Source organism: Streptomyces sp. NPDC004788 (genome assembly GCF_053601115.1).
This window is the reverse complement of the sequence record NZ_JBSGBF010000016.1, coordinates 1-103163: the sequence shown is the minus strand read 5'-3', so window position 1 is coordinate 103163 and position 103163 is coordinate 1. Positions and strand designations below refer to the sequence as shown.

At 72.8% G+C, this 103163-nt stretch carries 75 protein-coding genes and 1 riboswitch; of the genes, 52 read left to right on the top strand and 23 right to left on the bottom strand.

From position 1 onward, the window contains the following. Positions 1–49 precede the first annotated feature (49 nt). Positions 50–298 (bottom strand): antitoxin, encoded by a 249-nt coding sequence (locus ACWEJX_RS10550; protein WP_451607123.1) that lies wholly within the window; start codon positions 296–298, stop codon positions 50–52. A 48-nt stretch (positions 299–346) separates the two neighbouring features. After that, entirely contained in the window at positions 347–622 is a 276-nt protein-coding gene (locus tag ACWEJX_RS10545) for a hypothetical protein (protein ID WP_451607122.1), read from the bottom strand. A gap of 113 nt (positions 623–735) precedes the next feature. Between ACWEJX_RS10545 and miaA the strand changes: the two genes are divergently transcribed. From miaA to hflX, 6 genes are all read left to right on the top strand, one after another. Next, on the top strand, positions 736–1674 hold the full coding sequence (gene miaA / locus ACWEJX_RS10540; RefSeq protein WP_451607121.1) for a tRNA (adenosine(37)-N6)-dimethylallyltransferase MiaA: 939 nt from the start codon (positions 736–738) through the stop codon (positions 1672–1674). A gap of 111 nt (positions 1675–1785) precedes the next feature. Then, a complete protein-coding gene (locus tag ACWEJX_RS10535) occupies positions 1786–2250 on the top strand; it encodes a hypothetical protein (RefSeq protein WP_403799283.1) in 465 nt (154 codons plus the stop codon). Between the two features lie 88 nt (positions 2251–2338). Next, on the top strand, positions 2339–3235 hold the full coding sequence (dapF, locus tag ACWEJX_RS10530) for a diaminopimelate epimerase (protein WP_451607120.1): 897 nt from the start codon (positions 2339–2341) through the stop codon (positions 3233–3235). Between the two features lie 208 nt (positions 3236–3443). Next, complete coding sequence (locus ACWEJX_RS10525; RefSeq protein WP_451607119.1) at positions 3444–5597, top strand: RelA/SpoT family protein; 2154 nt, start codon at positions 3444–3446, stop codon at positions 5595–5597. Between the two features lie 65 nt (positions 5598–5662). Next, on the top strand, positions 5663–7144 hold the full coding sequence (locus tag ACWEJX_RS10520; RefSeq protein ID WP_451607118.1) for a M1 family metallopeptidase: 1482 nt from the start codon (positions 5663–5665) through the stop codon (positions 7142–7144). A 133-nt stretch (positions 7145–7277) separates the two neighbouring features. After that, positions 7278–8771: a GTPase HflX gene (gene hflX, locus ACWEJX_RS10515; protein WP_403798753.1), complete on the top strand. Its 1494-nt coding sequence runs from the start codon at positions 7278–7280 to the stop codon at positions 8769–8771. Between the two features lie 80 nt (positions 8772–8851). Here hflX and ACWEJX_RS10510 read toward each other — a convergent pair whose 3' ends face one another. Further along, a complete protein-coding gene (locus ACWEJX_RS10510) occupies positions 8852–10039 on the bottom strand; it encodes a trypsin-like serine peptidase (RefSeq protein ID WP_451607117.1) in 1188 nt (395 codons plus the stop codon). A 200-nt stretch (positions 10040–10239) separates the two neighbouring features. Further along, positions 10240–11418 (bottom strand): trypsin-like serine peptidase, encoded by a 1179-nt coding sequence (locus ACWEJX_RS10505; protein WP_451607116.1) that lies wholly within the window; start codon positions 11416–11418, stop codon positions 10240–10242. 321 nt (positions 11419–11739) lie between these two features. Between ACWEJX_RS10505 and ACWEJX_RS10500 the strand changes: the two genes are divergently transcribed. From ACWEJX_RS10500 to ACWEJX_RS10480, 5 genes are all read left to right on the top strand, one after another. Continuing rightward, positions 11740–13146 carry a diaminobutyrate--2-oxoglutarate transaminase family protein gene (locus ACWEJX_RS10500; RefSeq protein ID WP_451607115.1) on the top strand — a complete coding sequence of 469 codons (1407 nt, stop codon included), beginning with the start codon at positions 11740–11742 and terminating at the stop codon, positions 13144–13146. Positions 13147–13210: 64 nt separating this feature from the next. Then, positions 13211–15022, top strand: a complete 1812-nt coding sequence (locus tag ACWEJX_RS10495) for an IucA/IucC family protein (RefSeq protein WP_451607114.1) — start codon at positions 13211–13213, stop codon at positions 15020–15022. A 66-nt stretch (positions 15023–15088) separates the two neighbouring features. Then, positions 15089–15973, top strand: coding sequence for a GNAT family N-acetyltransferase (locus ACWEJX_RS10490; protein ID WP_451607113.1), 885 nt, complete (start codon positions 15089–15091; stop codon positions 15971–15973). Between the two features lie 103 nt (positions 15974–16076). Then, complete coding sequence (locus tag ACWEJX_RS10485) at positions 16077–17903, top strand: IucA/IucC family protein (RefSeq protein WP_451607112.1); 1827 nt, start codon at positions 16077–16079, stop codon at positions 17901–17903. A gap of 74 nt (positions 17904–17977) precedes the next feature. Beyond that, positions 17978–19951, top strand: a complete 1974-nt coding sequence (locus ACWEJX_RS10480; RefSeq protein WP_451607111.1) for an ATP-dependent DNA helicase — start codon at positions 17978–17980, stop codon at positions 19949–19951. A gap of 109 nt (positions 19952–20060) precedes the next feature. Here ACWEJX_RS10480 and lexA read toward each other — a convergent pair whose 3' ends face one another. Next, complete coding sequence (gene lexA, locus ACWEJX_RS10475) at positions 20061–20852, bottom strand: transcriptional repressor LexA (protein ID WP_389207910.1); 792 nt, start codon at positions 20850–20852, stop codon at positions 20061–20063. 501 nt (positions 20853–21353) lie between these two features. Between lexA and nrdR the strand changes: the two genes are divergently transcribed. Continuing rightward, a complete protein-coding gene (nrdR, locus tag ACWEJX_RS10470) occupies positions 21354–21860 on the top strand; it encodes a transcriptional regulator NrdR (RefSeq protein ID WP_451607127.1) in 507 nt (168 codons plus the stop codon). 187 nt (positions 21861–22047) lie between these two features. Next, complete coding sequence (locus ACWEJX_RS10465; RefSeq protein ID WP_451607110.1) at positions 22048–24945, top strand: vitamin B12-dependent ribonucleotide reductase; 2898 nt, start codon at positions 22048–22050, stop codon at positions 24943–24945. 100 nt (positions 24946–25045) lie between these two features. Here ACWEJX_RS10465 and ACWEJX_RS10460 read toward each other — a convergent pair whose 3' ends face one another. Next, on the bottom strand, positions 25046–25570 hold the full coding sequence (locus ACWEJX_RS10460; protein WP_451607109.1) for a TerD family protein: 525 nt from the start codon (positions 25568–25570) through the stop codon (positions 25046–25048). A gap of 60 nt (positions 25571–25630) precedes the next feature. Here ACWEJX_RS10460 and ACWEJX_RS10455 point away from each other — a divergent pair, with 60 nt between their 5' ends. From ACWEJX_RS10455 to ACWEJX_RS10435, 5 genes are all read left to right on the top strand, one after another. Then, complete coding sequence (locus ACWEJX_RS10455; protein ID WP_451607108.1) at positions 25631–26473, top strand: arylamine N-acetyltransferase family protein; 843 nt, start codon at positions 25631–25633, stop codon at positions 26471–26473. Between the two features lie 32 nt (positions 26474–26505). Further along, the gene (locus tag ACWEJX_RS10450) at positions 26506–27111 is read left to right on the top strand and encodes a YdbC family protein (RefSeq protein ID WP_451607107.1); all 606 of its coding nucleotides are present in this window, start codon (positions 26506–26508) and stop codon (positions 27109–27111) included. A gap of 286 nt (positions 27112–27397) precedes the next feature. Further along, positions 27398–28057 (top strand): histidine phosphatase family protein, encoded by a 660-nt coding sequence (locus ACWEJX_RS10445; protein WP_451607106.1) that lies wholly within the window; start codon positions 27398–27400, stop codon positions 28055–28057. A 12-nt stretch (positions 28058–28069) separates the two neighbouring features. Continuing rightward, a complete protein-coding gene (locus tag ACWEJX_RS10440) occupies positions 28070–28981 on the top strand; it encodes an ADP-ribosylglycohydrolase family protein (protein WP_451607105.1) in 912 nt (303 codons plus the stop codon). A 649-nt stretch (positions 28982–29630) separates the two neighbouring features. Further along, positions 29631–31100, top strand: a complete 1470-nt coding sequence (locus ACWEJX_RS10435) for a DUF4153 domain-containing protein (protein WP_451607104.1) — start codon at positions 29631–29633, stop codon at positions 31098–31100. A gap of 187 nt (positions 31101–31287) precedes the next feature. Here the strand turns inward: ACWEJX_RS10435 and ACWEJX_RS10430 are convergent, their stop codons facing one another. Then, a complete protein-coding gene (locus ACWEJX_RS10430) occupies positions 31288–32823 on the bottom strand; it encodes an MFS transporter (protein WP_451607103.1) in 1536 nt (511 codons plus the stop codon). Between the two features lie 148 nt (positions 32824–32971). Between ACWEJX_RS10430 and ACWEJX_RS10425 the strand changes: the two genes are divergently transcribed. The 3 genes from ACWEJX_RS10425 (at position 32972) to ACWEJX_RS10415 (ending at position 35346) form a co-directional block, all read left to right on the top strand. After that, on the top strand, positions 32972–33601 hold the full coding sequence (locus tag ACWEJX_RS10425; protein WP_451607102.1) for a TetR/AcrR family transcriptional regulator: 630 nt from the start codon (positions 32972–32974) through the stop codon (positions 33599–33601). Between the two features lie 244 nt (positions 33602–33845). Next, a complete protein-coding gene (locus ACWEJX_RS10420) occupies positions 33846–34556 on the top strand; it encodes a ribonuclease HII (RefSeq protein WP_451607101.1) in 711 nt (236 codons plus the stop codon). Between the two features lie 178 nt (positions 34557–34734). After that, complete coding sequence (locus ACWEJX_RS10415; protein ID WP_451607100.1) at positions 34735–35346, top strand: hypothetical protein; 612 nt, start codon at positions 34735–34737, stop codon at positions 35344–35346. Between the two features lie 175 nt (positions 35347–35521). On the opposite strand, the gene ACWEJX_RS10410 is transcribed toward ACWEJX_RS10415, so the two are convergent. Both ACWEJX_RS10410 and ACWEJX_RS10405 read right to left on the bottom strand, forming a co-directional pair. Continuing rightward, positions 35522–36148, bottom strand: coding sequence for a hypothetical protein (locus tag ACWEJX_RS10410; protein WP_403798805.1), 627 nt, complete (start codon positions 36146–36148; stop codon positions 35522–35524). 216 nt (positions 36149–36364) lie between these two features. After that, complete coding sequence (locus ACWEJX_RS10405) at positions 36365–38548, bottom strand: RecQ family ATP-dependent DNA helicase (protein ID WP_451607099.1); 2184 nt, start codon at positions 38546–38548, stop codon at positions 36365–36367. Positions 38549–38682: 134 nt separating this feature from the next. Between ACWEJX_RS10405 and ACWEJX_RS10400 the strand changes: the two genes are divergently transcribed. From ACWEJX_RS10400 to ACWEJX_RS10370, 7 genes are all read left to right on the top strand, one after another. After that, positions 38683–40131: a DUF4192 domain-containing protein gene (locus ACWEJX_RS10400; protein WP_451607098.1), complete on the top strand. Its 1449-nt coding sequence runs from the start codon at positions 38683–38685 to the stop codon at positions 40129–40131. 301 nt (positions 40132–40432) lie between these two features. Beyond that, positions 40433–42376: a glycogen debranching N-terminal domain-containing protein gene (locus ACWEJX_RS10395; RefSeq protein ID WP_451607126.1), complete on the top strand. Its 1944-nt coding sequence runs from the start codon at positions 40433–40435 to the stop codon at positions 42374–42376. Positions 42377–42516: 140 nt separating this feature from the next. Next, entirely contained in the window at positions 42517–43287 is a 771-nt protein-coding gene (locus ACWEJX_RS10390; protein WP_451607097.1) for an NUDIX hydrolase, read from the top strand. Between the two features lie 178 nt (positions 43288–43465). Continuing rightward, positions 43466–45427, top strand: a complete 1962-nt coding sequence (locus tag ACWEJX_RS10385) for an ABC transporter ATP-binding protein (RefSeq protein ID WP_451607096.1) — start codon at positions 43466–43468, stop codon at positions 45425–45427. Positions 45428–45587: 160 nt separating this feature from the next. Further along, positions 45588–46472: a FadR/GntR family transcriptional regulator gene (locus ACWEJX_RS10380; RefSeq protein ID WP_451607095.1), complete on the top strand. Its 885-nt coding sequence runs from the start codon at positions 45588–45590 to the stop codon at positions 46470–46472. 431 nt (positions 46473–46903) lie between these two features. Further along, the gene (locus ACWEJX_RS10375; protein WP_451607094.1) at positions 46904–48451 is read left to right on the top strand and encodes an RNA polymerase sigma factor; all 1548 of its coding nucleotides are present in this window, start codon (positions 46904–46906) and stop codon (positions 48449–48451) included. A gap of 158 nt (positions 48452–48609) precedes the next feature. Then, on the top strand, positions 48610–49428 hold the full coding sequence (locus ACWEJX_RS10370) for a serine protease (RefSeq protein WP_451607093.1): 819 nt from the start codon (positions 48610–48612) through the stop codon (positions 49426–49428). Between the two features lie 159 nt (positions 49429–49587). On the opposite strand, the gene ACWEJX_RS10365 is transcribed toward ACWEJX_RS10370, so the two are convergent. Then, entirely contained in the window at positions 49588–49818 is a 231-nt protein-coding gene (locus ACWEJX_RS10365) for a DUF7455 domain-containing protein (RefSeq protein ID WP_403798827.1), read from the bottom strand. 433 nt (positions 49819–50251) lie between these two features. On the opposite strand from ACWEJX_RS10365, the gene ACWEJX_RS10360 reads away from it, so the two are divergent. The 3 genes from ACWEJX_RS10360 (at position 50252) to ACWEJX_RS10350 (ending at position 54636) form a co-directional block, all read left to right on the top strand. Further along, positions 50252–52369, top strand: coding sequence for a DNA gyrase/topoisomerase IV subunit B (locus ACWEJX_RS10360; RefSeq protein ID WP_451607092.1), 2118 nt, complete (start codon positions 50252–50254; stop codon positions 52367–52369). Between the two features lie 180 nt (positions 52370–52549). Continuing rightward, positions 52550–53032 carry a DUF485 domain-containing protein gene (locus ACWEJX_RS10355; RefSeq protein ID WP_451607091.1) on the top strand — a complete coding sequence of 161 codons (483 nt, stop codon included), beginning with the start codon at positions 52550–52552 and terminating at the stop codon, positions 53030–53032. Further along, positions 53029–54636: a solute symporter family protein gene (locus ACWEJX_RS10350; RefSeq protein WP_451607090.1), complete on the top strand. Its 1608-nt coding sequence runs from the start codon at positions 53029–53031 to the stop codon at positions 54634–54636. Before ACWEJX_RS10355 ends, ACWEJX_RS10350 begins: the two co-directional genes overlap by 4 nt. A gap of 116 nt (positions 54637–54752) precedes the next feature. Here ACWEJX_RS10350 and ACWEJX_RS10345 read toward each other — a convergent pair whose 3' ends face one another. Both ACWEJX_RS10345 and ACWEJX_RS10340 read right to left on the bottom strand, forming a co-directional pair. After that, positions 54753–55454, bottom strand: a complete 702-nt coding sequence (locus ACWEJX_RS10345) for a DUF7342 family protein (protein WP_451607125.1) — start codon at positions 55452–55454, stop codon at positions 54753–54755. Between the two features lie 23 nt (positions 55455–55477). Then, a complete protein-coding gene (locus tag ACWEJX_RS10340) occupies positions 55478–57265 on the bottom strand; it encodes an ATP-binding protein (protein ID WP_451607089.1) in 1788 nt (595 codons plus the stop codon). A gap of 219 nt (positions 57266–57484) precedes the next feature. On the opposite strand from ACWEJX_RS10340, the gene ACWEJX_RS10335 reads away from it, so the two are divergent. After that, positions 57485–58552, top strand: coding sequence for a CobW family GTP-binding protein (locus ACWEJX_RS10335; protein WP_451607088.1), 1068 nt, complete (start codon positions 57485–57487; stop codon positions 58550–58552). Here ACWEJX_RS10335 and ACWEJX_RS10330 read toward each other — a convergent pair. Next, entirely contained in the window at positions 58549–60048 is a 1500-nt protein-coding gene (locus ACWEJX_RS10330; RefSeq protein WP_451607087.1) for an FAD-dependent monooxygenase, read from the bottom strand. The two genes, ACWEJX_RS10335 and ACWEJX_RS10330, sit on opposite strands and share 4 nt — an antisense overlap. An 88-nt stretch (positions 60049–60136) precedes the next feature. Between ACWEJX_RS10330 and ACWEJX_RS10325 the strand changes: the two genes are divergently transcribed. Further along, positions 60137–60799 (top strand): TetR/AcrR family transcriptional regulator C-terminal domain-containing protein, encoded by a 663-nt coding sequence (locus tag ACWEJX_RS10325; protein WP_451607086.1) that lies wholly within the window; start codon positions 60137–60139, stop codon positions 60797–60799. A 128-nt stretch (positions 60800–60927) separates the two neighbouring features. On the opposite strand, the gene ACWEJX_RS10320 is transcribed toward ACWEJX_RS10325, so the two are convergent. Beyond that, the gene (locus tag ACWEJX_RS10320) at positions 60928–63384 is read right to left on the bottom strand and encodes a DNA gyrase/topoisomerase IV subunit A (protein ID WP_451607085.1); all 2457 of its coding nucleotides are present in this window, start codon (positions 63382–63384) and stop codon (positions 60928–60930) included. 196 nt (positions 63385–63580) lie between these two features. Here ACWEJX_RS10320 and ACWEJX_RS10315 point away from each other — a divergent pair, with 196 nt between their 5' ends. The 4 genes from ACWEJX_RS10315 (at position 63581) to ACWEJX_RS10300 (ending at position 68336) form a co-directional block, all read left to right on the top strand. Next, positions 63581–64933 carry a M16 family metallopeptidase gene (locus ACWEJX_RS10315; protein WP_451607084.1) on the top strand — a complete coding sequence of 451 codons (1353 nt, stop codon included), beginning with the start codon at positions 63581–63583 and terminating at the stop codon, positions 64931–64933. Positions 64934–64959: 26 nt separating this feature from the next. Continuing rightward, the gene (locus ACWEJX_RS10310) at positions 64960–66327 is read left to right on the top strand and encodes a M16 family metallopeptidase (protein WP_451607124.1); all 1368 of its coding nucleotides are present in this window, start codon (positions 64960–64962) and stop codon (positions 66325–66327) included. A 196-nt stretch (positions 66328–66523) separates the two neighbouring features. Next, a riboswitch (cyclic di-AMP (ydaO/yuaA leader) is annotated at positions 66524–66688 on the top strand. A gap of 13 nt (positions 66689–66701) precedes the next feature. Next, a complete protein-coding gene (locus ACWEJX_RS10305) occupies positions 66702–67472 on the top strand; it encodes a M23 family metallopeptidase (protein WP_451607083.1) in 771 nt (256 codons plus the stop codon). Between the two features lie 180 nt (positions 67473–67652). Beyond that, complete coding sequence (locus ACWEJX_RS10300) at positions 67653–68336, top strand: GntR family transcriptional regulator (protein WP_451607082.1); 684 nt, start codon at positions 67653–67655, stop codon at positions 68334–68336. A gap of 218 nt (positions 68337–68554) precedes the next feature. Here the strand turns inward: ACWEJX_RS10300 and ACWEJX_RS10295 are convergent, their stop codons facing one another. Beyond that, positions 68555–68836: an HPr family phosphocarrier protein gene (locus ACWEJX_RS10295; RefSeq protein ID WP_356073485.1), complete on the bottom strand. Its 282-nt coding sequence runs from the start codon at positions 68834–68836 to the stop codon at positions 68555–68557. A gap of 91 nt (positions 68837–68927) precedes the next feature. On the opposite strand from ACWEJX_RS10295, the gene ACWEJX_RS10290 reads away from it, so the two are divergent. From ACWEJX_RS10290 to ACWEJX_RS10275, 4 genes are all read left to right on the top strand, one after another. Further along, positions 68928–71870, top strand: coding sequence for a bifunctional acetate--CoA ligase family protein/GNAT family N-acetyltransferase (locus ACWEJX_RS10290; protein WP_451607081.1), 2943 nt, complete (start codon positions 68928–68930; stop codon positions 71868–71870). Positions 71871–71914: 44 nt separating this feature from the next. Further along, entirely contained in the window at positions 71915–72517 is a 603-nt protein-coding gene (locus ACWEJX_RS10285; RefSeq protein ID WP_451607080.1) for a DUF5998 family protein, read from the top strand. Continuing rightward, positions 72517–73725 carry an alkaline phosphatase family protein gene (locus ACWEJX_RS10280; RefSeq protein WP_451607079.1) on the top strand — a complete coding sequence of 403 codons (1209 nt, stop codon included), beginning with the start codon at positions 72517–72519 and terminating at the stop codon, positions 73723–73725. The genes ACWEJX_RS10285 and ACWEJX_RS10280 overlap by 1 nt, the downstream gene beginning before the upstream one ends. Before the next feature lie 73 nt (positions 73726–73798). After that, on the top strand, positions 73799–74449 hold the full coding sequence (locus ACWEJX_RS10275) for a thymidine kinase (RefSeq protein WP_451607078.1): 651 nt from the start codon (positions 73799–73801) through the stop codon (positions 74447–74449). 88 nt (positions 74450–74537) lie between these two features. On the opposite strand, the gene ACWEJX_RS10270 is transcribed toward ACWEJX_RS10275, so the two are convergent. From ACWEJX_RS10270 to ACWEJX_RS10260, 3 genes are all read right to left on the bottom strand, one after another. Further along, positions 74538–77477 carry a toll/interleukin-1 receptor domain-containing protein gene (locus ACWEJX_RS10270; protein ID WP_451607077.1) on the bottom strand — a complete coding sequence of 980 codons (2940 nt, stop codon included), beginning with the start codon at positions 77475–77477 and terminating at the stop codon, positions 74538–74540. Positions 77478–77589: 112 nt separating this feature from the next. Next, positions 77590–78282: a hypothetical protein gene (locus ACWEJX_RS10265; RefSeq protein ID WP_451607076.1), complete on the bottom strand. Its 693-nt coding sequence runs from the start codon at positions 78280–78282 to the stop codon at positions 77590–77592. Between the two features lie 126 nt (positions 78283–78408). Further along, positions 78409–80538 carry a hypothetical protein gene (locus ACWEJX_RS10260; RefSeq protein WP_451607075.1) on the bottom strand — a complete coding sequence of 710 codons (2130 nt, stop codon included), beginning with the start codon at positions 80536–80538 and terminating at the stop codon, positions 78409–78411. A 242-nt stretch (positions 80539–80780) separates the two neighbouring features. Between ACWEJX_RS10260 and ACWEJX_RS10255 the strand changes: the two genes are divergently transcribed. Genes ACWEJX_RS10255 through ACWEJX_RS10240 form a run of 4 tightly spaced genes read left to right on the top strand, consistent with a single transcriptional unit; the run spans position 80781 to position 87884 of the window. Further along, a complete protein-coding gene (locus tag ACWEJX_RS10255) occupies positions 80781–83618 on the top strand; it encodes a TIR domain-containing protein (protein WP_451607074.1) in 2838 nt (945 codons plus the stop codon). 20 nt (positions 83619–83638) lie between these two features. Beyond that, positions 83639–84325 (top strand): hypothetical protein, encoded by a 687-nt coding sequence (locus ACWEJX_RS10250; protein ID WP_451607073.1) that lies wholly within the window; start codon positions 83639–83641, stop codon positions 84323–84325. Next, on the top strand, positions 84325–87159 hold the full coding sequence (locus ACWEJX_RS10245; RefSeq protein WP_451607072.1) for a toll/interleukin-1 receptor domain-containing protein: 2835 nt from the start codon (positions 84325–84327) through the stop codon (positions 87157–87159). Before ACWEJX_RS10250 ends, ACWEJX_RS10245 begins: the two co-directional genes overlap by 1 nt. Before the next feature lie 38 nt (positions 87160–87197). After that, positions 87198–87884 (top strand): hypothetical protein, encoded by a 687-nt coding sequence (locus ACWEJX_RS10240; protein WP_451607071.1) that lies wholly within the window; start codon positions 87198–87200, stop codon positions 87882–87884. Positions 87885–87913: 29 nt separating this feature from the next. On the opposite strand, the gene ACWEJX_RS10235 is transcribed toward ACWEJX_RS10240, so the two are convergent. Further along, positions 87914–88912: a GlxA family transcriptional regulator gene (locus ACWEJX_RS10235; RefSeq protein WP_451607070.1), complete on the bottom strand. Its 999-nt coding sequence runs from the start codon at positions 88910–88912 to the stop codon at positions 87914–87916. Positions 88913–89112: 200 nt separating this feature from the next. Between ACWEJX_RS10235 and ACWEJX_RS10230 the strand changes: the two genes are divergently transcribed. The 3 genes from ACWEJX_RS10230 to ACWEJX_RS10220 are packed head-to-tail and all read left to right on the top strand — an operon-like array spanning position 89113 to position 94216. Then, positions 89113–91914 (top strand): YfhO family protein, encoded by a 2802-nt coding sequence (locus ACWEJX_RS10230; RefSeq protein WP_451607069.1) that lies wholly within the window; start codon positions 89113–89115, stop codon positions 91912–91914. Positions 91915–91954: 40 nt separating this feature from the next. After that, positions 91955–92929, top strand: coding sequence for a glycosyltransferase family 2 protein (locus ACWEJX_RS10225; RefSeq protein WP_451607068.1), 975 nt, complete (start codon positions 91955–91957; stop codon positions 92927–92929). Between the two features lie 3 nt (positions 92930–92932). Beyond that, positions 92933–94216: a polysialyltransferase family glycosyltransferase gene (locus ACWEJX_RS10220; protein ID WP_451607067.1), complete on the top strand. Its 1284-nt coding sequence runs from the start codon at positions 92933–92935 to the stop codon at positions 94214–94216. Positions 94217–94240: 24 nt separating this feature from the next. On the opposite strand, the gene ACWEJX_RS10215 is transcribed toward ACWEJX_RS10220, so the two are convergent. Next, positions 94241–95041 (bottom strand): VOC family protein, encoded by an 801-nt coding sequence (locus ACWEJX_RS10215; RefSeq protein ID WP_451607066.1) that lies wholly within the window; start codon positions 95039–95041, stop codon positions 94241–94243. A gap of 187 nt (positions 95042–95228) precedes the next feature. On the opposite strand from ACWEJX_RS10215, the gene ACWEJX_RS10210 reads away from it, so the two are divergent. Then, positions 95229–96062, top strand: a complete 834-nt coding sequence (locus ACWEJX_RS10210; protein WP_451607065.1) for a sulfurtransferase — start codon at positions 95229–95231, stop codon at positions 96060–96062. Between the two features lie 97 nt (positions 96063–96159). Here ACWEJX_RS10210 and sepH read toward each other — a convergent pair whose 3' ends face one another. Then, the gene (gene sepH, locus ACWEJX_RS10205; protein WP_451607064.1) at positions 96160–97215 is read right to left on the bottom strand and encodes a septation protein SepH; all 1056 of its coding nucleotides are present in this window, start codon (positions 97213–97215) and stop codon (positions 96160–96162) included. Between the two features lie 378 nt (positions 97216–97593). Here sepH and ACWEJX_RS10200 point away from each other — a divergent pair, with 378 nt between their 5' ends. Beyond that, the gene (locus tag ACWEJX_RS10200; RefSeq protein WP_451607063.1) at positions 97594–98370 is read left to right on the top strand and encodes a hypothetical protein; all 777 of its coding nucleotides are present in this window, start codon (positions 97594–97596) and stop codon (positions 98368–98370) included. A gap of 3 nt (positions 98371–98373) precedes the next feature. Here the strand turns inward: ACWEJX_RS10200 and ACWEJX_RS10195 are convergent, their stop codons facing one another. Both ACWEJX_RS10195 and ACWEJX_RS10190 read right to left on the bottom strand, forming a co-directional pair. Then, positions 98374–99687: a D-arabinono-1,4-lactone oxidase gene (locus tag ACWEJX_RS10195; RefSeq protein ID WP_451607062.1), complete on the bottom strand. Its 1314-nt coding sequence runs from the start codon at positions 99685–99687 to the stop codon at positions 98374–98376. Further along, a complete protein-coding gene (locus ACWEJX_RS10190) occupies positions 99662–100939 on the bottom strand; it encodes an MFS transporter (RefSeq protein ID WP_451607061.1) in 1278 nt (425 codons plus the stop codon). Before ACWEJX_RS10190 ends, ACWEJX_RS10195 begins: the two co-directional genes overlap by 26 nt. A gap of 131 nt (positions 100940–101070) precedes the next feature. Between ACWEJX_RS10190 and ACWEJX_RS10185 the strand changes: the two genes are divergently transcribed. Both ACWEJX_RS10185 and ACWEJX_RS10180 read left to right on the top strand, forming a co-directional pair. After that, positions 101071–102198 carry a ferrochelatase gene (locus tag ACWEJX_RS10185; protein ID WP_451607060.1) on the top strand — a complete coding sequence of 376 codons (1128 nt, stop codon included), beginning with the start codon at positions 101071–101073 and terminating at the stop codon, positions 102196–102198. Between the two features lie 48 nt (positions 102199–102246). Further along, a complete protein-coding gene (locus tag ACWEJX_RS10180; protein WP_451607059.1) occupies positions 102247–103047 on the top strand; it encodes an inositol monophosphatase family protein in 801 nt (266 codons plus the stop codon). Positions 103048–103163 lie beyond the last annotated feature (116 nt).

The window sequence follows — 103163 nt, the reverse complement described above, 5'->3', positions numbered from 1 at the left end:
GGCCGCGGAGCAGCGCGCTCCGCGGCCGTCCGCCGTGGCGGAGGAACGATCAGGCGGCCGGCGGCGGCGTCGGGCCGCTCGGGCCCTCGTTCTTGTGGGCGAGCCGCTCGATGGCCTCCTTGGCCTTCCCGGTGCCGGACTCGATCTTGGTGCTGTACTTGCCCTTGGTCTTCTCGTCGACCACCCGGGCGGCCTTCTCCAGGCCGTGCTCCACCTTGCCGCCGTGCTCCTTGGCGAGGTCGGAGACCTTGGCCTTGGCGGGGCCGAGCTTGGCCTTCAGCGAATCCATGAGACCCATTCGGTCACCAATCCCTCCGCCGGACCCTGCCGGGTCCGTGTTCCGTGCCTACGGTCGGGCGCCCTCGCCGGCCGGCTCGTTGTCGGCGGCCTCCTCGGCCGACTGCTGCTTGGGGATCTCGACGGGTTCGGCCACCGCGTCGGCCACCGCGTCGGCGACCTCACGGACCTCGACTCCCTCACGGACCTCGACGCCCTCACGGGCCCCGGTGACCTCGGGGGCCTCCTCAGCCGCGCCGACGGCGTTCTCCGGCGCCTCGACCGTCACCGCCTCGGTCGCCACCTCGTCCTTGCTCTTCCGGCGAAACAGCGCAAAAACTCCCATAACTGCTCCCTAGCGTACTCAGGGTCGTCATTCCGCAACAGGCAACGAAGCCGGATGAGGGCCGTCACGTAGCTCATTCGGGGACGCGCCGGGAGGTTTGGGAGACTGGGCACGTGAGAAGTGCAGCTCCCGCACCGCGGGTCATCGCCGTCGTCGGTCCCACCGCGGCCGGAAAGTCCGATCTGGGCGTCTTCCTCGCCCAGCAGCTCGGCGGCGAGGTCGTCAACGCCGACTCCATGCAGCTCTACCGGGGGATGGACATCGGCACCGCCAAACTGACGATGGAGGAACGCGGCGGCGTCCCGCACCACCTCCTCGACATCTGGGAGGTGACCGAGGCCGCCAGCGTCGCCGAGTACCAGCGGCTCGCCCGCGCCGAGATCGACCGGCTGCTCGCCGAGGGCCGCACCCCGATCCTGGTGGGCGGCTCCGGCCTGTACGTGCGCGGGGCCATCGACGTCCTCGACTTCCCCGGCACCGACCCGGAGGTCCGGGCCCGGCTGGAGGCCGAGCTGGAGGAGCGCGGCTCCGGCGTGCTGCACGCCCGCCTGGCGGCCGCCGACCCCGAGGCCGCCCGCGCGATCCTGCCCAGCAACGGCCGGCGCATCGTGCGCGCCCTGGAGGTCATCGAGATCACCGGCAAGCCGTTCACCGCCAACCTCCCGGGCCACGACTCCGTCTACGACACCGTGCAGATCGGCGTCGACGTCGCCCGCCCCGAGCTCGACGAGCGCATCGCCACCCGGGTCGACCGCATGTGGGAGGCCGGGCTCGTCGACGAGGTCCGCGCCCTGGAGGCGCGCGGCCTGCGCGAGGGGCGCACGGCCGCCCGCGCGCTCGGCTACCAGCAGGTGCTCGCGGCGCTCGCGGGGGAGTGCACCGACGACGAGGCCCGCGCCGAGACCGTGCGCGCCACCAAGCGCTTCGCCCGCCGCCAGGACTCGTGGTTCCGCCGCGACCCCCGGGTGCACTGGCTCAGCGGCGCCGCCGCGGACCGCGGGGAACTCCCGCGACAGGCGCTGACGTTGGTCGAACGAGCGGTTACAGCCTGATCACGTGATGGCATCGGGACGTCATGCCCGTCATTCGGAGGGGCAGGGGCGTGCCATCATCGAGCATCGTCGAACGACCAAGTGGAATCCGAGTGGGGAGGGCGCGTGGCGATGGAGGCCGGCCCTCGAGACACGGAAGAGCAGGCCGCCGTCCGGGGTGAAGTCCCCGGTACGGCGCCCGGTCTGACGCCGGACGGCCCCGACCAGGCCGAGGGCAGCGCCGTCGAGGTGGACCCGGCCGAGGTCGAGGTGGAACTGCGCCCGCAGCGCCGCCTGCGGATCTGGCAGCTCGCCCCGATCGTCGCGCTCGCCGCCGTCGGCTCGCTGATGTTCGCCTTCCCGCTCGCCTTCGGCTCGGGCGACGGCGGCGCCGTCGTCGCCATGCTCGGCCTGCTGATCAGCTCCTGCGCGGCAGGCTGGGGCATGATGGCCGCCCGCCGCGTCGGCCACACCTGGCCGGGCCTCCCCGCCCGCGGCTCCACGGAGCGCCCCGACTGGCGCGCGCTCGCCCTGTACGTGTCGCTGAGCGCCCTCCTGGTCGCGCTGGCGGTCTGGCGCGTGGCACGACTGCGCTGAGCGCCGTACGGCTCCCGCCATGTGGGACCCCGTACCGTTCCGTGGACCGTCGCGACCTCTGTCACACCCGGCACGTAGAGTTGACTCCGTGACCAGCGCGCAGACCTCGCCCCACTCCTTCCCGGCGCCCCTCGGCTTCCTGAAGGGGCACGGCACCGAGAACGACTTCGTGATCGTCCCCGACGCCGACAACGACGTGGACCTGCCTCCGGCCCTCGTCGCCCGGCTCTGCGACCGGCGGGCCGGCATCGGGGGCGACGGCGTGCTGCACGTGGTGCGCAGCGCCGCTCACCCGGACGCGCGGCACCTGGCCGACGAGGCCGAGTGGTTCATGGACTACCGGAACGCGGACGGCTCGGTCGCCGAGATGTGCGGCAACGGGGTGCGGGTCTTCGCCCGCTATCTGGAGCACGCCGGGCACGTCACCGCCGGCGAGGTGGCCGTCGCCACCCGCGGCGGGGTCAAGCGGGTCCACCTCGACAAGGACGGCTCCGTGACCGTCCGCATGGGTCGCGCCGTGCTCCCGGAGGACGGCGTCACCGTCACCGTCGACGGCCGCAGCTGGCCCGCCCGCAACGTCAACATGGGCAACCCGCACGCGGTCGCCTTCGTCGAGGACCTCGCCCACGCGGGCAACCTGTACGACGAGCCGCCGTACGAGCCGGCCGCGGTCTACCCGGACGGCGTCAACATCGAGTTCGTCGCGGACCGCGGCCCCCGGCACGTCGCCATGCGCGTGCACGAGCGCGGCGCCGCCGAGACCCGCTCCTGCGGCACGGGCGCCTGCGCCGTCGCCGTGGCCACCGCCCGCCGGGACGGCGCCGACCCGGCCGTGTCCGGCGTCCCCGTCACGTACACCGTGGACGTGCTCGGCGGCACGCTCGTGATCACCGAGCACCCCGACGGCGAGATCGAGATGACCGGCCCCGCGGTCATCGTCGGCGAGGGCACCGTCGACCCGTCCTGGCTCACCGACCACGCCTGAGCACCGAACGCCTCCGGGGGTCCCTGAGGCTGTCCGGAGGCACCGGAATCGAAACTGTCAACGACGGATTCGTCCCTCGAATGGGTGATCCCGTTCACGCTCGGCGAGAGCGGGACTGCGCCACGTGGTGGGGTCGGTAGCATCAAGCACCGGCCCACCGGGCACGCCTGCCCGGCTCTCCGCCGGTCGACGCCGCCGGAGGTGCCCCATGAGCGCAGAGGCCACCAACCCCGTGAGCGAGGCCGGGTCCGCCACCGGATCCGACGCTCCCGGCCGCAGACGAGGCCGCCCCAGGATCGATCTGCGCAGGCTCGGCCGCGCCGCCCTGCTCGGCGCGACCGCCGGGCCCGCCATGCGCGACCGGCTGCCGGACGCCATCGGGCACGTCGCCGAGGCCCACCGCGCCCACCACCCCGACGCCGACCTGGCCGTGCTCCGCCGGGCCTACGTGCTCGCCGAGTCGTCCCACCGCGGCCAGATGCGCAAGAGCGGCGAGCCGTACATCACCCACCCGCTCGCGGTCACCCTGATCCTCGCCGAACTCGGCGCCGAGACCACCACGTTGACCGCCTCCCTGCTCCACGACACCGTCGAGGACACCGAGGTGACGCTCGACCAGGTGCGCCGCGAGTTCGGCGACGAGGTCGCCTATCTCGTCGACGGCGTCACCAAACTGGAGAAGGTCGACTACGGCGCCGCCGCCGAGCCCGAGACCTTCCGCAAGATGCTCGTCGCCACCGGCAACGACGTCCGCGTCATGTCGATCAAACTCGCCGACCGGCTGCACAACATGCGCACCCTCGGCGTGATGCGCCCCGAGAAACAGGTCCGCATCGCCAAGGTCACCCGGGACGTCCTCATCCCGCTCGCCGAACGTCTCGGCGTCCAGGCCCTCAAGACCGAGCTGGAGGACCTCGTCTTCGCGATCCTCCACCCCGAGGAGTACGAGGCCACCAGGGCGCTCATCGCGCGCAACCCCGGCGCCTGCGACGCCCTCGCCGGCATCGCCGAACAGGTCTCCGCCGTGCTGCGCGAGGCCGGCATCACCGCCGAAGTCCTCGTCCGGCCCCGGCACTTCGTCTCCGTCCACCGGGTCCGGCTCAAGCGCGGCGAACTGCGCGGCCCCGACTTCGGCCGGCTGCTCGTCCTGGTCGGCGAGGACGCCGACTGCTACGCGGTCCTCGGCGAACTGCACACCTGCTTCACCCCGGTGGTCTCCGAGTTCAAGGACTTCATCGCCGCGCCCAAGTTCAACCTCTACCAGTCGCTGCACACCGCCGTCGCCGCCCCCGACGGCGCCGTCGCCGAGGTCCTCATCCGCACCCACCGGATGCACAAGGTCGCCGAGGCCGGCGTGGTCGCCCTCGGCAACCCGTACGCGGCCCCGGACGGCACCGAGAGCCCGGCCGCCGGCACGGCCGCGGCGGACGACGGCGAGCGGGTCGACCCCACCCGGCCCGGCTGGCTCTCCCGGCTGCTCGACTGGCAGGAGTCCACCCCCGACCCCGACACCTTCTGGACCTCCCTGCGTGCCGACCTCGCCCAGGACCAGGAGATCACCGTCTTCCGCGTCGACGCCCCCGGCGCGATCAGCCTGCCCGCCGGCGCCACCTGTGTCGACGCCGCCTACGCCGAGCACGGCGAGGCCGCCCACAGCTGTCTCGGGGCGCGGGTCAACGGCCGGCTCGCGCCGCTCAGCACCGTGCTCCACGACGGCGACACCGTGCAGCTGCTGCTCGCCCAGGACTCCTCCTCCGGGCCCTCCCCGCAGTGGCTCGACCACGCCCGCACCCCGGCCGCCCGGATCGCCATCACCGGCTGGCTCCAGGCCCACCCCGAGGCCGCCAAGCCCCCCGCCGCCGCACCCCGGCCGCCCGTCAGCGTCACCGCCGACCGCCGCTCCGGCGCCAAGCTCCACACCGAACTCCCCGAAGCGCCCTTCGTGCGGCCCGCGGGCTGCTGCACCCCCGTGCCCAACGACGCCATCACCGGCTTCGTCGTCCGCGGCGGCACCGTCACCGCCCACCGCACCGGCTGCGCCACCGCCGCCACCATGCGGCGGCTCGGCCGCGAACCCGTCACGGTCCACTGGGGCGACACAGCCGAATGCCGCGTCACCCTCCGCGCCGAGTCCTTCGGCCGCCCCGGCCTCCTCGCCGACCTCACCGAGGCCATCGCCGCCGAGGGCGCCGCCGTCGTCTCCGCCACCGTCGAACCCCCGAGCGAGCAGCGGGTCCGGCACACCTACACCCTCCAACTCCCGGACGCCGCCGGGCTGCCCGCGCTGATGAAGGCGATGCGGGACGTGCCGGGCGTGTACGACGTGAGCCGGGCGCGGCAGGCGCCACCCCCGCGAAGCTGACCCCTTCGGGTGGCCGGTGTGCGCGCCGCCCCGGCCCGGCGGCCCCGCCCTGGTAGCCGTAACCCATGCCGCACCCCTCCCGCCCCTCACGGCCCTCCCGGTCGCCCCGCGCGCGCGTGCTGCGCTCCGCCGTCCTCGTCGCCCTCTCCGCCGGGCTCGTCGCCGCCGCCCTGCCCGCACCGCCGCCCCTGGGCATCGGCGACCCGCTCTTCCCGCACCTGGGCAACCCCGGCTACGACGTCCTGTCGTACGACATCGACCTCACCTACCCGGGCCGCAACACCGAGCCGCTCGCCGGCGTGACCCACGTCCAGGCCCTGGCCACCGCCGACCTGGAGCGGATCAACCTCGACTTCACCCACGGCAAGGTCTCCAAGGTCACCGTCGACGGCGAGCCGGCCGCGTACACCACCAGCGACGAGGACCTGGTGATCACCCCGGCCGAGCCCGTCGAGCGGGGCGACACGCTCGACATCACGGTCACCCACACCAGCGACCCGGCCGGGCCGGCCGACTCCGGCGGCTGGGTGCGCACCGGCGACGGCCTCGCCATGGCCAACCAGGCCGACGCCGGCCACCGGGTGTTCCCGTCCAACGACCACCCGGCCGACAAGGCGTACTTCACCTTCCGGATCACCGCCCCCGACCGCCTCACCGTCGTCGCCAACGGCCTGCCCGCCGGCCGCGAGCAGCACGACGGCGGCACCACCACGTGGACGTACAGGACCGTCCACCCGATGGCCACCGAACTCGCCCAGGTCTCCATCGGCGACTCGGCCGTCGTGCGCCGGGAGGGCCCGCACGGCCTGCCCGTGAGGGACGTCGTGCGCACCGCCGACCGGGAGGCGATGGAGCCCTGGCTGCGCCGCACGCCCGGCCACCTGGAGTGGATGGAGAGCCGCGTCGGCCCGTACCCCTTCGAGACCTACGGGATCCTCGTCGCCGACGCCGACACCGGCTTCGAGCTGGAGACCCAGACGCTCTCGCTCTTCGAGCGTGGCCTCTTCACCGAGACCGGCTATCCCACCTGGTACGTCGACTCGATCCTCGTCCACGAGCTGTCCCACCAGTGGTTCGGCGACAGCGTCTCGCCGCGCGCCTGGTCCGACCTGTGGCTGAACGAGGGGCACGCCACCTGGTACGAGGCGACGTACGCGGAGGAGCACGGCGGGCCGACCCTGGAGAAGCGCATGAAGGCCGCGTACGGGGCCTCCGACCAGTGGCGCCAGGACGGCGGGCCGCCCGCCGCGCCGAAGCCGCCGGAGCCCGGCGAGAAGATCAGCCTGTTCCGGCCGGTGGTCTACGACGGCGCCGCGCTCGCGCTCTACGCCCTGCGCCACGAGATCGGCGACGACGCCTTCGGGCGGCTTGAGCGCCGCTGGGTGGCCGAGCACCGGGACGGCACGGCGACCACCGCCGACTTCGTCGCCCTGGCGAGCGAGGTCTCCGGGCACGACCAGAGGGCGTTCCTGCACGACTGGCTGTACGCGGCGAAGACCCCGCCCATGCCCGGCCACCCCGACTGGACGAGCCGGGCCCTGCGGTGAAACCCGCGTGACGGGGCGTGCCCGGCCGTGTCACCATCATCAGGTCGGCGGCGCGGCCGGACCCCGGGAATTCTTTTCCGGTGTCACGCGTTGTGATCGGCGTAAAGGATTTCTCTTCGACGTTAAGGATCAAATGACCTCCTCTTCATCCCCTTCCCAGGACGCGCAGAGCTTCGCGGACACCCGCCGCACCGAGAGCCTTCGGGCCGATGCCCTGATGGAAGAGGACGTCGCCTGGAGCCACGAGATCGACGGAGAGCGGGACGGCGACCAGTTCGACCGCTCCGAGCGCGCGGCCCTGCGCCGTGTCGTGGGCCTCTCCACCGAGCTCGAGGACGTCACCGAGGTCGAGTACCGCCAGCTGCGCCTGGAGCGCGTCGTGCTGGTCGGTGTGTGGACCTCGGGGACGGTGCAGGACGCGGAGAACTCGCTCGCCGAGCTCGCGGCCCTCGCCGAGACGGCGGGCGCTCTGGTGCTCGACGGCGTGATCCAGCGCCGCGACAAGCCGGACCCGGCCACCTTCATCGGTTCGGGCAAGGCGCAGGAGCTGCGGGACATCGTGCTCGAGACCGGCGCCGACACCGTCGTCTGCGACGGTGAGCTCAGCCCCGGCCAGCTCATCGCCCTCGAGGACGTCGTCAAGGTCAAGGTGGTCGACCGGACCGCCCTGATCCTCGACATCTTCGCCCAGCACGCCAAGTCCCGAGAGGGTAAGGCCCAGGTCGCCCTCGCGCAGATGCAGTACATGCTGCCGCGCCTGCGCGGCTGGGGTCAGTCGCTCTCCCGGCAGATGGGTGGCGGCGGCGGTGGCGGCATGGCCACCCGTGGTCCCGGTGAGACCAAGATCGAGACGGACCGGCGCCGGATCCGCGAGAAGATGGCGAAGATGCGCCGTGAGATCGCGGAGATGAAGACCGGCCGCGACATCAAGCGGCAGGAGCGGCGCCGCCACAAGGTGCCGTCGGTCGCCATCGCCGGATACACCAACGCCGGCAAGTCGTCCCTGCTCAACCGCCTCACGGGCGCGGGCGTGCTGGTGGAGAACGCCCTGTTCGCCACCCTCGACCCGACCGTCCGGCGGGCCGAGACGCCCTCCGGCCGGCTCTACACGCTGGCGGACACGGTCGGCTTCGTCCGGCACCTGCCCCACCACCTGGTCGAGGCGTTCCGCTCCACCATGGAGGAGGTCGCCGACGCCGACCTGATCCTGCACGTGGTGGACGGCTCGCACCCGGCTCCGGAGGAGCAGCTGGCGGCGGTGCGCGAGGTGTTCCGCGAGGTCGGCGCGCTGGACGTGCCGGAGATCGTCATCATCAACAAGGCGGACGCGGCCGACCCGCTGGTGCTCCAGCGGCTGCTGCGGATCGAGAAGCACTCGCTCGCCGTCTCCGCCCGCTCGGGCGAGGGCATCGAGCAGCTGCTCGGCCTGATCGACGCCGAGCTGCCGCGGCCGAAGGTCGAGATCGAGGTCCTCGTGCCGTACACGCAGGGCGGTCTCGTCTCGCGGGCGCACGCCGAGGGCGAGGTGATCTCCGAGGAGCACACCCCGGAGGGCACCCTGCTCAAGGCGCGGGTGCACGAGGAACTGGCGGCGCTCCTCGCGCCGTACGTCCCCGCCGCGCACTGACACGCACACAGGCAGTGAAAAGGGCGCCGGCCGCCTCCCGCGAGGGAGACGGCCGGCGCCTTCGTTCTGTTCCCGGGCGATCAGTGGGCGAACTTCTTGCTGATCATGTCGTGGGCCGCCTTCGCGCCCTGCCCCAGCTGCGGTCCGGCCAGCCAGCCGCGGCTCCCGGCCGGGCCGATCGAGGTGTTGGACACCAGCGCCGTCTTGCCGTTCGGCATCACGTGGAACCAGCCGCCGCCGGACGAGCCACCGGTCATGGTGCAGCCGATCCGGTACATGGTCGGCGTCACCGGAGCCGTGGTGAGGCGGGTCGGACGGTCAAGGCACTTGTGCATGATCATGCCGTTGTACGGGGGCGCCGCCGGGTAGCCCCAGGCGCCGACCGTGCCGGCCTGCGCGGGCGAAGGGGCGGAGAAGTCGACGGGCAGCGCCGCACCCACCGTCTCCTCGAGCGACTTGTGGCCCTGCGCCGGCTGGACGTGCAGGATGGCGTAGTCGTACGGCCACGCCTGGTTGGTGCCGCCGCTCTGGATCCACTGGCCGGAGGTCACGGCCCAGTCGGCCCAGTACTGGCCGTACGGGTAGACCTGGTACGGCTGCGCGTTCTGCAGCTGCGCCGGGGACTTGCCGAGGTCGTTGAAGGCCGGGACGAACATGATGTTGCGGTACCAGCCGCCGCGCTTGCCGGCGTGCACGCAGTGGCCGGCCGTCCACACCAGGTTGGACTTGCCGGGCCGGCGCGGGTCCTTCACGATCGTGCCGGAGCAGACCATGGAGCCCTCGGGCGAGTCGAAGAAGATCTTGCCGACCGGGGCCGCGTAGCGGTGGTACGGGGTCTTCTCACGCTGCGCGGTCACCGGGCGCGGCGTGGGGTCGGTGCCGCCGCTCGTCGCCTGCGCGGTGATCGTCGGGTCGGGGCTCTTGGCGGACTGCATCCGCGTCGGGTTCCACAGGCCGTCGATGACCGGGTTGACGAAGTCGTCGGCCTCGCGGAGCCAGGTCTCCTTGTCCCAGTTCTTCCACTCGCCCTTCTTCCACTTGTCGACGTCGACGCCGTGCTTCTTCAGCTTGTCGGCGACGCCCTTGGCGAGGTCGGACGGGGAGTCGGAGCCGGATCCGGAGTCGCCGGCGGCGGCGGAGCTGCCGGCCGCGGGCTTGTCGGCGGGCTTGTCGGACGCCGGGGTCTCGGTGGGGCCGCAGGCGGTGGCGGTCAGCGCGAGCGCCGCCGCCAGGGCCGTGAGGGCCGGCAGGAGTCGTATGGAGCGCATGAGTGTGGTGTCCCCCTGGGATTTCTTCGCGCTGGGATTCGTTCGCGCGTCCGGCCGGCCCGGACACGGCCGCCACGGAGGGCCGCCGTCGGGTGCATTGCCATGGACGCGTCACTAGCGGTTGCACAGTATGCCGGTAACGACCGGGCGCGGCTCCGCAGGGGTGCCCCGCCCGGCACGTCGCCGGCAGGCCATCGGCCCTACTGGTTCGCGTACTTCTTGCTCATGCCGTCGTAGAGCGCCTTCGCCTCGGCGCCCAGCCGCGGGCCGGCCAGCCAGCCCGCCGTCACCGGGCCGATCGAGGTGTTCGACACCAGCGCCGGCTTGCCGTCCTGGCCCGTGGCCACCCAGCCGCCGCCGGACGAACCGCCGGTCATGGTGCAGCCGATCCGGTACATCGTCGGCTGCTCCGTCTTCACCGACAGCCGGCCCGGCTTGTCCGTGCACTGGTACATCAGCTGCCCGTCGAAGGGCTTGGCCGCCGGGAAGCCCGTCGCCGTCATGTTCGCGATCTTCGGCACGGCCGGGGCGTTGAACTCGACCGGAAGCGCCGAACCGACCGTCTCCTCCAGGGACTTGCCCGTGCCGCCCTTCTCCGGAGTCACGTGCAGCACCGCGAAGTCGTACGGCGCGCCCTGGCCGCCGGTCTGGCCGCCCTGGTCGATCCACTGCTGCGAGGTCTGCGCCCAGTCGCTCCACCACACGCCGAGCGGAGCGATCTCGTCACGGGTCGCCTGCTCCAGGGCGGAGGTCGACTTGGCGTTGTTGTTGTACGAGGGGACGAAGGCGATGTTCCGGTACCAGCCGCCCTTCTTGCCGGCGTGCACGCAGTGGCCGGCCGTCCAGACCAGGTTCGACTTGCCCGGGTGCGCCGGGTCCTGGACGACCGTCGCCGAGCAGACCATCGAGCCCTCGGGGCTGTCGAAGAAGACCTTGCCGGAGGCGGGCGCGTTCTCGTGGTACGGCGCCTGCACGGCCTTCGCCTTCACCGGAGCCGGCGTCGGGTCCGTCACGCCCTTGTCACCGGAGATGTCCTCCGGGTCCACCGGCTTGTCCGGACGCTGGGCGTCCCGCATCCGGTCCTTGTCCCAGAGGCCCTCGATGATCGGGTTGACGTAATCCTTGGCCTCACGCAGCCACTTGTCCCTGTCCCAGTTCTTCCACTCGCCGCCCCGCCACTTGTCCATGTCGATCCCGTGCTCCTTCAGACGCTTCTTCAGGTCGTCCGGAATGTGGATCTTGCCGTCCGGGGACGGGGTCGCGGAGACGCTGGGCTGCTCACCCCCCGCGTTGTCGTCGGTCGGGCCGCAGGCAGTCGCCGTCAGCGTCAGCGCCGCGACGGCGGAAGCCGCTGCCAGCAGCGGACGAATCGATCGCATCTCGTGATCCCCCTGGGACTACGTCAACTTGTGCATCAGTGAACGGCGGAGGCACGCGGGGCCCACGCCATGTGAAGCCCCCACTATGCCGGTGCCGGACGAGACGGTACGACCCAGGTCCGCGGTTCCCGTCCCCCGGCGGCCGTTGCCATGCCGTGATCCCGCACCCGGCAAGGATCTTGGCCCGCGCCCGTGATCCCCGGCAGGCCCCGTCGTTGGTACGTACGGGGGACGCAACGGAAGCCGTCAGGACGCCCGTCGGGGCGCGCCTGCAACGTACCGATGTGCAACGCAACCGTTACAGCGGGAGGACACCGAGCCGTGGCCGTGACCGAACCAGCTCCGGCCGTACCGCCGGGCGCGCGGAGGCGTGAGGAGCACCGCGTGGCCGGCGAAGGGGGCGCGCACGAGGGCATCCTGCGGCGCCAGGCGCAGCGCGAGTCCGCCGCGCGCACCTACGCGCGCTCGCTGCCGATCGTCCCCGTCCGGGCCCGGGGACTCACCATCGAGGGCGCGGACGGGCGCCGTTACCTGGACTGCCTGTCCGGCGCCGGCACCCTGGCGCTCGGACACAACCACCCCGTCGTCCTCGAAGCCATCCGCAAGGTCCTCGACTCCGGCGCACCGCTCCACGTCCTGGACCTCGCCACCCCGGTCAAGGACGCCTTCATCACCGAGCTGTTCGCCACCCTGCCCGGCAAGCTCGCCGACGACGCCCGCATCCAGTTCTGCGGCCCGGCCGGCACCGACGCCGTCGAGGCCGCCCTCAAACTCGTCCGCACCGCGACCGGCCGCCGCGGCGTGCTCGCCTTCAGCGGCGCCTACCACGGCATGACCGCGGGCGCCCTCGACGCCTCCGGCGGCGCCGGCGACGTCCGCGTCGCCCGGCTGCCCTATCCCCGGGACTACCGCTGCCCGTTCGGCGTCGGCGGCGAGCGCGGCGCCGAACTCGCCGCCCGCTGGACCGAGGACGTCCTCGACGACCCCAAGAGCGGGGTCCCCACCCCCGCCGGGATGATCCTCGAACCCGTCCAGGGCGAAGGCGGCGTCATCCCCGCCCCGGACAGCTGGCTGCGCCGCATGCGCGCGCTCACCGAGGCCCGCGGCATCCCGCTGATCGCCGACGAGGTGCAGACCGGCGTCGGCCGCACCGGCGCCTTCTGGGCCGTCGAGCACAGCGGCGTCGTCCCCGACGTGATGGTCCTGTCCAAGGCCATCGGCGGCTCCCTGCCGCTCGCCGTCGTCGTCTACCGCAGCGAACTCGACGCCTGGGAGCCCGGCGCCCACGCCGGCACCTTCCGCGGCAACCAGCTCGCCATGGCCGCGGGCGCCGCCACCCTCGCGTACGTACGGGAGAACGGGCTCGCCGAGCGGGCCGGCGTCCTCGGCGCCCGCATGCTCGGCCGGCTCCAGGACCTCGCCGCCGCCCACCCCTGCGTCGGCGACGTGCGCGGCCGCGGCCTGATGATCGGCGTCGAACTCGTCGACCCGGAGGGCGCCGGCCAGGGCGACCCGGCCCCGCCGCCCGACCCCGAGCTGGCGACCGCCGTCCAGCGCCAGTGCCTCGACCGCGGCCTCATCGTCGAACTCGGCGGCAGGCACAACGCGGTGGTCCGCCTGCTGCCCCCGCTCACCCTCACCGACGAGCAGGCGGCCGCCGTCCTCGACCGCTTCGCCGACGCCCTGGCCGCCGCCGAACGGACCCACCGCACCCGGCCGCCCCGCTGAACCCCCGACCCGGCCCCCCACCCGGACCCCGACCGGCCCCTTCCCCCCTCCCAAGGAAGCCCCCGTGAACCCCACCCCCGCCCCCACCGCCGAGACCTTCGGAACCGCCGTCGAGCCCACCGTCCCCCGGCAGTACGAGCCCCGCGCCCTCGACCCGCTGGACGACCCGGACCCGGCGCGCGCCGCCGACGCCGCCGCCGTCGAGAACCTGCTGCGCTGCTGGGTACGGGAGAAGAACCTCCCGGCCCCGGACGGCACCACCCTGCGCGTCCCGCTCGACGCCGGCGGCACCGCCCTCCTCGTGCCCGTCCGCCACTGGTCCCGCACCGGCTGGCACCGCTTCGGCGCCCCCGCCCTCGAAGGGCTCCCGGCCACCGCCCCGCCGGTCGACGCCGTCACCCTCGCCGCCCTGCTCAGCCGCGAGACCGGCGGCTCGGGCGGCGCCGAGGGCACCGAACTCGTCGGCCGGGTCGCCGACTCCGCCCGCCGCACCGCCGACTTCATCGCCGCCCGCCGGCGCGACCCGCGGCCCCGCCCCGACGCCGACCTCTTCCTCACCGCCGAACAGTCCCTGCTGCTCGGCCACCCCCTGCACCCCACCCCCAAGAGCCGCGAGGGCATCTCCGAGTCCGAAGCCCGGCTCTACTCACCCGAGTTGCACGGCTCCTTCCCGCTGCACTGGATGGCCGTCGACGCCACCGTCCTCGCCACCGACTCGGCCTGGACCGAACAGGGCCGCCCCGTCGCCGCGGCCCAGCTCACCGCCGGACTCGCCGAGGGCCTCGCGCTCCCCGCCGGCACCGCCGCCCTGCCCCTGCACCCCTGGCAGGCCCGCGAGCTGCGGCACCGCCCCGCCGTCGCCGCCCTCCTCGACGCCGGGCTCCTCCACGACCTCGGCCCGTACGGCGGCCACTGGCACCCGACCTCCTCCGTGCGCACCGTGCACCGCCCCGGTGCCCGGGCCATGCTCAAGCTCTCCCTGGGCCTGCGGATCACCAACTCCCGCCGCGAGAACCTGCGCAAGGAACTCCACCGCGGTGTCGAGGTGCACCGGCTGCTCCGCACCGGCCTCGTCGACCAGTGGCAGGCCGCCCACCCGGGCTTCGACATCGTCCGCGACCCCGCCTGGCTCGCCGTCGACACCCCCGACGGCGCGCCCGTGCCCGGCCTCGACGTCATGATCCGGCACAACCCCTTCACCGCCGGCGACGACGCCGTCTGCCTCGCCGCGCTCACCGCCCCGCGCCCCTGGCCCGGCTCGACCCGGATGCGCTCCCGGCTCGCCGAGATCGTGCTGCGGCTCGCCGCCCGCACCGGCCGCCCCGCCACGGCCGTCGCCGCCGAGTGGTTCCTGCGCTACCTCGACCTGGTCGTCCGCCCGGTCCTGTGGCTCGACGGCCAGGCCGGCATCGCCCTGGAGGCCCACCAGCAGAACACCCTGGTGCTGCTCGACCCCGACGGCTGGCCCGCCGGCGGCCGCTACCGCGACAACCAGGGCTACTACTTCCGCGAGTCCCGCCGCGAGGAGCTGGCGAACCGCCTGCCCGGCATCGGCTCCGTCAGCGACACCTTCGTCTCCGACCAGGTCACCGACGAGCGCTTCGCCTACTACCTCGGCATCAACAACGTGTTCGGCCTGATCGGCGCCTTCGGCTCCCAGCAGCTCGCCGACGAGCGCGTCCTGCTCGCCGCCCTGCGCAGCTTCCTCACCGGCGCGACCGAGCTCGGCTCCCCGCTGCCGCACCGGCTCCTGGAGGCCACGACCCTGCGCTGCAAGGCCAATCTGCTCACCCGGCTGCACGGCCTCGACGAGCTCGTCGGCCCGGTCGACACCCAGTCCGTGTACGTCACCATCACCAACCCCCTGCGCGGCTGAACCCACGCCCACCGCGCACTCCCCGTCCCCTGTCCCCGTCCACCCACCGAGAGGAGCGCACCCCCCGTGCCTCCCACCGAAGCCCACCCGGCGCGCCCCGGCGCCGGCACCTACGCCGATACGGGTGCCCGCGCCGGTGCCGGCACCCATGCCGATACGGGTGCCCGCCCCGGCGCCGCCGCGCACACCGGTACGGGTGCCGATGCTGACACGCACACCGATACGGGTGCCCGCCCCGGCGCCGCCGCGCACACCGGTACGGGTGCCCGCCCCGGCGCCGACCTGGCCGCCGACGACACCCTGGACCTCCACCTGCCCGCCGACTTCCTCGCCCTCCTCGCCGCCGGTGAGCGGCCCCCGAGCGGCCCCGCCGACAGCGGCGACCTCCTCGACGAGCTCGCCGAATGGGCGCCCGCCGACACCCCGGCCGGCCGTTTCCGGCTCGAACCCGTCCGGCTCGACCGCGACCTGCCGCTCGTCGCCCGCTGGATGAACGACCCCGCCGTCGCCGCCTTCTGGGAACTCGAAGGCCCCGACAGCGTCACCGCCGACCACATCCGGGCCCAGCTCGACGGCGACGGCCGCAGCGTGCCCTGCCTCGGCGTCCTCGACGGCACCCCCATGAGCTACTTCGAGATCTACCGCGCCGACCTCGACCCGCTCGCCCGGCACTACCCGGCCCGCCCGCACGACACCGGCATCCACCTCCTCGTCGGAGGCGTCGCTGACCGCGGCCGCGGCCTCGGCACGACCCTGCTGCGCGCCGTCGCCGACCTGATCCTCGACCACCGGCCCCGCTGCACCCGGGTCCTCGCCGAACCCGACCTGCGCAACACCCCGTCCGTGGCCGCCTTCCTCGGCGCCGGCTTCCGCCTCTCCGCGGAGGTCGACCTGCCCGACAAGCGAGCCGCGCTCATGGTCCGCGACCGTGCCCTGCGCCACCTGCTGTGACTCCGCGCCCCTGACTCCGCGCCACCGGCTCCACCCCGACTCTGCACACCCACACCTCACCTCCCACCGCCCACCCACAGCGGTCCCACCCCGAGGAGTCCCCGTGTCGACGTCCCCTGCACCGCTCGACTCCGCAGCGCCCGCCCCGACGGCCCTCTACGGTCCGCCCGAGCTCCATCCGGACGCCTGGACCCGGGCCGGCGCCCGGCTGCTCGCCAAGGCCGTCGCCGAGTTCGCGTACGAGGAGATCGTCCGGCCCCGGCCGGCCGACGCCACGGCCACGCCCCCGGAGAGCGGTCCCGGCGCCTACACGCTCACCCTCGACGACGGCGGCATCCTCGCCTTCACCGCACGCCGCGGCGCCTACGACAGCTGGCGGGTCGACCCCGGCTCGCTCACCCTCGACGGCCGGCCCGCCACCGACCCGCTCGACTTCCTGGTCCGCGCCCACCGGCTGCTCGGCCTCGACGGCGCCACCCTCGGCCACCTCATCCGCGAACTCACCACCACCCTCGCCGCCGACGCCCGCCTGGACGAGACCGCCCTGCCCGCCGCCCGCCTCGCCGAACTCGGCTACGCCGAGCTCGAAGGCCACCAGACCGGCCACCCCTGGCTCGTCCTCAACAAGGGCCGGATCGGGTTCTCCGCCACTGACGCAGCCCGCTGGGCACCCGAGGCCCGCCGCCCCGCCCGGCTGCCGTGGATCGCCGTCAGCAGCCGCATCGCCGCCTACCGGGGCGTGACCGGGCTCGCCACCCCCGACCAGCTCTACGCCCGCGAACTCGACCCCGAGGTCCGCGAGCGCTTCCACACCGTGCTCCGCGACCGCGGCCTCGACCCCGACGCCTACCTCCTGCTGCCCGTCCACCCCTGGCAGTGGGACGAGGTCCTCCTCCCGCTCTACGCCCCCGCCGTCGCCGCCGGGACGATCGTCCCGCTCCCCGCGGACAGCGACCTGCGGCTGCCGCAGCAGTCCGTCCGCACCTTCCTCAACACCAGCCGCCCCGACCGGCACACCGTCAAGCTCCCCCTCTCCGTCCTCAACACCCTGGTGTGGCGCGGTCTTCCCACCCAGCGCACCCTCGCCGCGCCCGCCGTCACCGCCTGGGTGCACGGGCTGCGCGACGCCGATCCCTTCCTGCGCGACGAGTGCGGCGTGATCCTGCTCGGCGAGGTCGCCTCCGTCACCGTCGAGCACCCGCTGTACGACCGGCTGCCGGAAGTCCCGTACCAGTACAAGGAGCTCCTCGGCGCGATCTGGCGCGAGCCGCTGCGGCTGCCCCCGGGCGAACGCGCCCGCACCCTCGCCTCTCTGCTGCACACCGATCCCGCCGGCCGGGCCTTCGTCGCCGAGCTCGTCGAGCGCTCCGGGCTCACCCCGAGGGCCTGGCTGCAGCGCCTCTTCGCCGCCCTGCTGCCGCCGCTGCTGCACTTCCTCTACCAGTACGGCACGGTGTTCTCCCCGCACGGCGAGAACGCCATCGTCGTCTACGACGACCAGGACGTGCCCGTCCGCCTGGCGATCAAGGACTTCGTGGACGACGTGAACACCAGCGCCGTACCGCTGCCCGAGCACGCCACCATGCCGGACGAGGTGCGGGCCGTGCTCCTCACGGAGGAGCCCGACTTCCTCACCCAGTTCATCCATTCGGGTCTGTTCGTGGGCGTCTTCCGCTACCTCGCCCCACTGTGTGAGGAGCAACTGGACGTCCCCGAGGAGGAGTTCTGGACCCTGGTGCGCGCCGAGATCCTCCGCCACCAGGCACGCTTCCCGGAGCTGAAGGAACGCTTCGAGCTGTTCGACCTGCTCGTACCGCGCATCGAGCGCCTCTGTCTCAACCGCAACCGGCTCCACCTGGACGGATACCGCGACCGCCCCCAGCGGCCCCACGCGGCCGTCCACGGGACGGTACCGAACCCGCTCGCCTGACCCGCCCCGGTGATCGTTCGCGGACGGCCGGGACGGCTCCGGCTGTCAGTGCCGACCCGTAGGCTGGGAGGGCTATGACGAAGCCATCCCTCCCCGATCTCCTCCACGCTGCCGTCTCCGCCGTCGGCGGTGTGGAGCGCCCCGGCCAGGTCACCATGGCCGAGGCAGTGGCCGAGGCCATCGACGACGGTTCGCACCTGCTCGTCCAGGCCGGCACCGGCACCGGAAAGTCCCTCGGCTATCTCGTGCCCGCCCTGGCGCACGGGGAGAGAGTGGTGGTGGCGACGGCGACGCTGGCGCTCCAGCGCCAGCTCGTCGAGCGCGACCTGCCGCGGACGGTCGAATCGCTCCACCCGCAGCTGCGCCGCCGTCCCGAGTTCGCCATGCTCAAGGGCCGGTCGAACTATCTGTGCCTGCACCGGCTCCACGAGGGCGTGCCGCAGGACGAGGAGGACGGCCTCTTCGACCCCTTCGAGGCGGCGGCCCCCACCAGCAAGCTCGGCCAGGACCTGCTGCGGCTGCGGGACTGGTCCGACGAGACGGAGACCGGCGACCGCGACGACCTCACGCCGGGCGTCTCCGACCGGGCCTGGGCCCAGGTGTCGGTCTCCTCGCGCGAGTGCCTGGGCGCGAGCAAGTGCGCGTACGGGGCGGAGTGCTTCGCCGAGGCGGCCCGGGAGCGCGCCAAGCTCGCCGAGGTCGTCGTCACCAACCACGCCCTGCTCGCCATCGACGCGATCGAGGGCGCGCCGGTGCTCCCGCAGCACGAGGTGCTGATCGTCGACGAGGCCCATGAGCTGGTCTCCCGGGTCACCGGCGTCGCCACCGGCGAGCTCACCCCGGGCCAGGTCAACCGGGCGGTGCGGCGCGCGGCGAAGCTGGTCGACGAGAAGGTGGCCGACCAGCTGCAGACCGCGGCCGAGGGCTTCGAGAAGCTGATGGAGCTGGCCCTGCCGGGCCGTCTGGAGGAGATCCCCGAGGACCTCGGCTACGCGCTGATGGCCCTGCGCGACGCCTCCCGCGCGGTGATCACCGCGCTCGGCTCCACGCGGGACCGCTCGGTGCAGGACGAGGACGCCGTGCGCAAGCAGGCCCTGGCCTCCGTGGAGACGGTGCACGGGGTCGCGGAGCGGATCACCCAGGGCTCGGAGTGGGACGTCGTCTGGTACGAGCGGCACGACCGCTTCGGGGCCTCGCTGCGGGTCGCGCCGATGAGCGTCTCGGGGCTGCTGCGGGAGAAGCTGTTCGCGGACCGCTCGGTGGTGCTGACCTCCGCCACCCTGAAGCTGGGCGGCGACTTCAACGGCGTGGGCGCCTCGCTCGGCCTGGCGCCGGAGGGCACCCAGGGCGACGACCTGCCCGTGTGGAAGGGCATCGACGTCGGCTCGCCCTTCGACTATCCGAAGCAGGGCATCCTCTACGTCGCGAAGCACCTGAACCGGCCCGCCCGGGACGGCGAGCGCGGCGACATGCTGGACGAGCTGACCGAGCTGATGCAGGCGGCCGGCGGCCGCACGCTCGGTCTCTTCTCCTCGATGCGGGCCGCCCAGCAGGCGGCCGAGGAGCTGCGGAGCCGGATCCCCGAGCTGCCGATCCTGCTCCAGGGCGAGGACACCCTCGGCGAGCTGATCAAGAACTTCGCCGCCGACCCGAAGACCTGCCTCTTCGGCACGCTCTCCCTCTGGCAGGGCGTGGACGTGCCGGGGCCGAGCTGCCAGCTCGTCGTGATGGACAAGATCCCGTTCCCGCGTCCGGACGACCCGCTGATGAGCGCCCGGCAGAAGGCCGTCGAGGAGGCCGGCGGCAACGGCTTCATGGCGGTGGCGGCGACGCACGCGGCGCTGCTGATGGCACAGGGCGCCGGCCGTCTCGTCCGGGCCACGGGCGACCGGGGTGTGGTCGCGGTGCTCGACCCGCGGCTGGCCACGGCCCGGTACGGCAGCTATCTGAAGGCTTCGCTGCCGGACTTCTGGTACACGACGGACCGCAACCAGGTACGGAAGTCCCTGGCCGCCATCGACGCGGCGGCCAGGGCGGCGGAGGCGTAAGCGGTCCGGCGCAGGCGTGGGCGGTCGGTCCGGGGTCCTGGAGACACAGCAGGGCCCCGGGACCGGCGCAGGGGGTCCCGGGGCCCGGTTCAGGGCCGGCGAGGCGGCGTCACACGCGTCGCAGCACGGCGACGACCTTGCCGAGGATGGTGGCCTCGTCGCCGGGGATCGGCTGGTACGCCGCGTTGTGCGGAAGCAGCCAGACGTGGCCGTCCTCGCGCTTGAAGCGCTTCACCGTGGCCTCGCCGTCGAGCATCGCGGCGACGATGTCACCGTTCTCGGCGACGGGCTGGCGGCGGACCGTGACCCAGTCGCCGTCGCAGATGGCGGCCTCGATCATGGAGTCGCCGACCACCTTGAGGACGAACAGCTCGCCGTCACCGACCAGCTGCCGGGGGAGCGGGAAGACGTCCTCGACCGACTCCTCGGCCAGGATGGGCCCACCGGCCGCGATCCGGCCCACCAGGGGGACGTAGGAGGCGGCGGGCTTGCCGGTGGTGTCGGTCGGCTGGGTGCTGGGCTGGTCGGAGCCGCGCACCTCGTACGCCCTGGGCCGGTGCGGGTCGCGACGGAGGAAGCCCTTGCGCTCGAGGGCCATCAGCTGGTGTGCCACGGAGGAGGTGCTGGAGAGGCCGACGGCCTGGCCGATCTCGCGCATCGACGGCGGGTACCCACGGCGCTGCACGGAGTCGCGGATGACCTCGATCACCCGGCGCTGGCGGTCGGTGAGGCCGGAACTGTCGGCCCTGATGCCAGGAGGTCGTCCGGGGAGGGAGCGCGCGGGCCGGCCGGGCTCCCCCTCCCCGTTCATGACGGTGTCGTTCATCGCGTGCACCGGCTCGAATCGGCCCTGGGAGCGGTCCTGGGCGGTGATGGTGGCACTGTCTGCGGTGGTGGTCACGTCGGCGGCCCCTCTCGAATGGTCTCCCTGGCTGGCACAACGGTAGTAGCTTTCGAAAGGTTGCGCCAAACACACGTTCGAGTGAAAATTCGCAGTTCGCCTTACGTGTGCGCGTGCGTAGGTGTATGGGTCCGCCCCGGCCGCCGTGGAGCCCCGGCCGACCTCTGTCGCAAAACGGTCATTACGGTAGTCTTCGGCGTCGGCTCCGAGCGGGCCCGGCCGCCCCTCCAGTGTCGCACCGGCGACCCCGGCGTCGGCGCCGCCGCGCCCTTCCCGTACCTTTGTGGCCGGCTTCCCGGCCGGCCGGAAGCGCGACACGCGCAGGGCCCCGAAATGCCGCCACCCCCAAGATCTAGTGGTTGGATGGCATCAGCCACCCATAAGTAGTGGTCCTTGGTCTGCCGGGGGTCCTCGTATCGCCTATGCTGGTGGTCGCTTCGAGGGGCCTTGACGGCCCCGCCGGGGCTATTCAGTCGTGCCATGAGGGAGGGTCGGAACACCATGCACTGCCCCTTCTGCAGGCACCCCGACAGCCGTGTCGTCGACAGTCGCACCACCGACGACGGGACGTCGATCCGACGCCGCCGCCAGTGCCCCGACTGCTCCCGTCGTTTCACGACGGTCGAGACGTGCTCGCTCATGGTGGTGAAGCGGTCCGGAGTCACCGAGCCCTTCAGCCGTACCAAGGTCATCTCCGGCGTGCGCAAGGCGTGCCAGGGACGGCCCGTCACCGAGGACGCCCTCGCCAAGCTCGGCCAGCGGGTCGAGGAGGCGGTGCGCGCCACCGGGAGCGCCGAGCTGACCACCCACGACGTGGGTCTGGCCATCCTCGGCCCGCTGCAGGAGCTCGACCTCGTCGCGTACCTGCGTTTCGCATCCGTTTACAAGGCTTTCGACAGCCTCGAAGACTTCGAGGCCGCCATCGCGGAGCTCCGCGAGCGGCCTCCCGCCGGCGGCGGGACCGGAGCGACCCCCGAGGTCCCCGTCCCCGCCACCGCCGCCGACTGACCGGCGGTCCGGACCGGTCACGGTCCGGCGACCGGCCGTCGTACGGCCGGCACAAGACCTGCCCCGAGCGGCCCCGCGGTCTCGCGAGGCGTTCGTGGCAACAGCAGTAACTGACAGCAGTACAGAAACCAGAGCCCTGGAATTTTCCAGGAGCTCCACGGTGTTTTGCCCGTATATGGGAGGCGGCATGACAGAGACGGCGAGCGGTCCGGCACGTGGTTCCCGCGCCAAGGGAGCCAAGGCGGCGAGCAAGGGCCTGCGTATCGAGCGCATCCACACCACCCCCGGCGTGCATCCGTACGACGAGGTGGCCTGGGAGCGCCGTGACGTCGTCATGACCAACTGGCGCGACGGCTCGATCAACTTCGAGCAGCGCGGCGTCGAGTTCCCCGACTTCTGGTCGGTGAACGCGGTCAACATCGTCACCAGCAAGTACTTCCGCGGGGCCGTCGGCACCCCGCAGCGCGAGACCGGTCTCAAGCAGCTGATCGACCGCATCGTGAAGACGTACACGAAGGCCGGCGAGGACTACGGCTACTTCGCGTCGCCCGCGGACGCCGAGATCTTCGAGCACGAGCTGACGTACGCCCTCCTGCACCAGATCTTCAGCTTCAACTCGCCGGTCTGGTTCAACGTCGGCACCCCGCAGCCCCAGCAGGTCTCCGCCTGCTTCATCCTGTCCGTCGACGACTCCATGGAGTCGATCCTCGACTGGTACAAGGAAGAGGGCATGATCTTCAAGGGCGGCTCCGGCGCCGGCCTGAACCTCTCCCGTATCCGCTCCTCCAAGGAGCTCCTCTCCTCCGGCGGCAACGCCTCCGGCCCGGTCTCCTTCATGCGCGGCGCCGACGCCTCCGCCGGCACGATCAAGTCGGGCGGCGCCACCCGCCGCGCGGCCAAGATGGTCGTGCTCGACGTGGACCACCCGGACGTCGAGGACTTCATCGCCACCAAGGTGAAGGAGGAGGAGAAGATCCGCGCCCTGCGCGACGCGGGCTTCGACATGGACCTGGGCGGCGACGACATCACGTCCGTCCAGTACCAGAACGCCAACAACTCGGTCCGCGTGAACGACGAGTTCATGACCGCCGTCGAGAACGGCATCGAGTTCGGCCTGCGCGCCCGCATGACCGGCGAGGTCATCGAGAAGGTCGACGCCAAGGCGCTCTTCCGCAAGCTGGCCGAGGCCGCGTGGGCCTGCGCCGACCCGGGCATCCAGTACGACGGTGTGATCAACCACTGGCACACCTGCCCCGAGTCCGGCCGCATCACCGCGTCCAACCCGTGCAGCGAGTACATGCACCTGGACAACACGTCCTGCAACCTCGCCTCGCTGAACCTGATGAAGTTCCTCTCGGACGACGGCAAGGGCAACCAGTCCTTCGACGTCGAGCGCTTCGCCAAGGTCGTCGAGCTCGTCATCACCGCGATGGACATCTCCATCTGCTTCGCCGACTTCCCGACCCAGAAGATCGGCGAGAACACCCGCGCCTTCCGCCAGCTGGGCATCGGCTACGCCAACCTCGGCGCCCTGCTGATGGCCACCGGCCACGCGTACGACTCCGACGGCGGCCGCGCGCTCGCCGCGTCCATCACCTCGCTGATGACCGGCACCGCGTACAAGCGCTCCGCCGAGCTGGCCGGCGTCGTCGGCCCGTACGACGGCTACGCCCGCAACGCCGAGCCGCACCAGCGCGTCATGAAGCAGCACGCCGACGCCAACGCCGCCGCCGTCCGCATGGACGACCTCGACACCCCGGTGTGGGCAGCGGCCACCGAGGCCTGGCAGGACGTCCTGCGCCTCGGCGAGAAGAACGGCTTCCGCAACTCCCAGGCGTCCGTCCTCGCCCCGACCGGCACCATCGGTCTGGCGATGTCCTGCGACACCACCGGTGTCGAGCCGGACCTGGCCCTGGTCAAGTTCAAGAAGCTCGTCGGCGGCGGCTCGATGCAGATCGTCAACGGCACCGTCCCGCAGGCCCTGCGCCGCCTGGGCTACCAGGAGGAGCAGATCGAGGCGATCGTCGCGCACATCTCCGAGCACGGGAACGTCATCGACGCCCCCGGCCTGAAGACCGAGCACTACGAGGTCTTCGACTGCGCGATGGGCGAGCGCTCCATCTCCCCGATGGGCCACGTCCGCATGATGGCCGCGATCCAGCCGTGGATCTCCGGCGCCATCTCCAAGACGGTCAACATGCCGGAGACGGCGACCGTCGAGGAGGTCGAGGAGATCTACTTCGAGGCCTGGAAGCTCGGCGTCAAGGCGCTCGCGATCTACCGCGACAACTGCAAGGTCGGCCAGCCGCTCTCCGCCAAGAAGAAGGAGGAGGAGAAGGCCGAGGTCACCGCGAAGTCCGAGGCGACGATCCGCGAGGCCGTCGAGAAGGTCATCGAGTACCGCCCGGTCCGCAAGCGCCTCCCGAAGGGCCGCCCGGGGATCACCACCTCCTTCACGGTCGGCGGTGCCGAGGGCTACATGACCGCCAACTCCTACCCGGACGACGGTCTCGGCGAGGTCTTCCTCAAGATGTCCAAGCAGGGCTCGACCCTCGCCGGCATGATGGACGCCTTCTCCATCGCGGTCTCCGTCGGTCTGCAGTACGGCGTGCCGCTGGAGACGTACGTCTCGAAGTTCACCAACATGCGCTTCGAGCCGGCCGGCATGACGGACGACCCGGACGTGCGGATGGCACAGTCGATCGTCGACTACATCTTCCGCCGCCTGGCGCTCGACTTCCTGCCCTTCGAGACCCGCTCCGCGCTCGGCATCCACTCCGCCGAGGAGCGCCAGCGCCACCTGGAGACCGGTTCGTACGAGCCGTCGGACGACGAGGTCGACGTCGAGGGCCTGGCCCAGTCCGCCCCGCGCGCCCAGGAGCTGAAGGCCGTCGCCGCGCCCAAGGTCGAGGCCGAGGAGGCGAAGCCCGTCGCGAAGCAGGCGCACACCAACGCCGAGCTCGTCGAGATGCAGCTCGGTGTCAGCGCCGACGCCCCGCTGTGCTTCTCCTGCGGCACGAAGATGCAGCGCGCCGGCTCCTGCTACATCTGCGAGGGCTGCGGCTCGACCAGCGGTTGCAGCTGAGCCACTGAAGGCTGAATGCCGACTGAAGGCTGATGTTGCGGCGGCCCCCGCCCGGGGCGCCGCCCCCCTCCTCGCTGCCTTCGGTCCGGTGTGCGTCCTGTTACGCGGCGCCCATCGTGGCGCCGAAGGAGCGCGGGTCGGTGTCGAAACCGCGGGGGAGGGGCCGCCAGCTCCAGTCGCCGGCGTCGTCGCGGACGAACTCCACGACGGTCGCGGCCGTCGCCTGCGCCACCGAGGCGAAGTCGTCGACCAGCAGGTCGGTGTAGCCCTCGCGCACCCGGACGCCGGTCCCGCCGACCTGGCCGAAGACGATCCGCCCGCCGCCTTGCTGTATCGCCACGCCCACCACCACGCGCGCGTACCGGGGCGCCAGCCGGGTGAGCTCCAGGGTCATCGCCTCGTCGAAGCCGAGGCCCTGGCCCGTACGGCTGTCGCGCTGGAGGGTGATGGTGCCGTCGGGCGAGCGGTTGTCGAAGTGCACGAGATAGTCCGGTGCACCGTACGGGCCGTTCGCCGGATAGACGCCCGCGACGAGGTCCAGGTCGTGCGCGGGGCTGCCTGCCGGGCTGGGGTCCCACTTGAGCGACACCTCGACCTTGCCGACCCCCTTGTTGAGTCCGCTCATCGCGAACCCCCTCTCTGTGGACGGTTCCTGACGGGGTGTTCATGGTGTCATGTGATCAAGATGTCATCTGAAGAGGGGGACCGTCGCATGTGGGGCGCGGAAGAGCTGGATCTGGACGCATATCTGGCGCGGATCGGACACTCGGGGGAGGTCGCGCCCGATCTCGCGACCCTGCGCGCCGTGCACCGCGCACACGTGGCGGCCATCCCGTTCGAGAACCTGGACGTGGCACTCGGTCGCCGGATCTCCCTGGAGCCCAAGAGCCTCCAGGCCAAGCTCGTCGGCCGGCGGCGCGGCGGCTACTGCTACGAGCAGAACAGCCTGCTCGCCGCCGCCCTGGAGCGGATCGGCTTCCAGGTCACGGGGCGCGGCGCCCGGGTCCGCCGAGGGGACGAGATCAGGCCGATCACCCACGCCGTGCTGGTCGTCACGGTGGAGGGCCGGCCGTGGCTGGCCGACGTGGGGTTCGGCTACCAGGGACTCCTCGAACCGGTGCCGCTGGCCGACGGAGTGCGGGTCGAGCAGGACGACTGGACCTTCGGCATCGGCGTGGACGCGGACGGCGTCCACGCACTGCGCTCGCTTCGCCCGGAGGGGTGGACCCAGCTGTACTCGTTCGCCCCGCAGCCCCTGTACCCCGTGGACTTCGAGCTGATGAACCACTACAGCTCCAGCCACCCCCGCTCACGGTTCGTCGGCCAGGTCGTGGCCCAGCAGCCCGGCCCCGCCGTGGGCAGCTCGCTGCTCCGCGACACCCTGACCGTGGTGCGGGCGGACGGTTCCAGCGAGGAACGGAAGGTGGGGCGCGAGGAGTTGGTCGCGACCCTCACCGACGTCTTCGGAATCGAACTGGACGACGAGGAGGCCGCCGGACTGCTCCGGGTGCACCCGGCGGAGGTCTGACGGCGCGTCGCTCCGCCCCGTACCATGGCGCGGTGCTGGTCAAGTGGATTCGCTGCACCGTGGTGGACCGTCGAGGGTTCGAGCGGGGGCAGCGGAAGTGGGCGGGGCTGCTCGGGGAGCCGGGGTTCCGGGGGCAGGGCGGTGGGTGGAGCCGGCGGCGGCCGGACGTCGCCCACGTCTTCGCGTTCTGGGAGAGCAGGGCGTTCTACGACTCCTTCATGGCGCGCTCGCACGACCGGCTGGCCGCCGCACAGGTCGGCACGTACCGCAATCCGCAGGTCAAGCTGTTCGACCACCGCTTCGACGTGAAGACCGGCTTCGAGCCCCGGTTCGCCGACGCCGACGTGGCCCGGGTCGCCCACTGCCGGGTGCACGAGGAGCGGGCGGAGCACTTCGCCCTGATGCAGGAGAAGGTCTGGAACCCGGCGATGGCCGGGTCTCCGGGCATGCTGCGCGGGCTCTTCGGTGAGGCGCCGGGCCACGAGTTCATGGTCCTGTCGATGTGGAACTCGGCCGCCGAGCACGGGAAGTACCGCGTCGAGCGGATCGAACGGCTGGCCCTGCGGGCGCAGACGATGGCCGACGTGGCGGCGATGACGGGCGACGTGGTGCAGCTCGAACCGACGTGGACGGTGTGAGGGGGTACGGGTTCGGGGCGGGCCGGGACGTGGTGGCGACCGTGTACGGGCCCGGGGTGGGCCGGGAGCAGGTGTCGACCGCGTACGGCTTCGGGGCGGGCCGGGACGTGGTGGCGACCGTGTACGGGTCCGGGGCGGGCCGGGAGGGGGTGGCGACCGCGTACGGCTCCGGGGCGGGCCGGGAGCAGGTGCCGACCCCGCACCGGTCCACGGCGGGCCGGGCCGGGGTGCCGACCCGCCGCCGCTCGACGCGACGGCCGACGGGCGGCCGTCTAGGGTCGTGGGCATGGCACGACCGCGGCGCATCGTCCTCGCACGGCACGGAGAGTCCGTGGGCAATGTCGACGACACCGTGTACGAGCGGGAGCCCGACCACGCGCTCCGGCTGACCGACACCGGGTGGCGGCAGGCGGAGGCGACGGGGGAGCGGCTGCGGGAGCTCTTCGGCGAGGAGCGGGTCAGTGTCTACGTCTCGCCGTACCGGCGCACCCACGAGACGCTGCGGGCCTTCCGGCTCGACCCGCGACAGGTCCGGGTCAGGGAGGAGCCCCGGCTGCGCGAGCAGGACTGGGGAAACTGGCAGGAGCGGGAGGACGTGCGGCTCCAGAAGGCGTACCGGGACGCCTACGGGCACTTCTTCTACCGCTTCGCCCAGGGCGAGTCGGGCGCCGACGTCTACGACCGGGTCGGCGCCTTCCTGGAGAGCCTCTACCGCAGCTTCGAGGCGCCCGACCACCCGCCGAACGTCCTGCTCGTCACCCACGGGCTGACCATGCGCCTGTTCTGCATGCGGTGGTTCCACTGGACGGTCGCCGAGTTCGAGTCGCTCTCCAACCCGGACAACGCCGAGACGCGGATGCTGCTGCTCGGCGAGGACGGCAAGTACCGCCTCGACCGGCCCTTCGCGCGCTGGCGCACCCCGGAACCGTACGGCCCCACCGGATAGAGTGGGAGGGCGATGACCGCTGACCTCTCTCTCGACCGGCGCTTCGACCGCGCCCTGGCCAGCCTGCGCGGGCTGTCCGTGGGAGACGCCCTGGGCTCCCAGTATTTCGTACCCGGCAACTACCCCCTGCTGAAGCGGCACGAGCCGCCGGCCGGTCCCTGGCAGTGGACCGACGACACGGAGATGGCCTGTTCCGTCCTGGCCGTACTGGTCGCCCACGGCCGCATCGACCAGGACGCGCTCGCCCAGTCCTTCGCCCACCACCACGACTTCGACCGCGGCTACGGCCCCGCCGTCAACCGCATGCTCCGGCTGATCCGCGAGGGAGACGACTGGCGGCAGCTCGCCGCCGCGCTCTTCAACGGGCAGGGCTCGTGGGGCAACGGCGCCGCCATGCGGATCGCCCCGCTCGGCGCCTGGTACGCCGACGACCCGGAACAGGCCACCCACCAGGCCGAGATCTCCGCGTACACCACCCACCAGCACCGCGAGGCCGTGGTCGGCGCGATGGCCGTCGCCGCCGCGGCGGCGCTCGCGGCGGACCCCGCGGGTCCGCCCACGCCGGAGGCGCTGCTCGACGGCGTCATCGCGCTCGTCCCGCGCAGCGCGGTCGGTGCCGGGCTCCGCCGGGCCCGCGACATGCTCGACTACGGCGACGCGGCGACGGTCGCGGCCGTCCTCGGCAGCGGCCGGCGCACCAGCGCCCACGACACCGTGCCGTTCGCGCTCTGGTCGGCGGCGCGGGCGCTCGGCGACTTCGAGCGGATGTTCTGGACCACCGCGGAGGTCGGCGGCGACGTCGACACCACCTGCGCCATCGCCGGCGGCGTCGTCGCCGCGAGCCCGACCGGCACGCCGCCGGCCGCCTGGCTCGACCAGACCGAAGAACTGCCCGGCTGGGTGCCCACGGGAGCCCGCTCGTAGTCGGCGTGGTCGGCGTGGTGTGTCACGGTCCTGCCACAGCCGCGGACGGGACGGTTCAGCGCGGCGAAGCGCAATTAGAGTCGGCCATTCCGCAACGCTGATCATGGCATCAGCGTGTCGACGAGACACCCGGGACCGCCCCGAAGCCGTGAGGCCCTGGGGGCCGGACGCACCCGGGTCGGGAGGGGGTCCCGTGACCGACACACCATCCGCCGAACAGCCCCAGGACAGCACGCAGCCAGTGAACGACGGGGCGGCGGGGCAGCCGGGCTCGGCGGGACCAGCGGCGCCGGGCACGCCGACCACGCCGGCCGGCCCGGCTGCACCGGGCGCGCCGACTGCGTCGGCGGGTTTGGGTGCACCGGCGGGGCAGGCCGCACCGGGTGCGCCAGCGGCATCAGCCGCGACAGCCGCAGCGGCTGCGCCGGCCGGGTCGGCTGCGCCGGCCGCGTTCGGCGCGCCAGCCAAGCCAGCCACGCCAGCCACGCCAGCCACGCCAGCCTTGCCAGTCACGCCCGCCGCACCAGGCGCTCCCGCGCCCGCGTACGCCGCGCCGGGGTTCGCGCCACCGCCGCCGCCCTGGGCGGCGGCGCGGGGGTACCCGCCGCATCCGGCGTGGGCGGCGCCGAGAAAGCCCGCGCCGAGCAAGTTGCGCCCGCCGGAGCCGGCGCGGCCGACCGCGGCGACGCTCGGGGCGATCGCGGTCACGGCCCTGCTCGCCTCGCTGCTGCTGGGTTCGGGAGCGGGGGCGAACCTGCTGCTCATAGCCGTGCCCGCGACCGTCGCCGGGGCGCTCGCCGCCCGCGCCGCGGGCCGCCGGCTGCGGCCGTGGACCGTGGTCTGGGCCGTCGGCGGCGCGGCCCTGCTGGCCGTGCCGGTCGTGAGCGACGCGGGCTGGCCGACCTTCCTGGCGGTCGTCGCGGGCCTGGGGCTCACCGGCTACGCCCTGCACGGCGGCCGCGGCTGGCCGAGCATGCTGTTCGCGCCGCTCGGCCTGTTCGACTCCATGGTCACGGGTGTGGTCTGGGCCGGACGCGGGGTGCGCGAGCGCGCGGACGCCTCGCAGGGCCGCTGGTGGCCCGTGCTGCGTACGATCCTCATCGCGGTCGGCCTGCTCGTCGTGTTCGGCGCGCTGTTCGCCGGCGCGGACGCCGCCTTCTCCGACCTGCTCGGCTCGCTCATACCGGACGTCTCGCTCGCCCAGGCGCCCTGGCGGGCGCTCTGCTTCCTGCTCGGCCTCTTCGGCGCCGCCGCCGTCGCCCGTACCGCCGCGGCCCCGCTGCGCTGGGACCGGCTGACCTTCGGCGCGGGCAAGGCCCGCGGCCGGATGGAGTGGGCGCTGCCGCTCGTCGTGCTCAACCTGCTCTTCGCCGCCTTCAACACCATTCAGCTCACCGTGCTCTTCGGCGGCTACGACAAGGTGCTGCGCGAGACCGGCCTCAGCTACGCCGAGTACGCCCGCCAGGGCTTCTGGCAGCTCCTCATGGCCACCCTCCTCACCCTCGTCGTGATCGGCCTCGCCCTGCGCTGGGCGCCCCGCGGCGGCGCCCGCGACCGGCGGCTCGTCCGCGCCGTGCTGGGCACCCTGTGCGTGCTGACCCTGGTCGTCGTCGCCTCGGCGCTGCGCAGGATGGACCTGTACGTGGACGCGTACGGGCTCACCCGGCTGCGGATCTCCGTCGTCACGATGGAGATCTGGCTGGGCGTCGCCATCGTGCTGATCATGGCCGCCGGGATCTGGGGCGCACGACTACTGCCCCGCGCCCTCGCCGCCAGCGCCGCCGGATTCGTCCTCGTCTTCGGCCTGATCCAGCCGGACGCCCTCATCGCCCAGCAGAACGTCGACCGCTACGTACGGCTCCACAAGATCGACGTCGACTACCTCTCCGGGCTCTCGGCCGACGCGGTGCCCGCCCTCGACCGGCTCCCCGGTGACCTGCGCTCCTGCGCCCTGTGGCACATCGAGGAACGGCTCAGGGAGGACGACGACACCTGGTACAGCACCAGCCTGGCCGAGACCCGGGCCCGGGACATCCTGGCCGCACGCGGCTCGGGCCGCAGTGGCGTGCCGTGCGACGAACCCTCGCGGGAGGGCGAGTACGACCCGTACGCACCCTGACCTGCACCCGTACCCGTACGTGCTCCGACCCGTACCTGCACCCGTACGCGACCTGACCCGTACCCGTACGCGGCCTGACTCGTACCCGTACCCGCACTCGTACGCGGCCTGACCCGTACCCGTCACCGGCCCCACGTGTCGGTGGGCGTGCGCCCCTCCCGTACGGGAGGAGCGCACGCCCACCGGGTCAGACGGCCGGTCCCGCCGCCTCCGCCGCACCGCTGAGGGCCGTCAGGTCGCTCCTGCGCACCCGGATCACGACCGCGGCCGTGGCGAGGGCGACGAGCGCCATCACGACGGCGGCGGTGAACGCGCTGGTGATGCCGGCCGTCAGCACGTCGTGCGACCACGGCGCGGGCAGCTGCTTCTCCTTGGCGAACGCGGCCTTCTGCCCGGGGGTCGCCCGGGCGAGGAAGTCCGGCATCTGTCGCGTCCCCTCGTCCCGGCTGGCGGTGCCGTAGACCGTGACCAGGATCGACAGGCCGAGCGAACCGCCCACCTGCTGGGTGGCGTTGAGCAGTCCGGAGGCCGCGCCGGCCTCGTGCGGGGCGATGCCGGAGACGGCGGTCAGCGTGACGGTGACGAAGTTGAGGCCCATGCCGAAGCCGAAGGTGACCATCGGCCCGAGGACCCCGCCGAGGTAGGAGCTGTCCGGGGTGATCAAGGTCAGCCAGAACAGACCGGTGCCGGTGAGCGCCGCGCCCGTCAGCATGCACGGCTTGGGGCCGAACACCGGCAGGAGCCGCTGGGCTAGCCCGGACGTGACGCCGATGGCGGCGGTGACCGGCAGGAAGGCGAGGCCGGCCCGGATCGGGCCGAAGCCGAGCACGTTCTGCACGAACAGGACGATGAAGAAGAACATGCCGAGCATGGCGGCCGCCAGGCTGAGCATGAACACGTAGGTGCCCGAACGGTTGCGGTCGGCGAACATCCGCAGCGGTGTGATGGGTTCGCGCGCCCGTGACTCCACGACGACGAAGGCGGCGAGCAGCAGCGCGGCCGCGACGAACGCCCCGAGGGCGAGCCCGTCCGTCCAGCTCTCCTCGGAGGCGCGGATGAAGCCGTAGACGAGCGCGGACATGCCGAGGGTGGAGGTCAGCGCGCCGGCCAGGTCGAAGCGGCCCGGCTGCCGCTCGGACTCGTCGATGAAGCGCGGTGTCAGAATGGCGATGGCCAGACCGATCGGGACGTTCACGAACAGCACCGAGCGCCAGTCGAGCCACTCGGTGAGCATCCCGCCGGCCAGCATGCCGATCGCGCCGCCGCCGGCCGAGACGGCCGCGAAGACGCCGAACGCCCGGTTCCGCTGCGGCCCTTCGGGGAACGTCGTGGTGATCAGCGCGAGCGCGGTCGGCGAGGCGATGGCGCCGCCTGCGCCCTGGAGCGCGCGGGCGGCGAGGAGCTGCCACGGCTCCTGCGCGAAACCGCCGAGCAGCGAGGCGAGGGTGAAGACGAGGATGCCGGTCAGGAACACCCGCCGTCGGCCCAGGATGTCGCCGGCCCGGCCGCCGAGCAGCAGCAGACCGCCGAAGGTGAGGGTGTAGGCACTGAGCACCCATGACAGGCCGGTGGTGGAGAAGGAGAGGGCGTCCTGGATGTGCGGCAGCGCGATGTTCACGATCGTCGCGTCCAGGATGACCATCAACTGGCAGGCGGCGATGACGGCGAGGGCGATTCCGGACGGCCGGTTCGGGCGGCGGGCGGCGTGTGGAGTCGTTGGCACGATGTGTCCCCCACGGAAGAATGCAGTGAACGCATCCGTTCACTGTTTTCCACGGTAGTGAGAGCCCGCTAAGGAACGCAAGCGTTCACTGGGGGGTGTCGTGAAGAGAACCGATTCGTCTCGACGGAGACTCAAGAGAGAGGCATCCATGGCTACTTCGCCCTCCGGGACGGCCGCCGCCCCGTCCGGCGGCGGTCCGGCGCCCCGCCGACGCGGCCCGGTACTGGAACGTGCCATTCTCGACGCGACCCTGGACCAGCTCGGTGCGGTCGGCTGGAATGCGCTGACGATGGAGGGTGTCGCGGCAGGTGCCCAGACCGGCAAGGCCGCCGTGTACCGCCGGTGGTCCTCGAAGGAGGAACTCGTCGCCGACGCGCTCAGGACCGGACTCCCCCCGTTCGGCGAGGCGCCGGACCACGGCAGCGTCCGCGAGGACCTCCTCCGGCTGTGCCGCCGGGTGCGGGCCGCGATGTACTCGAAGCCCGGCATCGCGCTGCGCGCCGTGCTTCACGAATGCGACAACGAAGCCGCCGCCGAGCGCTTCCACGAGCTGATCGTCGACCGGGTCGTCGCGCCCTCGCAGCGGCTGCTGCGTGAGGTGGTGCAGCGCGGGATCGCGCGCGGCGAGGTGCGCGCCGACGCGGCCGACGAGATGGTCTACGACGTGGTCCCGGCGATGATGATGTACCGCTCGAAGGTGTGCGGCAGCGAATGGACGGAGAGCGAGCTCGCCGGGCTGATCGACCTGGTCATGATGCCGCTGCTGCGGGCCGCCTAGCCCATGCCCCGCCCGTCGCCCCTCTTTGTCCCGCCCGTTGTCCCGCCCGTCGCCCCCTCCTTGTCCCGCCCGTAGCCCCGCCCGTAGCCCCGCCTCCTTGTCCCGCCCGTCGTTCCGCTCGTCGTGCGGGTGGCCGCGGGCGCGCGACGGAGCCGGGGTCGGAGGCTGGTTTCGGCCGGGCGTGGGCGGCCAAGGGGAAACCGGGTACCCAGGGCGGTATCCATCGGCGTAATCTTTAGGCGCCATGCCGTACGAACCACCCACCCACAGCGTCGAACGATCGATCCGGGCCACCACCGGCGCCAAGATCGTCGCCGGGGTCGACGAGGTCGGGCGAGGGGCCTGGGCCGGTCCCGTCACGGTGTGCGCCGCCGTCACCGGCCTGCGCCGCCCGCCCGCCGGGCTCACCGACTCCAAGCTGCTCACCCCCAAGCGCCGCACCGCGCTCGCCGTGGAACTCGAGGGGTGGGTCACGGCGTACGCGCTGGGTGACGCCTCGCCCGCGGAGATCGACGACCTCGGCATGACCGCCGCCCTCCGGCTGGCCGCCGTCCGCGCCCTGGAGGGCCTGCCGGTCCGCCCCGACGCCGTGATCCTGGACGGCAAGCACGACTACCTGGGCAGCCCCTGGCAGGTCCGTACGGTGATCAAGGGTGACCAGTCCTGCGTCGCCGTCGCCGCCGCCTCCGTGCTCGCCAAGGTCCGGCGCGACCTGATGATGGCCGAGCTGGAGGCCGAGGCGGAGGAGTACTCCGCCTACGCCTTCGCGGCCAACGCGGGCTACCCTTCGCCGGTCCACAAGGCGGCGCTGGAAGAGCTGGGGCCCACCCCGTACCACCGGCTCTCCTGGTCGTACCTCGACGCCATGCCCCGATGGTGCCACCTCAAGAAGGTGCGCCTCTCCGCCGAGGCGGCCGCACTGGAGAGCGGGGGCCAACTCGGCTTCGACTTCTGACGTGCGGCCGACCACGGCCGAACCCTGAACTTCCGGCCTCTGGGCCCGGATCCTGCGGCGGACGACCCATGGGGCAACCCGTGAGGGAGGCTTCCGCAGGCACCGTCCAACGGCCGGGGCGTGCCTGTGCGCCCACCCGCCGGAGCCTCGCGCGACGGCGTTTGATAGACATCAACCCATGCCTCTCATCCCCGAGGAGCCTCAGATTCACGAGAGTGCCCAGGGTCCCCGCGCGACCGCGGCCGCCGGCCGCCCCGTGCCGACCCCTCGACCCGTACCCGGCCCGCGTTCCGCGGCCTCGCCGCGACCCGGGCGTCCCGGCCCCGGTCCGGCCCGGCCCGCGCCGCCGCCGGCACCGCGCCCGTCCACCCACGCGGAGAATCGTTCCGATCGTGCGTCCGGACCGCAGATCCAGCTGATCCCGGCTCCCGCCGACGGTGCCGTCGACGCCGCCGAGGAGGCGGTGGACCTGCTGCTCGACAGCGGCCGCGCCCCCGGCGACGTGCTGGTGCTCACCACCGGCGAGCAGCACCCGTGGGCGGCGCACGAGCTGTCCTTCGGCGAGGCCGCCTACTGGGCGCAGCAGGACGCCCGCGAGGACGTGTTCTTCGCGGACGCGGCCGCCGTGGCCCGGGCCGCTGCCCGGCCCGTGGTGGTCGTCGCCGTCAACGGCGGCTCCGACGAGGACATCGCGCTTCGGCTGCCCGAGGCGATGAAGCGGGCGTCCGCCCTGCTGATCGTCTGCGGCGACCCGCAGCGCGTCAGCGCCGCCCTCGGCGCCGGCGTCTGACCTCCACCGTCCGCACCCCGGCCGCCCTCGGGCGGCCGGGCGGACATCCGGGGCCGCGCGCCTGGCGGTAGAGCAGGACACCACGGCGGTAGAGCAGGACACGACGGCGGTACGCCACCGGGCGTGGCGCACGGCGCCGGCGCGGCCGGGCCGGGCCGGCACCGGGGCCGCTCGCTCAGCGGGCGGCGGCGCGGCGCAGTGGCTCGGGAGCGCCGCTCGCGATGCGCGGCACCAGCTGGTCGAGGGCGGAGTCCTCGCCCAGGGGCGCCGGCTGCGAGTCGGAGCCGGGACGACGTCCGCCACGGCCGTCGCCGAGCACCTGCCAGCCGCCACGGGTCAGCGTGATGTACGCACCGCAGCGCAGCCCGTGGAGCGTGCAGGCGTCCCGCAGCCCCCACATCCAGGCCCCGTCCTCCTCCGTCCAGCGCTCGTCGCCGTCCCGGCAGTAGAGCAGCACCGCCGTGCGCACCGGAGCGCGCCGCCGCAGATCGTGCGGGATGACCCGGCGCAGGTGCGCGAGGAGCGCGTTGCGGAACTCCCAGCCGTCCGCGGGCGCGGTGCGGCGGGTGAACGAGGCGCTGGCGGCGAGCCGTTCCTCGTGGTCGAGCACGGCGACGACCGCCGTCGACGGCGTGGGCATGTGACGGGAATGCAGGCCGCTGACGACCTCACGCGGACTGCGCAGCAGCGGGATCCCCGCGGCCGCCCACTCGGCCGGTTCGAGTATCCGGGCGAGGCGGCTGGCCGACCCGGACGACGGGGCGGCCGGTACGGTCGAGGACGGAGCGAATCCGAGGGTCACGATCCTCCCTTCGGATACGCGCCCGCTCCGCGGGCAGGGTGGGACGAGGGTGCACAACGGCACGGTCCAGGAGGACCGCGTACGAGCCGTGCGGGGTGGAATCCCAATTCTTCCTGGCGCGTGCGCGGGCGGCAACGAGCAATTGAGGCCGCTGACTGGAATGAACCAGTATGACTCTCATATCCCTGCCCAGTTACCCATTATTCACGCCCCGTTTCACGCCTGGACGGCGAGCACCAGCGGAAACACCCCCTCCGCTCCCGCCCGCCGCAGCAGTCTCGCGGCCACCGCCAACGTCCAGCCGCTGTCGGCGAGATCGTCGACGAGCAGCACCGGGCCACCCGCGGCGGCCAGACGCCCCGTCAGATCGTCCGGAACGACCAGGGCCCGCTGCAGCCCGACCACCCGCTGCGCGCTGTTCGTACGGGAGATCCGCAGCTCCTCCGCCTCCGGCGCGTACTCCACCGAGCCGAGCAGCGGCATCCGCCCGATCTCGGCGATGCGCCGGCCGAGCGAGCCCACGAGCCGCGGCTTGCGGTGCGAGGCGACCGTCACCACACCGGCCGGCCGGGGCAGGGCGTCCGCTCCGCCCGAGGCCCAACCTCCGGGCCCCTTCGCCCAGTCGGCGAGCACCCGCACCACCGCCTGCACGACGTCGTCCGGCACCTCGGCGTCCGGCGCGGTGTCGGAAAGCAGCGGCCGCAGCCGGTTGCCCCAGCCGATGTCCGAGAGCCGGCCGAGCGCCCGGCCCGGGTACGACTGCTCGCCCGCCGGGATACGGCCCTTCAGATCCACGCCCACGGCGGCCAGTCCGGTCGGCCACATCTTGCGCGGCTCCACCTCCACGCCCGCCCGGCCCAGCTCGCCCCGGGCCGAGTCCAGCGCCGCGTCGGAGACCTTGGCGTCGAACCTGACGCCCGCACAGTTGTCACAGCGCCCGCACGGCGCGGCCGCCTCGTCGTCCAGCTGACGGCGCAGGAACTCCATCCGGCAGCCGCCCGTCGTCGCGTACTCCCGCATGGCCTGCTGCTCGGCGTCCCGCTGCCGGGCCACCCACGCGTACCGCTCCGTGTCGTACACCCACGGCCGGCCCGTGCTCTCCCAGCCGCCCTTCACCCGCTTGACGGCCCCGTCCACGTCGAGCACCTTCAGCATCGTCTCCAGCCGCGTCCGGCGCAGCTCGACCAGCGGCTCCAGAGCGGGCAGCGACAGCGGCCGGCCGGCCGCCGCGAGCACGTCGAGGGTGCGGCGCACCTGCTCCTCCGGCGGGAACGCCACCGAGGCGAAGTACTTCCAGATCGCCTCGTCCTCCTTGCCCGGAAGCAGCAGCACCTCCGCGTGCTCCACCCCGCGCCCGGCGCGGCCCACCTGCTGGTAGTAGGCGATGGGGGAGGAGGGCGAACCGAGGTGCACGACGAAACCCAGGTCCGGCTTGTCGAAGCCCATGCCGAGCGCCGAGGTCGCCACCAGCGCCTTCACCCGGTTCGCGAGCAGGTCCTCCTCGGCCTGCTGCCGGTCGGCGTTCTCCGTCCGGCCCGTGTACGAGGCGACCGTGTGCCCGCACTGGCGCAGATGGGCCGTCACCTCCTCGGCCGCGGCGACCGTCAGCGTGTAGATGATCCCGGACCCGGGCAGCTCGTCGAGATGGTCCGCCAGCCAGGCCAGCCGGTGCGCCGCGTCCGGCAGCCGCACCACCCCGAGGCTCAGGCTCTCCCGGTCCAGCGGCCCGCGCAGCACCAGCGCGTCCGTGTCCGCCCCCGTCCCCAGCTGCTCGGCGACGTCCGCGGTCACCCGGGCGTTCGCCGTCGCCGTCGTGGCGAGCACCGGCACCCCGCCCGGCAGCTCCGCGAGCATCGTCCGCAGCCGCCGGTAGTCGGGCCGGAAGTCATGCCCCCAGTCCGAGATGCAGTGCGCCTCGTCGACCACCAGAAGACCCGTGGCGGCCGCGAGCCGGGGCAGCACCTGATCGCGGAAGTCGGGGTTGTTGAGGCGCTCCGGCGAGACCAGGAGCACGTCGACCTCGCCCGCCGCCACCTCCTGCTGGACGGTGTCCCACTCCTCCGTGTTCGACGAGTTGATCGTGCGCGCGCGGATGCCCGCCCGCGCGGCCGCCTCCACCTGGTTGCGCATCAGCGCGAGCAGGGGCGAGACGATCACGGTCGGACCCGCGCCGCGTTCGCGCAGCAGCGAGGTCGCCACGAAGTACACCGCCGACTTGCCCCAGCCGGTCCGCTGCACGACCAGGGCCCGGCGTCTGTCCGCCACCAGCGCCTCGATGGCGCGCCACTGGTCCTCGCGGAGTCTCGCCGTGCCCGTCGGATCCGAGACGAGACGGGCGAGCACGGCGTCGGCGGCGGCGCGAAGGGCGGCACGGTCCTCGGTGCGGTCTGCGTGGTTCATGCCCCCATGCAACCCGATCGGTCGGACAATGCGCGAACGAGCCGCCGCGCCTGTGGATAACCTCGGCGACCCCGGCCCGAGGAGTTATCCACAGGGGTTTCGCGATCGAGGGTGCTCGCGGGACCGTCGTGACCATGAACACGAACCACCACGAATCCCACGGCCCGTCCGCGACCCAGCAGATCACCCTGCGCGGGCCCGCCGAGCTGGCCGACGCGCTGCCGTTCATGCTCGGCTTCCACCCGAGCGACTCCGTCGTCCTCGTCGCGCTGCACGGCGAGCGCGGCCGCTTCGGCGGCCGGGTCCGCGTCGGCATCCCGGGCTCACCGCACGAATGGCCCGCCATCGCCGACCACCTGGCCGAGTGCCTCGTCGAAGGCTGCGCCCGGCGCGGCGACCGGCCCGACGCCATCGTCGTCTTCCTCTGCCAGGAGCCCAGGCCCGGCGAGACCGGCCGCCAGGTGACGGAGCGGCTGCGCCCCTTCGCCCAGCGCCTGCGCACCGCCTGCGGCGCGCTCGACATCCCCGTCCTCGAAGCCCTCTGCATCTCCGACGGCCTCTACTTCTCGTACGTCTGCCCCAATGCCGGCTGCTGCTCGCCCGACGGCACCCCGCTCGCCCTCTCCGGTACGTCGGTGATGGCCGCGTCCGCCGCCTACGCGGGCATCCAGGTGCGCGGCACGCTCAAGGAGATGGAGGCCCGGCTGAAGCCCCGCGGCACCGAGTACGACGCGGCGCAGCGCGCGGCGCTGAACGACGCCGCCACCGTCATCGTGCCCAGGATCCTCGACGGATCCGTCGGCACCCTCGCCCGCCAGGAGACCCGCGACACCACCATCGGCCTCATCCGCAGGCTTGTCGAGCGGTACTCCGCACCGCCCGCGAAGCCGACCGGCCCGGCGGGCGCCGCCGCCTCCCGCCGGAGCGCCCTCCCACCCGCCGCGACCGCCGCCGACGAGAGGGACGACGCGCTGCTCAGCGCCGACGAGGCCGCCACCCTCATCCTCGGACTGCAGGACCGCGAGACCCGCGACCAGGCCGCCGAATGGATGGAAGGCCCCGAGGCCGCCCCGGCCCTGCGGCTCTGGCGGGCCCTGGCCCGGCGCTGCGTCGCCCCGTACCAGGAGTACGCGGCGGCCCCGCTGACCCTGGCCGGCTGGGTCGCCTGGTCTCTCGGCGACGAACCATCCGCCCGGGTCGCCCTCGGCCTCGCCCTGGAGACCGACCCCCACTACCTCTTCGCCCGGCTGCTCCACCAGGCGTGCAACGAGGGCCTGGACCCCGAGTCGCTCCGCGAGTGTCTGCGCAAGGAGCGGGCCGCCCGCCTCGCCGCCGGTCAGCGCCCGGAGGACGAGGAGGGCCACGGCGAGCCGGCTGACCCCGAACCCGTGTCCGACCCCGTGCCCGGCACGACCCGGTCCCGGCGGCGGGCCCGTACGGTCGCGCGGCGGGCCGCACGGCAGGCCGGGCTGCGGACGACGGCAGCCGGCCCGCGGGCCCCGCGCGCCCAGACGCCCCCCGCGCGGCCCGGGAGCGCGGCCGTGCGCCGCACCGGCCGGCGCGACGCGAGGACCGGAGAGTGAGGGCCGTGACCCGTCGGCCCGCGGCGGCGTTCACCTCTGTGGCGGTACCGCGGGAGCGGTGGCGCCGCCCGACGGCCGGACCCGCGGACCGCCGGGACCGCCCGCTCGGCCCCGAGCCCGGTCGCCGCCGGGCCCGGCCGAGCAGCCCGGACCGCACAGAGAGCGCCGTACACGCGTCATGGCCCCCAGCCCCGCCCAGGCCCCCGGATCCTCCGCCGGACCTCCGTCCCGCACCGGAGCCCCGCCCCAGGGACCGGGCCACGGGGCGAGCCGCCCCGTGGAACTCCCCGCCGCGCACGACATGCTCGTCGGCGTCGCCCTGCCCGCCCTCGCCGTCAGCCCCCGGCACGGCCAGCTCACCGGAACCGGCCTCGACGGGGTGTTCCTCGCCGGGCGCCGGCTCCTCGCCCGCTGCGTCCTGCGGATCGCCGGACGCGAACCCGTCCCGCTCCACGGCCGGACGACCACGGCCGACCGCGCCGACTTCCTGGCCGTCCTGCGCACGCCCGGCGACACCGGGCCCGACCCCGGTCTCGTCGTCGAACGGACCCGCGAGGCCGACGGCACCGAGCGGATCACCGTGCGCAGCTCGTCCGCCCGCCCGCTGCGGCTCCCGGTGGAGCTCGCTCTGGGCACGGATCTCGCGGATCTGGGCGCGGTGGCGGCCGGCCGGCCGGGGCCCGAGCTCGCCGCGAGCGTTCACGGCACCGGGCTCCGCTGGACGGCCGGCGACGGCACCGCCGTCGCCGTCTCGGCCGACCCGCCGCCCAGCGAATCCCTCGCCGCCGCCGGATTGCTCCGCTGGGAGGCCGCACTGGCCCCCGGAGGCGACTTCGTCCTCACCCTCCGCATCCGGGCGGAGCGGGCCGGCCGCGCCCTCGGGCCCGGCTCCGGCTCCGGCGGCGGCCGGCCGGGCGGGCACGTCCTCGCCGACGCCGTCGCCGAGGGGGACGACGCGCGGCTCGGGCCGCTGCTGCGGACCTCCGTCGCCGACCTGCGCGCGCTGCTCCAGCGCGACCCCGCGCACCCGGCCGACGTCCACCTCGCCGCCGGAGTGCCCTGGCGCTGCGGGCCCGTCACCGCCGAGGCCCTCTGGGCCGCCCGAATGGTCCTGCCCCTCGGCACCCGGCTCGCCGTCACCACCCTGCGCGCCCTCGCCCGTACCCAACTGCGCGGCCCGGGCCCCGAATCGGGACGCATCCCCGGGCCGCTCCGGGACGCGGGCCCCCACCTGCCGCCCCGCTGCACCGGCGTCGAAGCCACCCTCGCCTTCCCCGTCGTGCTCGCCGAGGCCCGCCGCTGGGGACTGCCCGAGCCCGACCTCGCGGAGCTGCTCCCGGTCGCCGAGCGCTGCCTCGACTGGCTGCGCGGGGCCCTGGACGGCAGCGGCTTCGTGCCGGACCCGTGGCCCGCCGGGCCGGCCCGGGCCGAGACGCAGGCCCACGCGTACCGCGCGGCCCTGCTCGGCGCAGATCTGCTCGACGCCGGCGGGCGGCCCGGCAGCGACGCGTGGCGGGAGTGGGCGCGGGCACTGCGCGCGCGCTTCCGCGACCGGTTCTGGCTCGACGACCCGTCCGGGGGCCGGCCCGCGCTCGCCCGCACGGCCGACGGCCGTGCGCTGCCTCACCTCGGCGGCTGGGCCGCGCACCTGCTCGACACCGGGCTCACCGCCGCGGGCGGTCCGGCGCCCGGGCTCCTCGACAAGGCGCAGACCGAGCGGCTCGCCCGGCTGCTCACGGCCCCGGGTCTCGACTCGGGCTGGGGGCTGCGCGGCCTCGGTGAGAAGGAACCCGGCTACAACCCGTTCGGCCACCGGTCGGGGACGGTCCGGCCGCACGAGACCGCCGTCGCGGTCGCCGGCCTCGCCGCCGCGGGACACGAGCGCGAGGCGGCCGCGCTGCTGCGCGGGATCCTCGACGCGGCGGACGCCTTCGACCACCGGCTGCCCGAGATGTTCGCCGGCGAGCGGCGGACGCCCGGAGCTGTGCCGGCGGCGCATCCGGCGGCCTGCCGGCCCGCGGCCGTCGCCGCCGCGGCCGGGGTGCAGCTCCTCACCACCCTCGTCGGCGTCCGCCCCGACGTACCCGGCCGCACGGTCGCCCTGCACCCGCTCCGCTCGGCCCCGCTCGGCGAGGTCCGGCTCTCCGGACTCCGGGTCGCGGGGGAGCCGTTCGCCGCCCGGGTCGGTCGGCTCGGCCTCGGCATGGTCGAGGAGGCCGCGCCCGGCCTCCAGCTCGGCGTCTGACCCCGCGCGGGCATTTCCACGGCCGCGAGCGGGACACAACGGAAGAACCGGGGGTGGGGAGGGGGCGGGGGAGGGAAGAAGTGGCGGCCGATCCTCCGCACAGGAGTGTTTATCGTCAGGGAGACGACTATGATCGCCGCATGCCTCCCTACGACCCGTCGGCCTTTCCGCCCTTCGCTGTCACCGTCGATCTGGTCGTACTCACCGTGCGGCGCCACTCCCTGTGCGCCCTCGTCGTGAAACGGGGTGAGCCCCCGTTCCAGGGAAGCTGGGCGCTGCCGGGCGGATTCGTCCGGGCCGACGAGGACCTCGACGCCGCCGCCGCGCGCGAGCTGGTCGAGGAGACCGGCCTGTGCGTCCACGACCCCGGCACGCCCGCGCCCGTACCCGGACACGGAGCACACCTGGAGCAGCTGGCGACGTACGGCGCGCCCGACCGTGATCCGCGGATGCGGGTGGTGAGCGTGGCCCACCTCGCCCTCGCTCCCGACCTGCCCGCGCCGCGCGCGGGCGGAGACGCCAACAGCGCGCGCTGGGCGCCGGTCGAGGAGCTGATCGGCCCGGACGGCGCGGCGGAGCACGAGGGCGAGCAGCCGTCGCCGCTCGCGTTCGACCACACGCGGATCCTCTCCGACGGCGTCGAGCGCGCCCGTTCCAAGATCGAGTACTCCTCGCTGGCCACCGCCTTCTGTCCGCCCGAGTTCACGGTCGGCGAGCTGCGCCGGGTCTACGAGGCGGTGTGGGGCGTCGCGCTCGACCCGCGCAACTTCCACCGCAAGGTGACCGGCACGCCCGGCTTCCTCGTGCCGGCGGGCGGCACCACGACCCGTCAGGGCGGCCGCCCCGCCCAGCTGTTCCGCGCCGGTGGGGCCACGCTCCTGAACCCGCCGATGCTGCGCCCGGAGGTGTAGGGGCGTCCCGCCCGGTTCGGACGGGCTCGCCGTGGCCCGACCGGCGGGGCACGCTCCCGAGCCGGTTCCCCGGCGGCTCCGAGCCGCCAACCATGCACCAAAAGTCCGAAATAGGGCGTTATCTTGCTGGGATAGCCGCCCTGCCGCGGAGCGGTCTCACCTACCCGCGAGAGAAGCGATGCTCCAGGCCATCGGACTCACCAGCACCCCGCGCCGGGACCTTCCGCCCGCCGTGGACGATCTCACCTTCGAGGCCCGGCCGGGCGCCGTCACCGCCCTGCTCGGGCCGGCCGGCGCCGGCAAGACCACCGCCCTGCGACTGATGCTCCAGCTCGAACCGGGCCGTGGCGTCACCTACTTCCGGGGCCGCCCGCTGCACCGCGTCGCCCAGCCCGCACGGGAGGTCGGCGTACTGCTCGGCGACGTGCCCGGCCACCCCTCCCGCACCGTGCGCAGCCAGCTGCGCATGCTCTGCGCCGCCGTCGGCGTCCCCGGCGTCCGGGCCGACGACATGCTCCGGACCGTCGGCCTCATCGGCGTGCACGACCAGCGGATCGGCACCCTCCCGCTCGGCATGGACCGCCGACTGGGCCTCGCCTCCGCCCTGTTGGGCGACCCGCACGCGCTGCTCCTCGACGAGCCGGGTGCCGGCCTCTCCGTACGCGAGAGCGCCTGGCTGTACGAACTCCTGCGCACCCACGCCGAAGAGGGCGGCACCGTCCTCTACACCACGGCCGACCCGAAGGACGTCGCCCGCAACGCCGACCGGGTCGTCACCCTCGAACGGGGCAGGCTGGTCGCCGACCAGGACGCCGCCGAGTTCGCCCGCACCCGGCTGCGCCCCCGGGTCGCCGTGCGCACCCCGCACGCGGCCCGGCTCGCCGCCGTCCTCGCCCAGGAGTCCCGCGCCGCCCGCCGCCCGGTGGAGGTGGTGGCGGAGGGCGGCAACCGGATCTCGGTGTACGGCAGCGACTGCGCCACGGTCGGAGAGGCCGCGTTCCGCAACGGCGTGCTCCTGCACCGGCTCGCCGACGAGACCGGCGTGACGGGCGTGACGGGCATGACCGACGAGACCGGCAAGACCGGCGTGACGGTCGTGACCGGCGAGACCGGCGAGACCGGCGTGACCGGCGGGCCGCGCCAGACCGGCGAAACGGGCCCAGCCGTCCCCGACGCCGTCACCCCCTTCCCGCCCCTGGGCCCCTCGGCCTTCGCCGCCGGAACCCCCACGCCTTCAGCCCCCGAGACCCCCACACCCCCTCCCTCCGAGACCCTGGCGCCCCGGCCCTCCGAGGCCCCGGCGCCCCCTGCTTCCGTGGCCCCGGTCGTCCCCGCCCCCCGCCTCCGCACCTCCCGTCGTGCGCCCCACCGCTCTCCGCTCCGGCCGGTGCGCTACGAGGTCCGCCGCCTCCTCGGTGTGCCGTCCACTCCGCTCGTGGCCGTGGGCGTGCTGCTGATCTCCGTGGTGCTCGCCGTGCTGCTCGCGCGCAGCGGACGTACTCCGCTGCCCGCGGTCCTGGCCGGCTGGCCCGGGCTCTCCCCGCTGCCGCCGGCGGCGCTCGGGGCGGGGCTGCTCGGCGCGTTCTCGTTCGGCGAGGAGTACCGCTACCCGGCGCTCACCACCGGACGCGGCGCCGTCCCGCGCCGACTGGGCCTGCTCCTGGCGAAGCTCGCGGTCGCGGCGGTCGTCGGGGCGGTGCTCGCGGTGCTCGTCGTGGTGGCCGATCTGGAGGCACTGCGCCTCGTCTACGGCGGCGAGTTGATCCCCGTACCGCACAACTGGCCGACGCTGTGCGCAAATTGGTTCGGTCTGGTGATCGGCTGCGCCTGGGCCGGGGTGCTCGGGGCCGGTGTCTTCCGGGCGGCGGCCGCCGGAGTCGCCGCAGTCCTCGCCGTGCCCGTCGTCTTCGCGCCACCGCTGGGGCAGTTGCTCTCCGGGGTGCCCGGCCGTTCCCTGGCCGGACTCCCGGCCCGGCTGCGCGAGTTCGCACGGGTGGAGTGGTCGACGGCCGCGGACCGCTGGGTGATGGGGGCGGTGCGGGTGGTCGGGCAGCCCGTGGGAGTGGCGCTGGCCCTGACGTTGACGGTCCTGCTCTGTGCCTATGTGCTCAGCGGGCTGCGCAGCAGAGCACGTTGGTGATCACATTCGGATCGAAAGGTTCCGCTTCGGCGGCAACTGCCTTGGAAAATGCCGTTTATGCCCCATTGATCGTCAATTGTGTAGCAGGTGCCGATCACCCTTTCGTGTGCTTTTCACCAAAGACCTCAAGGGGCACGGGAGCCACGCCGACAAAGGATGCGTGAGTACCCTTGCGCACACGATGATGACCGCCGCCCGCCCCGTCGAGTCCGGCCTCGGCGCCCCGGGCGATCTCGACCGCTACCCCTACGCGGAGGCCCCCGCGGCCGAGCGTGTGGGCCCGCCCTCCTGGGAGGGGGCGGACGACCTCGGCCGGGTCGGCCGCCGGGCCGCCGGCAGCCGCGGCCGCGGACTGCACGGGCAGCTCGTCCAGCAGCTCGGTCAGATGATCGTCTCCGGCGACCTCGGCGCCGACCGTCCCCTCGTACCCGAGGAGATCGGTCAGCGCTTCGAGGTCTCCCGCACCGTCGTCCGCGAAAGCCTGCGCGTCCTGGAGGCGAAGGGTCTGGTCAGCGCCCGCCCCAACGTCGGCACCCGGGTCCGGCCGGTCAGCGACTGGAACCTGCTCGACCCCGACATCATCGAGTGGCGCGCCTTCGGCCCGCAGCGCGACGACCAGCGGCGCGAGCTGAACGAGCTGCGCTGGATCATCGAGCCGCTCGCCGCCCGGCTCGCCGCGGGACACGGCCGCGAGGACGTCCAGCAGCGCCTCGCCGACATGGTCGAGATCATGGGGCACGCGTACGCCCAGGGTGACGCGATCACCTTCTCCCGCGCCGACACCGAGTTCCACGCGCTGCTCATCCAGCTCGCCGGCAACCGCATGCTGGAGCACCTCTCCGGCATCGTCGGCGCCGCCCTCCAGGTCTCCGGAGCCCCCGCCACCGGCTGCGACCGGCCCAGCGAGGGCTGCCTCTCGCACCACGCCCGGATCGTCGACGCCCTCGCCGCCGGCGACGCCCTCGGCGCCGAGACGGCCATGCGCCAGCTGCTGACCGTCCACCCCGAGGTGGAGCGCGTCGTGCCGGCTCCCCGCGAGCACTGATCCACGCCGTGGCCGACCGCGCCGTGCCGCCCGCACCGCGTGCCGCCGGACTCGAGCGGAGCCCGGGGGCGGACCCCCATCCCCGGGTGTGCCAGGGTCCGGCGGCACCGAGGTGCGCCCGCCGGCCGTGCCGGGCGGGCGCGATGGTGTGGGGCAGGGCGGGGCGATCATGCCGCTTCCGGATGTTTCCTGACGGATTCGCCACAATTGAGGTGTGACTCGGGCCACGCGGATTGGGCGTAACGCTCCTCGAAGCCGCGCGATGACCTAAGAGGTGACAGCCGAGGAAGGAATACAGCAGCCGCTCACGGCGCTGTGCAGTTCCCCGGCCCAGCCCGCGCCGTCGGCTCATTCCCCGTCGACGGTCGTCGGCTCCAGTCCGATCCAGGGCGGGGCCGGAAGCCGTTTTCCATCGTTCCGAGAGGTTGTTCGTGTCGGCCAGCACATCCCGTACGCTCCCGCCGGAGATCGCCGAGTCCGCATCTGTGATGGCGCTCATCGAGCGGGGAAAGGCTGATGGGCAGATCGCCGGCGATGACGTGCGTCGGGCCTTCGAGGCTGACCAGATTCCGCCAACCCAGTGGAAGAATGTTCTGCGCAGCCTCAATCAGATCCTCGAGGAAGAGGGTGTGACGCTGATGGTCAGTGCAGCGGAGTCGCCGAAGCGCACCCGCAAGAGCGTCGCAGCGAAGAGCCCGGCCAAGCGCACCGCCACCAAGACCGTCACCGCCAGGCCGACGACCGTGACGAAGAGCGTCGCGGCCGCCACCACGGCCTCGGCGGCCGAGAGCGCGGACCCGGCCGACGAGGCCGGCTCTCCGGCCAAGAAGGCCGCGGCGAAGAAGACCGTCGCCAAGAAGGCGGTGGCCAAGAAGACCGTCGCCAAGAAGACGGCCGCCAAGAAGACCACGGCCAAGAAGGACGACGAAGAGCTCCTCGAGGCCGAGGACCTGCTGGACGACGTCGCGCCCGGCAAGGACGAAGAAGAGACCGAGGGCGAGAGCAAGGGCTTCGTCCTGTCCGACGAGGACGAGGACGACGCGCCGGCGCAGCAGGTCGCCGTCGCCGGTGCCACCGCCGACCCGGTCAAGGACTACCTCAAGCAGATCGGCAAGGTCCCGCTGCTCAACGCCGAGCAGGAGGTCGAGCTCGCCAAGCGCATCGAGGCCGGTCTGTTCGCCGAGGACAAGCTGGCGAACTCCGACAAGATCGCCCCGAAGCTCAAGCGCGAGCTGGAGATCATCGCCGAGGACGGCCGCCGGGCCAAGAACCACCTCCTGGAGGCCAACCTCCGTCTGGTGGTCTCGCTGGCCAAGCGCTACACCGGCCGCGGCATGCTCTTCCTGGACCTGATCCAGGAGGGCAACCTCGGTCTGATCCGCGCGGTCGAGAAGTTCGACTACACCAAGGGCTACAAGTTCTCCACGTACGCCACCTGGTGGATCCGTCAGGCGATCACCCGCGCCATGGCCGACCAGGCCCGCACCATCCGTATCCCGGTGCACATGGTCGAGGTCATCAACAAGCTCGCCCGTGTGCAGCGCCAGATGCTCCAGGACCTGGGCCGCGAGCCCACCCCGGAGGAGCTGGCCAAGGAGCTCGACATGACCCCGGAGAAGGTCATCGAGGTCCAGAAGTACGGCCGCGAGCCGATCTCGCTGCACACCCCGCTGGGCGAGGACGGCGACAGCGAGTTCGGTGACCTCATCGAGGACTCCGAGGCCGTCGTCCCGGCCGACGCGGTCAGCTTCACGCTGCTGCAGGAGCAGCTGCACTCCGTCCTCGACACGCTCTCCGAGCGTGAGGCGGGCGTCGTCTCCATGCGCTTCGGTCTCACCGACGGGCAGCCGAAGACGCTCGACGAGATCGGCAAGGTCTACGGCGTGACGCGTGAGCGCATCCGTCAGATCGAGTCGAAGACGATGTCGAAGCTGCGGCACCCGTCGCGTTCGCAGGTGCTGCGCGACTACCTCGACTGATCCACTGGTCGGCTGATCGACGGGTCCACTGATCCGAGACATGTCGAAGGGCCCGGTTCCCCGTGGGGACCGGGCCCTTCGGCATGTCCGCGCGTGCGCGGAGCGCTCGCCTGGACGACGCTGGGTGAAACGACATCACCGGAGAGTCAGGAGGCTCCATGCGTCGTCCCATCGCCCGAGCTTTGACCGGTGCCCTGGTCCTGGTCGCCGCGGCCGTGGCGCCGCTCGCCGCCGCGGCTCCCGCGTCCGCCGACAGCGTCGTGGTCGGCGGCACGCCGATCAAGATCACCGAGGCGCCGTGGGTCGTGGCGCTGTCCAGCCGTGACCGGTTCGGGGGTACGCGGGCGGGGCAGTTCTGCGGCGGCGTGGTCGTCGCCCCGACCAAGGTGCTCACCGCTGCCCACTGCCTGGGGCGCGACGCGCTGGGCGGAGAGCCCTGGCAGCTGCGCGACTTCGCGGTCATCGCGGGCCGCAGCTCGCTGCGCGGTCAGGGCGGCCAGGAGATCAGGGTCGCCGACACCTGGGTGAACCCCGACTACGACCCTTCGACCAACTCCGGGGATCTGGGCGTCGTCACGCTGGAGCAGGCGCTGCCCTCGTCGTACGTGATCGAGGTCGCCGCCCGGGACGATCCGGCGCTCGCCGCGGGCACGCCGGCGGACGTGTACGGCTGGGGCGACACGACCGGCAACGGCACGTACGCGATGTCGCTGCGCTCGGCGCGGGTGCAGGTGCTGCCCGACGCGTCCTGTGAGCGCGCGTACCCGGCCGGCTCCGGGGCCGCGTACCGGGGCGCCACGATGCTGTGCGCGGGCGACCCGGGCGGGGGCAGGGACGCCTGTCAGGGCGACAGCGGCGGTCCGCTGGTGGCGAAGGGGCGGCTGATCGGCCTGGTGTCGTGGGGGAGCGGCTGTGGGCAGGCGGAGAACCCCGGTGTCTACACCCGGGTCTCCGCAGTGCTGCCGAAGCGTTTCTGACGCGCCGTCCCGCGTCGGCCCGCGCACCTGTACCGGTGACTCGGTGTCAGGCGGCGGTGACGGTGTGAGAACGGGCGGCCACCCCCTCGTGCAGCGGGGGTGGCCGCCCGTCGGCCGGTCGTCAGGAACCGGCCCGTGGCTCGTCGGGGATGCGAGGCGTCAGTGGTCGTCGCCCTGGGTGCGGGCCGGCACGTCGGTGAGCCGGTCCGTCTCATCCTGTATATCCGCGGCGATCTTCTTGAGTTCCGGCTCGAACTTGCGCCCGTGGTGAGCGCAGAAGAGCAAGTCACCACCGCTGATCAGCACGACGCGCAGGTATGCCTGGGCGCCGCAGCGGTCGCATCGGTCAGCGGCCGTCAGGGGGGTCGCGGGGGTCAGAACAGTAGTCACGTCGCCTCTTCTCTAGCTCGACGAGCTGTCGTACCAGGGTCAACATCCAACCAGGCCGAAAACGTTCCCGCTCGTGGCTTTTCCTTGAAACTTTTTCCCAAGGTGGCTGTCTGCTGCCGGTTGGCGGCGAATGAGCCGTATTGCGCTAGCTCTACGGGTTTCGCATTGCTGTGTGTGGTCGTGCCCTCCCGGCGGGTTGCCGGTTGTTCATGAGGACGTGCCCCGAGGCTAAATGGTTCATGCCCGGAAGGGAACGTGATGTTTGCGTCACCCCATCGAGGGATCGAACATCCATGCGACTCTGGACTAGCATGAGTCATCAGGAGGGTGGCGTGACAACGGCTCTACCAGGCATCGGTACCCTCTGACCGGTGACCGACGCCGGGCCTTACCCCACGGGGCCAGTTTTCAAATTCAGCGAGGAGCGAACCGCGTGACCGCCGAGACGTCCGTGCCGTCCAGTGCGCTGCTGACCGCAGACCGTGACGGTTCCAACTACACCGCGCGGCACCTGCTCGTCCTCGAAGGGCTCGAAGCCGTCCGCAAGCGCCCCGGTATGTACATCGGGTCGACCGACAGCCGCGGTCTGATGCACTGCCTCTGGGAGATCATCGACAACTCCGTCGACGAGGCCCTCGGCGGCTACTGCGACCACATCGACGTCGTGCTCCACGACGACGGCTCCGTCGAGGTGCGCGACAACGGCCGCGGCATCCCCGTCGACGTCGAGCCCAAGACCGGTCTGTCCGGCGTCGAGGTCGTCATGACCAAGCTGCACGCCGGCGGCAAGTTCGGCGGCGGCTCGTACGCGGCCTCCGGCGGTCTGCACGGTGTGGGCGCCTCCGTGGTGAACGCGCTCTCCGCCCGCCTCGACGTCGAGGTGGACCGCAACGGCGCGACCCATGCGATCAGTTTCCGCCGCGGCGTCCCCGGCATCTTCACCGAGGCCGGCCCGGACAGCCCCTTCGACCCGGCCGGCGGCCTGCGCAAGGGCAAGCGCGTCCCCAGGACCCGCACCGGCACCCGGGTGCGCTACTGGGCGGACCGCCAGATCTTCCTCAAGGACGCCAAGCTCTCCCTGGAGACGCTGCACCAGCGCGCCCGCCAGACCGCCTTCCTCGTCCCCGGCCTCACCATCGTCGTCCGCGACGAGCGCGACCTCGACGGCGTGGGCAAGAGCGAGGAGACGTTCCGCTTCGACGGCGGCATCAGCGAGTTCTGCGAGTTCCTCGCCCAGGACAAGGCCGTCTGCGACGTGCTGCGCCTCACCGGCCAGGGCACCTTCAAGGAGACCGTCCCGGTCCTCGACGACCGCGGCCACATGACCCCCACCGAGGTCACCCGCGAGCTCGGCGTCGACGTGGCCCTGCGCTGGGGCACGGGCTACGACACGACGGTCAGGTCCTTCGTCAACATCATCGCCACGCCCAAGGGCGGCACCCACGTCTCCGGCTTCGAGCAGGCGATCACCAAGACGGTCAACGAGGTGCTGCGCGCCGCCAAGCTGCTGCGCGTCGCCGAGGACGACATCGTCAAGGACGACGCCCTCGAAGGGCTCACCGCCGTCGTCACCGTCCGCCTCGCCGAGCCGCAGTTCGAGGGCCAGACCAAGGAGGTGCTCGGCACCTCCGCGGCCCGCCGGATCGTCGCCAACGTGGTCGCCCGGGAGCTGAAGGCGTTCCTGACCTCCACCAAGCGCGACGCCAAGGCGCAGGCCCGCGCCGTCCTGGAGAAGGCCGTCGCCGCGGCCCGTACCCGGATCGCGGCCCGCCAGCACAAGGAGGCGCAGCGCAGGAAGACCGCGCTGGAGTCCTCCTCGCTGCCCGCCAAGCTCGCCGACTGCCGCAGCGACGACGTCGAGCGCAGCGAGCTCTTCATCGTCGAGGGAGACTCCGCGCTCGGCACCGCCAAGCTCGCCCGCAACAGCGAGTTCCAGGCACTGCTCCCGATCCGCGGCAAGATCCTCAACGTCCAGAAGTCCTCCGTCTCGGACATGCTCAAGAACGCCGAGTGCGGAGCGATCATCCAGGTCATAGGGGCGGGCTCGGGCCGCACCTTCGACATCGACGCGGCCCGGTACGGGAAGGTCATCATGATGACCGACGCCGACGTCGACGGCTCCCACATCCGCACGCTGCTGCTGACCCTGTTCCAGCGCTACATGCGCCCCATGGTCGAGCAGGGACGCGTCTTCGCCGCCGTGCCGCCGCTGCACCGCATCGAGCTGGTCCAGCCCAAGAAGGGCCAGGACAAGTACGTGTACACGTACTCGGACAGCGAGCTGCGTCAGACCCTGCTGGAGCTCCAGCGCAAGGGGGTCCGCTACAAGGACGCCATCCAGCGCTACAAGGGCCTCGGCGAGATGGACGCCGACCAGCTGGCCGAGACCACCATGGACCCGCGCCACCGCACCCTGCGCCGGATCAACATCGGCGACCTGGAGGCGGCCGAGCAGGTCTTCGACCTCCTCATGGGCAACGACGTGGCCCCGCGCAAGGAGTTCATCACCAGCTCCGCCGCGACCCTGGACCGCTCGCGCATCGACGCCTGACCCCGGAACTCCCTCGCTGACCGGCCCGCCCGATACGACTGTCGGACGGGCCGGTCAGTCATTCCCGGGATGCCGTCACCTGATGGGGTGAAGAAGGCGGGAGAAGAGTCCGGTATCCGCCCAGTCTGTCCATCCTTGGGCACGCGGCCGAAACGGTTCGCTGACAAGGAGAGTTCACCGGTGGAGAAGCAGGACGGGCGCGATCCCGCGACGGTGCGGATCGACGACCCCTGGTACGACGAGCTCGCTGCCGGCTGGGGCGAGCATGACGGGGAGCAGCCGGCGGCCGGCGCCGTCCCCCGCCAGCAGGCTCCGGCCGCCCAGGCCCGGGTCCACACCGCTGCGGACATCTATCTGGAGGTCCAGCGGAGCCCCGCCTTCCAGGAAGTGCGCCGCCGATACCGCCGCTTCGTCCTCCCGGCCTCGCTCGCCTTCCTGCTCTGGTACCTGGCGTACGTCGTCGCCGCCACCGCCGCCCCCGCCCTGATGGCCCGCCCGGTCCTCGGCGCGGTCAACGTGGCCATGGTCGCCGGACTCGGCCAGTTCGCGACCACCTTCCTGCTCACCTGGGCCTACGCCCGGCACGCCCGGCTGCGCCGGGACCAGGCCGCCCTCGACCTGCGCTGGGACACCCAGGAGATGACCCGGGGGGTGCGGCGATGACCGGACACCAGACGACCGGCGACCACCAGACCCTGGCCCTCGTCCTGTTCAGCGTCTTCATCGCGGTCACCCTGGCGATCACCACCTGGGTCAGCCGCGACCGGCGCGGCTCCGCCGAGGAGTTCTACGCCGGAGGCCGGCTCTTCTCGCCCATGGAGAACGGCTTCGCCATCGCGGGCGACTACATGTCGGCCGCCTCCTTCCTCGGCATCTCCGGCCTGATCGCCCTCTTCGGCTACGACGGCATGCTCTACTCCGTCGGCTTCCTGGTCGCCTGGCTCGTCGTGCTGATGCTGGTCGCCGAACTCGTGCGCAACTGCGGCCGCTTCACCCTCGCCGACGTCGTCGCCGCCCGGATGACCGAGCGACCCGTCCGGATCGCCGCCGGCGCCTCCTCCGTGACGGTCTCGGTGCTCTACCTGGTCGCCCAGATGGTCGGCGCGGGCAGCCTGGTCGCCCTGCTGCTCGGCGGCACCAGCGGAGCCGCCCGCGCCTGGACGGTGATCGGCGTCGGCGCGCTCATGGTCGTCTACGTGTCGCTCGGCGGCATGCGGGCCACCACCTGGATCCAGATCGTCAAGGCCGTGCTCCTCATGGCCGGCACGATCGCCCTCACCGTGCTCGTCCTGATCCGCTTCCACGGCGACTTCGGGCAGCTGCTCACCACGGCGGCCGAACGCAGCGGCCACGGCGCGGCCTTCCTCGCGCCCGGACTGCGCTACGGCGGCGACTGGACCGCCCGCCTCGACTTCGTCAGCCTCGGCCTCGCCCTCGTGCTCGGCACCGCGGGACTCCCGCACATCCTGTCCCGCTTCTACACGGTGCCCACCGCGCGGGCGGCCCGCCGCTCCGTCGTCTGGTCCATCGGCCTCATCGGCGGCTTCTACCTGATGACGATCGTGCTCGGTTTCGGTGCGGCGGCCCTGGTCGGCCCCGACACGGTCCGCGCCTCCAACGCCGCCGGCAACACCGCCGTACCGCTGCTCGCCCTCGATCTCGGCGGCGGAGCGGGCTCCACCGGCGGCACCGTCCTCTTCGCCGTCGTCGCGGCCGTCGCCTTCGCCACCATCCTCGCCGTGGTCGCCGGCATCACCCTCGCCTCCTCCGCGTCGGTCGCCCACGACCTCTACGCCACGCTGCGCCGCCCGCACGCCAGACAGCACAGCGAGGTGACGGTCGCCCGGGTCGCCGCCGGCGGCATCGGGATCGCCGCGATCGGCCTCGGGCTGCTCGCCCGCGACCTCAACGTGGCCTTCCTGGTCGGCCTCGCGTTCGCCGTGGCCGCCTCCGCGAACCTGCCCGTGCTGCTGTACTCGTTGTTCTGGCGGCGGTTCACCACCAAGGGCGCGGTCTGGTCCGTGTACGGCGGACTGATCCCGGCCGTCCTGCTCGTCCTCGTCTCGCCGGTCGTCTCCGGCAGCCCCGAATCGCTCTTCCCCGGGGTCGACTTCCAGCTCTTCCCGCTGCAGAACCCGGGCCTGGTCTCCATCCCGCTCGGCTTCCTCGCGGGCTGGATGGGTACGGTCACCTCGACGGAGCCGCCGGACGAGGCCAAGCACGCCGAGACCGAGGTCCGGGCGCTCACCGGCGCGGGCGCGGTCTGAGCGGGGCGGACCGCTCGAACCGAGGTCCGCGCGCGGTCCGAGGTCCGCGCGGGCCCGGAAGCAGGTCCGCGCGGGCCGGGAAGGTCCGCGCGGGGCCGGAAGGGAGTCCGGCGGGGTCAGCGCGTGGCCGAGGAAGCCCACACGTACCGGTGCTCGGGGCGGCCCGTCTCGCCGTACTTCAGCGAGAGCCGCACCCGGCCGGTCCGCTCCAGGAGCTTGAGATAGCGCTGGGCGGTCTGCCGGCTCACCCCGGCCCGCTCGGCGATCTCCTGCGCCGACAGCGGCCCCCCGGCCGCGAGCAGCACCTGCCGCACCAGCTCGGCCGTGGTGGGGGAGTGGCCCTTCGGCAGCTCCGGTGCGACGGCGACGGCGGAGAGCGCGCCGAAGATCCGGTCGACCTCGGCCTGTTCCGCCTCGCCGCCGCCGTCGAGGGTGCGCCGCAGCGCCGCGTACGCCTCCAGCTTGGCGCGCAGCCCGGCGAAGCTGAACGGCTTCACCAGGTACTGGAGCGCCCCCTGCCGCATCGCCGCCTGGACGGTGGCCACGTCACGGGCCGCGGTCACCATGATCACGTCGCAGGGCCGGCCGAGGGCGCGCAGCTCCCGTACCACCGCGAGCCCGGTGCCGTCCGGGAGGTAGTGGTCGAGCAGGAGCAGATCCGCCGGGGTGCCGGCCGCGGCAAGGTCGGTGAGCCGGGCCAGGGCCTCGGCCGCCGAGTGGGCGATGCCCGCCACCCGGAAACCGGCCACCTTCTCCACGTACGCGGCGTTGATGCGCGCCACGTGGACGTCGTCGTCGACGACGAGGACGTCGATCACGGCGTTCACGGCGTTCACGGCGTTCACCGCGCCTCCTCCTCGCCCGTCACGGCCATGGGGTCGAGCGGCCCCTCGGAACCGGCCGCGTGGGGCTCGGGAACGGCTGCGTCGTGCTCGGGACCGGCCGGGTCGCCCAGTGCGCCGGCCGGGTCGCCCAGCGCACCGGTGGGGCTCAGTGCACCGGTTGCGTCGCCCAGCGCCTCCGGCAGCACGACCGTGAACTCCGCGCCGCCGTCCGCGCCGGTGCCGACGGTGGCGCTGCCGCCCTGGCGCTGCGCGAGCCGGCGGACCAGGGCGAGCCCGAGCCCGCGCTTGCCGTGCGCCGGCGGCTCCTTGGTGCTCCACCCCTCCGTGAAGATCAGCTCGCGCCGCTCGTCGGGCACGCCCGGACCGCTGTCGGTGACCCGGAGGACGACCGTCCGCCCCTCGGTGCGCAGATCGACCTCCACGCGCGCGTGCGGCGTGCCGGAGGCGGCGTCCAGAGCGTTGTCGACCAGGTTGCCGACGACCGTGACCAGCTCGCGCGGGTCGACGAGCCGGTCCGGGAGCAGCGAGCCGGGTGCGACGCGCAGCGAGACGCCCCGCTCGGCGGCGACCGTGGCCTTGCCGACGAGGAGTGCGGCGAGCAGCGGGTCGTGGACCTTCTCGGTGACCTGCTCGGCGGTCGCGCGGTGCACGCCGACCACCTCGTTGACGAACTCCACCGCCTCCTCGTGCATCTCCAGCTCCAGGAGCCCGAGGAGGGTGTGCATCCGGTTGGCGTGCTCGTGGTCCTGGGCGCGCAGCGCGTCGATCAGACCCCGGGTCGAGTCCAGCTCGCGGCCGAGCCGCTCCAGCTCGGTGCGGTCGCGGAGGGTGGCGACGGCGCCGCCGTCGTCCGTGGGCATGCGGTTGGCGATCAGCACCCGGCCGCCGCGCACGGTCAGCAGGTCCTCGCCGGTGGCCCGGCCCGCGAGTACGTCGGCGGTGCGGCCCGCGCCGAGCACCTCCTCCAGAGGCCGCCCGGTGGCCTCGGGCCCGAGACCGAGGAGCCGCTGCGCCTCGTCGTTCAGCAGCCGGATCCGGCCGGTCCTGTCGAGGGCCACGACGCCCTCGCGGATGCCGTGCAGCATCGCCTCGCGCTCGGCGAGCAGCGCCGAGATGTCGGAGAAGGCCAGGTCGTGGGTCTGCCGCTGGAGGCGGCGGGAGATCAGGTACGCGGCGAGCGCGCCGGCCGCCAGGGCGCCGCCGGCGTACCGGAGCAGCCCGGGGATCGCGGCCACGAGCCGGTCGCGCACGCTGTCGTACTCGATGCCCACCGACACCGCGCCGACGATCTCGCCGTGCTCGTCGCGCAGCGGCGCCTTGCCCCGGGCGGAGCGGCCCAGGGTGCCGCTGTCGATCTCCATCACCTGATGGCCGGCGAGTACGTCGCTCGGGTCCGTGGAGACGACCTCGCCGATCCGCTCGGCGTCCGGGTGCGACCAGCGCACCCCACGGGTGTCCATGACCACCACGTACTCGGCGCCGGTGGAGCGCCGGATCCGCTCGGCCTCGGTCTGTACCGGGCCTTGCGGGGAGGGCGGTGTGCTCGTCACCGCGGCGGCCGTCCGCGGAGTCGCGGCGGTCTCCGCGATGGCGAGGGCCCGGCGCATGGCCTGGTCGTCCAGCTGGGCGCTGAGCGGGGCCAGGAACAGCCCGGTGGCGAGCACCGTCACCCCGGCCGCGATGGCCAGCTGCATCAGCAGGACCTGCGAGAACATCCGCCGCGGCCACCCGAACCTGCGCCGGCGGACGGGCGGCCGCGCAGGGGCGGTGGATGCGGGGCTCATGGCGGAAACGGTACGGGGACGAGGGCACCGACCGGAAGTGTTGCCTCCGGAAGCGGCGCCTCCGCCCGGACCGACGCCGCGGCCCTGATCCACGGTGGGGCCGGATTCCCGTGGCGCCCGGATCGCTGGGGAGATCCCCGGTGGGCCAGGATCCCAGGTGGCGCCTGCCTATCCTGGGGGCTTCGCACGCGCACGCACCGACGTCCGGAGGCATGACCCTTGAGCACCCAGCAGATTCCCGTCGTCGTCCTGGCCGGGTTTCTCGGGGCGGGGAAGACCACCCTGCTCAACCAGCTGCTGCGCAGCGCGCGCGGGACGCGGATCGGGGTCATGGTCAACGACTTCGGCGACATCGGCATCGATGCCATGACCGTGGCCGGCCAGGTCGGTTCCACCGTCTCGCTCGGCAACGGCTGCCTGTGCTGCGCGGTGGACGCGAGCGAGCTCGACGAGTACCTGGAGGTGCTGACCCGCCCCGAGCTGCGGCTCGACGTGATCGTCATCGAGGCCAGCGGACTGGCCGAGCCGCAGGAGCTCGTCCGCATGGTCCTGGCCAGCGACAACGAGCGGATCGTCTACGGCGGCCTGGTCGAGGTGGTGGACGCGGCCGAGTTCGCCGCCACCCGCATCCGCCACCCGGAGACCGACCGGCACCTCGCCGTCGCCGACCTGGTCGTCGTGAACAAGGCCGACCGCGTGGCGGCGGAGGAGCTGCGGGCCGTACGGGAGACGGTCACCGGGCTCGCGCCGCGGGCGGCGGTCGTCGAGACCGCGCACGGGCGGATCGATCCGGAGCTGCTCTTCGACCGGGTGGTCCCGGACGGCGAGATCGCCGGGCAGATGTCCATCGAGGACGTCCTCTACGGCGACGACGACCCGCACGCGCACCCGCACGCCCACTACGACACCGTCTCCCTCGGCACGTCGGTCCCGCTGCACCCGCGCCGCCTGATGGCCTTCCTGGACTCGCGTCCCGAGGGCCTCTACCGCATCAAGGGCTTCGTCGACTTCGGCACGGCCGATCCGGACCACCGCTACGGCGTCCACGCCGTCGGCCGCTTCCTGCGCTTCTACCCCGAGCCCTGGCCGGCCGGCGAGGAACGGCTCACCCAGCTCGTCCTCATCGGCAGCGGCGTCGACGCCGCCGCCCTGCGCAAGGAACTCGCCGGCTGCGAGCAGAACGGCCCGGAGGACACGCCCGAGGAGCACAGCATGTGGGGTGTGCTCCGGTACGTGCGCCAGCCGGGCGAGGACGGCGCCGAGCCCGACGAGCCGACGGCCCCCTAGCTCGGGGCGGTCACCGGCGCGGGCGCGGCGCCCACCGCGGCCAGATAGGCGTCCAGGCCGTCGTCGGTCGCGCCGGCCCAGCCCACGTAGCCGTCCGGGCGGATCAGGAAGAGCCCGGTGCCGTACGCCTCGTACGCGGTGATCCGGGCCATGCGTATGTGCTCGGACGCCGGGGGTCGGGCCGGGAGTTCGGCGCCGACCGCGAGCAGGGTGAAGCGCGGATCCCGGAAGAGGTCGAAGAGGCGGCGGCCGTCGCCGTACGGGCCGTCCGGCGCCCGGTCGCCCGCGCGCAGCGCGTCCTCGGCGAGCCCGCCCCGCGTCTCCACGGCGAGCGACGAGTCCCGGTAGCCGAGGCCGAGCTGCTGGACCTCCTCGCCGCGCTGGGTGTTCTCGCCCTGCGCGCTCGCCCGGTGTATGCGGGTGCTGATGCCGAGGACACCGGCGGCGACGGGCAGCCGCTCGGCCTCGTACGAGTCGAGCAGCGTGGCCGGGGCGCCGTGCCGCAGCACCTGGCCGAGCTTCCAGCCCAGGTTGTAGGCGTCCTGGATGCCGGTGTTGAGGCCCTGGCCGCCCGCGGGGGAGTGGACATGGGCCGCGTCGCCCGCGAGGAAGACCCGTCCAGCACGGAAGCGGTCCGCCATCGCCGCCCGGGCGCGGAAGTCCGAGGCCCACACCACCTCGACGACGTCCTCCGCGGCGAGCGGGGTGCGTGCGGTGAGCAGCGCGCGGACCGCCTCGGGCGCGGTGTTCACGACGGCCGTCTCCTCCTCGAAGCCGGCGATCAGCTGGAACTGGTCCCCGCCGGGCAACGGGCACAGCGCCACGCCGCCGCCCTGCGCCGTGGGCCAGATGTGCCAGTTGCCGCGGTCGGTGACCGCCTCGGGCGAGAGCCGGACATCGGCGACGAGCATCGGACGCGGGTCTACGGTCTCGCCCGTCATCCCGATGCCGAGCGCCCTGCGGACCGTGGAACGCCCGCCGTCGGCCGCCACGAGGTAGGCCGCCCGCACCGTCTCGCGCGCCGCTCCACCTCCGCTGAGCTCTGCCTCGACTCCCTCGGCGGACTGACGAAAGCCGGTGAGCTCGGTGCCGAAGCGGACCTCGCCGCCCAGCTCGACCAGGCGCGCGTGGAGCAGCTCCTGGGTGCGTGACTGCGGGATGAGCAGCGTGTTCGCGTACGGGATCCGCTCGGTCGGCTCCGCGCGCTCCATCATGTCCCACTCGCCCTGCCGCTCGGCGCCCTCCCAGCGCAGCATCCGCGGATAGAGCGAGCCCGCCGCTTGGATCGCGGGGAGCAGGCCGAGGTCGTCGAGCACCTCCTGGCTGCGCGGCTGGAGTCCCTTGCCGCGCGAGCCCGGAAAGAGCCGGTCCGCCTTCTCGACGAGCAGGGTGCGCACGCCCCGGCGGGCCAGGTCGATCGCGAGCACCAGTCCGGTGGGTCCCGCTCCGGCGATCAGCACGTCCGCGTCCATGCCGCTGTCCGTCCTCGTGTCCATGCCACCCTCCCTTTCCTTAACGTCGTTAAGTGCCGCATGCCCAGACTTCCTTAACACCGTTAAGCTGTCAAGGGGATAACGTGGCGGCGTGGCGACGAAGAAGACGACCCGGCTGGAACCGGAGACGGTGGCGGAGACCGCCCTGCGCCTGCTGAACGAGCGCGGCCTCGACGGGCTGACGCTGCGCGCGATCGCGCAGGAGCTGAACGTCCAGGCGCCCGCGCTCTACTGGCACTTCAAGAACAAGCAGGCGCTGCTCGACGAGATGGCGACGGTCATGTACCGGCGGATGGTCGCCGACCCTGCGGCCCGGCCGGACGGCGAGCTGACCTGGCAGGAGCGGCTCCTCGCCGCCAACCGCGGCCTGCGCGCCGGGCTGCTGCGCTACCGCGACGGCGCCAAGGTCTACAGCGGCGCCCGCTTCACCGGCACCGACTTCGCCGCCGACATGGAGCACCAGCTCGGCGCGCTCGTCGACGCGGGCTTCTCGCTGCGCGAGGCGGTGCGGGCCAGCACCACGGCGTACATGTTCACGCTGGGCTTCGTCACGGAGGAGCAGGGCACCGAGCCGGTGCCCGGCGAGCCCCGCGAGGGCTTCGACGTCGAGCAGCGCGCCCAGCGGCTCGCGGACTACCCGCTCGCGGCCGCGGCCGGCGCGGAGCTCTTCGCCGACTACGACGACCGCTTCGAGGAGGGGCTGCGGCTGATCATCGCCGGGATCGAGGCGACGTACACGCCCGCCCGCTCCTGACGGGCCGGCCCCGGCCCTCACCACCCCGGAAACAACGACCCGCACCGACCCCGGAAACCACGACGCCCCCTGTCCCTCGCGATCACGCGGGACAGGGGGCGTCCGTACGGAACAGTCGGAACCAGCGGTCAGCCGATCGGTCCGGCCAGGACGTCCACCGGCTTCGCCAGCGGCGTGCCCGAGCCGTCGCGGCGTGGGTCCGGCTCAGGGAGCTCCACCGGGGTGCCGTTCTTCTGCGCGGCGCGGGCCGGGGTGGCGCCCGCCCAGGCCAGGACCAGGACGTCCTCGCCCTTCAGGAAGCGCTGGCAGCGCACGCCGCCGGTCGCGCGGCCCTTGCGCGGGTACTGGTCGAACGGGGTCAGCTTGGCCGAGGTGGGCGCGCCGGCGTCCAGCGTGCCCGTCGAGCCGGCCACCGTGAACACCACCGCGTCCGCCGCCGGGTCCACCGCCGTGAAGGAGAGGACCTCGGCGCCCGCGCTCAGCTTGATGCCCGCCATGCCGCCGGCCGGACGGCCCTGCGGCCGGACCTGGGAGGCCGGGTAGCGCAGCAGCTGGGCGTCGGAGGTGATGAAGACGAGGTCCTCCTCGCCGGTGCGCAGCTCGGTCGCGCCGACGATCCGGTCACCCTCCTTGAGGGTGATGACCTCCAGCTCGTCCTTGTTCGCCGGGTAGTCCGGCACCACGCGCTTCACCACGCCCTGCAGGGTGCCGAGCGCCAGGCCGGGCGACTCCTCGTCGAGGGTGGTCAGGCACAGCACCGTCTCGTCCGCCTCCAGGGACACGAACTCCGACAGCTGCGCCCCGCCGGCCAGGTTCGGCGCGGCGGCCGTGTCCGGCAGCTGGGGCAGGTCGATCACGGCGACCCGCAGCAGCCGGCCGGCCGAGGTCACCACACCGATGTCGCCGCGCTGAGTGGCGGCCACCGCGGAGACGATCACGTCGTGCTTGGCCCGCTTGCCGTCCTGCGGGGTCGGCAGCGCCTCCGTCACCGTACGGGCGAGCAGGCCCGTGGAGGAGAGCAGCACCCGGCACGGGTCGTCCGCGACCTCCAGGGACGTGGCCGCGACCGGCGCGCCCGCCGACTCCAGGAGGACCGTGCGCCGGTCGGTGCCGAACTTCTTGGCGACTGCCGCCAGCTCGGCCGACACCAGCTTGCGCAGCTCCGCGTCGGACTCCAGGATCCGGGTGAGCTCCTCGATCTCCTCGGTGAGCCGGTCGCGCTCGCTCTCCAGCTCCAGCCGGTCGAACTTGGTGAGCCGGCGCAGCGGGGTGTCCAGGATGTACTGCGTCTGGATCTCGCTCAGCGAGAAGCGCTCCATCAGGCGCGCCTTGGCCTCCGCGGAGTTCTCGCTCTCCCGGATCAGCCGGATGACCTCGTCGATGTCGATCAGCGCGACGAGCAGGCCCTCCACCAGGTGGAGCCGGTCGCGCCGCTTGCCGCGGCGGAACTCGGAGCGCCGCCGGACCACGTCGAAGCGGTGGTCGAGATAGACCTCCAGGAGCTCCTTGAGGCCCAGCGTGAGCGGCTGGCCGTCGACCAGCGCCACGTTGTTGATGCCGAAGGACTCCTCCATGGGCGTCAGCTTGTAGAGCTGCTCCAGGACGGCCTCCGGCACGAAGCCGTTCTTCACCTCGATGACCAGGCGCAGGCCGTGGTTGCGGTCGGTGAGGTCCTTGACGTCGGCGATGCCCTGGAGCTTCTTCGAGCCGACCAGGTCCTTGATCTTGGAGATGACCTTCTCGGGGCCGACCGTGAAGGGCAGTTCGGTGACCACGATGCCCTTGCGGCGGGCCGTCACGGTCTCGATCGTGGTCGTCGCGCGGATCTTGAAGGTGCCGCGGCCCGACTCGTACGCGTCCCGGATGCCGGACAGGCCGACGATCCGGCCGCCGGTCGGCAGGTCCGGGCCGGGCACGAAGCGCATCAGCGCTTCCAGGTCCGCGTTCGGGTGGCGGATCAGGTGCCGGGCGGCCGCGATGACCTCGCCCAGGTTGTGCGGCGGCATGTTGGTCGCCATGCCGACGGCGATCCCGGAGGCGCCGTTGACCAGCAGGTTCGGGTACGCGGCGGGCAGCGCGACCGGCTCCTGCTCCTGGCCGTCGTAGTTCGGGGCGAAGTCGACGGTGTCCTCGTCGATGGACTCCGTCATGAGGAGCGCGGCGGGGGCCATCCGCGACTCCGTGTACCGCATGGCGGCCGGCGGGTCGTCGTTGCCGAGCGAGCCGAAGTTGCCGTGGCCGTCCACCAGCGGGAGCCGCATCGAGAACGGCTGCGCCATGCGCACCATCGCGTCGTAGATCGACGCGTCGCCGTGCGGGTGCAGCTTGCCCATGACCTCGCCGACGACGCGGGCGCACTTGACGAAGCCGCGCTCGGGCCGCAGGCCCATCTCGCTCATCTGGTAGACGATGCGGCGCTGCACGGGCTTCATGCCGTCCCGGGCGTCGGGCAGCGCGCGCGAGTAGATCACCGAGTACGCGTACTCGAGGAAGGAGCCCTGCATCTCGTCGACGACGTCGATGTCGAGGATTCGCTCCTCGAACGCGTCGTCCGGCGGCGGTGTCTTCGTGCTGCGGCGGGCCATCGCGGCTGCGGCTCCTTCACCAACAAGGGTTGATCTGACGCGGACCATTGTGGACCGTGCCACCGACAACGCCGACCTCGACCCGGAAGAGGGACATCCGAAGCGGTCGGGAACTTCGCCAGGTGGCGGCGCGCTTGCATACAGTGGCAGGACTTTTCCGCTCCGCACTTTCCGCACAGCGATCGAAGGGACGTACATGCCCATGGGTCACACGGCCACGGCCTCGGCCGGCTCCGGCGGCCTGACAGCGACCGAGCACCGGCTGTCCAACGGCCTGCGCGTCGTGCTCTCCGAGGACCACCTGACCCCGGTCGCCGCGGTCTGCCTCTGGTACGACGTCGGCTCGCGCCACGAGATCAAGGGCCGCACCGGCCTCGCCCACCTCTTCGAGCACCTGATGTTCCAGGGCTCGAAGCAGGTCCACGGCAACGGGCACTTCGAGCTGGTGCAGGGCGCCGGCGGCTCGCTCAACGGCACGACGAGCTTCGAGCGCACCAACTACTTCGAGACCATGCCCGCCCACCAGCTGGAGCTCGCGCTCTGGCTGGAGGCGGACCGCATGGGCTCGCTGCTCGCCGCCCTGGACGACGAGTCCATGGAGAACCAGCGCGACGTCGTCAAGAACGAGCGCCGCCAGCGCTACGACAACGTGCCGTACGGCACCGCTTTCGAGCGCCTGACCGCCCTCGCGTACCCCGAGGGCCACCCGTACCACCACACGCCGATCGGCTCCATGGCCGACCTCGACGCCGCCACGCTCGAAGACGCGCGGAACTTCTTCCGTACGTACTACGCGCCCAACAACGCGGTCCTCTCGGTCGTCGGCGACATCGACCCGGAGCAGACCCTCGCCTGGATCGAGAAGTACTTCGGCTCCATCCCCGGCCACGACGGCAAGCCCGAGCCGCGCTCCGGCGAGCTGCCCGAGATCATCGGCGAGCAGCTGCGCCAGGTCGTCGAGGAGGAGGTGCCGGCCCGCGCGATGATGGCCGCCTACCGGCTGCCGCACGACGGCACGCGCGCGTGCGACGCGGCCGACCTGGCCCTGACCGTCCTCGGCGGCGGCGAGTCCTCCCGGCTGCACAACCGGCTGGTCCGCCGCGACCGCACGGCCGTCACCGCCGGCTTCGGCCTGCTGCGGCTGTCCGGGGCGCCTTCGCTCGGCTGGCTCGACGTCAAGACGTCCGGCGGCGTCGAGGTGCCCCAGATCGAGGCGGCCGTCGACGAGGAGCTGGCCCGCTTCGCCGCCGAGGGCCCGACGCCCGAGGAGATGGAGCGCGCCCAGGCCCAGTTGGAGCGCGAGTGGCTGGACCGGCTCGGCACGGTCGCCGGCCGCGCCGACGAACTGTGCCGGTACGCGGTGCTGTTCGGCGACCCGCAGCTGGCGCTGACCGCCGTCGACCGGGTCCTCGACATCACCGCCGAGGAGGTGCAGGAGGTCGCCAAGGCCCGGCTGCGCCCGGACAACCGCGCCGTCCTGGTCTACGAGCCCGTGGGCCAGGCCGACGACGCCGACGACAGCGACGAGGAAGAGGGAGCGGAGCAGTGACCGACGCTGCCGCGTCTTTGACGAGCATGGACTTCCACCCGCAGCCCCAGCCGGGCGTCGCCAAGCCCTGGGGCTTCCCGGCCCCGGAGCGCGGCGCGCTCGACAACGGCCTGACCGTGCTGCGCTGCCACCGCCCCGGCCAGCAGGTGGTGGCCGTCGAGATCTTCCTCGACGCCCCGCTGGACGCCGAGCCCGAGGGCCTCGACGGCGTCGCCACGATCATGGCCCGGGCGCTGTCCGAGGGCACCGACCAGCACTCCGCCGAGGAGTACGCCGCCGAGCTGGAGCGCTGCGGCGCCACCCTCGACGCGCACGCCGACCACCCGGGCGTACGGGTCTCCCTGGAGGTCCCGGTCTCCCGGCTCTCCAAGGGCCTCGGCCTGCTCGCCGAGGCGCTGATCGCCCCGGCGTTCGCCGAGTCCGAGGTCGAGCGCCTGGTGCGCAACCGGCTCGACGAGATCCCGCACGAGACGGCCAACCCGGGCCGCCGGGCCGCCAAGCAGCTCTCCAAGGAGCTGTTCCCGGCCTCCTCGCGGATGTCCCGGCCCCGTCAGGGCACCGAGGAGACCGTCGGGGCGATCGACGCCGCCGCCGTCCGCGCCTTCTACGACGCGCACGTGCGGCCGGCCGCGGCCACCGCCGTGGTCGTCGGCGACCTCACCGACGTCGACCTGGACAAGGTGCTCGCCGAGACCCTCGGCGCATGGACCGGCGCGCCGGCCGCGCCGCGCCCCATGGCGCCCATCACGGCCGACGACACCGGCCGGGTCGTCATCGTCGACCGTCCGGGCGCCGTCCAGACGCAGCTGCTCATCGGCCGCGTCGGCGCCGACCGCCACGACCGGGTCTGGCCGGCCCAGGTGCTCGGCACGTACTGCCTCGGCGGCACGCTCACCTCCCGCCTGGACCGCGTCCTGCGCGAGGAGAAGGGCTACACGTACGGTGTGCGCGCCTTCGGTCAGGTGCTGCGCTCGGACGAGGCGGGCCACGGCGCGTCGATGCTCGCCATCAGCGGCTCGGTGGACACCCCCAACACCGGCCCGGCACTTGACGACCTGTGGAAGGTGCTGCGCACCCTCGCCGCCGAGGGTCTGACCGACGCCGAGCGCGACGTGGCGGTGCAGAACCTGGTGGGTGTCGCCCCGTTGAAGTACGAGACCGCCGCCTCCGTCGCGGGCACGCTGGCCGACCAGGTCGAGCAGCACCTCCCGGACGACTACCAGGCGCACCTGTACGCGCGCCTGGCCGAGACCGGCACGGTGGAGGCGACCGCGGCCGTGGTCAACGCCTTCCCGGTGGACCGGCTGGTCACCGTCCTGGTCGGCGACGCCTCGCAGATCGAGGAGCCGGTGCGGGCGCTCGGCATCGGTGAAGTGACGGTCGTCACCGGCTGATTGAGCCCCCGTCACGAGGACCCTGACGACCTGGTTCGTCAGGGTCCTCGTCATTTGTCCGTATTGCGGGCGAGTGTTGGTGAATGCCCTGTGGCAAGTCTTACAAACTGGCGCGTCTGTTTGGCGATTGACTGAAGATCGGCCTAGCGTCGATGCGGCTGTTCGCCCGTTGCACGACGCCGCACCCGCGGCGAACGGACAGTCATCGCCGAGTCCCCGCAAGGCGCGAGCCTGGGGAGCCGGGGACCCACACGAAGTCCCTGGGGTGAATCGGACGCCTTCGCTCCGCGCGGAGGGGCCCGTAGGAGACCTTCCTGCTCCGAACCCGTCAGCTAACCCGGTAGGCGAGAAGGAAGGAAAGGATCAGCCACTTCATGGCGTTCACCCGTGCCACCGGGAAGCATCGTGGTCCGAGCCGTCTGACGCGCCGTGGCGCGGGCATCGCCGGCGTGGCGACGCTCGCCACCACCGGCGTCATCGGCACCCTCGCCTCCCCGGCGCTCGCCGCCGACACGGAGAGCCCCTCCCCGGAGGACACCGGCCTCACCCAGGTGATCACCGAGGAGTCCCTCACCCAGCACGTCGACGCCCAGGCCGCCGCCCAGGAGAAGCAGGCCTTCGAGGCCGCGGCCCGCGTCAAGGCCGCCGCCGAGGCGAAGCGCAAGGCCGAGGCCCGCGTCAAGGAGATCCGCGAGGCCAAGGAGCGCGCCGCCCGCGAGGCCGAGCGCAAGCGCCTGAACTCCTTCACGGCCCCCGTCGCCCACTCGTACGTCTCCACCGGCTACAACACCGGCGGCTCGCTCTGGTCCTCCGGCCACCACTCCGGCATCGACTTCCACGCCGCCTACGGCACCACGGTCGTCGCCGTCGGCTCCGGCACCGTCGTCGAGGCCGGCTGGGGCGGCGCGTACGGCAACAACATCGTCATCCGCATGAACGACGGCACGTACACCCAGTACGGCCACCTCTCCGCCATCCGTGTCCACGTCGGCCAGCAGGTCACCCCCGGCGAGCAGATCGGCGTCTCCGGCTCCTCCGGCAACTCGACCGGCCCGCACCTCCACTTCGAGGCCCGCACCAGCCCCGAGTACGGCTCGGACATCGACCCCGTCGCCTACCTGCGCGCCCGCGGCGTCGACGTCTGACGTCCGTCTCCCCGCTCAGGTCTCCCCGCTCAGCGCGAAGAAGCCCCGGCTCGAACGAGCCGGGGCTTTTTTCGTCCCTGAATTACCGGTCGGCATCGGAAATTCCCGCGTCCTGCAATAGAGTCGCCGGACGGGCTATGCCCGACGGGGTTCAGCGTGGAGAAAAAGCGGAGGTCGGACATGCGCATTCCCGCGCAGTCGGTATGCACGGCGATCCGGGACGACATCGTCTCCGGTGTGTACGCGCGGGGCGCCAGACTGACGGAGGAACAGCTCGCCCGCCGCTACGGGGTCTCCCGCGTCCCGGTCCGCGAGGCGCTGCGCACCCTGGAGTCCGAGGGCTTCGTCGTGACCCGCCGGCACGCCGGCGCCCAGGTCGCCGAACCCGGCGAGCAGGAGGCCGCCGACCTGCTCGACATGCGCTCCCTGCTTGAACCCCTCGGTGCCCACCGGGCCGCCCAGCGCCGCACCGAGGCCCACCTGAAGGTCCTGCGCGGCCTGGTCAGGCTGGGGCAGGAGAGGGCCCGGCACGGCCGGAGCGAGGATCTGCGCGCCCTGGACGGCTGGTTCCACGAGACGCTGGCGCAGGCCTCCGGCAGCCCGCCGCTCACCGCGCTGCTCACCCAGCTGCGGCAGAAGATCGCCTGGATGTACGCGGCCGAGCCGGCCGACCGGCCCGCCGACTCCTGGGCCGAGCACGGTGCGATCGTGGACGCCGTGGCCCGCGGCGACGCCGAGCGGGCCCGGGCCCTCACCGCGCTGCACGTGGAGCGGGCGGCGCCGCGACTCCGGCTGAAACATCCGGAGCGTACCCGTGTGAGGGTTTCGCAACATGCCGTAAACAATTCGGGAGCGCGGAATTAACATGCGCACCGTATACAAAGAGGCGGGCAATTCGGCGGGCTCTGTTTCAGGCTGCCCGAAATGAATTCCCGTGCGTTTTCGTCGCGCTGATGGAAAGTCGCGCTGATGGAAAAGAGCCGCGCCCGCCGGATGACCGGTGGGCGCGGCTCTTTTCCGATCCGCCGCCGGGGACCGCCGGGGTCCACCGGGGACCGTCGGGGAGGACGGGGGAAGACGGGTCAGACGGTCTCGGGAAGCTCGTCGAGACCCTCGGCCACCAGCCGCGCCAGGCGGTCGAGCGCGGCCTCGGCGCCGTCGGCGTCCGACGCGAGCACGATCTCCTCGCCGCCCTGCGCGCCCAGGCCGAGCACCGCGAGCATGGACGCGGCGTTGACGGGGTTGCCGTCGGCCTTGGCGATCGTCACGGGGACGCCGGAGGCCGTGGCGGCACGGACGAAGATGGAGGCGGGGCGGGCGTGCAGGCCCTCGGCCCAGCCGACGTTGACGCGGCGCTCAGCCATGGTGGTAGCCCTTCAACATTCAGCGGTTGTCTAGACCAGTCTCTCACACGCGACCGGTGTCACTGTCGTACCCCGGCCGTACGCTTTTCCCATGCAGAGCGCGTCGGAACAGCCCGAACAGCCGGAGCACGCGTACCCGGACCACTGGGAAGCGGACGTGGTCCTCCGGGACGGCGGCACCGCGCGCATCCGCCCCATCACCGCCGACGACGCCGAGCGACTCGTCAGCTTCTACGAGCAGGTCTCGGACGAGTCGAAGTACTACCGCTTCTTCGCGCCCTACCCCCGGCTGTCCGCGAAGGACGTGCACCGCTTCACCCACCACGACTTCGTGGACCGGGTCGGCCTCGCCGCGACCGTGGGCGGCGAGTTCATCGCCACCGTGCGCTACGACCGGATCAGCCCCGACGGGCGCCCGGCCTCCTTCCCTGCCGACGAGGCCGAGGTCGCCTTCCTGGTCCAGGACGCGCACCAGGGCCGCGGGGTCGCCTCCGCCCTCCTGGAGCACATCGCGGCGGTCGCGCGCGAGCGCGGGATCCGGCGGTTCGCGGCCGAGGTGCTGCCCGCCAACACCAAGATGATCAAGGTGTTCACGGACGCCGGTTACACCCAGAAGCGCAGCTTCGAGGACGGCGCCGTCCGCCTCCACCTCGACCTGGAGCCCACCGACCGCTCCCTCGCCGTCCAGCGCGCCCGGGAACAGCGCGCCGAGGCCCGCTCCGTGCAGCGGCTGCTCGCCCCCGGCTCCGTCGCCGTGATCGGCGCCGGCCGCACCTCCGGCGGGGTCGGCCGGGCCGTGCTGCGCAACCTCCTGGACGGCGGCTTCACCGGCCGCGTCCACGCCGTCAACGCCGCCCTGGGCGCGACCGGCCCGGGGGAGGGGCCGCACGAGCTGGAGGGCGTGCCCGCCTTCCGGTCCGTCGGCGACATCGGCGCGCCGGTCGACCTCGCCGTCGTCGCCGTGCCCGCCGAGCGCGTCCCCGAAGCCGTGGCCGACTGCGGCGAGCACGGCGTGCGCGGCCTGGTCGTGCTCTCGGCCGGATACGCGGAGAGCGGCGCCGAGGGCCGCGAGCGCCAGCGCGCCCTGGTCCGCCAGGCCCGCTCGTACGGCATGCGGGTCATCGGGCCCAACGCCTTCGGCATCATCAACACGGCCGACTCCGTCCGGCTGAACGCCTCCCTCGCCCCGCAGATGCCCGCGGCCGGACGCATCGGGCTCTTCGCCCAGTCCGGCGCCATCGGCATCGCCCTGCTCGCCGGCCTGCACCGGCACGGCGCCGGGGTCTCCTCCTTCATCTCCGCCGGCAACCGCGCCGACGTCTCCGGCAACGACCTCCTCCAGCACTGGTACGACGACCCCGCCACCGACGTCGTCCTGCTCTACCTGGAGTCGATCGGCAACCCGCGGAAGTTCACCCGGCTCGCCCGCCGCACCGCCGCCGTCAAGCCCGTCGTGGTCGTCAAGGGCGCCCGGCACAGCGGCAGTGCCCCGCCCGGACACCGCGTCCCCGTCACCCGTATCCCCTACGCCACGGTCTCCGCGCTGCTGCGCGAGGCCGGGGTGATCCGCGTCGACACCGTCACCGAACTCGTCGACGCCGGACTGCTCCTCGCCGACCAGCCGCTGCCCGCCGGACCCCGGGTCGCCATCCTCGGCAACTCCGAGTCCCTCGGCCTGCTCGCCTACGACGCCTGCCTCACCGAGGGGCTGCGCCCGCTGCGCCCCCTCGACCTGACCACCGGCGCCACCCCCGCCGACTTCCGCGCCGCGCTCGCCGCGGCCCTCGCCGACGACGCCTGCGACGCCGTCGTCGTCACCGCCATCCCCTGGGTGGGGGAGAACGGAGCCACCGAGTCCGGCGACGGCGAGGTCCTCGCCGCGGCCCTCCGCTCCGCCGTCGCCGCGGCGCCCGGCCCGGCCAAGCCGGTCGTCGTCGTCCACGTCGAGATGGGCGCCCTCGCCGAGGCACTGTCCGCCGCCACCCGCACCCGCCCGCCGAGACCCGCGCGACCCGCCGCCGAGCCGGCCCCCGGACCGTCCGCGACCGCCCCCGGACCGTCCGAGCCCGCCCCCGGACCGTCCGCGACCGACGCGACCGACGCGACCGAAACGGCCGACGCGGCCGACGTCGGAGCGGACGAGAGCCCCACCCCCGGTGCCATCCCCGCCTACCCCGCCGCCGAGCGCGCCGTCCGGGCCCTCGCCGAAGCCGTGCGCTACGCCCAGTGGCGCCGCCAGTCCGCCGCCGACCCCGGCCGGGTGCCCGAGTTCGAGCGGATCGACGAGACCGGCGCCGCCGCCCTGATCGAACGGGCCCTCGCCGAGAGCGCCGCCGACACCCGGGGCGTCACCCTCGGCGCCGAGGAGACCGCCGAGCTGCTCGGCCGGTACGGGATCGAGGTCCGCCCCACCCTGCCCGCGCCCACCCCCGACGAGGCCGTCCGGGCCGCCGCCCGCCTCGGCTTCCCCGTCGCCCTCAAGACCACCGCGCCCCATCTGCGCCACCGCCCCGATCTCGGCGGCGTCCGGCTCGACCTGGCCACCGAGGATCAGCTGCGCACCGCGTACGCCGAGCTGACCGAGACCCTCGGCAAGCCCGAGGAGCTCCAGCCGGTCGTCCAGGCGATGGTGCCGCGGGGTGTCGACACCGTCGTTCGGGCCGCCATCGACCCCGCCGTCGGCGCCGTGCTCTCCTTCGGCCTCGCCGGAGCCGCCTCCGAACTCCTCGGCGACATGGCCCACCGGCTGGTTCCGGCCACCGACCGGGACGCCGCCGAACTCGTCCGCTCCATCCGCACCGCGCCCCTGCTCTTCGGCTGGCGCGGCTCCGCACCCGTCGACACCCCCGCCCTCGAAGAGCTGCTGCTGCGCGTCTCCCGCCTCGTCGACGACCACCCCGAGGTCGTCGCCGTCTCCCTCGAACCCGTCGTGGTCGCCCCGCGCGGCCTCTCCGTCCTCGGCGCCACCCTCCGCCTCGCCCCGCCCCCGCCCACCACCGACCTCGGCCCGCGCCGCCTCCCGCCCAGCTATTGACGGGCAGGCCGGAAGGGGCCCCACAGCCCCGTAGGATGGAGTCCATGGCGAAGACCGGTACGACGACCCAGGGGCTGCGCGCGGCGATCGAGCGCAGCGGCTATTACCCGGCCCTCGTGGCCGAGGCGGTGGAGGCCGCCGTAGGCGGCGAGGCCGTCTCGTCGTACGTGGTCCACCAGGAGACCACCTTCGACGCCAACGAGGTGCGGCGCCACGTCACCGTCCTCGTCCTGACGGCCAACCGGTTCATCGTCAGCCACACCGACGAGCAGTCCGCCGACAACAGCTCGCCGACCCCGTACGCCACGACCTCCACCGAGTCCGTCAACCTCGACCGGATCTCGTCGATCGTGGTCAGCCGGGTCGTCGCCAACCCCGAGTCGTACACCCCGGGCACCCTGCCCCGTGAGGTCGTCCTCACCATCGGCTGGGGCGCCGTCTCCCGCATCGACCTGGAGCCGGCCGCCTGCGGCGACCCGAACTGCGACGCCGACCACGGCTACACCGGCAGCTCCACCGCCGACGACCTCAGCCTGCGGGTCAGCGACGCCGGTGACGGACCCGACACCGTCCGGCAGACCCTCGCCTTCGCCCAGGCCCTGTCCGCCGCCACCGCCGCGGGCCCGTCCACCCCCGCCGCCCGCTGATGGTCCAGCCCGCCACCGTCGCCCAGGGCTGGCCGGACGACGAACCGATTCCGCTCGACCCCGCCACCGCGCCGCTGCCCGCGTACGGCGCCGGCGCCCTCGGCGACCTGCTGCCCACCCTCGTCGCCGGTCAGGGCGTGCCCGGCTTCGACGCCCGGATCACCGAGCTCACGCCCGCCGACCGCAACTGCGTCTTCCTCATCGACGGGCTCGGCTGGGAACAGATCAAGGCCCACCCCGACGAGGCGCCCTATCTGACCTCACTGCTCGCCGGCTCGCGCGGCGGCACCGGACAGCCCCTCACCGCGGGCTTCCCCGCCACCACGGCGACCTCGCTCGCCTCGGTCGGCACCGGCCTGCACCCCGGCGCCCACGGTCTGCCCGGCTATACCGTGCGCAACCCGGAGACCTGCGAGCTGATGAACCAGCTCCGCTGGAAGCCCTGGACCGCGCCGCGGGTCTGGCAGCCGTACCCCACCGTCTTCCAGCTCGCCCACGAGGCCGGCGTCCACACCGCGCAGGTCTCCTCGCCGATCTTCCAGGACACCCCGCTCACCAAGATCGCGCTGAGCGGCGGCACCTTCCACGGCCGCCTCTCGGGCGAGGAGCGGATGGACTTCGCCGCCGAGCAGCTCGCCGCCGGCGACCGCTCGCTCGTCTACACGTACTACAGCGAGCTCGACGGCGCCGGACACCGCTTCGGCATCGACTCCGACGCCTGGCGCGGCCAGCTGATGTTCGTCGACCGGCTGGTGCAGCGGCTCGCCGAACAGCTCCCGCCGCGCGCGGCCCTCTACGTCACCGCCGACCACGGCATGGTCGACATCCCCTTCGACGAGGACCACCGGATCGACTTCGACGAGGACTGGGAGCTGCGCGCCGGAGTGGCCCTGCTCGGCGGCGAGGGCCGCGCCCGGCACGTCTACGCCGTCCCCGGCGCCGCGGCCGACGTCCTCACCTGCTGGCGCGAGGTCATCGGCGACCGCTTCTGGGTGGCCGGCCGCGACGAGGCCATCGCCCTCGGCTGGTTCGGCGAGCAGGTCGACGAGCGGGTGTACGGCCGGATCGGCGACGTGGTCGCCGCCGCCCAGGACGACCTGGCCATCACGGCCTCCGTCAACGAGCCGAACGAGTCCGCCATGGTGGGCATGCACGGGTCGATGACCCCGGCGGAGCAACTGGTGCCGCTCCTCGAAGTCCGCTCCTGAGCCCCGGCTCGCCCCGCCTTCCCGCTCCCTCCCGTCCCTTCTCTCCCGATCCCCGAAAGGTCCTCGACCTGCCATGCCCGAGCTGGTGTTCTTCTCCGGAACGATGGACTGCGGAAAGAGCACACTCGCTCTCCAAATTGCGCACAACCGTTCGGCTCGCGGCCTGCAGAGCCTGATCTTCACGCGGGACGACCGCGCGGGGGAGGGCAAGCTGTCGTCGCGGCTGGGGCTGGTGACCGATGCGGTGGAGGCCACGCCCGAGCTGGATCTCTACGGGTTCGTGGTGGAGCTCATGTCGCGGGGCGGCAAGGTCGACTACGTCATCGTGGACGAGGCTCAGTTCCTGCCGACGGAGCAGATCGACCAGCTCGCCAGGATCGTGGACGACCTGAACCTCGACGTCTTCGCGTTCGGCATCACGACCGACTTCCGCACGAGGCTCTTCCCGGGATCGCAGCGGCTGATCGAGCTCGCGGACCGGGTGGAGACGCTGCAGGTCGAGGCGATGTGCTGGTGCGGCGCCCGTGCCACCCACAACGCCCGCACGGTGGGCGGCGAGATGGTCGTCGAGGGCGAGCAGGTCGTGGTGGGCGACGTGGGCGGGACCACCGAAGTCATCGGATACGAGGTCCTCTGCCGACGACATCACCGCAAGCGGATGACGAGCGCGACTGCGCGCGCGGCGGCACTGTCGCCCGATGTACTGCCGGTCACGTCAGGCTGACCGCGCGGCCGCCGCCGGGTGCGCTGACATCCGGCGGCGACGTACAGATCGCGAACAGCGACGCCTCGTGTCGTTCGCGGTGGCGCGTCTATGTGCAGGACCGCGGCGGTTCGCCATGGCGCGGTGTGAACTCCCGCCATTCGCGCGCGGTCAGGCCACCGCCCGCGATCCGGCACAGGGCGGTGCGCCAGTGCTCGGGACTCAGATCCCACAGGGTCGTCCCCTCGGCCGTGACGACGGCCGCGGTGTCTCCGGATCGGCTGCCCGCGGCAGCCAGCGGGGTCCCGCTGCCCCAGGGAGACGTCCACGTCGGTCCGGGCCCGCCGCTGGCGACGTCATGGAAGGTGATTCCCTCCGGAGCGAACGAGATCAGTCGGTCAGCCGTACTGTCGGCGACCCAGCCGCTGAAGTCGTTCGGCCAGTCACCCGGAACGACAGACCTCCGGTGTCCGGTCTGGGCATCCCACAGCTCCACCCCCCTGGATTCCTCGCCGTCCGTCTGGGTACGGTCCGCCGTGAACTTCCAATGGACCACGTAGAGAATCACTGTCGAACCGTCAGGGCTCATCGCGAAGTCCGCGATGCCGGCGTCGGGAACGCGCAGCCGGACCGGTTCGGAGAGCTGACCCTTCTCTCCAGGCTGCCGGACTTCGACCAGGGCCTCCGGGGGCGTGGGGGCTTCGTAGCCGCTGACAGTCAGGGTTGCCAGGCGACGACCGCGAGGATCCGCCGCAAGTGACCCTACGCCCTCGAGAAACGGTCCCGGTCGGCCGTCCCGGTCCACCAGCCGGACTCCTTTGTCTGTGGCCACGGCCAGTGCGCCGGAAGACAGCTCGGCCACGCTGTACAGTTCCCGGGCGCCGAGCCGAGCGGCTGTCGTCTGCCAGACCGGGGTCAGGGGGGCGCGCCGCCAGTGGACGAGGCGGTACGTGTCCCCTGATAGGCCGATGGTCGTCAGACGGTGGCCGTCCGGAGAGAAGGCCAACCCCAGCCAGTCGGTGCCACGTTCGTCGCCAGGTGGAGAGTGGTCGACAAGCTTCGACCGCTTCGGGTTGTAGACGGCGATGCGGTTCTGTTCGAGCACGGCGAGTTGGTCGGCGTCGTCCCATTCCACCAAGGGCCGAGAGGCAGACGCGCCCCAGGGAAGTCGGCGGAACCTGTTGTCGTGCCCAGGAGTCGTCAGAGCGAGCTGGCGTTCGTCGGTTGACAGCACCTGGCCACCGTCGCTGCCGATGGCCAGAGCACGGGTGCTTCCCGCATGGTGGAACAGCTCGGTGTGCGAACCGGACCTCGGGTCCAGTGCGAACACCCGGCCATCGGCGCAGCCGACGACAGCAGTGCGTCCGCCGGCTGCGGCCCTGAGACCGTGGACGTCGCACCCGGTGGGCAGGGAGGCCCGGCCGCGACGCACCCCGTCGCTGGTGTCCACGAACTCCACACTGGCCCCCTGCACGGCCGCGATCCGGCTGCCGTCGGGGGAGAACGCCGCCGGCGCGCCGTGGACGGGGATCGCTTCGCCTTCCGGCAACCACTGCCGGCGCCGCACGTCCCAGACACGAACGACTGAGCGGTCCCGGTCGATGTCCGTCGACAGGGCGAGCACGTGTCGGCCATCGGCGGAGAACGCGACGTCGTCGATCCTCAGTCGCGGGCTGAGAGGCGGCGCCGCGGAGAGCGACCCCTGCTCGGGATCCCACAGGCTCAGGCCATTGCCACCGACCGGCTCCGCAAGCACGGCGCCTTCGTCTCCCGTGTCGATGCCACCGGGCGCCGCGATCAGGGACGTGTCCGGAGCGATGGCGAATGCGGCCCCGATCCCGGCTTGGTGCGGTCCTTCCCGGCCGCCGTCGGCGAGGTTCCAGCTCCGGATTCCGTGGCCGATCTGGGAGGCGAACAGCCATCGTCCGTCGCGGCTGAAAGCCAACTGGTCCATGTCGCCCCACCCTTCCCCGCCGGCACCCGGTGGGGCGTCTTCGGAAACCGGTGCGGACAACAGATGCACTCGACGTGGTGCGTCCGCGTCCCAGACCTCGATGGTCGAGCCGTCGTGTCCACTGAACGCGAAGAGGTGGTCCGGGCCCACCGCGGCGGCGACGAAGGAGACCGTCCCGTCCACCTGGTGGTTCCGTATGAATCGGACGTGCCGCATCTGGTCCATGCGCTGGGTCATGGCGTTCGTGGACTCCGAGGTCGGTTCCATGGCGTAAGCGGCGACGGCGAGCCTCGCCGCCAGCACCGGGTCATGTACGGCCTCTTCGGCCGAGCGGTGCGCCAGCGCCCGGGAGATCGCCAGCCGTTCCTGCGCGTCTGCCTCGTTCCTGGCCCCTTTCCACGCCCCCCACCCGATGAGCAGGACCATCGCCATGAAGAAGACGAACAGGGAGAAGTTCCATCGGCGCCGGCGCCGTTCCTCCTTGAGGAGAACCTCGACCTTCTCGTTGTAGACATGTGCTGCCAGCTTGCAGACGGCGGTGTGGCCGGACGGCAGCAGAAGCGCGACGCCGGGGTGGATCAGCCGCCGGCGCTTGTAAGGCCGCAGATCCTCCCATCTCGGCTCCTGCGTGAAGAACCCGTACAGGGCGGCAGGTACGGCGTCGGACTCGTCCCTCTTGAAGTCCCCCGCTTCTCCGTCCCACTTCAGTTTTCCGCCTGTGTGGGCGATCAGGACGCGACGGTCGGCGCCCCCCTGGCGCCACCACTCGATCTCGCGGTTGGGCCACGTGGAGGCGACGGCCTCGGGGGAGGCGAGCAGGATCATCGTGCGGGAGGCGTCGAGAGCCCGCTTCAGCTCGTCGGGCAGTTCGTCGCTCGCCGGGGTGGACCGCTGGTCGAGGTAGACGCGGAGCTGCGGCCGTCTCCGCCGTCGGTCGGTTCCTGGCAGTCTCGAACCGACCCGGCGCAGTGCCTGTCGCAGGGCGAGCGCGAGCGCTCGGTCCCTCGCGCTCGCGTACGAGATGAAGGCGTCGTATTCGTAACGCTCGTAGTCCTGGGACCGTTCGGACTTCGCGCGCCTCACACGCCACTTCACGCGGCCCCCTTCCTGCGCTCGAAAACCGGTTCTTCCCCTCCTGGCCGCCCGCCACACGGAGATCGTCCGGGACGGCCGGGCGCAGGCACGAGGGACGGGCCTCGGGACGTGGTCAGGGAGTGGCGGAGCGCTGCGGGTCCTGCGCCGGCACGCCGGCTGTGTGGCGGGCCGCATGCCAGGCGGACCTGCGCAGATGACGTTCGGGGTCGCGGATGCCCGCGATCTCACCCAGGCCGATGAAGTACGGCCGCAGATTGTGCTGGAGTTCGCGCAGGGCCTGCCGGAACTCCGCGTTGTCGGGCCACGCCGACTCGTCCTCCTCGGGGTGGGCCTCCTCGAAGGCGCGGAGCCGGGGATGCCAGACCGCCAGGAAGGGCGCGAGCTCGAAGTTGAGAATGTCCAGGATCAGTTCGTGGACTGAATCGCCGTCCGCCGGGGGAGGCGGAACGCTGCCGGACTCCAGGGGCTCGCGGTACATGTCGAACAGCGTCTTGAGGGACGTGAGGGCCTCGCGCAGATTGCCGCTTCCGTCTTCCAACGGACGGGTCGCCACACGCGTCGCCGCCTGGAAGAACAGGCGCAGCGCCGCCTGCCGCATGTCCGTGTTCGCCTTGAACGTCATTTCGCTGCCAGGAAGGACGAGCCGCACCTCGGTCAACTGGACCGACCTGCGATAGACATCGGCGCCGAGTGCGAGGGCGACACCGGCCACACCACCGACGGCGATGGAGAGTAACCGACCTCCCGTCTGGCTGATGGAGTACGCGGCGACGCCGACGACGGCACCGACCATCGCGGCCAGCACCGCCCGCCCCCCTGTGCGCACCGCAGCAGTGAAGGTCCACCCCCGACGCACCGTCACCTCATGTGTCCTTTCCCCGGGTTCGGCATCGCACGAACACCCGTACGTGCTGGTGGGGAATCTACCGGGTCACGTTCCCCGGCGGAGTCGCCCCAGACCGCGGCTTGCCAGGGCAGCGATCTCCTGAGGGTAGTGAGAACCGGCCAGTTGCCGGTTCTCCTCGTCGGTCAGGCCGTTGCTCAGACCCGCCCACTCGGGAGCGTCAGCGAGTGCCCGAAGCCGCTCCAGGCCGTCGACGAAGCGGGGATCGGGCGGGGTGGCGTCCGAGGGATGGGGTACCTCAGGCGCACCCCCCAGGCCGAGCGCCCTGGCGATCTCGGCGGTGACTCCGCCGTAGCCCGCAGCGAGATAGATGGGCAGCCCGGCTTCCAGGGCAAGCAGTGCTTCCTCCACGAGGCCGGGCAGGGCCCCACGGAACCCTCCTCGCTTGCCACCGAGGAGCAGGTGCGCGTCCGCGTGACGCATGAGGTAGCGACGCATGCCCGTGAGGGCACGATGCCTGATCTCGGCGTCGGCCTCGGGCGCGGGAGCCTCGCCCCGGCCGGCGGCAGGGTCGACCGGCTCCCCGTCGACACTCAGGCACACGATCTCGCCGTAGCGGCCGAACTGTTCTCGATGGAAATCGAGTTCCGACAGCGACAGTTTGCGGTGCTCGGTCCATGCGAGGCAGTTGAGCAACGGGCGGGACGAGGGGGCGTACGTCCGCATCTGCTCGATGAGGAAGAGGGTGTAGCCGTCCTGCCGCAGGTTTCCTCCGTAGGCCAGCTTGCCGCCCGCCGTCACGACGAGCTGCGCGAGTTCACCGAGGACCGTGCGGAACTGGGTTTCGGCCAGCCCCAGCCTGTCCAGGTCCGCACTCGTCGCGACCGAGATACTGATGCGCATTCCCTTCAAGGCATCAGTCGGCAGTGCGTCGGACATGTACGTCCCTCCGTTCTTGCGCATACGGTTCCGGTCCAGAGCGACGAACTGTTGCGGGGTCATGGACTCGAAGGCCAGCCCCCGCAACGAGGCGACATCCCGCAGTCGCGCTGCCTCGGTCGGCCGGACCGGGGCGCCGGAGTGCAGGACGCTGAACCGGTGCCTCGTGGACGGGGCCGTGGCGGTCTGTGCGTGTCTCTTCAGTTCCGCCGTGAGCGTTTCCGCTTCCGGCGCGTGGAAACTCATCCGGGTCGTCGACTCGTCGACGTACCTTCGCAAGGACGTGCTCTGGTGCCGCCATAGAGCGTACGACAGGTAGTCGTCGACCAGCAGGTTCACCCCTCGGAAGACGTCTTGTTCCGACCAGCCTTCTTCCAGCCGGCGCACAGGCACCCGACGCGCGTTGCCGGTGAGCGACGAGGCGCGCTTCTCGCCGTGCGTGAGGGCGTCGAGCATGACGATCGGGATCCCCGCCTGCTTCGCGGTCCACAGCTCCTCCAGGCACCAGTGGCGGGTGGAGTACAGATCGGTCATGACGGCCAGGAAGGCGCCGTGTCCCGCGCTCTCGTACAGCCGTCGGGTGAAGTCCTCGCCGGGTTGGAGGGAGACAGCGTCCAGGAAGGCGTGCACGCGTGTGCGCCCGATGACGGACATGACGAGGTCGGCGAGGGCGCCGGGGCCCACCGGCTCGTCAGGGGCCGCTGTCTGACGGGTGTGGCTGACGAACACCTGGAGCCGGCCGTCCCGGTCCGCCGCGACCAGTTGCGCGATGCCCTGCGTCAGCTCGCGGCAGAGCACCTCCGCCCACGGCTCGGGCGAAGCGCCCTCGGGCGTCCGGGGCGCGCCGATCCGTTGTTGGGGGAAGAGCGCCTCCAGCGCCGTGGGCCGGCCACCTGGTGTGGCCGCCCACACGGGAAACACGCCCACGTGACGTGGACTGTTCGTCCAAGCGTCCGTGACGGCCCGAGCGTATGCGTGCCACGGGCCCGAGGTGTCCTCCGCGGCCACGATCCACTCGTCGCCGAGTACCGGGACGACCACGGTGAAGTGTCCCTGTTCGGACCTTCCGGAATGCCGTTGTCCTTGGAACGGTATGGGCAGAGGGGCGTCATCCGGGCCGCGGAACCCCGCCGACCGGACGTAGGTTTCGACGGGGTTGCTGATCAGGCCGGTGCCGACGTCACCGCGGAAGTGCGCGCTCACCCGTTCCGCGATCCCCTGCCCCGACCGGTCTCCCGGATGCCACACGACGTAGATTTCGACGACGGGCCTGAGCACCCCTGTCCCCTTCCTGGAAATCCGACCCTCAAAGATGCCTGGAACGAGGGGGCTTGGCCATTCGCTGTGGCAGTGGAGGGTGATGAACCCCTGGCCGAGGGGATGGACAGCGTGGCGCTGGGGGGCGCTTTCCAGCCCTGTCTGGGCGCATACCTTCGCTTCGATTCCACCCGATCATCGTGGGCGCTATGTTGCTCACCCGAATGGGCGGCCTGGGCGAAGTCCGAGGGCGGGGTGGGGTGGTGAGCCGCAAGCGCAGCGAGGCCGCCGAGGCGACGGCAGACGAAACACGGGCGGCCTCGTACGACTACGACGCCTTCATCTCCTACAGTCACGCCTGGGACAAGGACCTCGCGAGAGCCTTCCAGAGTGCGTTGCAGGGTTTCGACCGTCCTTGGTACAGGCCGAGAAGCCTGAAAGTGTTCCGGGACGAGACGAATCTCGCGGCGAGTCCTCATCTGTGGCGGGAGATCGAGCGGGGGTTGACCCGGTCCCGGTGGCTCGTGGTGATGGCGAGCCCTTCCGCCGCGGTGTCGCCGTGGGTGAGGCAGGAGATCCACTGGTGGCTCACCCACCGGTCCGTTGACACTCTGCTCATCGGCTGGACGGACGGCACGCTGGTCTGGGACTCCGAGCGGGCGTCCTTCGACTGGTCGCGGACCGACGCTCTGCCGCGAGAGGAGCTGGCCGGCGCGTTCGGTCAGGCGCCCCGCTGGGTCGACCTGCGCTGGCTGCGCGGCGCGGAGCAGGCCGGTTCTGATCCGCGCCTGGTCGAAAGCATGGCGGAATTCGTCGCTCCGCTGACCGGTAAGTCGAAGGACGAGCTGATCGGCAGCCATGTGCGCCAGCGTCGACGGACCCGCCGCTGGGTGCAGGCCACGGTCGCAGCGCTCACGACGCTGCTGTCCATCGCCGTGGTCGGCGGTATCACCGCCTATGACCAGCGCAACAACGCTCGCGCCCAGGCTCTGGTCGCGCAGTCCCGGCAACTCGTCGCCGAGGCGTCGTCGATCAGAGACGCCCAACCCGACCTGGCGCGGCAGCTGATCGTGCAGGCGTACCGACTTGCCCCCACGGCCGAAGCGGTGGGGGCACTCGTCGAGAGCTACGCGATTCCCCGGGTCGTTCACGGGCGCGGCGCCGTGCTCGCGGCCACGTACAGCAGCCGCGGACTGCTGGCCGTCGCCGACGGCGGCGTCCGCCTGTTCGACCCCGCCCGCGGGACACCGCCCGTCTCCGTGGACTCCGTGCAGCGCCCGGTGACCGCGGTCGCGTTCAGCCCGGACGGCCTTCTGCTGGCTCTGGGGAGTGACGACGGCGAGGTGTGGCTGCTGGACGTGAAGGACAGCAGCCGCCCCAGGACTCTGGCGGTGGCGTCCGCAGCGGCCGATCGCATGGAGGTCCTCGTCCTTGTCCTCACCTCCGGCGGGCGGCTGGTCGCCATGACGGAAAGGGGTGGGATCGTCCTCGACATCCAGGACCCCGCGCACCCGAGGTCCCTCACCTCCCTGCCCGGCTCGCCGGTCGCGGCAAGTCCGACGGGCAATCTGATTGCCACGGAGGGTCAGGACCGGCATCTGCGTCTGTGGACTCTGTCCGGCTCCGCCCGGCCGCGACCGGCAGCTACTGTCAGCTCGCTGCCCGGTGGCGTCTTCAGAGCGCCGCAGCGCGCCGTGTTCAGTCCGAACGGCCAGCTCCTTGCCGTCGCCGGCAGCGACAGCCGGGTGCGCCTGTGGGACGTCGCGGACCCGGGCCGACCGGTCGCCCGACCGGATCTGTACGCTCAGAGCCGCTTCGGTGTCCTCGCCGTGGCGTTCTCCCCGGACGCGACCACCCTGGCGACCGGGGACAGCGACGGCACGGTCGCGCTGTGGGACGTCTCCGATCCCCTGCGCCCTCGCTCCGGGGCGCGGCTGAGCGGCCACACGACGTCGGTCGGCGGCCTCTCCTTCAGCCCGGACGGGAACACCGTGGCCTCCGTCGGCGCCAATGAGAGCACCGACCTCGGCACCGACACCGACACCGACGCCGTACGGTTGTGGGCCGTGTCGGGGAGCGAGCGAACCTCCGCGTTCACCACCCTGCCGACAGCGGGGACCTTTCCGCCCTCCTTCAGCCAGGACGGTGGTCTGTTGGCGGCCGGTGGTGACCCCACCACCGTGTGGAGGGTCGACGGCACTGGGGCGCCACGTCTTGTGGCGACCCTGGAGAGTTTCAACGCCGGCGGCCAGGCCGCGGCCTTCGGCGTTGCCGGGCGCAGCCTGTTCTCGGGCCTGCCGGTGAAGGCCTGGGACATGACCGACCCGGCGCGCCCGCGCGACCTGGCTCCGGAGACGGCCCGTGTGCGCGGTGTGGAAGAGCTCAGCGTGAACCCGGTCCTTCCCCTGGTGGCGACTCGGGCCGCACGCGGCGGGACAGTGCAGCTGTGGGATGTCGGCGAGAGGACGCGGCCGCTCCTGCTCGGCACGCTCGGCGACTCCTTCGGCAGAGCCCAGGCCATGGCGTTCAGCCCGGACGGTGCGTTGCTCGCAGTGCCGGACCATGAGGGAGTCGTACAGCTCTGGCGGGTCGCGCAGCATGCGCGGCCCACGCCTGCGGGACACCTCCCGGCGGCAGGGGGAAAGGCCACCGCGCTGGCCTTCAGCCCGCGCCGGCGCATCCTGCTCGTCGGTGACGAGACCGGGACGATCACCACGTGGGATCTCTCAAGTCCCGGCAGGCCGTTACGGAAGGGTGCCTCCACCCGGCACACCGGTGGCATCATCGGACTCGCCTTCCACCCGCGCGGCGAGCTCGCGGCCACCGTCGGCCTGGAACGCATCCGCCTGTGGAACCTCGGCGTCCCGGCCCACCCCGTCGAGGTGACCTCGCTGAGCGGCGGCGGCCTCTACCCCTTCGCGACCGTGGGCTTCAGCCCGGACGGCCGCCTGCTGGCGGTCAGCGGTGACAGGGGGATGCGACTGTGGACCGTGGACCAGACCACCATCCTCCAACGGCTGTGCGCAGAGTCCCCCCGCATCACCCGTGAACAGTGGACGCAGTATCTCCCGGACCGGCCCTACGACCCACCCTGCGCCTGACACAGGAGACGGAGAACACCGTGGCAACCTGCTTACCGCGCACCGCCCCGCTCGCCGCGTTCCTGACGGTTCTGCTGATGACCGGCGCGTGTGACGCACCGAACCCCGCGCCCCCGGTCAAGCCGGCGACCCAGGCGCCCGGCGCCACCGGTACCCAGCCCCCGGGCGCGTCACCCACCATCCCATCGGCTGCCCCGGCGGTCATCGGATCGGCACCGGCGGATCTGCACGATGTGGACTGGGCGAACACCCCCGCCCCGGGTGAGTTCTGTGGCGTGCCTGAACTCGTGCGGTTCGACGCCAAGGGCGAGGCCAGGGCCACATCCGCGGTTTGGGGGCCGGTTCGCATCAGTCGCGGGAGGAGCATCTCCTACGGCGACACCGACGGCGACCACCGCGACGAAGCCGCCGTTTTCGTCGGCTGCGACGACAACGGGGCCACTCAGAACGCAGAAATCGCCGTCGGGTACGTGGTGTACGCACATGTGGGGAACGACCTCGTCGTCATCGGCTCGATCACCCCGCGCCAGAAGGGGGCGTATCCCACGAACCTCGCGTCACCCGAGTTCGCACCCGGTCGGATCACCGTCCACGAGAAGTGGTATCGCCCCAACGACGCCCACTGCTGCCCGAGCGGTGACGCCACCACCATCTGGACCCGTGAGGGCAATCGGCTGATACCGGGCGACCCTCGCATCACCTCGTGATGGGACCGGCGGGACTCGGGCAGGGGGACACCGAACCCCACTACGACGTCTTCATCTCGTACAGCCAGGATCTGGACCACGACGTCGCTGCCGTCTTCCAACGAGGAATGGAGAACTTCGGGCGCCCCTGGTACCGGCCGGTGCGGTTGCGGGTCTTCCGTGACACGACGCATCTCAGCGCCAGCCGCAATCTGCAGGACGACATCGAGAAGGCCCTGGCGCGTTCGGACTGGCTCATCGTGATGGCCTCCCCTCGGGCTGCGGCCTCCCCGTGGGTCCGCGCCGAGATCGACTGGTGGGTGGCGAACGGCCGCAGCGAGCGCATTCTCCTCGCTTGGACCGACGGCACCCTGGAGTGGAGTCGGGCGGCGGAGGACTTCGACTGGTCCCGGACGGATGCGCTGCCCCGTGAACAGATGGAGCGGATCCTGGCCGCCGCGCCCGGGTGTCCTCGGTGGGTGGACCTGAGATGGCTGCGAAACCAGATCGACGAGCACGGCTCGGTGCCCGTCAACGACCCCCGACTGGTGGCGGATGTCGCGGAATTCGTGGCGCCGGTCCAGGGCCGGTCGAAGGCCGAGCTGATCGGAAACCACCTGCGGCTGAGACGCCGCAGGAATCAGCTGGTCGCGGCCACGGCTTGCCTGCTCTGCGCGCTGCTGGCGACGGCCACGGTGCTCGGCCTGATGGCCAACCGGCAGCGCAATATCGCGACGGAGCGCCAACTGGTGGCTGAGTCCAGACAGTTGGTGGCGGAAGCCTCCTCCATCCAGGAGACCCGGCCCGACCTGGCCCGCCAACTTCTCGTCGAGGCGTACCGTCTGTCGCACACCGAGCAGGCGGTCGGTGCTCTGCTGGGCAGCCCGGCCATCCCCCGTGTCCTGCGCACCGGCGGATGGTCCCGTGCCGTCACCTACAGTCCGCGCGGGCAACTGCTGGCCGCGGCTTTCGACGGCGGGGTGACGCTGTACGACACGGCGACGGGGCAGGCCGTCTCCAACCTGACAGGGCAACGGCGCAGTGTGCGGGCGGTCGCCTTCCGTTCGGACGGCCGGCTGCTCGCCGAAGCCGATTTCGAGGGGTGGGTACGGCTGTGGGACTTGACGAGCAGGACGGAGCCCAGGCTGTTGGCGACGGTCAGGGCCGACGAGGACCCCGTACAGGAGTTGACGTTCGCAGGACGGGCCCCCCTGTTGGTGGTGGGTATCGGATCAAAGGTGGTCTTCATCGACATCCGTGACCCGAGCCACCCCAAGGCCACCAAGGAATCGTCCGAGACCGGGGCGGGCGCCGGACGGGGTGCCGACATGAGTCCGGACGGAGAACTGATCGTGTCCGGCACGGGTGACGGCCGGGTACGGCTCATGCGGCTGTCCCGGTCCGGAAGGCTCTCGACAGCCGGCAGCTTCGCGGCACGCGCCTCCGTGACGGCCGTCAGCCCGAATGGCCACCTCCTCGTGACCGCCGGTGAGGATTACACCGCACGTCTGTGGGACATCGCTGATCTCCGGCGCCCGCAACTCCGCGCGGTGCTCAACGGCCAGAGCCTGTTCATCGACGCCGTGGCCTTCGCACACGACGGGAAGACGCTGGCCACCGGGGCCGGAGACAAGACCATCCAGCTGTGGGACGTCTCCGACCCCGTCCGTCCCACGCAGGGCACCCGTCTGACCGGCCACACGGCATACATCAGCTCCCTCGCGTTCGCTCCGGATGACCGCACTCTCGCGTCCGCCGCCCCGGACGACGGGGCGCACGAGGGCGGAGAGGTGCGCCTGTGGAACGTCCATGGCGCGCAGAGCGCATCGGCCCACCAGTTCCTCCCTTCCGGTGAGCTGTCCCCTCAGCCCTTCGACCCGAAGGGCCGATTCGTGGTCGCCGGCAGCCCCAGCACGCTCTGGGAGGTGGACGCGGTGTCGGACCCGCGGCGCCTGGGCACGCTTTCCACCTTCAACCGGGGCGGGCAGCGCATCTCCTTCAGTCCGGACGGCCGCAGCCTCGCGACCGGCTACCCGCTCCGCTTCTGGGACGTGAGCAGCCCCTCGCAACCGCGTGAACTGGGCCCTTCCCATGAGGTGACGGACCCGCAGCCGGTGGTGTACGCGCCCGACAGTTCGGTCCTCGCCGTCGCCGAGCCGCTCGGTCCCGTCGGCCTGTGGCAGGTGAGCGACCCGGCGCGTCCCCGGCTCCTGGGCAGACTGACCGGTTCGGGCGCCGGGCCGTCGGCTTACGACGGGACCGCGCCCGCGGCCTTCGCCGGAAAACGTGGCCTTGTGGCCGTCCTGGGTAAGGACGGCGCGGCCGTCCTCCTGTGGGACTTCAGCCACCCCGACCGGCTCGAGAAGACCGGGGTGATCCCGATGGACTCGGCAACGGCCGACTCCGTCGCCGCGAGTTCCGACGGCCGCGTTCTGTTCGTCGGGGACTCACGGGGCACGGTGACGGCCTGGAACATCACGGACCCACACCGGGCGAGGAGACTCGGCGAGACGGCGCGGCACTCGGGCGAGGTGACGCATCTCGCGGTGCACCCCACTCGCGACCTGCTGGCCAGCGCGGACCGGTACGGGACCGTCAAGCTGTGGGACGTGAGCGAGCCCGCCGTGCCCCGGGAGACAGCCGAGCTCGCCGTCGGCGGTCCCTTCGCCCCGACCGGGCTCGCGTTCAGCCCCGACGGAGGACTGATCGCGGTGTCGACCTACGACAGCACGCTGCTGTGGCAGACGGACATCGACGCCATCCTCCAGCAGCTGTGCGCCGAGTCCGTCCCCATCACCGAATCCCAGTGGCAGCAGTACCTGCCCGACCGCTCCTATGACCCCCCATGTGCTTAGCCCCCATCGCAGACAGGCCGTACCGCCGGGAGGACCCCTTGCAACGCTCTTCGGCCGCCCTGTGCGCGGCAGCACTCGTTCTCGCGCTCGGCGCGGGGTGCTCGTCTCCCGCCCCCGATCCCCGAATCCCCAAGTCTTCCCCGTCCTCACCTGGGAAGGCTGCCGAACCCTCGCCCGAGCCGCCCGCCTCGCCCACTCCCACCCGGTCCGCCGGGCTGGGCAGAGCCCCCGAGGACCTGCGTGATCTGGACTGGGCCGGGGTCGCGGTGCCCGGCGACTTCTGCGGCGTACGCGGCCTCATCGGATTCAAGTCCGGCCAGGCGTGGGCGCAGTCCGGCACGTGGGGCAGGGTGCACGCCGAGAACCGTCCCGAGGACGTCGTCTACGGGGACGTCCTCGGGGACTCCCGGCTCGAGGCGGCGCTGCTTACGGGATGTGACACCGGGGGCCAGACGGCGAGCGGCCGACTCGCCTGGGCCTACCTGGTGTTCACCAGCGAAGGGGGAGAGCTGCGGCTCGTGGGCACCATTACTCCGCAGCAGTACCTGGGAGGCCAGGCCAGCGCGTTCGAAGGGATCGCGCTGACCCCCGGCCGGGCCGTCGCCCACGAGAGCTGGTACCGGGAGGGCGACGCAGTCTGCTGCCCGACAGGCAGGGCGACCACCACCTGGACCCTGGGCGACGACGGAACCCTCGCGCCGGGAGCCCCGCACGTCACCGCCTGACCTGGCAGCTCAGCCCCCTGGTCCCGGTCCTACGGAGCGTCCGGCACGGTACGGAAGCGGCGCCGGTATTCCATCGGGGTCGTGTCGAGCCGCCGCCGGAACGCCCGGATGAGCGTGTCCGTCGTGCCGAACCCGCAGGTCGACGTGATCCGTTCGAGGGTCGCGTCCGTGGACTCCAGCAGGTGGCGGGCGCGTTCGACGCGCGCCGACTCGACGTACGCGCTCGGCGTCGTACCGAGTTCCGCCTTGAAGATCCGGGTGAGCTGACGCTCGCTGACGTGCGCGCTCGCGGCGAGCTCCGCGAGCGTGAGCGGGCCGTCGATGTGCCGCGTGATGTAGTGGCGCAGGTCCTCGACCCGCCGGGTGGTGGAGACGGGCTCCAGCGGCACGCTGAACTGGCTCTGGCCGCTGGGCCGCTTCAGGTACATGACCAGTTGCCGCGCCACCCGCAGGGCCGTCGGCTCGCCGAAGTCCTCCGCCACCAGCGCGAGCGACAGGTCCAGACAGGAGCTGATGCCGGCGCCGGTCCACACGTCGCCGTCCCGGATGAAGATCGGGTCGGCGTCGACCTCCACCTCCGGGTGCTCGGCGGCGAGTTGCTGTGCCGTCGACCAGTGGGTGGTGGCCCGTCGGCCGTCGAGCAGCCCGGCCGCGGCCAGGATGTGCGCGCCGACACAGACGGAGGTGACCCGCCGGGTCCGCTCGGCGAGCGTCCGCACCCAGCCGACCACCACGGGATCGACCAGGGCCCGCACCCGGCGCTCGGCGTCCGTCTCGACGGAGCCGGGCACGAGCAGCGTGTCGATGCGCCGCGTCGCCGCCTCGGCGAAGGTGAGGTCGGGCAGCACGCGCACGCCGGCCGAGGTGGTGACGGGTGCCATGGACTCGGCGGCGAGCACGACCTCGTAGCCGTCGGCGTCGTCCGTCTCGCGCCGCAGCAGGGCGAACACCTCGGGCGGCCCGGTGACGTCGAGGAGGTCGACGCCCTCGAAGAGGACGATGACGAGGAGTCGTCCGGGGGTCGTCACTGGTGTTCTCCGTCCGGCATGCCGATCTGATGTCCGGATCGGCATGTTAGACGACGATGCCGACACGCCGAGGCGTCGCGGGACACCGGCTGTTCACCTCCGGTGAACCGCGGGACCTCCTGCCGATCGGTCGCGGGTCGCACGGCTCGGCGGTAATGCGTCTCTACGCCGATCACCGAGCAGAACCGCCTGGAGGACGTGTGCCACCCGCAGCCGAGACCGAGCCCTCCCCGTCCCGGCCGCGGCTGCGGGCGGCGGCCGGGGCGGCCGTGCTCACCGGCCTGCTGTTCTGTCTCGCCGGACGGCTCGCGGGGAGCTACCCGTTCGGATCCCACACACGAAACATCGTCGACCTGGGCCAGCAGTACCTCCCCTTTCACGCCTACTGGCGCAAGCTGCTCCTCGGAGAGACACACGGCGATCTCTTCCTGAACTGGACATCGGGTTTTGGATCCAACTTCCTCGGCGACTTCGGCACCTACCTGAGCAGCCCCTTCGACCTGCTCGTCGTCCTCTTCCCGGCCGACCGCGCCGAACTCGCGCTGTACGTCGTCACCGCCGCCAAGATCTCCACCGCGGCCGCCGCGATGGCGGCCCTGCTGCTCACCCTGAGGCGCGGCCCCTGGCCGGTCGCGGTCGTCCTCGGCACCGCGTACGCGCTCTCCGGCTGGACCTTCAACTACGGCGCCACGGTGCCGATGTGGCTCGACGGGCTCGTCGCCTTCCCGCTGCTCTGCCTGGTGGGGGAGTGGGCCCGCAAGGGACGCCGGCCGGTCCTCGGGCCGCTGGTCGTCGCGCTCGCCTGGTTCGCCAACTTCTACACCGCGTACATGGCCACGATCGGCGCCGCCGTCGTCCTCGTCGTCCGGCTGCTCACCGCGGAGAACACGCCCGGAGCCCCGAGCCGCCCGCACCTGACCGGGCTGCTGCGCGCCGCCCGTACCGTCCTCATCGGCATCGGGCTCGCCGCCCCGCTCGTCACCGTCGTCTTCCTGGCCACCAAGGTCGCCGACCCGACCCCGCCGACCGAGTTCGCGCCGGCAGCCTGGACGGACGCCCTCGCCCGCTTCCTGCCGGCCACCGCGAGCGTGGCCACACCCGCGCTCTTCATCGGCACGCCCGCGCTCGCCCTCGCCCTCACACTGCCCTTCAACAGCGCGGTCGCCGTCCGCGTCCGCGTCGGCTGGACCGTGGCCACGGTCCTGGTCGCCCTCTCCCTCCAGTGGGAGCCGACCCATCTCCTCTGGCACGCCGGGGCCTCGCCCAACGGCATCCCCTACCGCCAGACCTTCGTGCTGTGCGGGCTGCTGCTGATGGCGGCCTGGCTCTCCGTCGCCCGCGGGCTGCCGCGGATCTGCGCGCTGCTCGGCGGCGCCGCGCTGGTCGCCTTCGTCGCGCGGGCGGCCGAGGACAGCGTCGACATCGACCGTTGGACCTACCCCGCCGTCGCCGCGGCCGCCGTCCTTGCCGTGCTCGCGGCCCTCTTCGCCGGCCTCGGGCGGCGCCGGGGCGGCCGGCTGCTTCCCGTCCTCGCCGTCGCGCTCCTCCTCGCCGCCCAGGCCGGCGAGACCCTGGTGACCGGCAAGCGCATCGAGGAACAGCAGCTGAGCGAGGTCTCCTGGGCACCCCGCGTCGGCCCCTGGCACACCGACATGACCCGCGAGGTCGCCGCCAAGGACGCCTGGCCGCGCCACCGCACCGACCCCGGCGAGGTCCCCGGCGGCAACGACGTGCTGCTCGTCGGCGGCGAGGGCGCCGACTACTACAGCAGCCTCACCGCCGACACGTACTCCCGCACGCTCGCCGACCTCGGCTTCGGCTACTACGCCAAGGGCCGCCATCCGGTCAGCCTGGACAACCCGGTCACCGACGCGATCTTCTCCATCGGCACCCGGATGCGCTCCACCCCCTCGGCCCCGCTCGCCCTCGACCGGCTGCCCGAGGCGGCCATCAGCGTCGCCGACACGCCCGTACCGCCGCTCGTCACGGTGCATCCGCAGGGCGACGAGCAGCCGGCCGACTCCGCCTTCACCCGCCAGGAACAGCTCCTCGGCCACCGGGTGTACGACGTGCCGGCCGCGCCGCGCCGTACGGACGCCGCCGACGGCACCGCCACCCTCACCGCCACGTGCCCGGCCGGCTCCCAGGTGTGGCTGTGGGCCCCCGAGTACCAGGGCACCGCCGTCCTCCGCGACGGCACCGCCGTGCTCCGCGACGGCACCGCCGTCCTCCGCGACGGCTCTGCCGCCCGCGCCGGCTCCGGCGCCCTGCGCGACGGCTCTGCCGCCCTGCGCAACAGCTCCGGCGCCCTGCACGACGGCTCTGCCGCCCGCGACGGCTCCGGCGCCCTGCGCGACGGCTCTGCCGCCCTGCGCAACAGCTCCGGCGCCCTGCACGACGGCTCCGGCGCCCTCCGCGACGGCTCCGCCGTCGGCTTCGCCGGCAAGCTGCCCGCCGTCCTCGGCCCCATGCAGCCGCTCGGCACCACCCCGCCCACCGGCACCGTGCGCATCGACCTGCGCCCCGAACCGAAGGCCACGCCGCGGCTCAGGCTGCCCGCGCACCCGGTCGGCTGCCTCGTCACCGCCCGCCTCGCCGCCGCCGTCGAGCAGCTCACCGCCACCGGCGCCACCGACGTGCGCACCACCGGCCACACCATCACCGCTCACCTGCCCCCGGGCAGCACCGGCACCGCCGTCCTCGCCGTCCCCCGGATCTCCGGCTGGCGCTGCGCGGCCGGCGACGCGCCCCTGGCGCCCGCGCGGGACCGCCTCGGCCTGCTCGCCGTCCCCCTCGACGGCAAGGCCACCTCCGTGACCTGCTCGTTCCGGCCGCCGGGCCTCAAGCTCGGCGGCGCGGCCGGCGCGGCCGCCCTCCTGGCGCTGCTCGCCACCGCGCTGCTCCACCGGCGCCGGCGCCGCCACTCCCGTGAACCCGCAGGACGGCAAGAGTTCACCGCTCGTGCACACGCGGCTCGTTCGACGGAGAAGAGCGCTGTCTAGTCTGCCCGCCAGTACCTGTACGCGAGTTGGGGATGTCCGAGTGCCGAAACTGTCCGTCATCGTGCCCTTCCACAATGTCGGGCCCTACGCCCCCGACACCCTGCGCAGCCTCGCCGACAACGCCGACCCCGACGGCGCCGACATCGAGTTCCTGCTGGTCGACGACCATTCCACGGACGACACACCGGACTTCCTCGACCGCTGGAAGGACCGCATCCCGCAGGCCACCGTCATCCGCCACGAGACCAACCGCGGCGTCGCGCAGGCCCGCAACACCGGCATCGACGCCGCGACCGGCGACTACCTCACCTTCCTCGACGGCGACGACTGGTACGCCCCCGGCCACCTGCGCGCGATGGTCGACGGAATCCACCGCCTGGGCGTCGACTTCGCCCGCACCGACCACGTCCTGTCGACCGACCGGAACCGCCAGATCCGCTACGCCCCGGCGAAGGAACGCGACACCGTCATGGACCCCCGGGACGGCATCGCCCCGGCCAGCATGGTGACGATGGTCGACTATCCCTTCGTCCCGTTCGGCATCTACAGCGCCCGGCTCTTCGAGAACGGCGCCTCGCGCTTCGAGACGAAGCTGCGCACCGCCGAGGACCGGCTCTGGATCTGGCGGCTGCACCTCACCGCGCGCACCTACGCGGCGCTCTCCCTGCACGGCGTCTTCTACCGGCGCGGCGTCACCACCTCGCTCACCCAGATCACCGACAACCGGCAGCTGGACTTCATCCCCTCGTACGACCTGCTGCTCGACGAGGTCTCGCAGGACCGCGACGCCGACCGCTTCCTGCCCAAGGCCGTCCGCACCTACTGCGCGATGATCGCCTTCCACATGGCGAAGGCCGACCAGTACGAGCCGGCCGTGGCCAAGCGGCTGCGGCGCGATGTCGCCGACGCGCTGCGCCGGATGCCGCAGCCGGTCCTCGACGAGACCCTCGCGACCATGGACACCACCCGCAGCACCCTGCTCAGGAGCCTGCGCGACACCGGAAAGGCCGCCTGACCCATGGCGCACGACCGCGTTCAGATCTTCCAGGTGTCGACGCTCTACGGAGCCGCCACCGCGGCCGCCGCGATCGACGCCGGACAGTTCGGCGGCCCCGGCCACGCCCGCCGGCTGCTCCTCGTCTCGAACAACGCCGAGATCCCCGAGACCGCCGTCCGCCTCGACTCGATGACCGGCTACGACCGGATCGCGAGCCGCTTCGACGAGGTCGCCGACTGGAACGAGGCCGTCCACCCGCACCACCCCAGCTCCTGGGCGCCCCGCCCCGAGGAGGCACCCCTCTGGCAGCGCGTCTTCCGGACCGCCTGGCGCCTCGGCACCGCCACCGTCGAGGTGATCGTCGAGTCCATCCAGGTCAACCCGGCCAAGGCGCTTGCCGCCGTCTTCGCCGAGAGCGCCGTGCACGTCTACGCCGACGGCCTGATGAGCTACGGCCCCACCCGCGACGAGCTGCCGCAGTCGATCGCCTGCCGGGTCCGCAGGGTCCTCCACCTCGACCTGGTGCCGGGCCTGCGCCCGCTGCTGCTCACCGAGTACGGGGTCGGCTCGGAGCTCGTCCCCGACGACGCCTTCCGCGCCGTCCTGCGGGAGATCGCGGCGGACGCGGGCGACGACGCGCAGCTCGCCGAGGCGGCCGCCGCCGAGCCCGGCGCGCTGCTGCTGGGCCAGTACCTCGCGGTCCTCGGCATCCTCACCGTCGAGGAGGAAGAGGAGCTGCACGTCCGGATGCTGCGCGGCGCCGCCGCGGCCGGCCACCGCTCGGTCGTCTTCAAGCCGCATCCGACCGCCCCGGCCAGCTACTCGAAGGCGCTGCACGAGGAGGCCGCCCGGGCCGGCGTCACGCTCACGGTCCTGGACGGGCCGCTGCTCGCCGAGACCTTCTACGAGCGCTGCCGCCCGCGGCTCGTCGTCGGCTGCTTCTCCACGGCCATGCTCACCGCCGCCGTCTACTTCGGCGTGCCCGTCGCGCGCGTCGGCACCGACACCGTGCTCGCCCGGCTCACCCCGTACGAGAACAGCAACCGCGTCCCGCTCACCGTCGTCGACCACATCGTGCCGGACCTGGAGAGCGGCGCCGAGCCCCGCGTCCCCGGCGCCGCGCCCGACACCCTCGCGCCGCTGCTGCGGGCGGTCGCCCACTGCATGCGGCCGACCGCGCACCCGGGGCTGCGGGCCGAGACGCTCCGGTACGTCACGGAGCACGCCACCGGACCGGCGGCCGCGCTCCACTTCCCCGAGGAGCGCCTCGCGGAGCTGGAGCTTCCCGTTCCGGTGCGGTTCTAGCGGTTCTAGCGGTCCGGTGCGGTTCTAGCGGTCCTGGTCGCCGTCGCTGTCGCCCTCTCTCGCGGACCGTACGAGGGTGAAGACCGCGCCCTCCGGGTCCGCCACCAGGGCGAGCCGCCCCGCCGTGCCCTCGCGCGGCGGGCGGACCACCTGGCCGCCGAGCTCCACGACCAGGCGGGCCGACGCGTCCACGTCCTCGACCTCGAAGTACGTCATCCAGTGCGCGCCCCGGTCCCGGGGCAGCGCCGTGCCGACGCCGTGCAGGGAGGCGACCGGCCGGCCGTCGAGGTGCAGCGTCAGGTAGTCGAGGTCGGCGGAGACGACGGGTTCCACCTCGTAGTCGAAGATCGTCCGGTAGAACTTGCCGACCGGGGCCGTCTCGTACGTGAGCAGCTCGTTCCAGACCGGTGTGCCGGGCGGTCCGGCGGCCGCCGTGCCGTGGTGGGCCTCGGCCTGCCAGACGCCGAAGACGGCGCCGGCCGGGTCCGAGCAGATCACCATGCGTCCGGCCTCGCCCGCGTCGAGCGGGCCGACCGCGACCGTGCCGCCGCAGCAGCGGATGGTCTCCGCCGTCTCGTCGGCGTCGTCGGTGGCGAGGTAGGTCGTCCAGGCGATCGGCAGGTGCCGGTCCGGCGGAAGCTGGCCGATCCCGGCCACTTCCCTGCCGTCGAGCAGCGCGCGCACGTACGGGCCGAGCTGCTGGGGGCCCGGCACGAACTCCCAGCCGAACAGCGCCGCGTAGAACTCCTGCGTCGCGTCAAGTCCATGCACCATCAGGCTCACCCAACAGGGTGTGCCGGGGGTGCGCCGAGTCGCCTCGGTCATCGTCACTCTCTCCTCGCCAGTGGCCGTACGAGGTGGGGGCCGGCGGGCTGTACGGAGGCTCCGCAGCGGGTGGCGGGTCACTGCCCGCCACGGGCCCTCCGTACACATGCGGCAGCGGTACGGCCCCGCCGATGTTCGCACCCCGAAGCGGCCCTCGCGCCCCGGGCGCTGAGCGAGGATGGCACCTATGAAGCCCATCATCTCCGCAACCGAACTCGTGAGCGAGTCGGCCGGGGCGACGCCCCCGGTCCTGCTGGACGTCCGCTGGACCCTCGGTGGCCCGCCCGGCGGGCCCGAGTACGCGGCCGGGCACCTGCCCGGCGCCGTCTACGTCGACCTGGACACCGAGCTGGCGGGCCCGCCCGGGAAGGGTGGCCGGCACCCGCTGCCCGACCTGGAGGTCTTCGGCGCGGCGATGCGCCGAGCGGGTGTCTCCGCCGACACTCCGGTCGTCGTCTACGACGGCGGCCTCGGCTGGGGAGCGGCCCGCGCCTGGTGGCTGCTCCGCTGGACGGGTCACCCGAACGTGCGGGTCCTCGACGGCGGCCTCGCCGCCTGGACGGGTGAGCTCTCCCAGGAGACCCCGGCGCCCGCGCCGGGCGACTTCCGGCCGAAGCCGGACGCCGGCCCCCTGGGACTGCTCGACGCCGACGGCGCGGCCGCCCTGGCCCGCTCGGGCCTCCTCCTGGACGCACGGGCCGCGGAGCGCTACCGCGGCGACGTCGAGCCCATCGACCCGGTCGGCGGCCACATCCCGGGCGCGGTCTCCGCGCCGACCACGGAGAACGTGGGGCCGGACGGGTGCTTCCTGTCGGCCGAGGAGCTGACCGGCCGCTTCACCGCCCTGGGCGCGGCGGAGGCGCCCGAGGTCGCCGTCTACTGCGGCTCCGGCGTCTCCGGCGCCCACGAGGTGCTCGCGCTGGAGATCGCCGGCTTCCCCGCGGCCCTCTACGCGGGCTCCTGGTCCGAGTGGTCCGCCGATCCGGGCCGCCCGGTCGCGAAGGGCCCGGACCCGCGGTAGGCGACCCGTACGCGCGAGGGGCCCGCGCCACCGGCGTGGCGCGGGCCCCATCCCGTACGACCTGTGCGACCCGTACGACCTGTGAGACCTGTGCGGGTCACTCCTGCTTCTTGCGGCGCGTGCCGAAGACGATCTCGTCCCAGCTGGGAACCGCCGCGCGGCGGCCCGGGCGGACGCCGTCGGCCTCGGCCTGGCGGTCGGTGGCACCGTGCAGCCGGTCGCGGTGGCCCGAGACCGCGCGGGGCATCAGGACGTCCGCGTACGCGGAGCCGGCGCCCGCGGAGGCCGCCGGGGCCGGGGGCTCCGCCGCCTCGACCTCGTCGGAGGGTTCGGTGTCGGACGGTTCCGGGACGACCATGTCGCCACGGAAGCTCGGCACGGCCTCCAGGAGGCTGGTGAGCGAGTCGCGCTCCTCCTCCGGCTCGGGCGCCGGGGCGGGCGTCCGGTCGATCTGGCGGTCGAGCGTGCGGTCCAGCGGCCGGTCCCGGGGCAGCCGGGCGATCCGCGGGACGAAGGGGAAGCTCGGCTCCGGTACGGCGGCCAGCGTGTCGTCGGTCTCGCCGATCAGGGCGCGCGCCTCGTCGTCGACGGCCTGGACGAGCCGTCGCGGCGGGTCGTACGTCCAGCTCGCCGTGTGCACCTCGCCGGCCACCCGGTAGACGAGCAGCACCTCCCAGGTTCCGTCGTCCCGGCGCCAGGAGTCCCACTGCACGGTGTCCTTCTCGGCGCCGCGCAGCAGCAGTCGCTCCTGCACCGCCTCGCCGAGCTGCGGTCCGGTGTTCTCGCCGGGCCGGCGCACGGGGGTCTTGCGGGCGCGCTCCGCCATGAACGCGCGCTCCGCGAGCACCGGGCCCTCGAAGCGGCGCACCCGGTCGACGGGGATGCCGGCGAGCTGCGCGACCTCCTCAGCGGAGGCACCGGCACGTATCCGGGCCTGGATGTCACGGGGGCGGAGGTGGCTCTCGACCTCGATCTCGATCTGGCCGAGCCGCGCGCGGTCGTTGCGCACCGCGGCACGCAGCCGCTCGTCGATCGGAAGCGTGTACTCCGTGCTGTCCGCAGCCTTCAGCACCAGTCGTGTGCCGTCGTTCGAGACGGCCACGACACGCAGTTCGGGCATGGGAACCTCCCGGGTGGTGCCTGCCGACGTCACGTGCGTCGCTGCTTCCGCTAGTCGAGTGTGGCCTGCCCGGGTGCAGCCTGCCACAACCCTGCCGAGTTGCCCGGCGTGTCGGGCCTGGACCCTGAACCGCCGTTATGGCACGGTTACCAGTTCACGACACAGAGTGACGGGCCGTCACGCTGAGTCGCGGGTCGCCGTGCGGACACCCATGAGGGAATCCGGACCCAGGGCTCGCCACAGTACTCCATTCGGGCCATGTGGGTGGACAGGCGCGCCGCCCAACTTCTCGGGGTGCGCGGGAGTTGAGTCTGCAGGCTCCGGCATGCCGAGTGTCGCTCTTCACAGAACCACCGGAAACGGAACTAATCCCTTCGCCCATATGTCCCTTCTGGGTGCACGGTGGAACTGATGAACAAGCAGGGGCTGGAGATGCGCCACACGCCGGACGACGGCACGGACAGCGGCACGGACCGCGGCACAGAGGTGAAGAAACGGTTCGACCTGAGCGTTCCTCAAGTCGCGGGCAGCGCCGTCGCCGCCGTCGTGGCCGCCAAGCTCGCCTCCAGCCTCGGTGTCTACGGCACCATCCTCGGCGCCGGTGTGATCAGCGTCATCGCCACCTGCGGCGGCCCTGTCCTCCAGCACTTCTTCAGGCGCACCGGCGAGCAGATGCGCGCCACCGCCCCGGCGAGGCAGCCGAAGCGGGCCCCCGAGATCGGCGAGTTCGGCGAGCCCACCACGCACGGCACGCGGATGCGCGGCTGGAAGCGCCCCGCCCTCGCAGCCGCCGCGGTCTTCCTGCTCGCGATGGGCGGCATCACCGCGTACGAGCTGACCTCGGGTCAGGACCTCAGCGGCACCAAGGGCAGCACGACCTTCGGCTCGGCGGTGCGGGGCGGCGGGTCCGGGAAGGACGAGCCGCCGGTACGGACACCGGACGGCCGGCGGGGCGGCGGCGCGGCGACGCCGACCCCGGACGCCACTCCCGGCGGCGGCGGGACCGGCACCGGCACGGCCACCCCCGACCCCTCCGGGACCCCGACACCCACGCCCTCCGGATCCACCGGGACCGAGGACCCCACCACCGACCCCACCACCGACTCCACTGCCGAACCCACCGGGCAGGCCACGACCGCGCCTCCGGTCACCCCGCCGGCCGGCACCGAGACGCCCGCGGCCGAATGAGCGTCAGTCGCCCAGCACCCGCCGCAGATAGGCGTTCCCGAAGCGCCGCTCCGGGTCCAGCCGGTCCCGCAGCGCCCTGAACTCGGCGAAGCGCGGGTAGAGCTTCTCGAAGTGGGCCGCCTCCCTGGTGTGCACCTTGCCCCAGTGCGGCCGGCCGCCGTGCTCGGTCATGATCCGCTCGACAGCGGTGAAGTAGCCGCGGTGGGGCGTGCCCTTGTAGAGGTGCACCGCGATGTACGCGGTCTCCCGGTCCGAGGCCGTCGACAGGGCGATGTCGTCCGCGGGCGCCGTACGCACCTCGACCGGGAAGCTCACCTTCAGCGGCGAGCGCTCGATCATCGCCTTGAGCTCGCGCAGCGCCGGGACCGCCGCCGCCCGTGGCAGCGCGTACTCCATCTCCAGGAAGCGCACCCGGCGCGGCGAGGTGAAGACCTTGTACGGGATGTCCGTGTACGTACGGGCCGAGAGCGCCCGGCTGGAGATCCTGGCCACCGTCGGGACGACCGGCGGCACCGCGCGGCCCAGCGCGCAGGCGACCTGGAAGACGCCGTTGGAGAGGAACTCGTCCTCGAACCAGCCGCCGAGCCTTCCGACCGGGGCGGCGGGGCCCTGACTGCGGTTGTTGCGCTTGGTGTTGCAGTTGTCGGTGTGCGGGAACCAGTAGAACTCGAAGTGCTCGTTCTCCGCGTGCAGCGCGTCGAACTCCGAGGTCACCCGGTCGAAGGACATCGGCTCCTCGCGCGCGGTGAGCAGGAAGAGCGGCTCCACGGCGAAGGTGATCGCCGTGACCACGCCGAGCGCGCCCAGGCCGATCCGGGCGGCGGCGAAGACCGCGCGTTCCTCTTCGGTCCCGGTCTTCGAGCAGGTCATCAGGCGCCCGTCGGCGGTGACCAGTTCGAGCGCGCGGATCTGGGCGGCGATGGACGCCGAGTCGCGGCCGGTGCCGTGGGTGCCCGTGGAGGTGGCGCCGGCCACCGTCTGCTCCATGATGTCGCCCATGTTGGTGAGCGACAGGCCCTCGCGGGCCAGCGCCACGTTCAGCCGCTTGAGCGGCGTGCCGGACTCCACGGTCACGGTCATCGCCTCGCGGTCGATCCGACGGATGCCGGTGAGCAGCCCGGGCCGGATGAGCACACCGTCGGTGGCGGCGATCGAGGTGAAGGAGTGGCCGGTGCCGACCGTCTTCACCGCGAGGCCGTCCTCGGCGGCCCTGCGCACCGCGTCGGCGACCTCCTCGGCGGAGGCCGGGCTGACCTCCCGCACGGGGCGGGCGGTGACGTTCCCCGCCCAGTTACGCCACGGGCTGCCCGTCGTCACGGAGCTCCCCGGCCTCTGCCCCCGCGACCCCTGTGTGCTCGTCCTGCTCACGCTGCCCCTCCCGCGTCGGCGCCGGCCTGCCCAGCCGGCGGAAGCCCAGGAGCGCCACCGCGACCGCGACCGCGCCCGAGAGCACGGGCACCACGTACGCCGACTCCGCCCCGGTCGCGTCGACCACCCAGCCGGCGGCCGAGGAGCCGAGCGCCACACCGATCGCGAGCCCGGTACCCGTCCAGGTCATGCCCTCGGTCAGCTTGGTCGGCGGTACGTGCGCTTCGACGAGGGCCATCGTGGTCACCATCGTCGGCGCGATGGACAGGCCCGCGACAAAGAGCGCCACGGCCAGCAACGGCAGGTTCCCGGCCAGTAGGAGGGGGATCATACTCACGGCCATCGCGCACACCCCCACGAGCCAGCGCCGCGACGGTTCGCCCTTGAGGTGGAGCAGCCCGAAGACGGCGCCGGCGACGCAGGAGCCGAGCGCGTACACGGCCAGGACCAGACTCGCCGCGGCCTTGTGGCCCTGCTCCTGGGCGAAGGCGACGGTCACCACGTCGACCGAGCCGAAGACGGCGCCGGTGGCCACGAAGGCCAGGGTCAGGATCTGCAGGCCGGGGGAGCGCAGCGCGGAGCCGCCGGAGTGCCCCTCGCGCGGGTGCGGGGCCGGCTCGGTGGCGCGCTGCGCGGTCAGCCAGAAGACGCCGATGGCGAGGAAGACCCCGGCGAGCAGCGGACCGGCCTCCGGGAACCACACGGTCGACAGGCCGATGGAGACGATCGGGCCGAAGATGAAGCACACCTCGTCGACGATCGACTCCCACGAGTACGCGGTGTGCAGCTGCCGGGCCTCGCCCCGGTAGATGTTCGCCCAGCGGGCGCGGGTCATCGCGCCGAGGCTCGGCACGCAGCCGACGAAGGCGGTGAACACGAACAGCGTCCAGTCCGGCGCCCCGAACCGCACGCACAGGAGCAGTCCCGCGGCCGCCAGGAGCGAGATCAGGGTCGCCGGGCGCAGCACCCGCCGCTGACCGTGCCGGTCGACCAGGCGCGAGATCTGCGGGCCGAGCGCGGCGGCGGACATGGCGAGGGTCGCGGAGAGCGCGCCGGCCAGCCCGTACCGCCCGGTGACCTGCGAGATCATCGTGACGATGCCGATGCCCATCATGGACAGCGGCATCCGCCCGAGGAAGCCCGCGACCGAGAAGGCCCGGGTGCCGGGCGCGGCGAAGATCGCGCGATAGGGACTGGACAAGGGGATCTCCGGGCTTCCGTGGCTCGTGTAATTAATAGCTAAAGCCTACGGTGTTGAACTGATTTGGTCACTCGACTTTTCAGGTCGGGCCGAGACCCCGGCTGTCGGACCCGGGTGGGAGGATCGGTGCCATGTCCGATGAGCTCGATCCCGCCCCGTACGACGCCCTGCTGCTGCTCTCCTTCGGCGGCCCCGAGGGCCCCGACGACGTGGTCCCGTTCCTGGAGAACGTGACCCGCGGCCGCGGCATCCCCAAGGAACGGCTGAAGGAAGTGGGGCAGCACTACTTCCTCTTCGGCGGCGTCAGCCCCATCAACGACCAGAACCGCGCCCTGCTCGACGCGCTGCGCGCCGACTTCGCCGGGGCCGGCCTCGACCTGCCGGTCTACTGGGGCAACCGGAACTGGGCGCCGTACCTCACCGACACCCTGCGCGAGATGGTCACCGACGGCCGGCGCCACATCGCCGTCCTCGCCACCAGCGCGTACGCCTCCTACTCCGGCTGCCGGCAGTACCGGGAGAACCTGGCCGACTCCCTCGCCGAGCTGGAGGCGGAGGGGCTGCCGCTGCCGCGCGTCGACAAGCTGCGGCACTACTTCAACCACCCCGGCTTCGTCCGGCCCATGGTCGAGGGCGTCCTCGCCTCCCTCGCCGAACTCGACGAGTCCGTGCGGGACGGGGCCCACCTGGCCTTCACCACGCACTCCATCCCCGAATCCGCCGCCGACAGCTCCGGCCCCGTCGCCGACCACGGCGGGGGCGGCGCCTATGTGAAGCAGCACCTCGACGTCGCCCGGCTGATCGCCGACGCGGTCCGCGAGGAGACCGGCGTCGAACACCCCTGGCGGCTCGTCTACCAGTCCCGCAGTGGCGCCCCGCACATCCCGTGGCTGGAGCCCGACATCTGCGACCACCTGGAGGAACTGCACGGCGCCGGGGCCCCCGCCGTCGTCATGGTGCCGATCGGCTTCGTCTCGGACCACATGGAGGTCCTGTACGACCTCGACACCGAGGCCACCGCCAAGGCCGCCGAGCTCGGGCTCCCCGCGCGGCGCTCGGCCACCGTCGGGGCCGATCCGCGGTTCGCCGCGGCCGTGCGCGAGCTCGTCCTGGAGCGCGCCGCCGGCGAGCGCGGACAGCGGGTCGAGCGCTGCGCCCTGGGCGCGCTCGGGCCGTCCCACGACCTCTGCCCGATCGGCTGCTGCCCCGCCCGCGCCGAGCGCCCGGCCGCAGCAGGCGCCGACAGCCCGTACGCCTGACCCGACCCGCTCGCACCCCTGATCCGCACGCACAAGGAGACCGTTTTCGTGACCGATCCCCTGCTGCAGGAACTCCTCGACCTGGCCCTGGCGGCCGGGCGCCACGCCGGCGCCCTGCTGCGCGACGGGCGGCCCGACGACCTGGCGGTGGCCAAGACCAAGTCGAGCGCCATCGACGTGGTCACCGAGATGGACATCGCCGCCGAGAAGCTGATCACCGGCTTCCTCGCCGAGCACCGCCCGCACGACGGGTTCCTCGGCGAGGAGGGCGCGGCCACCCCCGGCACCAGCGGGGTGCGCTGGGTCATCGACCCGCTCGACGGCACCGTGAACTACCTCTACGGGCTGCCGACCTGGTCCGTCTCCATCGCCGCCGAGCGGGACGGCGAGACCGTCGTCGGCGTCGTGGAGGTCCCGATGCGCGGCGAGACCTTCCGCGCGGTCCTCGGCGGCGGCGCCTGGCTCGGCGACCGCCGGCTCGCCACCCGCCCCTCGCCGGAGCTCGACCAGGCCCTCGTGGCCACCGGCTTCGGCTACCTCCAGAACCGCCGCGCCCACCAGGCCGACGTCGCCCAGCGCCTGCTCCCGCAGGTCCGCGACATCCGCCGGGCCGGCTCCGCCGCCATCGACCTCTGCGACGTCGCCGCGGGCCGCCTCGACGCCTACTACGAGCGCGGCCTCAACCCCTGGGACCTCGCGGCGGGCGACCTGATCGCCCGCGAGGCCGGCGCCCTGACCGGCGGCCGCCCCGGCGAGCCGCCGTCGGGCGAGCTGGCGCTGGCCGCGTCGGCGGGGCTGTTCGGCGTGCTGCAGGAGTTCCTGGAGGACGCGGGCGCCTGGCACGACTGAGCGGCACGTTGGCACGGAACCGCAGGCGTGCGGGGATGCCTGAAACGCGAGTGGGCCCCCCGGCGGCGGTTTCTTCCCGGGGCCCCCCCACCTCGGGGGGGAGGGGCGGGCGCCGC

Bases quoted from the DNA above. Each gene is read 5' to 3' on its own strand.
- ACWEJX_RS10220 (WP_451607067.1), top strand. From the start codon at position 92,933: ATGGCGCACGACCGCGTTCAGATCTTCCAGGTGTCGACGCTCTACGGA.
- ACWEJX_RS10320 (WP_451607085.1), bottom strand. From the start codon at position 63,384: ATGGCCCGCCGCAGCACGAAGACACCGCCGCCGGACGACGCGTTCGAG.
- ACWEJX_RS10445 (WP_451607106.1), top strand. From the start codon at position 27,398: ATGGCACGACCGCGGCGCATCGTCCTCGCACGGCACGGAGAGTCCGTG.
- ACWEJX_RS10350 (WP_451607090.1), top strand. From the start codon at position 53,029: ATGACCGGACACCAGACGACCGGCGACCACCAGACCCTGGCCCTCGTC.
- ACWEJX_RS10330 (WP_451607087.1), bottom strand. From the start codon at position 60,048: ATGGACACGAGGACGGACAGCGGCATGGACGCGGACGTGCTGATCGCC.
- ACWEJX_RS10465 (WP_451607110.1), top strand. From the start codon at position 22,048: ATGACAGAGACGGCGAGCGGTCCGGCACGTGGTTCCCGCGCCAAGGGA.
- ACWEJX_RS10510 (WP_451607117.1), bottom strand. From the start codon at position 10,039: ATGCGCTCCATACGACTCCTGCCGGCCCTCACGGCCCTGGCGGCGGCG.
- ACWEJX_RS10185 (WP_451607060.1), top strand. From the start codon at position 101,071: ATGTCCGATGAGCTCGATCCCGCCCCGTACGACGCCCTGCTGCTGCTC.
- ACWEJX_RS10520 (WP_451607118.1), top strand. From the start codon at position 5,663: ATGCCGCACCCCTCCCGCCCCTCACGGCCCTCCCGGTCGCCCCGCGCG.
- ACWEJX_RS10200 (WP_451607063.1), top strand. From the start codon at position 97,594: ATGAACAAGCAGGGGCTGGAGATGCGCCACACGCCGGACGACGGCACG.
- ACWEJX_RS10460 (WP_451607109.1), bottom strand. From the start codon at position 25,570: ATGAGCGGACTCAACAAGGGGGTCGGCAAGGTCGAGGTGTCGCTCAAG.
- ACWEJX_RS10300 (WP_451607082.1), top strand. From the start codon at position 67,653: ATGCGCATTCCCGCGCAGTCGGTATGCACGGCGATCCGGGACGACATC.
- ACWEJX_RS10480 (WP_451607111.1), top strand. From the start codon at position 17,978: ATGACGAAGCCATCCCTCCCCGATCTCCTCCACGCTGCCGTCTCCGCC.
- ACWEJX_RS10425 (WP_451607102.1), top strand. From the start codon at position 32,972: ATGGCTACTTCGCCCTCCGGGACGGCCGCCGCCCCGTCCGGCGGCGGT.
- ACWEJX_RS10285 (WP_451607080.1), top strand. From the start codon at position 71,915: ATGGCGAAGACCGGTACGACGACCCAGGGGCTGCGCGCGGCGATCGAG.
- hflX (WP_403798753.1), top strand. From the start codon at position 7,278: ATGACCTCCTCTTCATCCCCTTCCCAGGACGCGCAGAGCTTCGCGGAC.
- ACWEJX_RS10535 (WP_403799283.1), top strand. From the start codon at position 1,786: ATGGAGGCCGGCCCTCGAGACACGGAAGAGCAGGCCGCCGTCCGGGGT.
- ACWEJX_RS10505 (WP_451607116.1), bottom strand. From the start codon at position 11,418: ATGCGATCGATTCGTCCGCTGCTGGCAGCGGCTTCCGCCGTCGCGGCG.
- ACWEJX_RS10455 (WP_451607108.1), top strand. From the start codon at position 25,631: ATGTCATCTGAAGAGGGGGACCGTCGCATGTGGGGCGCGGAAGAGCTG.
- ACWEJX_RS10385 (WP_451607096.1), top strand. From the start codon at position 43,466: ATGCTCCAGGCCATCGGACTCACCAGCACCCCGCGCCGGGACCTTCCG.
- ACWEJX_RS10315 (WP_451607084.1), top strand. From the start codon at position 63,581: ATGCCCATGGGTCACACGGCCACGGCCTCGGCCGGCTCCGGCGGCCTG.
- ACWEJX_RS10290 (WP_451607081.1), top strand. From the start codon at position 68,928: ATGCAGAGCGCGTCGGAACAGCCCGAACAGCCGGAGCACGCGTACCCG.
- ACWEJX_RS10420 (WP_451607101.1), top strand. From the start codon at position 33,846: ATGCCGTACGAACCACCCACCCACAGCGTCGAACGATCGATCCGGGCC.
- ACWEJX_RS10405 (WP_451607099.1), bottom strand. From the start codon at position 38,548: ATGAACCACGCAGACCGCACCGAGGACCGTGCCGCCCTTCGCGCCGCC.
- ACWEJX_RS10390 (WP_451607097.1), top strand. From the start codon at position 42,517: ATGCCTCCCTACGACCCGTCGGCCTTTCCGCCCTTCGCTGTCACCGTC.
- ACWEJX_RS10400 (WP_451607098.1), top strand. From the start codon at position 38,683: ATGAACACGAACCACCACGAATCCCACGGCCCGTCCGCGACCCAGCAG.
- ACWEJX_RS10525 (WP_451607119.1), top strand. From the start codon at position 3,444: ATGAGCGCAGAGGCCACCAACCCCGTGAGCGAGGCCGGGTCCGCCACC.
- ACWEJX_RS10210 (WP_451607065.1), top strand. From the start codon at position 95,229: ATGAAGCCCATCATCTCCGCAACCGAACTCGTGAGCGAGTCGGCCGGG.
- nrdR (WP_451607127.1), top strand. From the start codon at position 21,354: ATGCACTGCCCCTTCTGCAGGCACCCCGACAGCCGTGTCGTCGACAGT.
- ACWEJX_RS10310 (WP_451607124.1), top strand. From the start codon at position 64,960: ATGGACTTCCACCCGCAGCCCCAGCCGGGCGTCGCCAAGCCCTGGGGC.
- ACWEJX_RS10295 (WP_356073485.1), bottom strand. From the start codon at position 68,836: ATGGCTGAGCGCCGCGTCAACGTCGGCTGGGCCGAGGGCCTGCACGCC.
- ACWEJX_RS10370 (WP_451607093.1), top strand. From the start codon at position 48,610: ATGCGTCGTCCCATCGCCCGAGCTTTGACCGGTGCCCTGGTCCTGGTC.
- ACWEJX_RS10440 (WP_451607105.1), top strand. From the start codon at position 28,070: ATGACCGCTGACCTCTCTCTCGACCGGCGCTTCGACCGCGCCCTGGCC.
- ACWEJX_RS10545 (WP_451607122.1), bottom strand. From the start codon at position 622: ATGGGAGTTTTTGCGCTGTTTCGCCGGAAGAGCAAGGACGAGGTGGCG.
- ACWEJX_RS10280 (WP_451607079.1), top strand. From the start codon at position 72,517: ATGGTCCAGCCCGCCACCGTCGCCCAGGGCTGGCCGGACGACGAACCG.
- ACWEJX_RS10415 (WP_451607100.1), top strand. From the start codon at position 34,735: ATGCCTCTCATCCCCGAGGAGCCTCAGATTCACGAGAGTGCCCAGGGT.
- ACWEJX_RS10275 (WP_451607078.1), top strand. From the start codon at position 73,799: ATGCCCGAGCTGGTGTTCTTCTCCGGAACGATGGACTGCGGAAAGAGC.
- ACWEJX_RS10550 (WP_451607123.1), bottom strand. From the start codon at position 298: ATGGGTCTCATGGATTCGCTGAAGGCCAAGCTCGGCCCCGCCAAGGCC.
- ACWEJX_RS10245 (WP_451607072.1), top strand. From the start codon at position 84,325: ATGGGACCGGCGGGACTCGGGCAGGGGGACACCGAACCCCACTACGAC.
- ACWEJX_RS10215 (WP_451607066.1), bottom strand. From the start codon at position 95,041: ATGACCGAGGCGACTCGGCGCACCCCCGGCACACCCTGTTGGGTGAGC.
- ACWEJX_RS10305 (WP_451607083.1), top strand. From the start codon at position 66,702: ATGGCGTTCACCCGTGCCACCGGGAAGCATCGTGGTCCGAGCCGTCTG.
- ACWEJX_RS10395 (WP_451607126.1), top strand. From the start codon at position 40,433: ATGCTCGTCGGCGTCGCCCTGCCCGCCCTCGCCGTCAGCCCCCGGCAC.
- ACWEJX_RS10340 (WP_451607089.1), bottom strand. From the start codon at position 57,265: ATGAGCCCCGCATCCACCGCCCCTGCGCGGCCGCCCGTCCGCCGGCGC.